The organism is Dietzia sp. Die43, from assembly GCF_024519835.1.
Taxonomy (GTDB): Bacteria; Actinomycetota; Actinomycetes; order Mycobacteriales; family Mycobacteriaceae; genus Dietzia; species Dietzia kunjamensis.
This window is the reverse complement of record NZ_JALJRF010000008.1, coordinates 1-115,343: the sequence shown is the minus strand read 5'-3', so window position 1 is coordinate 115,343 and position 115,343 is coordinate 1. Positions and strand designations below refer to the sequence as shown.

Annotated in this window: 84 protein-coding genes, 2 tRNA genes and 2 pseudogenes (1 of these 88 running past the window's edge); 42 read left to right on the top strand and 46 right to left on the bottom strand. The window is 69.9% G+C overall.

Going from position 1 to position 115,343, the window contains the following annotated elements; genetic code table 11:
• On the top strand, positions 1-147 hold the 3' portion of the coding sequence (locus tag NR111_RS08640; RefSeq protein ID WP_256820578.1) for a hypothetical protein. It extends 141 nt beyond the left edge of the window; the window shows 147 of its 288 coding nt (coding positions 142-288); its start codon lies beyond the left edge, outside the window; the stop codon is at positions 145-147.
• Positions 148-284: 137 nt separating this feature from the next.
• Here the strand turns inward: NR111_RS08640 and NR111_RS08635 are convergent, their stop codons facing one another.
• Positions 285-1,046: a DUF3800 domain-containing protein gene (locus tag NR111_RS08635; protein ID WP_256820577.1), complete on the bottom strand. Its 762-nt coding sequence runs from the start codon at positions 1,044-1,046 to the stop codon at positions 285-287.
• A 605-nt stretch (positions 1,047-1,651) separates the two neighbouring features.
• A complete protein-coding gene (locus NR111_RS08630; protein WP_256820576.1) occupies positions 1,652-1,909 on the bottom strand; it encodes a hypothetical protein in 258 nt (85 codons plus the stop codon).
• A 325-nt stretch (positions 1,910-2,234) separates the two neighbouring features.
• On the opposite strand from NR111_RS08630, the gene NR111_RS08625 reads away from it, so the two are divergent.
• The 4 genes from NR111_RS08625 (at position 2,235) to NR111_RS08610 (ending at position 6,311) form a co-directional block, all read left to right on the top strand.
• Positions 2,235-3,482 carry an alpha/beta hydrolase fold domain-containing protein gene (locus NR111_RS08625; RefSeq protein ID WP_256820575.1) on the top strand — a complete coding sequence of 416 codons (1,248 nt, stop codon included), beginning with the start codon at positions 2,235-2,237 and terminating at the stop codon, positions 3,480-3,482.
• 199 nt (positions 3,483-3,681) lie between these two features.
• The gene (locus NR111_RS08620) at positions 3,682-4,935 is read left to right on the top strand and encodes an NADH:flavin oxidoreductase (protein WP_256820574.1); all 1,254 of its coding nucleotides are present in this window, start codon (positions 3,682-3,684) and stop codon (positions 4,933-4,935) included.
• Positions 4,936-5,043: 108 nt separating this feature from the next.
• On the top strand, positions 5,044-5,907 hold the full coding sequence (locus NR111_RS08615) for an SDR family oxidoreductase (protein ID WP_154828319.1): 864 nt from the start codon (positions 5,044-5,046) through the stop codon (positions 5,905-5,907).
• A gap of 5 nt (positions 5,908-5,912) precedes the next feature.
• Positions 5,913-6,311: a DoxX family protein gene (locus NR111_RS08610; protein ID WP_096907104.1), complete on the top strand. Its 399-nt coding sequence runs from the start codon at positions 5,913-5,915 to the stop codon at positions 6,309-6,311.
• 6 nt (positions 6,312-6,317) lie between these two features.
• Here the strand turns inward: NR111_RS08610 and NR111_RS08605 are convergent, their stop codons facing one another.
• Both NR111_RS08605 and NR111_RS08600 read right to left on the bottom strand, forming a co-directional pair.
• On the bottom strand, positions 6,318-7,346 hold the full coding sequence (locus NR111_RS08605; protein WP_256820614.1) for a mechanosensitive ion channel family protein: 1,029 nt from the start codon (positions 7,344-7,346) through the stop codon (positions 6,318-6,320).
• Between the two features lie 183 nt (positions 7,347-7,529).
• A complete protein-coding gene (locus tag NR111_RS08600; protein ID WP_120283937.1) occupies positions 7,530-9,041 on the bottom strand; it encodes a dolichyl-phosphate-mannose--protein mannosyltransferase in 1,512 nt (503 codons plus the stop codon).
• A 66-nt stretch (positions 9,042-9,107) separates the two neighbouring features.
• Between NR111_RS08600 and rsmI the strand changes: the two genes are divergently transcribed.
• Entirely contained in the window at positions 9,108-9,947 is an 840-nt protein-coding gene (gene rsmI / locus NR111_RS08595; RefSeq protein ID WP_256820573.1) for a 16S rRNA (cytidine(1402)-2'-O)-methyltransferase, read from the top strand.
• Between the two features lie 13 nt (positions 9,948-9,960).
• Here the strand turns inward: rsmI and NR111_RS08590 are convergent, their stop codons facing one another.
• Positions 9,961-11,190 carry an aminodeoxychorismate synthase component I gene (locus NR111_RS08590; protein WP_256820572.1) on the bottom strand — a complete coding sequence of 410 codons (1,230 nt, stop codon included), beginning with the start codon at positions 11,188-11,190 and terminating at the stop codon, positions 9,961-9,963.
• Between the two features lie 156 nt (positions 11,191-11,346).
• Here NR111_RS08590 and NR111_RS08585 point away from each other — a divergent pair, with 156 nt between their 5' ends.
• The 7 genes from NR111_RS08585 (at position 11,347) to NR111_RS08555 (ending at position 20,804) form a co-directional block, all read left to right on the top strand.
• Positions 11,347-12,864, top strand: coding sequence for a BCCT family transporter (locus NR111_RS08585; protein WP_256820571.1), 1,518 nt, complete (start codon positions 11,347-11,349; stop codon positions 12,862-12,864).
• Between the two features lie 43 nt (positions 12,865-12,907).
• The gene (gene metG, locus NR111_RS08580) at positions 12,908-14,746 is read left to right on the top strand and encodes a methionine--tRNA ligase (protein ID WP_256820570.1); all 1,839 of its coding nucleotides are present in this window, start codon (positions 12,908-12,910) and stop codon (positions 14,744-14,746) included.
• A 9-nt stretch (positions 14,747-14,755) separates the two neighbouring features.
• Positions 14,756-15,622: a TatD family hydrolase gene (locus NR111_RS08575; RefSeq protein ID WP_256820569.1), complete on the top strand. Its 867-nt coding sequence runs from the start codon at positions 14,756-14,758 to the stop codon at positions 15,620-15,622.
• A gap of 224 nt (positions 15,623-15,846) precedes the next feature.
• The gene (locus NR111_RS08570; RefSeq protein ID WP_256820568.1) at positions 15,847-17,037 is read left to right on the top strand and encodes a resuscitation-promoting factor; all 1,191 of its coding nucleotides are present in this window, start codon (positions 15,847-15,849) and stop codon (positions 17,035-17,037) included.
• Complete coding sequence (gene rsmA / locus NR111_RS08565; RefSeq protein ID WP_206475039.1) at positions 17,034-17,963, top strand: 16S rRNA (adenine(1518)-N(6)/adenine(1519)-N(6))-dimethyltransferase RsmA; 930 nt, start codon at positions 17,034-17,036, stop codon at positions 17,961-17,963. The genes NR111_RS08570 and rsmA overlap by 4 nt, the downstream gene beginning before the upstream one ends.
• Positions 17,964-17,973: 10 nt before the next feature.
• Positions 17,974-18,939, top strand: coding sequence for a 4-(cytidine 5'-diphospho)-2-C-methyl-D-erythritol kinase (locus NR111_RS08560; protein WP_256820567.1), 966 nt, complete (start codon positions 17,974-17,976; stop codon positions 18,937-18,939).
• Between the two features lie 2 nt (positions 18,940-18,941).
• A complete protein-coding gene (locus tag NR111_RS08555; protein WP_256820566.1) occupies positions 18,942-20,804 on the top strand; it encodes an ABC-F family ATP-binding cassette domain-containing protein in 1,863 nt (620 codons plus the stop codon).
• An 18-nt stretch (positions 20,805-20,822) separates the two neighbouring features.
• Here NR111_RS08555 and NR111_RS08550 read toward each other — a convergent pair whose 3' ends face one another.
• The 4 genes and pseudogenes from NR111_RS08550 to NR111_RS08535 form a co-directional block, all read right to left on the bottom strand.
• Positions 20,823-22,346, bottom strand: coding sequence for an HNH endonuclease signature motif containing protein (locus NR111_RS08550; RefSeq protein ID WP_256820565.1), 1,524 nt, complete (start codon positions 22,344-22,346; stop codon positions 20,823-20,825).
• 390 nt (positions 22,347-22,736) lie between these two features.
• The gene (locus NR111_RS08545; RefSeq protein ID WP_206474947.1) at positions 22,737-23,438 is read right to left on the bottom strand and encodes an HAD hydrolase-like protein; all 702 of its coding nucleotides are present in this window, start codon (positions 23,436-23,438) and stop codon (positions 22,737-22,739) included.
• Entirely contained in the window at positions 23,435-23,989 is a 555-nt protein-coding gene (locus NR111_RS08540; RefSeq protein WP_256820564.1) for a TetR/AcrR family transcriptional regulator, read from the bottom strand. Before NR111_RS08540 ends, NR111_RS08545 begins: the two co-directional genes overlap by 4 nt.
• A gap of 51 nt (positions 23,990-24,040) precedes the next feature.
• Positions 24,041-25,650, bottom strand: a pseudogene (locus NR111_RS08535) (GMC oxidoreductase).
• 86 nt (positions 25,651-25,736) lie between these two features.
• On the opposite strand from NR111_RS08535, the gene ppk2 reads away from it, so the two are divergent.
• The 3 genes from ppk2 to NR111_RS08520 all read left to right on the top strand — a co-directional run bounded on the left by ppk2 (position 25,737) and on the right by NR111_RS08520 (position 28,997).
• A complete protein-coding gene (gene ppk2 / locus NR111_RS08530) occupies positions 25,737-26,639 on the top strand; it encodes a polyphosphate kinase 2 (protein ID WP_235027705.1) in 903 nt (300 codons plus the stop codon).
• Between the two features lie 85 nt (positions 26,640-26,724).
• A complete protein-coding gene (locus tag NR111_RS08525) occupies positions 26,725-27,768 on the top strand; it encodes an enoyl-CoA hydratase/isomerase family protein (RefSeq protein ID WP_069390334.1) in 1,044 nt (347 codons plus the stop codon).
• Positions 27,769-27,842: 74 nt separating this feature from the next.
• The gene (locus NR111_RS08520) at positions 27,843-28,997 is read left to right on the top strand and encodes an AI-2E family transporter (RefSeq protein WP_256820563.1); all 1,155 of its coding nucleotides are present in this window, start codon (positions 27,843-27,845) and stop codon (positions 28,995-28,997) included.
• A 47-nt stretch (positions 28,998-29,044) separates the two neighbouring features.
• Here NR111_RS08520 and NR111_RS08515 read toward each other — a convergent pair whose 3' ends face one another.
• The 4 genes and pseudogenes from NR111_RS08515 to NR111_RS08500 form a co-directional block, all read right to left on the bottom strand.
• Complete coding sequence (locus tag NR111_RS08515) at positions 29,045-30,748, bottom strand: serine hydrolase (protein ID WP_256820562.1); 1,704 nt, start codon at positions 30,746-30,748, stop codon at positions 29,045-29,047.
• A 60-nt stretch (positions 30,749-30,808) separates the two neighbouring features.
• Positions 30,809-32,467: a hypothetical protein gene (locus tag NR111_RS08510; RefSeq protein WP_256820561.1), complete on the bottom strand. Its 1,659-nt coding sequence runs from the start codon at positions 32,465-32,467 to the stop codon at positions 30,809-30,811.
• An 85-nt stretch (positions 32,468-32,552) separates the two neighbouring features.
• Positions 32,553-33,497, bottom strand: a pseudogene (locus NR111_RS08505) (LLM class F420-dependent oxidoreductase).
• A gap of 57 nt (positions 33,498-33,554) precedes the next feature.
• Complete coding sequence (locus NR111_RS08500; protein ID WP_256820560.1) at positions 33,555-35,228, bottom strand: peptide chain release factor 3; 1,674 nt, start codon at positions 35,226-35,228, stop codon at positions 33,555-33,557.
• Positions 35,229-35,518: 290 nt separating this feature from the next.
• Between NR111_RS08500 and NR111_RS08495 the strand changes: the two genes are divergently transcribed.
• Positions 35,519-35,950, top strand: a complete 432-nt coding sequence (locus tag NR111_RS08495; RefSeq protein ID WP_256820559.1) for a DUF6508 domain-containing protein — start codon at positions 35,519-35,521, stop codon at positions 35,948-35,950.
• Positions 35,951-35,988: 38 nt separating this feature from the next.
• Here NR111_RS08495 and NR111_RS08490 read toward each other — a convergent pair whose 3' ends face one another.
• Genes NR111_RS08490 through NR111_RS08480 form a run of 3 tightly spaced genes read right to left on the bottom strand, consistent with a single transcriptional unit; the run spans position 35,989 to position 38,001 of the window.
• A complete protein-coding gene (locus tag NR111_RS08490; RefSeq protein WP_256820558.1) occupies positions 35,989-36,447 on the bottom strand; it encodes a DUF1990 domain-containing protein in 459 nt (152 codons plus the stop codon).
• The gene (gene pth / locus NR111_RS08485) at positions 36,444-37,055 is read right to left on the bottom strand and encodes an aminoacyl-tRNA hydrolase (RefSeq protein ID WP_256820557.1); all 612 of its coding nucleotides are present in this window, start codon (positions 37,053-37,055) and stop codon (positions 36,444-36,446) included. The genes NR111_RS08490 and pth overlap by 4 nt, the downstream gene beginning before the upstream one ends.
• Positions 37,056-37,104: 49 nt before the next feature.
• Complete coding sequence (locus NR111_RS08480) at positions 37,105-38,001, bottom strand: LysR family transcriptional regulator ArgP (protein WP_256820555.1); 897 nt, start codon at positions 37,999-38,001, stop codon at positions 37,105-37,107.
• 68 nt (positions 38,002-38,069) lie between these two features.
• Here NR111_RS08480 and NR111_RS08475 point away from each other — a divergent pair, with 68 nt between their 5' ends.
• Positions 38,070-38,687, top strand: a complete 618-nt coding sequence (locus NR111_RS08475) for a LysE family transporter (RefSeq protein WP_256820554.1) — start codon at positions 38,070-38,072, stop codon at positions 38,685-38,687.
• 132 nt (positions 38,688-38,819) lie between these two features.
• On the opposite strand, the gene NR111_RS08470 is transcribed toward NR111_RS08475, so the two are convergent.
• The 4 genes from NR111_RS08470 to glmU all read right to left on the bottom strand — a co-directional run bounded on the left by NR111_RS08470 (position 38,820) and on the right by glmU (position 42,561).
• Positions 38,820-39,452, bottom strand: coding sequence for a 50S ribosomal protein L25/general stress protein Ctc (locus NR111_RS08470; protein WP_154828260.1), 633 nt, complete (start codon positions 39,450-39,452; stop codon positions 38,820-38,822).
• 277 nt (positions 39,453-39,729) lie between these two features.
• Positions 39,730-40,089 (bottom strand): arsenate reductase (glutaredoxin), encoded by a 360-nt coding sequence (gene arsC / locus NR111_RS08465; protein ID WP_067713362.1) that lies wholly within the window; start codon positions 40,087-40,089, stop codon positions 39,730-39,732.
• Between the two features lies 1 nt (position 40,090).
• Complete coding sequence (locus NR111_RS08460) at positions 40,091-41,068, bottom strand: ribose-phosphate diphosphokinase (protein ID WP_067713365.1); 978 nt, start codon at positions 41,066-41,068, stop codon at positions 40,091-40,093.
• Positions 41,065-42,561, bottom strand: coding sequence for a bifunctional UDP-N-acetylglucosamine diphosphorylase/glucosamine-1-phosphate N-acetyltransferase GlmU (gene glmU, locus NR111_RS08455; protein WP_256820553.1), 1,497 nt, complete (start codon positions 42,559-42,561; stop codon positions 41,065-41,067). Before glmU ends, NR111_RS08460 begins: the two co-directional genes overlap by 4 nt.
• Before the next feature lie 163 nt (positions 42,562-42,724).
• Between glmU and NR111_RS08450 the strand changes: the two genes are divergently transcribed.
• Entirely contained in the window at positions 42,725-44,008 is a 1,284-nt protein-coding gene (locus tag NR111_RS08450) for an MFS transporter (protein WP_256820613.1), read from the top strand.
• Here the strand turns inward: NR111_RS08450 and NR111_RS08445 are convergent.
• Entirely contained in the window at positions 44,005-44,616 is a 612-nt protein-coding gene (locus NR111_RS08445; protein WP_256820552.1) for a flavodoxin family protein, read from the bottom strand. The genes NR111_RS08450 and NR111_RS08445 overlap by 4 nt on opposite strands.
• Positions 44,617-44,749: 133 nt before the next feature.
• On the opposite strand from NR111_RS08445, the gene NR111_RS08440 reads away from it, so the two are divergent.
• Both NR111_RS08440 and NR111_RS08435 read left to right on the top strand, forming a co-directional pair.
• Complete coding sequence (locus NR111_RS08440) at positions 44,750-46,555, top strand: thiamine pyrophosphate-requiring protein (RefSeq protein ID WP_256820551.1); 1,806 nt, start codon at positions 44,750-44,752, stop codon at positions 46,553-46,555.
• Positions 46,552-46,722 (top strand): hypothetical protein, encoded by a 171-nt coding sequence (locus tag NR111_RS08435; RefSeq protein WP_167457817.1) that lies wholly within the window; start codon positions 46,552-46,554, stop codon positions 46,720-46,722. The genes NR111_RS08440 and NR111_RS08435 overlap by 4 nt, the downstream gene beginning before the upstream one ends.
• Here the strand turns inward: NR111_RS08435 and NR111_RS08430 are convergent.
• A tRNA-Gln gene (locus NR111_RS08430) sits at positions 46,723-46,794 on the bottom strand.
• A 205-nt stretch (positions 46,795-46,999) separates the two neighbouring features.
• On the opposite strand from NR111_RS08430, the gene NR111_RS08425 reads away from it, so the two are divergent.
• Positions 47,000-47,671: a TetR/AcrR family transcriptional regulator gene (locus NR111_RS08425; protein WP_067713378.1), complete on the top strand. Its 672-nt coding sequence runs from the start codon at positions 47,000-47,002 to the stop codon at positions 47,669-47,671.
• 44 nt (positions 47,672-47,715) lie between these two features.
• Here the strand turns inward: NR111_RS08425 and NR111_RS08420 are convergent, their stop codons facing one another.
• Positions 47,716-48,282 carry an HdeD family acid-resistance protein gene (locus NR111_RS08420; protein WP_256820550.1) on the bottom strand — a complete coding sequence of 189 codons (567 nt, stop codon included), beginning with the start codon at positions 48,280-48,282 and terminating at the stop codon, positions 47,716-47,718.
• Between the two features lie 117 nt (positions 48,283-48,399).
• On the opposite strand from NR111_RS08420, the gene NR111_RS08415 reads away from it, so the two are divergent.
• On the top strand, positions 48,400-49,089 hold the full coding sequence (locus NR111_RS08415) for a TetR/AcrR family transcriptional regulator (RefSeq protein ID WP_083249785.1): 690 nt from the start codon (positions 48,400-48,402) through the stop codon (positions 49,087-49,089).
• A gap of 13 nt (positions 49,090-49,102) precedes the next feature.
• Here the strand turns inward: NR111_RS08415 and NR111_RS08410 are convergent, their stop codons facing one another.
• Genes NR111_RS08410 through NR111_RS08390 form a run of 5 tightly spaced genes read right to left on the bottom strand, consistent with a single transcriptional unit; the run spans position 49,103 to position 53,009 of the window.
• Complete coding sequence (locus NR111_RS08410) at positions 49,103-49,675, bottom strand: class I SAM-dependent methyltransferase (protein ID WP_256820549.1); 573 nt, start codon at positions 49,673-49,675, stop codon at positions 49,103-49,105.
• Complete coding sequence (locus NR111_RS08405; RefSeq protein WP_256820548.1) at positions 49,672-50,463, bottom strand: PIG-L deacetylase family protein; 792 nt, start codon at positions 50,461-50,463, stop codon at positions 49,672-49,674. The genes NR111_RS08410 and NR111_RS08405 overlap by 4 nt, the downstream gene beginning before the upstream one ends.
• Complete coding sequence (locus NR111_RS08400) at positions 50,460-51,494, bottom strand: acyl-CoA dehydrogenase family protein (protein ID WP_374210703.1); 1,035 nt, start codon at positions 51,492-51,494, stop codon at positions 50,460-50,462. Before NR111_RS08400 ends, NR111_RS08405 begins: the two co-directional genes overlap by 4 nt.
• A gap of 27 nt (positions 51,495-51,521) precedes the next feature.
• On the bottom strand, positions 51,522-52,271 hold the full coding sequence (locus NR111_RS08395) for a glycosyltransferase (protein WP_256820547.1): 750 nt from the start codon (positions 52,269-52,271) through the stop codon (positions 51,522-51,524).
• Positions 52,272-52,277: 6 nt separating this feature from the next.
• Positions 52,278-53,009, bottom strand: a complete 732-nt coding sequence (locus NR111_RS08390; protein WP_256820546.1) for a vitamin K epoxide reductase family protein — start codon at positions 53,007-53,009, stop codon at positions 52,278-52,280.
• Positions 53,010-53,138: 129 nt separating this feature from the next.
• Here NR111_RS08390 and mfd point away from each other — a divergent pair, with 129 nt between their 5' ends.
• The 6 genes from mfd (at position 53,139) to NR111_RS08360 (ending at position 62,778) form a co-directional block, all read left to right on the top strand.
• The gene (mfd, locus tag NR111_RS08385; protein ID WP_256820545.1) at positions 53,139-56,813 is read left to right on the top strand and encodes a transcription-repair coupling factor; all 3,675 of its coding nucleotides are present in this window, start codon (positions 53,139-53,141) and stop codon (positions 56,811-56,813) included.
• Positions 56,810-57,781, top strand: a complete 972-nt coding sequence (locus NR111_RS08380; RefSeq protein ID WP_256820544.1) for a MazG nucleotide pyrophosphohydrolase domain-containing protein — start codon at positions 56,810-56,812, stop codon at positions 57,779-57,781. Before mfd ends, NR111_RS08380 begins: the two co-directional genes overlap by 4 nt.
• Before the next feature lie 479 nt (positions 57,782-58,260).
• The gene (locus tag NR111_RS08375; RefSeq protein WP_256820543.1) at positions 58,261-59,994 is read left to right on the top strand and encodes a sodium:solute symporter family protein; all 1,734 of its coding nucleotides are present in this window, start codon (positions 58,261-58,263) and stop codon (positions 59,992-59,994) included.
• A gap of 18 nt (positions 59,995-60,012) precedes the next feature.
• Positions 60,013-60,144 (top strand): putative transporter small subunit, encoded by a 132-nt coding sequence (locus NR111_RS08370; RefSeq protein WP_096907137.1) that lies wholly within the window; start codon positions 60,013-60,015, stop codon positions 60,142-60,144.
• Between the two features lie 202 nt (positions 60,145-60,346).
• Positions 60,347-61,756 (top strand): hemolysin family protein, encoded by a 1,410-nt coding sequence (locus NR111_RS08365; protein ID WP_256820542.1) that lies wholly within the window; start codon positions 60,347-60,349, stop codon positions 61,754-61,756.
• A complete protein-coding gene (locus NR111_RS08360) occupies positions 61,756-62,778 on the top strand; it encodes a CNNM domain-containing protein (protein ID WP_256820541.1) in 1,023 nt (340 codons plus the stop codon). Before NR111_RS08365 ends, NR111_RS08360 begins: the two co-directional genes overlap by 1 nt.
• A gap of 27 nt (positions 62,779-62,805) precedes the next feature.
• Here NR111_RS08360 and NR111_RS08355 read toward each other — a convergent pair whose 3' ends face one another.
• The 9 genes from NR111_RS08355 to NR111_RS08315 all read right to left on the bottom strand — a co-directional run bounded on the left by NR111_RS08355 (position 62,806) and on the right by NR111_RS08315 (position 71,401).
• Positions 62,806-64,140: an alpha-hydroxy-acid oxidizing protein gene (locus tag NR111_RS08355; protein WP_256820540.1), complete on the bottom strand. Its 1,335-nt coding sequence runs from the start codon at positions 64,138-64,140 to the stop codon at positions 62,806-62,808.
• Between the two features lie 58 nt (positions 64,141-64,198).
• Entirely contained in the window at positions 64,199-64,837 is a 639-nt protein-coding gene (locus tag NR111_RS08350) for a GNAT family N-acetyltransferase (protein WP_256820539.1), read from the bottom strand.
• A gap of 45 nt (positions 64,838-64,882) precedes the next feature.
• Positions 64,883-65,530, bottom strand: a complete 648-nt coding sequence (locus tag NR111_RS08345; RefSeq protein WP_256820538.1) for a CueP family metal-binding protein — start codon at positions 65,528-65,530, stop codon at positions 64,883-64,885.
• Between the two features lie 89 nt (positions 65,531-65,619).
• The gene (locus NR111_RS08340; RefSeq protein ID WP_256820537.1) at positions 65,620-66,309 is read right to left on the bottom strand and encodes a DUF305 domain-containing protein; all 690 of its coding nucleotides are present in this window, start codon (positions 66,307-66,309) and stop codon (positions 65,620-65,622) included.
• Positions 66,310-66,345: 36 nt separating this feature from the next.
• The gene (locus NR111_RS08335; protein WP_256820536.1) at positions 66,346-66,786 is read right to left on the bottom strand and encodes a hypothetical protein; all 441 of its coding nucleotides are present in this window, start codon (positions 66,784-66,786) and stop codon (positions 66,346-66,348) included.
• Positions 66,783-67,499 carry a hypothetical protein gene (locus NR111_RS08330; RefSeq protein ID WP_256820535.1) on the bottom strand — a complete coding sequence of 239 codons (717 nt, stop codon included), beginning with the start codon at positions 67,497-67,499 and terminating at the stop codon, positions 66,783-66,785. The genes NR111_RS08335 and NR111_RS08330 overlap by 4 nt, the downstream gene beginning before the upstream one ends.
• A 53-nt stretch (positions 67,500-67,552) precedes the next feature.
• Positions 67,553-69,562, bottom strand: coding sequence for a cation-translocating P-type ATPase (locus NR111_RS08325; RefSeq protein WP_256820534.1), 2,010 nt, complete (start codon positions 69,560-69,562; stop codon positions 67,553-67,555).
• Positions 69,559-69,957, bottom strand: a complete 399-nt coding sequence (locus NR111_RS08320; protein ID WP_154828195.1) for a helix-turn-helix transcriptional regulator — start codon at positions 69,955-69,957, stop codon at positions 69,559-69,561. Before NR111_RS08320 ends, NR111_RS08325 begins: the two co-directional genes overlap by 4 nt.
• Positions 69,958-70,171: 214 nt before the next feature.
• Positions 70,172-71,401, bottom strand: a complete 1,230-nt coding sequence (locus tag NR111_RS08315; protein WP_256820533.1) for an oxygenase MpaB family protein — start codon at positions 71,399-71,401, stop codon at positions 70,172-70,174.
• Between the two features lie 45 nt (positions 71,402-71,446).
• Between NR111_RS08315 and NR111_RS08310 the strand changes: the two genes are divergently transcribed.
• From NR111_RS08310 to NR111_RS08295, 4 genes are all read left to right on the top strand, one after another.
• On the top strand, positions 71,447-72,040 hold the full coding sequence (locus NR111_RS08310; RefSeq protein ID WP_256820532.1) for a TetR/AcrR family transcriptional regulator: 594 nt from the start codon (positions 71,447-71,449) through the stop codon (positions 72,038-72,040).
• Between the two features lie 143 nt (positions 72,041-72,183).
• Complete coding sequence (locus NR111_RS08305) at positions 72,184-72,933, top strand: lytic transglycosylase domain-containing protein (RefSeq protein ID WP_256820531.1); 750 nt, start codon at positions 72,184-72,186, stop codon at positions 72,931-72,933.
• Between the two features lie 359 nt (positions 72,934-73,292).
• Positions 73,293-75,077: an ABC transporter ATP-binding protein gene (locus NR111_RS08300; protein WP_256820530.1), complete on the top strand. Its 1,785-nt coding sequence runs from the start codon at positions 73,293-73,295 to the stop codon at positions 75,075-75,077.
• A complete protein-coding gene (locus NR111_RS08295; RefSeq protein WP_256820529.1) occupies positions 75,074-76,915 on the top strand; it encodes an ABC transporter ATP-binding protein in 1,842 nt (613 codons plus the stop codon). The genes NR111_RS08300 and NR111_RS08295 overlap by 4 nt, the downstream gene beginning before the upstream one ends.
• Positions 76,916-77,007: 92 nt before the next feature.
• Here NR111_RS08295 and NR111_RS08290 read toward each other — a convergent pair whose 3' ends face one another.
• Positions 77,008-77,709 carry a DUF4386 family protein gene (locus NR111_RS08290; RefSeq protein ID WP_256820528.1) on the bottom strand — a complete coding sequence of 234 codons (702 nt, stop codon included), beginning with the start codon at positions 77,707-77,709 and terminating at the stop codon, positions 77,008-77,010.
• A gap of 57 nt (positions 77,710-77,766) precedes the next feature.
• Between NR111_RS08290 and NR111_RS08285 the strand changes: the two genes are divergently transcribed.
• The 3 genes from NR111_RS08285 to NR111_RS08275 all read left to right on the top strand — a co-directional run bounded on the left by NR111_RS08285 (position 77,767) and on the right by NR111_RS08275 (position 81,439).
• The gene (locus NR111_RS08285; RefSeq protein ID WP_256820527.1) at positions 77,767-79,020 is read left to right on the top strand and encodes an alpha/beta fold hydrolase; all 1,254 of its coding nucleotides are present in this window, start codon (positions 77,767-77,769) and stop codon (positions 79,018-79,020) included.
• 34 nt (positions 79,021-79,054) lie between these two features.
• Positions 79,055-79,570, top strand: coding sequence for a hypothetical protein (locus tag NR111_RS08280; protein WP_256820526.1), 516 nt, complete (start codon positions 79,055-79,057; stop codon positions 79,568-79,570).
• 264 nt (positions 79,571-79,834) lie between these two features.
• Positions 79,835-81,439 (top strand): ABC transporter substrate-binding protein, encoded by a 1,605-nt coding sequence (locus NR111_RS08275; protein ID WP_256820525.1) that lies wholly within the window; start codon positions 79,835-79,837, stop codon positions 81,437-81,439.
• Between the two features lie 43 nt (positions 81,440-81,482).
• On the opposite strand, the gene NR111_RS08270 is transcribed toward NR111_RS08275, so the two are convergent.
• Positions 81,483-83,273 carry a DEAD/DEAH box helicase family protein gene (locus tag NR111_RS08270; RefSeq protein WP_256820524.1) on the bottom strand — a complete coding sequence of 597 codons (1,791 nt, stop codon included), beginning with the start codon at positions 83,271-83,273 and terminating at the stop codon, positions 81,483-81,485.
• Between the two features lie 669 nt (positions 83,274-83,942).
• On the opposite strand from NR111_RS08270, the gene NR111_RS08265 reads away from it, so the two are divergent.
• The 6 genes from NR111_RS08265 (at position 83,943) to NR111_RS08240 (ending at position 88,733) form a co-directional block, all read left to right on the top strand.
• Positions 83,943-84,602 carry a DUF2510 domain-containing protein gene (locus NR111_RS08265; protein ID WP_256820523.1) on the top strand — a complete coding sequence of 220 codons (660 nt, stop codon included), beginning with the start codon at positions 83,943-83,945 and terminating at the stop codon, positions 84,600-84,602.
• 168 nt (positions 84,603-84,770) lie between these two features.
• Positions 84,771-86,048, top strand: coding sequence for a phosphopyruvate hydratase (gene eno, locus NR111_RS08260; protein WP_256820522.1), 1,278 nt, complete (start codon positions 84,771-84,773; stop codon positions 86,046-86,048).
• 63 nt (positions 86,049-86,111) lie between these two features.
• Positions 86,112-87,017 carry a septum formation initiator family protein gene (locus NR111_RS08255; protein WP_256820521.1) on the top strand — a complete coding sequence of 302 codons (906 nt, stop codon included), beginning with the start codon at positions 86,112-86,114 and terminating at the stop codon, positions 87,015-87,017.
• The gene (locus NR111_RS08250; protein WP_256820520.1) at positions 87,014-87,565 is read left to right on the top strand and encodes a DUF501 domain-containing protein; all 552 of its coding nucleotides are present in this window, start codon (positions 87,014-87,016) and stop codon (positions 87,563-87,565) included. The genes NR111_RS08255 and NR111_RS08250 overlap by 4 nt, the downstream gene beginning before the upstream one ends.
• A 95-nt stretch (positions 87,566-87,660) precedes the next feature.
• Entirely contained in the window at positions 87,661-88,581 is a 921-nt protein-coding gene (locus tag NR111_RS08245; protein ID WP_308202011.1) for a Ppx/GppA phosphatase family protein, read from the top strand.
• A gap of 78 nt (positions 88,582-88,659) precedes the next feature.
• Positions 88,660-88,733: transfer RNA gene (locus NR111_RS08240), tRNA-Leu, on the top strand.
• Positions 88,734-88,753: 20 nt separating this feature from the next.
• Here NR111_RS08240 and NR111_RS08235 read toward each other — a convergent pair.
• From NR111_RS08235 to NR111_RS08205, 7 genes are read right to left on the bottom strand one after another with little or no spacing between them, the layout of a single operon-like run.
• A complete protein-coding gene (locus NR111_RS08235; RefSeq protein WP_256820519.1) occupies positions 88,754-89,638 on the bottom strand; it encodes a GIY-YIG nuclease family protein in 885 nt (294 codons plus the stop codon).
• 15 nt (positions 89,639-89,653) lie between these two features.
• The gene (locus NR111_RS08230; RefSeq protein ID WP_256820518.1) at positions 89,654-94,336 is read right to left on the bottom strand and encodes a DEAD/DEAH box helicase; all 4,683 of its coding nucleotides are present in this window, start codon (positions 94,334-94,336) and stop codon (positions 89,654-89,656) included.
• Positions 94,337-94,343: 7 nt separating this feature from the next.
• Entirely contained in the window at positions 94,344-98,738 is a 4,395-nt protein-coding gene (locus tag NR111_RS08225) for a hypothetical protein (RefSeq protein WP_256820517.1), read from the bottom strand.
• Positions 98,735-101,122, bottom strand: coding sequence for a 3'-5' exonuclease (locus NR111_RS08220; protein WP_256820516.1), 2,388 nt, complete (start codon positions 101,120-101,122; stop codon positions 98,735-98,737). The genes NR111_RS08225 and NR111_RS08220 overlap by 4 nt, the downstream gene beginning before the upstream one ends.
• A gap of 1 nt (position 101,123) precedes the next feature.
• Positions 101,124-107,594 (bottom strand): DEAD/DEAH box helicase, encoded by a 6,471-nt coding sequence (locus NR111_RS08215; RefSeq protein WP_256820515.1) that lies wholly within the window; start codon positions 107,592-107,594, stop codon positions 101,124-101,126.
• The gene (locus NR111_RS08210) at positions 107,591-112,198 is read right to left on the bottom strand and encodes a DNA methyltransferase (protein ID WP_256820514.1); all 4,608 of its coding nucleotides are present in this window, start codon (positions 112,196-112,198) and stop codon (positions 107,591-107,593) included. The genes NR111_RS08215 and NR111_RS08210 overlap by 4 nt, the downstream gene beginning before the upstream one ends.
• A 1-nt stretch (position 112,199) precedes the next feature.
• Entirely contained in the window at positions 112,200-115,148 is a 2,949-nt protein-coding gene (locus NR111_RS08205) for a DEAD/DEAH box helicase (protein WP_256820513.1), read from the bottom strand.
• Between the last annotated feature and the right edge of the window lie 195 nt (positions 115,149-115,343).

Below are 115,343 nucleotides of genomic sequence, written 5' to 3'. Positions count from 1 at the left end.
CCGGACGCGGCCATCGCCCTGGCCATCGTGCGCGTGGTGTCGAGGGTGGTGGGCGGCGGCGTCCTAGAGATCACCGACGACGACCACCGGTGGCTGGCCCAAGCCGCCGCCACTATGAGGCCCCCGCATCCGTTCACTAGGGCTTAATCAGTCAACCCGGAGGTTGCTGCACATGCGGAAGGGGGAAGGGGTTACAGTGAACGCAAGTGCCGATCCAGCCAGTGCTCGGGGTAGGTACTTTCCGACCCCCCACCTCGCGGTGGGGGGTTTCCCTTTTGCAGCCGTCAAGGCCGCACGAGGACGCCAGGTGTTCCTCCGGAATACATATTGACGGGCTTATGAATCGCCCCACCGAGGTGACCCCACATCGTGGAGGGGCAGACCCGGGCGACACCCTTACCCGGAGGCAGATAAGTTCGGAAGCCAGCATAGGCGACCAAGTCGGCCATCTGGATGAAGTAGCAGTGGGCGGAATCGCGAGGAACCGGGTCTTCGATGATGCGGTCCGCCTGCCGAACCGTATACCCGCCTCCATAGCGGTTGCCCACGGGCAGGAACTTCCGACTGCGGCGGATACTCCGGCGGACTAGGTCGTTCTCACCGATGTCGTGGAAGACCATAATTTGCTGGCCAGTCTTCCGAGAGTGGGTTTCCAGCCTTTCGATCATGAGTCTCCACGCTTGCTCTCGGCACGCTTGGGGCGACTTCCATTCCTTGGTCTTATCAACTACGACTGCGAACGCCAGCGCACCAAGTCGGTCAAGATGGCGAAAGTGATAGCGGTAGATCAGACTTCGCTGACTCGGTGAGAGGTCGAGATGCTTGAGCGTTCCGCTGGAACGCAACAGGTAGTTGGCCTTGAGCTCGGAACGGACGGGTACGCCGAAACTGTCCCGGATGGTCTTGCGGAACTGAACAGTCTTCTCGTGCACTTCCGCCCATGACTCCGCTTCGATGAGCAGGCAACCGAGGCCGAAACAGTTGGTGGCCCCGTTCTTGGCGGGGTCGCCGTCGTCCCCGGTGTCGTCGATGTAAGCGAAGATCATGGTTCGAGCATAAACACAGTCCCCGACACACCGCGTAACCCCTGTGGCGGCCCCGAAAATAGTCCCCAACTGGGAAAACACAGGTGTGTAATACGAGAATCACGTTGCTGGCATGCGGAATGGGCGTAGGTGCGGAGCGAAACCGCTGGTCACGGTGCCGCCTGCCTGCCCGGAAGTGGTTCCTTAACCGTAACTGCCGAGGTAGGAAAGGAATTGCCCAAGCGAATCCCCTAGCAATCCACAGGGTTATCCACAGCCGGCGTTCCGCGTGTCAAGGGCGCGCAACGGTTAGTTTGCGACGTCTGACGAAGTGGCAGTTGTTGGTCGTCGGGAGAACTGACGGTCATGCCCTAGTGGGGCCTCTACCTGCCCAAGTTGCGGAAGTAGTCGCTCTCCGCCCAACCACCACGGACCCGTCGGCGTCACGGGCTGGGGGTAGGAGGCGGCGGACTCCGGGAAGTGCCGGGTCGAATGGTCCTTCACGTACATGACGACGACTCCGGCGGCGGAGGGAACCTCTTAGCCGTCAGGACCGGCGAAGCGGTACGTCAGCGTCACGCCGTCCGTATGCGCGGTCGGCCCGACGTGGTGGGGGAGGGAAGGTGTCAGTCTTCGCCGTCGGCGTCCTCTACACCGAGAACGGCGCTCACTTGCTTCTGCCTCTCCTCGCGCTGGCGGTCGAACTCGTCATGGTCTAGTTTCCTGAGGGTTCGCATGAGGCCGTCGAGTCGACCGGATGCCCGGTTGGCATTCGAATCATCCACCGGGTCCGATTTCTTGGCGGTCTCCCAATCGGCCCGAGCGTGTGCAATCTCTGCCACGAGGTGGTCGCGGACTTCTTCAGGCGTGATGTTTGAGAGCATGAGGCCAGGGTGCCGCAAACTGGCATCCGTGGACACGCTTTGGACACAAACCTCCCGTGTCCACCCCTATCTGGCCAACAACGCCAACATGACAAACCCCTGGTCAGGTCGTTTCCGGGCCATGACCAGGTGAGTTGTCCATCGTTCGCATCGAGAAGGTCAGGGGTTCGATTCCCCTTAGCTCCACCCAAGGACTACGAGTTCTCAAGGCCGTTTCCGCGCAAGCGGGGACGGCCTTCCGTTTTGTGGTGAGTTGGCGCTGTGGTGAGCTGGCTTTGTGGTGAGTTGGGGCTGTGGTGAGCTGGCTCTGTGGTGAGCTGGGGCAGTGGCCGTTCACTCTTTCACCGTCGTCGAACGCTTCTCAGCCGAGCCCGGCGACGTGCTCTCCCTCGCCTCCGACGCCGCGCGGTGGCGGGAGTGGGCGCCTGCGCCGTTGCGCGGGCTCGGCCGACGTCACCCCGGCGCCGTCACCGTGCGCGCCCTGCCAGGCGGTGGCGGCGAGCTCGAGTGGGAGTGCGCCATCCGGACGTCCGACCGGGCGGTCGGAGCGGCGGCAGCCCGGGTCCTCGAGGCCCTGGTCGCCCTGCTGGCGCGTCGTCTGGTCACCGAGGCCGACCGGCGGATCACCCTCACCCGCAGGCCGAGCCTGCCGGCCCGCCTTCAACGCCTCGGCCTGCGACTGTTCATCCGACCCGTGTTGACCGTCGCCCCGTTCGACGACAGGTGGATCCGGGTGATGCGCGCTGTCGCCACCGGCGCGTCGCGGGCCACGGGATCCCGTCGGGTGGCCCGGCCGGCGGTCGGCGCTCCCGTCCCCGGGCTCTGGATCGACGGGCCGGCGGATGCCCCGGGTCTGCTCGTGTTGCACGGTGGTGGCTATGTCGCCGGTTCCCCGGACTCGCACGCCACCATGGCGACCACGCTCGCGCGGATGTCCGGATCGACCGCCTATGTTCCCGACTACCGACTCGCGCCCGAGCACCGGTACCCGGCCGCCCTCGATGACGCCGAGGTGGCATTCCGTCATCTCGCCGAGCGCGTCGGCGGTGCAGAGCGGGTCGCCGTCGCCGGGGACTCCGCGGGCGGCGCCCTCGCCCTCGGGCTGCTCGATCGTCTCCGCCGCCGTGGGGAGCGCCCGGCCGCCCTGGCGTTGGTCAGCCCCTGGGTCGACCTCGCCGGGCCCACCGGCCCGGGGCGGCAGACCGGCGCGGCCCGGTGGCGCGGCGCGTTCGACCCGCGCACGCCACCGAGGCTGGCCTGCGCCTGTCGCGATGCCTACGCCGGGGACGTCCCGGTCGACGACCCGGGGGTCTCACCCGCCCGGCGCCCCCTCGACGAATCGGCGCCACCGATCGCGATCGTGTGCGGCGGCGACGACTTCGTGGTCGACGACGTCCGCCGCTTCGTCGAGGCCAGCCGCTCGCGTGGCGCGACGATCGACCTACGGGTCTGGCCCGGGATGATCCACTGCTTCCCGGTCGTGGCGGGCACCCCGGAGGGCGCGTCAGCGCTGGCCGTGCTCGCGGCCCACATCAGGAGCGCGGTCGCCGGTGCCTCGGACGCTCGCCGGTAGGGATGACGGGATCGTGACGATCGCCTGCGGCGTGCCTCTCGTGGAGATCGGCACGGGCGCCTCCAGCGGGTAAGGCCTACCTATGGTCCGCAGGTGGCGGGCGGTAGCGCCGCCCGGTGTAGCGTGCCTGCGGCGATTCGTGGCAAATGCGCTGGCCAGACAGGGGACGGGGTGGGTGGAACAGGTTATAGTTCTGCTCATGAGTCTCGCGCCCGGAACACCCGCACCCGACGTCTTCAGCCCCGGCAAGATCGGCAACGTGACGCTGCGCAACCGCATCGTCAAGGCCGCGACCTTCGAGGGGCGCTGTCCCAAGGGGCGCATCACCGACGAGCTCATCGAGTTCCACGCCGAGTACGCGCGCGGCGGCGTGGGCATGACGACCGTGGCCTACCTCGCGACCTCCCCCGAGGGCCGCACCGACAAGCACCAGTACCACTGGGGCATGGACGACGGCGGCATGCTGCGCAAGCTCACCGACGCCGTGCACGCCGAGGGCGCCGCGATCTCCGCCCAGGTCGGACATGCCGGGGCCGTCGCCAACGGTTCCTCCAACGGGCTGCCCCCGCTCGGGCCGTCCCGGATCCCGGCGCCCACCGGTCTCGCCATCACCAAGCCGTGCACGGAGGCGGACATCGACCGGATCGTGGAGGACCACGTCCGCGCCGCCCGCGGTGCCCACGAGGCCGGCTTCGACGCCATCGAGGTGCACTTCGGTCACAACTATCTCGTCAGCGAGTTCCTCAGCCCCAAGCTCAACCGGCGCAAGGATTCCTACGGCGGATCGCTGGAGAACCGCGCCCGCTTCGCCCGCCGCATCGGCCGCGCCATCCGCGACGCCATGGGCGACAAGATCGCGGTGACGATCAAACTCAACATGGACGACGGCGTGCCCGGTGGGTTCTGGATCGACGAGGCCCGCCAGGTCGCCCAGTGGCTCGAGCAGGACGGCTCCGCCGACGCGCTGGTGATGACAGTCGGCAGCTCCCTGCTCAACCCCATCTACCTGTTCAAGGGCGCCGCGCCCCTGGAGGAGTTCGCCGCCACCCAGCCCGCGGTGATCAAGATGGGCATGAAGGTCGTGGGTCCGAAGATGTTCAAGGAGTACCCGTACACCGACGCGTACATGTTCGACGACGCCCGGCAGATCCGCGAGGCCGTGGACCTGCCGATGATGCTGCTCGGCGGGATCGTCGACCGGCCGTCCATCGACAAGGCGATGGGGGCCGGTTTCGAGTTCGTCGCCATGGGCCGAGGCCTGCTGCGTGAGCCCGACCTGCCCAACAAGCTCAAGGAGGACGACCGGCGTCGGTCGCTGTGCGTGCACTGCAACCGCTGTATGGCCACCATCTACAGCGGCAGCCGCTGCGTGCTGCGCGAGTACGTCCCGCCGATCCCCGCCCGCGGCGGCCACGACACGCGCCAGGCGACGAGCCCCACGCCACCCGTGTAGAGCGGACGCGCCCGCCCGTCCCCGCCTCACGTGCCCCGTCGGGCCGCTACGGTGATCACATCGGGTGGCCCGCCGCTTTTCGATCCGGGCCCGGACGTGGGGGAGTAGATGTCGAGGCGACGGATCAAGAACTACCGGGGCAGGGTCTGCGTGGTGACCGGCGCGGCCAGCGGGATCGGTCGCGCGGCGGCCCTCCGGCTCGCGGATGAGGGCGCCCGCTTGGTGCTCACCGACCTCAACGCCGAGGGGCTGGCCTCCGCCGAACAGGCCTGCCGGGACGCCGGTGCGCCCGTGCTCGTGGCCGAGGCGCTCGATCTCACCAACCACGAGGCCGTGATGGCGTTCGGGGCGCGCGTCGTGGCCGACAGCGGTGCGCCCGACGCGATCTTCCACGTGGCCGGCAACTCGGCCTGGGGCCGCCCGGATCTGCTCGAGCACCGGATCTGGCGGTCGATGGTCGAGGTCAATCTCATGGGCACCATCCACGTGGTGGAGGCGTTCGTGCCCGCGATGATGACCGCCCGCAAGCCCGCCGCGCTCGTCCTGGTCTCGTCCGCCGCCGGTCTGCTCGGCCTGCCGTGGCACGCCGCCTACAGTGCCGCCAAGTTCGGGATCCGCGGCGTTGCCGAGGTCCTGCGCTTCGACCTGGCGCCGTACGACATCGGCGTGCACCTCGTCTGCCCCGGCGGCGTCGACACCCCGCTCGTGGAGACCGTCGAGATCGCGGGCGTCGACAGGTCCGATCCCGAGGTGGCCAGGACCGTCGACCAGTTCCGGCGCCACGCGGTCACCCCGGACCAGGCCGCCGAGAAGATGCTCGAGGGCGTGCGCAAGGGGCGCTACCTCGTCTACACCTCCCCGGACGTCCGCATCGGCTTCGCCGCGCAGAAGTTCGCCCCGCCGCTCTACCGGATCGCGATGATGGCCCTCCACCGCCGACTCGCCAAGGCCGGCCGGGACATCCTCCCGTGAGGGGGATGGAGACCCTCCGGGACGCCGCGATCCTCCTGGCCCGTGTCGGGCTCGGGGTGGTGTTCGCGGCCCACGGGTGGCAGAAGTTCTTCACCCTCGGCCTGAGCCGGGTGGCCGAGCAGTTCTCGAGCTACGGCATCCCGCAGCCGGCCGTCACCGCCGCGATCGTCGCCGGGGTGGAGTTGGTGGCGGGGGCCGCCCTCATCGCCGGGCTTCTCACCCCGCTCGCGGGCATCCTGCTCGGCGTGGACATGGCCGGCGCGTTCTACTTCGTCCACGCCACCAACGGCCCGTTCATCACGCAGAACGGCTGGGAACTCGTGGTGGCGCTCGGGGTGGGGGCGCTGCTCGTGGCGGCGGTCGGCGCCGGCCGGTTCAGCATCGACAGGGTGCTGGGCGGCTAGCGGGCCTCACCCCGAGGCCATCGCACGCATCGCGGACACCGGGAGGCCGTCCGGGTACGGGGCGTCGATGCCGGCCTCGTCGAAGGCGTTGCGGATGCGGCGCCGCAGCTCCCGCTCGGTGGCCCACTGGGTGTTGGCCTGCGTCACCGCGGTCATCCGCAGGGACCAGAAGTCCGCGTCCAGCGCGTTCACGCCCTGGAGCTCCGGGCCCGAGATGAGGTTCGACGCGATCGGCTCCTCGGACGCCGCCTGCCTGGCGGTCTCGATGGCCACGGTGCACGCCCGGTCGACGTCGGCGGTGTAGGACACGGGGATCTCGAGGAACGCGACGCCGAAGTCCTGGCTGTAGTTCCCGACCCGGGCGATGTCGCCGTTGCGGCAGTACCAGAGCGTCCCGTGCAGGTCCCGCAGTGAGGTGACGCGCAGTCCCACGTGCTCGACCGTGCCCTCGGCCTCGCCCAGGTCGACCCAGTCACCGACGCCGTACTGGTCCTCGAAGAGCATGAACAGACCGGAGAGGAAGTCCCGGACGAGGGCCTGGGCGCCGAAGCCCAGCGCGACGCCGACGATCCCGGCGGACGCGATGAAGGGCGCCACGTTGACGCCGACGATGGCCAGGGTCTGCAGCACCACCCACACGAGCACGGCGAACGAGACGATCGACTTGAGCACCGACCCGATGGTGGCCATCCGCTGTGCCCGCCGTTCCGCGCGTCGATGCTCGGTCCGCACGTGCTCCGCGGAGCGTCGTCGACTGTTCTTCTTCAGACTCGCGGCGGTGAGACCGCCACTCTCGTCGGCGGTGACCTCACCGCGGTCGCCGTCGGGGTCGAGTTCGACCGTGTGCGCGCCGGCGCGCCGGTCGGCCCGTTCCTGTCGGCGGCGCCGCCACGAGGACGGGGACGCGTTCTTCGACGGGGCGGTGATCCGGTCGATGCCCCGGTGGAGCACCCACCGCACCAGCAGCGCCAGCACGAGGTACAGGGCGATCATGACCGGCTTCTCGACCAGCCACTGTTGGGTCACGTCGCTCATCGGGAGATCGGCGAAGGGAAGGGATAGCTCGTTCACTGCCGCGACGGTACTGACCGCACACCGTCTGCGACACCTCGTCCCCGGCCGCGGGGCGCGGGGATCAGACGGCGCCGAGCCGGTGATCAGCACATGCTCAGGGGGCGGGATCCACGTGCGGGTGGGGACCTCGCGGGGGCGACTGCGCTAGCGCCAGGAAGGTAGCCAGAGCTGGTGACTCCACTCGGTCTGGGTGATGGGCATCCCCGAGAGGATGGGCAGCGCGTAGATGAAGTTCACCACGACCAGCGCGAGGTACAGGCTGACGATCGCACGACCGATGAGTTGCCGCCGGGGGGAGTCGGTGGCCCTGCCCGCGATCTCGCCCAACACGAGCGCGATCATCATGACGAAGAACGGCGCCATGACCGAGGCGTAGAAGAAATACATCTGGCGGTCGTGCTGGAAGAACCACGGCAGATAGCCGGCCATGTAGCCCACCAGTGGGAACGCGTAGCGGCCGTCACGGCAGATGACTGCGCGCCAGAACGCCCACGCCAGGACGGGGACGGCCAGCCACCAGATGGCGGGGGTCCCCAGGAGCATGATCGCGCGGACGCACGAGGTCTCCCCACAGCCGGCGATGCCCTCGCCCTGCTCGACGTAGTAGAGCATCGGTCGCAGGCTCATGGGCCAGGTCCACGGCTTGGACTCCCAGGGGTGCCGGTTCCCGGCGGAGGTGGTCAGCGTGGAGTGGAAGTCCAGGACCGACGACTGGTAGTACAGCCACGACTGCACCGAGTCGGGCAGCCAGTTGTCCTCGACCTCGTCGCCCACGACGTGCCGGTACACGGAGTTCTCGTTCGCGAACCAGGGCAGCCACGTGAACATGTGGAGGATCGCCGGCCAGAGGACGAGGGTGAGGAAGGCCGGCACCGCGTCGCGCAGCAGTGCGCCCGCGAGGGGGCGCTGGACCCCGTAACGGCTGCGCAGAGCCCAGTCCCACGCCACGGTCATCACACCGAAGAAGGCGATGAAGTACAGGCCGGACCACTTGACCCCGAGGGCGAGGCCCAGCATGACGCCGGCTGTGAAGCGCCACCAGCGGAATCCCAGTCGCGGTCCCAGGCTCGACAGGTGGAGCCTGCCCTCGAGGGCGGTCCGGTGCATGCGGGCGCGCATCTGGTCGCGGTCCACCAACAGGGCGCCGGCGGCCGCGACGACGAAGAGCACCTGGTAGATGTCCAGCATGCCGATGCGGGAGGTCACGAAGCTGACGCCGTCGAGGCACAGCAGCAGCCCGGCGACGAGGCCGAGCTGGGTGGACCGGGTCAGGCGCCGGGTGATGCGCATGACCATGAGCACCACGAGCACCCCTGCCAGGGCCGCGGTGAACCGCCAGCCCAGGGGGGAGTAGTCGAAGAGCATGCCGCCGATGGACTGGATCTGCTTGGCGACGGGCGGGTGGACGACCAGGCCGTAGGCGGGATTCTCCTCGATGCCGAGCTGGGCGACGTTGTACGACTGCGGTGCGTAGTGCTTCTCGTCGAAGACCGGGGTGCCCTTGTCCGTGGCCGAGGTCAGGCCCCAGAAGCGGGAGAGGAACGCCAGGACCAGGATGACGCCGGTGGCGATCAGGTCGCGGGTCGTGTCGACCGGGCCGGTGTCGGGGGCGGGCAGCGGGCGTCCTGGTGAGCGCACGCCGATGGTCGAGGTCACAGGCAGAGCATAGTGGGGACCGCGCGCCGGGCGGGGATGCGCCCGGCCACCGATAGGGTGGTCGTCATGACGTCCGGACGTGTCGTGTTGGCGGCCACCCCCATCGGGAACCCGGCTGACGCCTCGGATCGGCTGCGGCAGGTCCTGGCGACCGCCGACATCGTGGCAGCGGAGGACACCCGCCGGCTGCGTTCCCTCTCGACGGCCCTCGGGGTGACCATCGGGGGGCGGGTGATGAGTTTCTTCGAGCACAACGAGGCCGGTCGCGTGCCCCAGTTGGTCGAGCGGGTCCGCGCCGGGGACGTGGTGGCGGTGGTGACCGACGCCGGGATGCCGGCGGTGTCGGACCCGGGGTACTCGCTGGTCGTGGCGTGCATCGAGGCCGGGCTCCCGGTGACGTGTCTGCCGGGTCCGTCGGCGGTCACCACGGCGCTCGTGCTCAGCGGGCTGCCGGTCGACCGCTTCTGCTTCGACGGGTTCCCGCCGCGACGCCCGGGCCGACGCCGGACGTGGCTGGCCCGGCTGGCGGCGGAGGAGCGCACGTGTGTGTTCTTCGAGTCCCCGCACCGCCTGGCCGACACGCTCGCCGAGGCGGCGCAGGTCCTGGGCGCTGACCGCCGGGCAGCGGTGTGCCGGGAGTTGACCAAGACCTACGAGGAGGTCCTGCGCGGGACCCTGGGTGAGCTGGCCGAGCGGACGGCGGGCGGCGTGCTGGGGGAGATCGTCGTGGTGGTCGAGGGTGCCGACGCCGCCGGGTCGACCGCCACTCTCGAGGACCTCGTGGAGATCGTCGAGGAGCGGGTCGAGGCGGGGGAGCGGCTCAAGGACGCCTGCGCCGCCGTGGCCGAGGGGTCGGCGGTGACCAAGCGGGACCTCTACCAGGCCGTGCTCGACTCACGCGCCTGAGGGGCGGGGCGGCTCAGAGCCAGGGCGCGGGCCCGCCGCCCCAGGTGAACGCCGCCTTGTGCACGCATTCGTCCCATTCGGCGTCCGGGTCGGAGTCGATGGTGATCCCGCCGCCCACCCCGAGTTCGCAGCGGCCGTCCGGCGCCACCTCGAGGGTGCGGATGGCCACCGCCAGGTCGAGGGTGTCGGCGGTCGCGAACCCGTAGGTGCCGCAGTGCAGGCCGCGGGACCGCGGCTCCCAGCCGGCGATGAGTTCCCGGGCACGTTGCTTGGGGGTCCCGGTGACCGACGCGGGCGGGAAGGTGGCGGCCACGAGGGCGTCGTGGTCCACCGAGGTCCGCGCCGTGACGGTGGAGACCAGGTGGTGGACGCCGGGCGCGGGACGGACGGCGAGCAGGTCGGACACCCTCACCGAACCCACGTCCGCCACACGTCCGAGGTCGTTGCGTGCGAGGTCGACGATCATGATGTTCTCCGCGACGTCCTTGGCGGAGGCGAGGAGCTCGGCGGGGTCGCGGTCGGCGGGCACCGTGCCCTTGATGGGGCTGGTGCGGACGTCGTCGCCGGTGCGCACGAGGAACTCCTCGGGGGAGAAGGCCAGCACCGCGCCCCACTCGCCCTCGAGGTACGCCGACCGCGCGGCGGGGGCGCGGCGGGCCAGGGAGAGGAACGTCTCGAGCGGGTCCGCGCGGAGCCTGCCGTCGAGGCGGGTGCTCAGGCAGGTCTGGTAGACCTCGCCGGCGCGGATCGCCTCGAGGCAGTCCACCACGGCACGTCTGTGCGCGCGTCGGTCGGGGGCGGCCCAGGTGAGGGGGATGCCGACCTCGTCGTCGTCGCCACCGTCGTCGCCAACGCCCTCGTCGTCACCGACGCCCCCGGATGACGGCGGTCCGTACCGTCGGACCACCTCGTGCGGGTCGGGGGCGGTGCCGTCGCCCCGCCACCGGCCGTCGGGGGCGAGCGTGAGCCTGCCGGTGGCCGTGCCGCGGACCGCCGCGGGCAGGAGGGGGGCGTCGTCCGGTACGTGGTCGGGGAAGGAGCGGAACCCGACGACGACGAGGTCGCCGGCCACCGAGAAGACCTGCTCGGGCCGGGTCGGCCGCAGGTCCACGGACGGGATGATCACCGCCGGGGAGCCGCACCAGTCGCCGAGGAACGCCGCCGGGGGACCGATCCCGAGGGCCCGCGACCGCTCGTGGAGGGCGCGGAGGAGCGCCGGCACGGTGGGGGTGGAATCGGGCACCGTCCGATCGTGCCACCCCGGGGCGTCGAACCCACGCCAGGGTCCGATAAGCGCGTTATTATCTTGCGCTCACCTTAGATTGTTGACAGGGTTCGACGTATGCCAAAGTCACGAGAGAAAGCTTTCGACGCGTCGAATGACGGCCCAGAGGACCCTGTGCGCGGGCCCCGTCCGGGCGTCGACTTCACGGTCCTCGTGCCCACCACGACCATCGCGCTCATCGTGGTGCTCTGGGGCTCGTTCTACACGAATTCGTTCGAGAACGCTGCCGGTGAGGCGTTCTCGTTGGTGGTGGACACGGTGGGATGGCTGTTCATCCTCGTCTCGACCACAGTCGTGGTCTACGCGATCTACCTGGCCCTGTCCCGGTTCGGCGGCATCCGCCTGGGCGGTGACGACGAGAAGCCGGAATTCTCCACGCGGTCGTGGATCGCCATGATGTTCGCCGCGGGTATGGGCATCGGGCTGATGTTCTACGGCGTGTCCGAGCCACTCACCCACTTCCAGGAGCCGCCGCCGGGGCAGGAGCAGCAGTACGACGTGGCCATGGCCACGACGACGTTCCACTGGACCCTGCACCCGTGGTCGATGTACGCGATCGTCGGGCTCGCGCTCGCGTTGGCCGCCTACCGCTTCAAGCGCGGCCACCTCATCTCCCAGGCCTTCGTCCCGCTCATCGGCGAGAAGCGGGCCGCGGGGTGGATGGGGAGAGTCCTCGACATCGCGACCATCCTCGCGACGATCTTCGGCACCGCCGCCTCGCTCGGCCTGGGCGCCCTGCAGATCCGCGCCGGGCTCAACGAGACCGGCGCGGTCAGCGGTGGCGGCATCGCCCTGGTCGTGGGCGTCATCGTGGTCCTGGGCCTGGTGTTCCTCGCCTCGGCTGCCTCCGGAATCAGCCGCGGCATCCAGCTGCTGTCGAACATCAACCTCATCCTGGCGGTGTCGCTCGCGCTGTTCGTGGCGATCTTCTCCGGCGCCCTGTTCTTCATGCTCGACCTCATCCCCACCACGATCGGCACCTACTTCTCGAACTTCTTCGACATGGCCTCGCGCACCGCGGTGAGCGAGAACGGTGAGGCCGCCGAATGGCTCTCCGGGTGGACGGTCTTCTACTGGGCGTGGTGGATCTCCTGGTCGCCGTTCGTGGGCATGTTCCTGGCCCGCATCAGCCGTGGGCGCACCGTGCGCGAGTTCATCATCGGCGTGGTCCTGATCCCCAGCACCCTGTCGGTGATCTGGTTCTCCATCTTCGGAGGCTTCGCGCTTTATCTCGAGGAGGCCGGACGCAGCGTCTTCGGCGACGGGTCACTCGAGCCGCAGCTGTTCAACCTGCTCCGCGAGCTGCCGCTCGCGCCCGTGCTCATGGTGGTGGCGATGGTCCTCATCGCCATCTTCTTCATCACCTCCGCGGACTCGGCGTCGATCGTCATGGGCGGAATGGCCCAGCGCGGCGTGGAGGAGCCGACCCGCTGGCTCGTCATGCTCATGGGATCGTTCACCGCCGCCGTGGCGATCATCATGCTCGTGGCCGGTGACGGCGGCGGCGACGCCCTGTCGAGCCTGCAGAACATGACGATCATCGCCGCCTCGCCGTTCGTGCTGGTGCTGATCGCGCTGTGCGTGTCCATCCACAAATCACTCTCGCGGGATCCCGCGGCCGAGGAGGCCTGACGCGGTCCCGGCCCCCGCGGACGTGACCACTAGTCTGTAGCCCATGGCGAAGACAGTCCTGACCGCGGTCGCATGGCCGTACGCGAACGGCCCCCGGCACATCGGACACGTCTCGGGGTTCGGGGTGCCGTCGGACGTCTTCTCGCGCTACCAGCGGATGGCCGGCAACGACGTCCTCATGGTCTCGGGTACGGACGAGCACGGCACGCCGCTGCTCGTGCAGGCCGAGAAGGAGGGCGTGCCGGTCCAGGAGCTCGCGGACCGCTACAACCGCGTCATCGTGGACGACCTCGCCGGCCTCGGCCTGAGCTACGACCTGTTCACCCGCACCACCACGCGGAACCACTACGCGGTGGTGCAGGAGCTGTTCCGGGGCCTGCGCGCCAACGGCTACATGGTCGCCAAGACCACCACCGGTGCGGTGAGCCCGTCCACCGGGCGGACCCTGCCGGACCGCTACATCGAGGGCACCTGCCCCATCTGCGGTGACGACGGCGCCCGCGGCGACCAGTGCGACAACTGTGGCAACCAGCTCGACCCGGCCGACCTGAAGAACCCGGTCTCCAAGATCAACGGCGAGACCCCGAAGTTCATCGAGACCGAGCACTGGTTCCTCGACCTGCCCGCGCTCGCGGACTCGCTGGGGGACTGGCTGGGGGGCCGGAAGGACTGGCGACCCAACGTCCTCAAGTTCTCGCTCAACCTGCTCGAGGACCTGCGTCCGCGCGCGATGAGCCGCGACATCGACTGGGGGATCCCCATCCCGGTGGAGGGGTGGCAGGATCGCGGCGACAAGAAGCTCTACGTGTGGTTCGACGCCGTGGTCGGCTACCTGTCCGCCTCGATCGAGTGGGCGTGGCGCTCCGGCGAGCCCGAGGCGTGGCGGCGCTGGTGGACCGACCCCGAGGCCGTGTCCCACTACTTCATGGGCAAGGACAACATCACCTTCCACTCCCAGATCTGGCCGGCCGAGCTCATCGGCTACGACGGCCGGGGTGCCCACGGCGGCGAGCCCGGGGCGCTGGGCGCACTGAACCTGCCCACCGAGGTGGTCTCGTCCGAGTTCCTCACCATGTCCGGGTCCAAGTTCTCGTCCTCGCGCGGCGTGGTGATCTACGTACGCGACTTCCTGGCCGAGTTCGGCCCCGACGCGCTGCGCTACTTCATCTCGGTCGCGGGCCCGGAGAACCACGACACCGACTTCACCTGGGACGAGTACGTGCGCCGCACCAACTCCGAGCTGGTCGGCGGCTGGGGCAACCTCGTCAACCGCACCGTGTCGATGGCACACAAGAACTTCGGCGAGATCCCGCGGCCCGGCACCCTGACCGACGTCGACGCCGAGCTGCTGCGCGAGGCGGAGTCGGCCTTCGCCACCGTCGGCGCGCACCTCGAGCGCTCGCGGTTCAAGGCCGGCGCCACCGAGGCCATGCGCATCGTCGGCGCGGCCAACCGCTACATCGCCGCCACCGAGCCGTGGAAGCTGGCCAAGGAGCCCGACCAGCGCGAGCGTCTGGGCACCGTCCTGCACACCGCGCTGCAGGTCGTCTCCGACGCCAACACGCTGCTCACCCCGTACCTGCCGTCCGCCGCGCAGCAGATCCACGGCGCGATCGGCGGGCAGGGCGTGTGGGCCGCCGCCCCGCAGGTGCACGAGGTCACCGACGACATGCCGGTCGAGCTCGTCGGAGAGGGGCTGCCCGACGCGGGCCGCAGTTACCCGGTGATCATGGGTGACTACGCCGCCGAGCAGGCGCGGTGGGCGCGCACCGAGATCACCCCGGGCACCCCGCTGGCCAAGCCCAGCCCGCTGTTCGCCAAGGTCGACCCCGAGTTGGCCGAGACCGGGCCGAGCTGGGCGCCCATCCAGCAGGAGGACTGAGGCGACCGTATGGGTAAGCGCAAGCCCCGCCCCACTCCCGTCCTGCCCGAGTCGCTACCCGGGCTCGTCGACGCACACACGCACCTGTACTCCTGCGGACACCGCACCGCCGACGAGGTGCGCGCCGCCGCAGACCGCGCCGCGCTCGCCGGGGTCGCGGCCCTGGTCACGGTGGGCGATGACCTGGCCGAGTCCGAGGCCGTCGTGGCCGCCGCCGAAGCCGACGAGCGGGTGTACGCCGCCGTGGCCGTGCACCCCACCCGGGCCGCCGAGATCACCGACCCCGAGCGCGGCGAGCAGGTGCGGGCGCGCCTGCGCGAACTCGCCGCCCATCCGCGGGTCGTCGCGGTGGGGGAGACCGGCCTCGACCACTACTGGGTGGGGAAGATGGACGGCTGCGCCGACCCGGCCGAGCAGGAGGAGTCGCTGCGCTGGCACGCCGGGCTCGCCGCCGACCTGGGCAAATGCCTGATGATCCACAATCGCGAGGCCGATGACGACCTGCTGCGTGTGCTCGCGGAGGTCGCCGGACCGGGCTCGGGCATCCCGCACGTGATGCTCCACTGCTTCTCCTCGCCGCTGGAGGTGGCGCGAGAGGCGCTGGACCGCGGCTACGTGCTGTCCTTCACCGGCAACGTCACGTTCAAGGCCAACGACCACCTGCGCGAGGCGGCCCGCCTGGCCCCGGCCGGGCAGCTGCTCGTGGAGACCGATGCCCCGTACATGGCTCCCGAGCCGTTCCGGGGCGCCCGCAACGAGCCCGGCCTGGTGGGCTACACGGCTCGGGCGATCGCCGAGGTCCGGGGGCAGACGCCGGAGGACTTCGTGTCTGAGGTCGCGGACACCGCCCGCGCCGTATTCGGCCTGACCGTCTGACGGGCGGGCCCGCCCGGGCCGACGACCGGTGTGTCGCGTGGTACTCGTGAGGGCTGAGTGGCGAATGTAACGAAACGTGACCTGAATACCTCGTCGTCGTCGACTCGTTCCCGCATGTCACGAGGGTCACGTTGCCCCGGCGCTGTCCGCTCGTTACGCTATCGTGATGAAACGCGAACGGCTGTACGGCAGTTCGCGGAGCTACCCGAGGAGAGAACCGACAAGTGGTTGACGACGCACGGACCGACACCCCCACGGGCGCCCGACCCACCGCGACCCGGGGCATGCTCGCCCCCGTCAAGCGACTCCACGAGTCCCGCTCCACCATGCTGCGGCTGTCCGTCGCCGGGATGCTCACCACCCTCGTGGTGGGCGGGGTGGCGGCGCTCGACCAGCGCACGCAGTACACCCTCGAGGTCGACGGCGAGCAGGTCGAACTGGTCACCTTCAGCTCCGACGTGCGCGCCGCGCTCGCCGACGCCGGCTACAGCGTCGACGACCGGGACGTGGTGATCGCGCCCGGCGACAGCATCGACGACGGCGACACCGTCACCCTGCTGCGCGCCCGGCCCGTCACCGTCGAGGTCGACGGTCGCAGCGAGCAGGTGTGGACCACCGCCACCACCGTCGCCGACCTCGTGGCCGAGCGCGACGACGTCCCGCCCCGCAGCTACGTCAGCCCACGCATCGACGCGGACGTCCCGCTCGACGGCACCACCGTCTCCGTGGTGACCCCGCGCGAGGCGCTGCTGTCCGACCACGGCGGCCCCGCCACCCCGATGGCCTCACCCGGTGAGACGGTCGGGCAGTTCCTCGAGCGCGCCGGCATCACCCTCGGCCCGCTGGACACTGTCACCCCGGCCCCGGACGCCCCCGTCGAGCCCGGCACCGAGGTCACCATCACCCGCGTGGCCGTCGCCGAGGAGACCGCGGTCGAGCAGTTCGAGGCCCCCGAACAGACCACCGAGGACCCCGAGGCCACCGAGGGCGAGCGCACGGTCGTCGATCCCGGTGCCCCCGGCGAGCGCGAGGTCGTCTACACAATCACCCGCGTCAACGGTGTCGAGACCGAGCGCGCCCGCGGCGCGGAGAAGGTCCTCACCGAGGCCCGCCCCGCCATCGTCCGCGTGGGCACCAAGCCGAAGCCCTCCGCGCCGGCCGTCTCGAACGGCGGCGTGTGGGACTCGATCGCCCAGTGCGAGTCGGGCGGGAACTGGAGCATCAACACCGGCAACGGGTACTCCGGCGGGCTGCAGTTCGCCGCCGGCACCTGGACCGGCCACGGTGGCGGCCAGTACGCGCCCAGCGCGCACCTCGCCACGCGCGAGCAGCAGATCGCGATCGCCGAGAAGGTCCGGGCCTCGCAGGGCTGGGGCGCCTGGCCCGCCTGCACCTCCAAGCTGGGCCTGCGCTGACCGGCCCGGACGCGACCTTCCGCGGGCAGGCCGACCCTCTCGGCCCGCAGGAGGTGCGCGCGCTCGCGGAGGAACTGGGCATCAAGCCCACCAAGACCCTCGGACAGAACTTCGTCCACGACGCCAATACGGTCCGCAAGATCGTCACCGCCTCCGGCGTGGGCCGAGACGACACGGTGATCGAGGTCGGGCCGGGCCTCGGGTCGCTGACCCTGCCGCTGCTCGACGCCGCCGGCCACGTGGTGGCCGTGGAGATCGACCCCGTGCTGGCAGGGCGCCTGCCCCGGACCGTCGCAGAGCGGGCCCCGCAGCTCGCCGACGCACTGACCGTCGTGGGCGCCGACGCGCTCGCGGTCTCCGGCGCCGACCTGGGCGGCCCGGGGGTCCCGCCGCCGACCGCGCTGGTGGCCAACCTGCCCTACAACGTCTCGGTGCCCGTGCTGCTGCACATGCTCGCCGAGGTGCCGACCCTGCGCACCGCGCTGGTGATGGTGCAGCTCGAGGTGGCCGACCGCCTCGCCGCCGCCCCCGGCTCGCGCGTCTACGGGGTGCCCAGCGTCAAGGCCGGGTTCTTCGGCACCGTCCGCCGGACCGGCACCGTCGGCCGCAACGTCTTCTGGCCCGTTCCCAACGTCGAGTCGGGCCTGGTGCGGATCGACGCCTACCCCGAGGCCCCGTGGGACCTGGGCGAGGCACACCGGAAGCGGGTGTTCGCGGTGGCCGACGCCGCGTTCGCCCAGCGTCGCAAGACCCTGCGCGCCGCCCTGTCCGGGTGGGCGGGCTCCGGCGCGAACGCCGAACTCGCGCTGACCGAGGCCGACGTCGACCCCAAGGCCCGCGGCGAACAACTCACCACCGCCGACTTCGTCCGGATCGCCGAGGCGTCGGTGCGGCTCGGGATCGGACCGGCGCACCGCGAGCCGTAGGCTGGTGGTCATGCCCCGCGACGCCTCCACCCCTGCCGGCGCGCGCGCCGTGACGGCCGTCGCCCCCGCCAAGATCAACCTGCACCTCGGCGTGGGGGACGTGCGCGCCGACGGCTACCACGACCTGCTCACCGTGTACCGGGCCGTGGACCTGTGGGAGCAGGTCACCGTGTCGCTGGACGACGACGAGGTCGTCGTCACCGGTCCCGGGGCCCCGCAGGTGCCGACGGACCGGACCAATCTCGCCGCCCGGGCCGTCGACCTGCTCCGCGGGGAGGCGGGATCGGACGCCCGGATCGCCATCCGGATCCACAAGGGCGTCCCCGTGGCCGGCGGGATGGCCGGCGGCAGCGCGGACGCCGCCGCCGCGCTCGTGGCCACGGACCGGCTGCTCGGTCTGGGACTCGGCCGGGCAGCGCTGGAGGAGCGGGCCGCACGGCTCGGCAGCGACGTGCCCTTCTGCATCCGCGGCGGCACGGCGTTGGGCACCGGCCGCGGCGAGAAACTCGCCACGCTGCTGCACGCCCGCGCCGAGCAGCACATCGTGGTGGCCCTGGCCGACGGGGGACTGTCCACCCCGACGGTGTTCGCCGAGTTCGACCGGCTGCGCGCCGAGCGCGACCCGGCTGATCCCGAGCGGGGCCTGCCGCGCGCGGGCGGGGTCGACCCGCTCGTGGCGGCCCTCGCCGGCGACGACCCCGCCGCCGTGGCCGGGCTGCTCGCCAACGACATGGAGGTCGCGGCGCTCTCGCTCATGCCCGCCCTCCGCCGGACCCTGCGCGTCGGCCGGGAGGCCGGGGCCCTGCACGGCATGGTCTCCGGCTCCGGCCCCACCTGCCTGTTCTTCTGCACCGACCGTGACCACGCGATCGCCGTCGCCGCCGAGATCAGCGAGCACGGCGTCGCCCGCGAGGTCCGCGTGACCCGCGGCCCGGTCGGCGGTGCGCACATCGTCGACGACCCCACAGGAAAGTAGAGATGGCCCCCACCAACCTCATCAACCTCGAGCAGTGCTCGGTCTCCTTCGGGATCCGGCAGGTGCTCGACAACGTCTCACTGGGCGTCAACGCCGGCGACCGCATCGGCGTCGTCGGCCTCAACGGGGGCGGCAAGACCACCCTGCTGGAGATCCTCACCGGCGTGGCCGAGCCCGACTCCGGGCGCGTCTCGCAGGTCAGCGGTCTGCGGATCGCCGTGGTCACGCAGCGCACCGAGCTCGCCGCCGACACGGTGGGCCAGGCCGTGGTCGGGAGGCTCGGCCTGGCGGTTCACGAGTGGGCCGGCGACGCCCGTGTCCGCGCGGTGCTCGACGGCATCGGCATCCACGACCTGGGATTGGACACGCCCGTCGCGGACCTGTCCGGCGGTGAGCGGCGCCGGGTGTCGCTCGCCGCGGCGCTCGTGCAGGATTTGGACCTGCTCGTGCTGGACGAGCCGACCAACCATCTCGACGTCGAGGGGGTCCAGTGGTTGGCGGACCACCTGGTCGCGCGATCGAGTGCGCTCGTCGTCGTCACCCACGACCGGTGGTTCCTCGACACCATCGCCACCCACACCTGGGAGGTGGTCGACGGCCACGTCGAGCAGTACGAGGGTGGTTACAACGACTGGGTGTTCGCGCGCGCCGAGCGCGACCGCCAGGCCGCGGCCACCGAGTCGCGTCGTCAGAACCTCATGCGCAAGGAACTCGCATGGCTGCGCCGCGGCGCCCCGGCGCGGACGTCCAAGCCGCGCTATCGCATCGAGGCGGCCGAGGCGCTCATCAAGGACGTGCCGCCGCCCCGCGACTCACTACAACTGTCGAGCTTCGCCGCGCGGCGCCTCGGCAAGGTCGTGATCGAGCTCGAGGACGTGCGCCTCGACGCCCCCGACGGCCGCACCCTCGTCGACGACCTCACCTGGCGACTCGCCCCCGGCGAGCGCGTGGGCCTGGTCGGTGTCAACGGTTCCGGCAAGACCACGCTCCTGCGCGCGCTCGCCGGTGAGGCCCCCCTCGCCGCGGGCAGCCGCAAGGAGGGCAAGACCATCCGGATCGGGTGGCTGCGTCAGGAACTCGACGACCTGCCGCTGGATCAGCGGGTGCTCGAGGCGATCGAGGACGTCGCCGCCCGGGTGGCGTTCGGCAAGGACGAGCTCACCGCCTCCCAGCTGGCCGAGCGGCTCGGCTTCTCCCCGGCCCGTCAGCGCACGCCCGTCGGCGACCTGTCCGGTGGCGAGCGACGACGCCTGCAGCTCACGCGCGTGCTCATGGCCGAGCCCAACGTCCTGCTGCTCGACGAGCCCACCAACGACCTCGACATCGACACGCTGCGCCAACTCGAGGACCTGCTCGACGGCTGGCCCGGCACGATGGTCGTCATCTCACACGACCGCTATCTCGTCGAGCGCATCTGTGACTCGGTGTGGGCGCTGCTCGGCGACGGCCAGCTCACCAACCTGCCGCGCGGCATCGACGAATACCTGGAGCGCCGTCGTGTCGCCGGGGCGGCGGGCGACTCGGGCAAGGTGTCGCGCTCCACGCCGGGCGCCGGGTCTGCTTCGGCTGGCGGTTCTGTGGCTGGCGGTTCTGAGGCTGGCGGCGCGGACGGGTCTGCCACGGCTCCCGCCCTCTCCGCAGCCGAGGAGCGGGCGCTCACCAAGGAGATGTCGAAGATCGAGCGGCAGATGGGCAAGCTCGACAAGCGCGAGGCCGAACTCCACAAGGCCATGGCCGATGTCTCGGCAGGGGCGATGGACACCGAGAAGCTGGCCGCCCTGGACCGCGAGCTCAAGGACGTCTCCGCGGAGAAGGACACGCTCGAGGAGCGCTGGATGGAACTGGGCGAGCAAATCGAGGGTTGAGTCGCCCGGCCGGCCGACCTAGGCAGCCGACTGCGACCCCGGTTCGCGCTCTGCAGCGTGGAGTCGCTGTTCCGCCTGAGCGCGCAGGTACCTCCGTTCGGAGGCGCGACGGTGCCGGGTGTGCGGTTGGCGCTGCGATCCGGGTATGCCGTCTCCGGTTCTGCCGGCTTCGGCGGCCTCCTTCTGTAGCCGGGAGCGTTCGGGGTGTCGCGGTGCGCCGAACTCCGCCAATGGGCCGGTGGGGGTGGTGATGACGCGTGTCCCGGGGTCCTTGTCGGGATGGTTCGGACCATGTATCCACACGTAGTCCCCGTCAGTACTCCGGTAGTAGGCCCAGATGCCATCGGTCTTGAGGCGATGGTGGGTGCGGCAGATGCTGCCGAGGTCGTCGCTGGTGGTGTATCCGCCGCGTTGGGGATCGTCGTGGTCGAAGGGGATGATGTGGTCGAGGTCCGTCTTGTCCGCCGGGGTCTGGCAGCCGGGGAAAACGCAGGTGCCGTCGCGACCCCGACAGAAGCGGACCAGTGCCTCCGAGGGGCTGTACCGGCGGGAGGCCTCACTGTCCGGGTCCGCGAGCGTGTCGATCGCGTCGAGTCTGCGCCTGGCGAATCGCTGCAGTTCATCGGACGTGAAGCGACTGACGGGGCCGTAACCTGCCACGAACAGGCCCCGGAAGTCCGCGTCCCCGTCGTCGTAGGCGTGGATCACGACCCGGCGGGCCGCGGCCATCGCGTCCGGGTCCGTGAGGTGGTCTCCGTCGGGTGCGGGCAGACAGGTCCAGCCGCGGCTCAGGGCGAGGAGGCCGGCGGCCCTGAGTTGCCCGATCGACCGGGGGTCGTCTGTTGCGGCGGTGCGGACCAGGGCTTCGATCCGCTCGGTGATCTCCAGGCCGTCGACGGCTGAGAGGGTCGCGGTGAGCAGCGCGAGATCGCCGGTGACCGGCGTCATCTTCACGTTCTGCTCTCGCCGAGCCTGTTGTGCGCGGGCGTCCGCTCCCACGGGGTCGCAGCTCGCGACGTGCTTGCTGAGCATCTTGCGCAGTGGCCCGATCCTGGGAGGGTGGGTTCGGCGCCTCGCCGGTGCGAGTCCCTCGCTGATGCGGCGGTCGAGTTCCGGCATGAGACGGTCCTCCACCAGGGCGGTCTCCTCGGCGATGGCGTGGGCCGCGTCGACTCCGATCCACCCAGTCGTCAGCAGTGTCGCGGTGAGAGGCAGCCGCTCGGTCAGTTCTATGGCGGTGGCCACCAGCCGAAATGCCCCGCGGCGGGACAAAGCCATCGAGGCGCTCACCATGGTCGCCGCCGTGTCCAGGGGATCGCGTCGCTGGTCGTTCTGGGTTGACCTGGATACGCAGTCGTACGCATAGGCCACAGTGCGGCCTTCGGCAGCGTTGATCGCCCGCTGCGCGAGATAGCCGCGTCGCTGTCCGGGGTCCCATCGGCTGAAGGCCTCAGGGACGACGACGTCGGTGGCGGGGGTCGGGACCGTCGTGAATCCCGGCGGGGTCACGAACGGCGAGTGGGCGGTGTCTGTTGGGCTCATGGTTCGACTGTATGTTCGAGGTACGACATGGTCGGAAGAAGTGGCTGTCACGGCCGTGACCTGCGGTGCCCTGGATGCCCCGTTCAGGGCGGCGCAGGTCAGACGGCACCGCAGCTCAGACGGCACTGCGGTTCAGACGGCACTGCGGTTCAGACGGCACTGCGGTTCAGACGGAGGCGTGGACGGCAGCCAGTAGTGCGTCGGCGTAGGTGAGGCATGGCGGTACGGCGTGCCACCGCGCCCGGGCGCTCGATGGATACCGCCAGGCCGTGGGCCCGGGCGGCGTCTGCAGCCTCGTGACCTGCGGTGCCCTGGATGCCCCGTTCAGGGCGCCGCAGGTCAGACGGCACTGCGGTTCAGATGGCACTGCGGTTCAGGCGACGCCTCAGGTCAGACGGAGGCGTGGACTGCAGCCAGTAGCGCGTCAGGGTCCGTGAGGTCCGGCAGGACGGTGTGGGCGCCGGCGGCGCGGAGGTCGTCGGCGGAAACCCTGCCGGTGGCGACAGCCACGCAGACGGCACCCGCGTCGCGCGCCCCGCGGACATCGTGCACGTGATCGCCCACGACCACCGACCGCCCGGGGGTCACGTCCACACCGCGGGCCCGGGCGGCGGCGAGGGCGTCGCGGACGAGGTGGGCGCGGTCCGCGTGGTGATCACCGAACGCGCCGAGTCCGGGATCGGGCAGCCCGTCGAAGCCACAGAGCCGCAGCTTGAGCAGCGCCGTCCGCCGCATGTTGCCGGTGACGATCCCCTGGTGCAGTCGCGGGTCCGCGGCCAGGGCGGCGACAGCCTCGTGGGCGCCGGGCAGGGGACCGCCACCACCGGCCAGGAGATCCTCCCCGAACGTTTCGCAGCGCCGGGCCACGGCGTCCATGAGGGAAAGGACCACCTCGTCGTCGTCGACACCTATCCCGTTGATCTCGAGCAGATCGGTGAGGATCGCGCGGTCGGTCCGTCCGGCGAAGGACGCGCCCATGACGGGGTCGCGGCCGAGGAGGTCGGCGAGCGCCGGGGTGATCATGCGGGTCCCGAAGCCGGCGGGGTCGAGGAGGGTGAGGTCGAGGTCCCACAGGACGAGTACGTCGCTCACGTCCCGAACGTCTCCAGCAGCGGCGCCAGCCAGGTGGTGAGGAAGGTGCGGAGGTCGTCGTCGGAGCGGGCCTCGGGCGAGTCCAGGCACAGCACCGACCAGCCCACGTGCACGCCCACCTCCGCGACCAGGTCCAGGCGGCCGGCCAGTTGCGGGAACCGCTCGGCGGCGGGGACGAGGAGCGCGACCGCGTACTGGCGGGCCCGTTCGGCGGAGCCGGGGTCGAAGATGGGGTTCGAGCCGCCGCCGAGCGTGAGCACGCGCAGCAGGGGATCGTCGAGGATGCAGTGGCGGCCCACCACCACGATCTCCACGACCAGCTCGAGGGGCGTCGTCGCGGCGTCGAGCACATCGGTGAACGCGCCGGTGAGCATGGTGAGTCGCTCGGAGACGGCCTGCGAGACCAGGTCCTCGCGGCTGCCGAAGATGGAGTAGACGGTCTGGCGGCTGACCTCGGCCCGCTTGGCGACCGCGGCGATCGTGACGCCCCCGAAACCGGCGCGCCCGATGACGGCTAGGGTGGCGTCGAGGATGGAGTCGCGGGAGCGCACCCCGCCAGTATCCCGGACGCCGCCGGACGCCGTGCCTAAAAGACGGCGCCCTCAGAAGACGGCGCCCACGTCCTGCCGCACGATCCTGTCCAGCGGGCGCTCGGCGATCGCGGCGATGGTCAGCGACGGGTTGCACGCGGCGGTCGTGCCGGGGATGAGCGCGCCGTCGACGACGTACAGCCCGCGCTGGCCCGGGACGCGGCCGTCGAGGTCGCAGACCTGTCCCATGACGGCGCCGCCGAGCGGGTGCCAGGTGGAGTTGAGCATGCGGTTGGTGTCCGTGAGGTGGCCGGTCGGGCCGGCGATGTCGCGTGCGGTGCGGTCGACGTGGGTGAGGATGTTGGAGCCGCCGCCGGCCGGCCATCGGATGATCCCGCGGTCCTGCGCGGAGTCGTAGACGACCCGACCGCGGTCGGCGCTGACGCCGTAGCCGACCATCACCGTGGTGTGGGGGTCCGGTCCGAACGGCGGGAGCGAGGCCTGGATGACGGTGTGGGCGGTGGCGGGGTCGGACCAGTTGAGACTGCCGTAGACCACGGGCCCGCCCTGGACGGCGCCGAACCCGGCGGTGGGGTCGGTCCACAGGTAGATGCGGTCGGCGTTGGAGCCCCAGCCGCTGCCGACGGCGTCGGGCAGGTCGGTGACGGCGTCGGTGGCGGCGGCGCGGGTGAGCAGGGTGGAGGTGCCCACCGAGCCGGCGGCCATGATCAGTGCCGGGGCCCGCATCGACAGCGTCCGGACGAGCCGTCCGGCGGTGTCGAGGACCTCCACGTCCAGCTCCCAGCGGCCGTCGGGAGGCGGCGCATCGCGCGCACATCGTGCAGAGGCCGGACGTCGACCAGGCCCGTGGCCTCGGCGCGGGCGAGTTAGGTGACGTCGACGGAGTGTTTGCCACCGTTGTTGACCCCCAGGGAGCTGTCGCCGTTGGTGTAGGACGGGCGCATCTCGCCGCGCAGTTCCGCCAGGGCGTAGTCCCAGTCCATCGGCATGGGGATCTTGCGCAGGGGCAGCCCGGCGTCGCGGACGCGCTGGGCGAAAACGCGGGAGGCGGCGTACCGGGGCGCGGCGACGAGCTCGTCGGGGGCCTCGGCGAGGCGCAGCATCCGGGAGACGCGTGGGTAGTACTCGCGCTCCATCTCGCGCCAGTCGATCGCGCCGGGGGACCACGTGTGGAACAGCTCCTCGGTGGGTTGTAGTGCCATGCCCTGGTAGATGAGGGAGCCGCCGCCGACCCCGGTGGCGCAGACGGACGTCATGTTCTCGCCGACGGACGCCTCGAGCAGGCCGGTGTGGCGCGGGAGGTCCACGGGGCGGCCGAACACCTCGGCCGGCGGGCGGAACCACGGGGCGCGCTCGTCGGGGGAGGTGGCGCTGGGGAAGGTGGTGGAGCCCGGTCCGGTGGGCCAGCGACGGCCTCGTTCGACGACGACGACACCCGCCTCAGCGAGACGAAGCGCTGAGATGCCGCCGCCGAATCCGCTCCCGACCACGATGCACCGGTGGTCCTGCACATCGTGGGGGATCCGTCCGGGTGCGGGGGAGTCGGTCGCGGCGCCGGCGGAGTCGCTCGGCCGGGCGGCAGCCGCGGGGTCGGTGGCCAGGGCGGCGACCCCGGCGGCGGCGACGGTGCCGAGGAAGCCCCGGCGGGAGATGTGCCGCATGGGCGTGAAACTAGACAGTGTTGACGAAAACTGTCAATATCGTCGTCCCGGTCGAGGAGGCCGGGTCGGGTCCGTAGGCTCAGGCCATGAGCAGCAAGAAACCCTCCGGCAAGAGCGGCAGCAAGAGCGCGTCCAAGAGCGGTGCCAAGAGCGGTGCGAAGAAGAAGGACCTCCTGCCCAGCGGTCTGGAGAAGCTGCCGAAGAAGGCCTACGAGGCCGAGCTCGAGCGGCTGCAGGCGGAGCTGGTCGAGATGCAGGCCTGGCTCCGGGAGACCGGCAACCGGATGGTGGTGGTCTTCGAGGGGCGCGACGCCGCGGGCAAGGGCTCGGCCATCAAGCGGATCACGCAGTACCTCAACCCGAGGCACGCCCGGATCGTGGCATTGCCCGCCCCGACGGAAGTGCACAAGACGCAGTGGTACTTCCAGCGCTACATCGAGCACCTGCCGGCGGCCGGGGAGATCGTGATCTTCGACCGGTCCTGGTACAACCGGGCCGGGGTGGAGCGGGTGATGGGTTTCTGCACACCCGACGAGTACCGGCGGTTCCTGCACCAGGCTCCGATCTTCGAGCGGCTGCTGGTGGAGGACGGGATCATGCTCCGCAAGTACTGGTTCTCCGTGTCCGACGAGGAGCAGGAGCGCCGGTTCCGGTCGCGCCATGACGACCCGATGCGCCGCTGGAAGCTCTCGCCGATGGACCTGGAGTCCATCACCCGGTGGGAGGACTACAGCCGGGCCAAGGACGAGATGTTCGTCCACACCGACATCCCCGAGGCGCCGTGGTTCACGGTCGAGTCCGAGGACAAGAAGCGCTCGCGGATCAACGTCATCTCGCACCTGCTGTCGACCGTGCCGTGGGAGAAGCTCGACCCGCCGGAGCTGGAGATCCCCGAGCGGCCGAAGGGTGCGGACTCGAGCTACGACCGCCCGCCGCGCGAGGAGTTCAGGTACGTGCCGGACGTGGCCTCGCAGTTGTTGGAGGGCTGAGGCGGCGGGCCCGCATCGGGGGCAGTGAAGTAGGAATTCCTAGTATCCGTGCGACGGTCGGTGGGCGGCCTGACACTATGGGGTCATGAGCGAATTCGTCAGCAGCCGGCGTGATGGCCGGATACAGCACATCGTCCTGGACCGCCCCAAGGCCCTGAACTCGCTGGACCTGTCCATGTGCCGGGCCCTGCACACGGCGCTGGACCAGGCGTCCAAGGACGAGGACGTCGAGGCCGTCGTCACCACCAGCACCTCGGAGAAGGCGTTCTGTGCGGGTGGCGACATCCGCGCGCTGCGCGACGCCGCGGCGGCCGGTGAGCACGAGAGGAACCACGAGTTCTTCTCCGAGGAGTACGCGATGGATCTGGCGTACCACACGCACCGCGTCCCCACGGTCGCCGTGATCCACGGGGTGGCCATGGGCGGAGGCCTGGGAGTCTCGATCAACGGTTCGCACCGCGTGGTGACCAAGAAGGTCATGATGGCCATGCCGGAGACGGCGATCGGCTTCATCCCGGACGTCGGCGCCAGCCACTTCCTTCCGCGCCTGTGCGGCGGCGGCGCACGCGGCCTGGCCGTGGCGATCTACCTGGGCACGACGGGCGTGCGGATGAACTCCGCCGACGCCCTCTTCACCGGCCTGGCCACCCACCTGATCGACGACGACGAGCGCAACGCCTTCGTCGACGCCGTCGCTGCCATCGGCTTGGCCGACGCGCTGAAGAGGTTCGGTCTCGAGCGCGCCGAGGCGGGGGAGTCCGCCGTCGAGGCCCGTATCGAGCGCATCGAGGACGTCTTCTCCCGCGACACCGCGCAGGAGATGATCGCGGCGCTGGAGTCCGGTGAGCAGGACGAGTGGGCCACGTCCACTCTCGAGATGTTGCGGTCGCACTGCCCCACGTCGATCGTCGCCACCATCGAGCTGCTGCGCGCCGGGGCGAAGGCGGAGGACCTGCGGGAGTGCCTGGACAACGAGCTGGCCCTGGGCGCCTGGATCACCGCCCGCCCGGACTTCGTCGAGGGCGTGCGGGCCGTCGTGATCGACAAGGACCGCAACCCCACCTGGGATCCGGCGGATCTCGATTCGGTGGACGTCGACGCCATCCGTTCGGCGCTCGCCGGGAGCTGAGCGGTTTCTCCGCGGACTGATCGGGATACGCTGAGCGGCGTCCGGCGCACGGGGCGCCGCTCGTGAGGAGCGTCATGACTAGCAGCGGAGACAACGTGGGCCCTCCGGCGGCGCCGACGCCGGAGGCGCTCGCCCCCCACGAGGAACCCAAGGGCTGGGGCATCGCCGGCGTCACGGCGGTGTCCCTCGCGGCCCTGTTCGTGGTGGTGTGGGGACTGTCCGAGCACGCCAGTCTGCTGATGCCGGCGTTCCTGGCGCTGAACCTGGTCATCGCCGCCCAGCCCCTGCAGCGGCTGCTGCAGCGGGCAGGGTTGCCCCGCTGGGGGGCGATGATCATCGTCCTGCTGGTGCTCTACCTGCTGCTTGCCGCGCTGGTCGGGATGCTGGTGTGGGCATTGTGGGTCGCAGCCGAGGAGATCCCGCAATACCAGGACAAGTTCCTCGAACTGTACGAGCAGACGATCGCGTTCCTCGGCACCTTCGGCGTGAGCGAGGATCAGGTCACCTCGAGCCTCCAGGGCGTGGACCCCACCACGATCGTCGGCACCCTGCAGAACGTCGCCGGTCAGTTGTCCTCGGCCGGCGGTCAGCTCACCGTCCTGGTCATCGCGCTGACGTTCCTCGTGTTCGACGTCCCCGGCATCACGAGGCGTCGCGCGGTGATCGCCCGGCAGCGGCCCCGGCTCGCCGACGCCCTCGGGTCGTTCACCGACGGCGTGAAGTCGTACTGGATCGTCTCCACGGTCTTCGGCCTCATCGTGGCCGTGATCGACACGGTGGCACTGATGATCCTCGGCGTGCCGCTGGCGCTGGTGTGGGGCGTGCTCGCGTTCGTCACCAACTACATCCCCAACATCGGCTTCGTGCTGGGGCTGGTACCGCCGGCACTGTTCGCGCTGCTCACCGGGGGGCCGGTCGAGGCCATCTGGGTGGTGGTGATCTACAGCGTCGTCAACCTGGTCATGCAGAGCTTCATCCAGCCCAAGTTCACGGGCGACGCCGTGGGGCTGACCCCCACCGTGACGTTCTTGTCGTTGGTGTTCTGGTCGGCGATCGCCGGGGCGCTGGGCGCCATCCTCGCCGTCCCGCTGACGTTGGCGGTCAAGGCGTTCCTCGTGGACGCTGATCCCCGGATGGCCTGGTTCTCCACGTTCCTCACGACCCCGGACGCGGACGCCAAGCGGGACCGGCGGCGCGCGGCGCGGCTGGAGGCGGCCCACGAGGGGTAGGTCCCGCCGGCGTCGGCACCAGCCGGTGGACCCTGGCGGCCCCGCGGTCAGTCGCCCGTCTCGTCCTCTCCGACGCGGGTGAAGGTGCCCAGACCGTTGCCGTCGAGGAGCTCCACCGTCACCGTATCGCCGTCGACGGTGACGCTGCCGCGGGAGCCGGGCGGCCAGTTCTCACCGACCGGACTCACGGCGAAGGTGTCGCCGTCCCAGTGTTCGAGCGGCCAGACCTGCGGTCCCGGGCCCACGTCCAGCGCGAGTGCGGGGCCGGCGTCCGGCGGATCGTCCGGATCCCCGTCCGATCCCCGGTCAGGCTGTGAGGCGACGCGGCGGATCTCGATCTCGCCGAAGTAGTCGTTGCGGTAGACGCCCACCAGCTCGTCCGCCGGGCGCGGCGGTGCGGGGGCGGAGGGTTGCCGAGTGGAGACCAGGTCGCCGACGGGGGCCAGCAGTGGGCCGAACGCCTCGCCGTACAGCTCCCGCCACTTCAGGGTGGGGTCGCCGAACTGCGCGTAGTCCGCGAAGCGCGAATTGATGGTCTCCGCCACCCCGACGGGCGAGGCGTTGGTCAGGGTGATGATGCCGAGGTCCAGCGACGGCATCATGAGCATCGCAGTTCCGGCGCCGAGCGCGAACGCACCGGAGTGGCTCCACTCGACGCGGCCGGAGGAGCTGGTGGAGATATTGAACCCGTAGCCGTAGGTCCCGGTCCGGTCCGCCGCGGACTGCGGGGGTGAGGACACGGCCTGCGGGGTCAGAGCCTGTCGGAGTGCGTCGGAGGGGACGACCTGCGAGCCGCCGGGCCCGGCGCCGTCGGCGAGCACCATCGACATCCACCGCGCCATGTCCGTGACCGACGAGCTCAGGCCCCCCGCGGGGGCCTGGGCGTCCGGGTCACGCGCGGGATCGGCCGGGACCCAGTCGCCGGACGACTCGCCCGACTCGTCGGCGGCAGCGCGGACGTGGCCGACGACGCGGTTGTGGCGGTCGAGCAGGTCCTCGTAGGAGTAGGAGGTGTCGTCCATGTCGAGGGGGTCGAAGAGCCGCTCGCGGGCCAGCTCGGGCCAGGGGGTGCCGGCCGCGACGGCCACGGCTTCGGCTCCGGCGGTGAGCCCGAAGTTGGTGTACGCGTACGAGGCGCGGAACGGCTCCAGCGGCAGGTGGCGCAGCCCGTGCAGGATCGCCGGGCGGTCGTACCCGAGGTCCTCGATATCGTCGCCTGCGTGCTCGGGCAACCCGGAGCGGTGCGCGAACAGGTCGCCCACCGTCACGTCGGCGGTCACGCCCGGATCGGACAGGGCGAACCACGGGAGGTGCTCGCGCACGGGAGTCGACCAGTCGATCTCGCTCTCGGCGGTCTCCGCGGCCACGACGGTGGCGCTGACCGGCTTGGAGACCGACGCCATGGGGAAGACCGTCCGCGCGTCCACCTCCTCGCCGGTCTCGGTGCTGCGCACGCCGAACCCCTCGGCCAACGCCACCTCGCCACCGTGCACCACCGCCACTGCGACGCCCGGGATGCCCGAGGCCTCGAGCTCCTCCTCGACGATGTCGGTCACCTTGCCGATCGCGTACTCGACCCGGTCGTCCGAGACCTCCAGTCCGGAGTAGGCCGCGGGACTCTGGCCGGGCTCCGGGTCGGGGACCGGGGTGCCGCACGCCGAGGCGGACATGGCCACGGTGAGCCCGAGCGCCGCTGCTCCGGCGATCCGCGGGCGGCGCGAGCGACGGGGAGGGGACGGGTCCGGGGTCATTTCCTCAGGTTAGTCGTCCGGCGCCGCGAATCGCCGCAACAGCGCAGGACGAGCCGGTGGTCAGCGCGCCCGTTCCCAGTTGGCGGTCCACGCCTCGGCGCCGCCCATGAGCTGACGCTCCAGCTCGGCCCGGTCGGGCCCGGCGCGGTGCAGCACGTCGGCGGCCCAATCGGCGTAGAGGCCGTACTGGGCGACCCCGTCGGTGTTGAGGTCGTACTCGCGGTCACCGAACCGCCACCGGTCCATCACCTCGCCGCTGGGCGCGGTGAACGGGTACACGAGCGGGTCGCTCGCCGCGCTCGGCCGGGGCTCGGCGAGGGCGGCCAGGCCGTTGACGTCGGAGCCGAAGCCGTAGCCGGTGAACGGCCGGGCGGCGCCGGCGGTGTTCGTGCGCCACTGCTCGAGGAAGCCGGTCTCGAAGTTCTCGGTGGCCTCGGCGGGCCAGGCGAACGCGGCCACGAACCCGCCCTGCTCGTGGACCCGGCGAGTGTTGCCCTGCGTGGCCCAGGCGTGGTCCACGACCAGGCCTGTGTACCCCGCCTCAGCGGCGATGTCGAGGGTGCGGTGGGCGGTCTTGACGCCCATGTGGTCGATGTTGATCACCATGCCGCGGGCCATCATCCCGCGGATCGCGTGCTCGCCCAGCGGCGTCAGCCCGCGCACGTTGCACAGCGGAGCCTCGGGGTAGACGGGCAGTGCCGCGCCCGCCGGGGCGTCCGAGGAGGCCACCGCCAGGCCGTCGGCGACGGGCGTGGAGGCCAGGGGTTGGGCGTGGTCGGCGTCGGGACCGGTGCACGGCTCGGTCTCCCAGAACCGCTGGGTGCCCAGTTTGTTGCCGATGTTGACCGCGAGGCCGGCCAGTTCCTCGTCCATGCGGGCGCCACCGAGGGCGTTGTCGAACTTGTGTACCGGGAACACGGTCGACACGCCCCACGAGGCGAACTCGTCGAGCCCCCGGTCGATGTCCTCGGTCGTGCACATCGGCACGTCGTCGACCACCCTGCACCCGAATGGCTCGGATGCCTCGACGCCCAGCGTGACCGCGAGTTTCCCGTCCGCTGCGATGGCGCGGACGTCCTCCGGCGAGCGGGCGATCCGGAACCAGCCCCGCCCGGGACCGCCGTGCTCGGCGTCGATGTGGGCCTCCATCCGCTCGAGGTAGTCCACCTGCCGGCGCAGCTGCTCCATTTCGTCGCACGGGGAGCGCGCGGGCACCCCGATCCCGGCGAGGGCCTCGCAGAGCACGCGGTTGGCCACCAGATGGTTGGTGAGCACCCGCAGTCCACCGCGCCACGCCCGCTCTATACCGGTGTAGTAGGCCTGTTCGTGCAGTTGGGACTCGTGCGACGGCCACTGCGCGAAGGTGGGGAAGCCCTGGGTCCCGCCGGGCAGGGCGGTGCCCCCGAGAACCGATTCGAGCAACGCGAAGTGCCCGGTGCCCGAGTGGCTCGGACAGTCCGCCAGCGCCTGGCCGAGGCCGCCGGGGGAGAACGGCTCGCCGCAGCGCAGTGCCCCGCCGAACGCCTGCGACGCCGCGAGGTGCGCGTGGGCGTCGACCATGCCGCTGATGGGGGACCCGTCGGTCGGGGTCGCCGCCCGGGTCGGTGCGGCGATCAGGGGAAAGAGAAGAGCGACGACGACGAGGAGTGCCGTCGCGGCCCACGCACGGCCTCCGGGATGTGCTGCCCTCGTCGTCGTCGTCGTCCCTTGTGCCACCATGGCGTGACACTAATCCCACTCCTCGGGCGGGGGAGGGGGATTCGCCCGGCCGGCGGGGCGACCGGCCGGCCGGGCAGGGCTCGCGTCAGAGCTGGCGCGCCACCTCGGAGGCGACCAGGTCAAGGTGGTCCAGGTCGGACATGTCGAGCACCTGCAGGTAGATGCGCCGGGCACCGATCGCCGCGAACCGGCCGATCGTGTCCACGACCTCGTCCGGGGTCCCGGCGGCGCCGTTCGCCCGCAGTTCATCGACCTCGCGGCCGATGGCGTCCGCCCGCCGGGCGACCTGCGCCTCGTCGCGTCCGCAGCACAGGACGAGCGCGGCCGAGCGGATGATCTCCTCGGGGGCGCGGCCGCGCTCGGCGCACGCCTCGTCGACCCGGCGGTACTGCGTCGCCACGGTGTCGAGGTCGGCGAACGGCACGTTGAACTCGTCGGCGAACCGGGCGGCCAGCGCCGGGGTCCGCTTCCTGCCGTGACCGCCGACGATCACCGGCGGGCGCTGCTGCACGGGCTTGGGCAGGCCGGGGGAGTCCACCATCTCCACCCGCTTCCCGTGGACGGAGACCGTCTCGCCTGCGGGCGTCGACCAGAACGCCTCGAGCGCCCCGAGGGTGTCCTCCAGCAGGTCGAACCGCTCGCCCAGCGGCGGGAAGGGGATGCCGTAGGCGGTGTGCTCGTCGGCGTACCAGCCGGCGCCGAGTCCCACGTCGAGGCGGCCACCGGACATCTCGTCGACCTGGGCCATCGAGATCGCCAGCGGGCCCGGGTGGCGGAACGTCACCGAGGTGAGCAGCGTGCCGAGCCGGATGGTCTAGGTCTCGCGGGCCAGGGCGGCGAGGGTCAGCCACGCGTCGGTGGGGCCGGGCAGTCCGCTGATGTCGCCCATCTTGAGGTAGTGGTCCGACCGGAAGAAGGCCTCGTAGCCGAGGTCTTCCGCCGCGCGGGCGACGGCGAGCTGGTCGGCATACGTCGCGCCCTGCTGGGGCTCGACGAATACGCGGAGGCTGACCGGAGAATCACTGGGCATGCCCTCCAGCATGCCGCCGGGTGACCCGCCCGCGCCAACCGCCGGCCCGCGTCAGGGCTAGTTGGTGTCGGCGACCAGCGGCTCGATGGTGAGGTGTTCCATCTCCTTGGTGATGTACTGCAGCCGCCACTTGTCACCGAACAGGGCCAGCAGCTCGCCGTCGGTGCGCTGGAAGACCTCGACTCCGCGCTGGCGGCCGAGTTCGCCGGCCGACTCGGCGTCGGTGCGGCGGGCGATCGTGTACGGCAGGTTGTCCACCACGACCTCGACGTTGAACTCGGCCTTCATCCGGGCCGTGACCACCTCGAACTGCATGGGGCCGACCGCGGCCATGACCGGGTTGGCGTCGCCGCGGGTGTCGTTGCGCAGGATCTGCACCACGCCCTCGGCGGCCAGCTGGTCGATGGCCTTACGGAACTGCTTGTACTTGCCCAGTGACTGGGCGCGGACCACCGCGAAGTGCTCGGGGGCGAACTGCGGGATCGGCGGGAACTGCACCTTCCTACCGCTGTAGAGGGTGTCGCCGGGGGCGAGGGCCGTGGCGTTGACCAGGCCCACCACGTCGCCGGGGTAGGCGGTCTCCACGGTGGTGCGGTCGCGGCCGAACACCGTCAGCGCGTACTTGGTGGTGAACGGCTTGCCCGTCTGGGCGTGCTGGACCACCATGCCGCGCTCGAACTCGCCGGAGACCACCCGCATGAACGCCAGACGATCGCGGTGCGCGGCGTCCATGCCGGCCTGCACCTTGAACACCATGGCGGAGAAGGGCTCCGAAGTCTTCCGCGGTTCGCCCGAGACGGTCGGCCACTCGCGCGGCGGCGGGGCCAACTCGACGAGCGCGTCGAGGATCTGGTGGACACCGAAGTTGAGCATCGCCGAGGCGAAGATCACCGGGCTGGTCTCACCGGCCAGGTATAGCTCCTGGTCGTGGTCCTGGCCCATCGCCGAGAGTAGCTCGGACTCCTCGACCGCGGTCTCCCACACGTCGCCCTCGCGCTCGGTGGCGGTGTCCGGGTCGTAGTGCTCCTCGGGGGCGATCGTCGACCCGCCGGCGGTGCGGGTGAAGTGCACGTACTCCTCGGGGGCGCCGTCGTCGCCGCGCCGCAGCAGGCCGCGGTAGTCGCCGGCGATGCCCACGGGCATGAACAGGGGGGTCGGCACGAGGCCGATCTGCTCGGTGATCTCGTCGAGCAGTTCGAGCGGCGCCCGGCCGGGCCGGTCCCACTTGTTGATCACCGTGATGATCGGCAGACCGTTGTGCTTGCACACCTGGAAGAGCTTGAGGGTCTGCGGCTCGAGACCCTTGGCGGCGTCGATGAGCATGACCGCCGCGTCGACCGCGGTGAGGACGCGGTAGGTGTCTTCGGAGAAGTCGGCGTGGCCGGGGGTGTCGACCAGGTTGATGACGTACGGGTCGTCGCCCGGGTTCGAGCCCTCCGGTGCGTAGGTGAACTGCAGCGCGGTGGAGCTGACGGAGATGCCGCGGGCCTTCTCCATCTCCATCCAGTCCGACACGGTGGACCGGCGGCCCGACTTGCCGTGGACGGCGCCGGCCTCGGTGATCACCCGCGCGTGCAGCGCGAGCGCCTCCGTGAGCGTGGACTTGCCGGCGTCCGGGTGGGCGATCACGGCGAACGTCCTGCGGCGCGCGACTTCGGACGTGACGTCCCCGGCGGCGTCCGCACCCGTGGCGTGCCCGCCCGTTCCGGTGTCCTCGGCGGTCTCGGTCACGCGCACTCCTTCTGGCAGTCGACGGCCCTCGTCGTCGTCACCCAGCGTACGTCCGCCCACGGGTGAGCACACAATCCGGCGGTGCGACCCACGAGGTCGGTGTGGCGCGTGAAACGCGAGGTCAGGCGCGGCGCCTGCGCGGATCGAGCGCGCCAGTCGATAGCTTTCGTAACTAGTGCGCGTGCCCCGACCGATGAACCGTGAACGACGCTACGCGCGGCCGGGTGTCGTACCCGGTCGCTACGGTGCGCACGAGCCGCGTCGGACGACGCGCAGAGGCGAGGACTGGAATGGGCGAGGGCAGTGACCGGCACGAGCTGGAGGAGCGCAGGGCCGCGCTCCGGCGGCTGCTGCCCGTGGTCGAGCGGTTGCGGGGGCTCGACGGCGTGACGTGGGCGGGCGGCCAGCGACACCGCAACGGCGCGTACCTGGTGCGCTACCCGACCTACGACGAGGACACCCTGGCCGTGATGGAGGCGTTCGGCGGGGGCGTGCTCACCCGGCACGGGTACCTCGACGAATTGGAGCGGCGCGGGTTGTCGGACGGCTCGCTCACCGACCTCACCGGGCTGGCCGAGCGTTCGGACGAGGACCTGACCCGCGCGCTGCTCACCTGGGTGGTCCGGTCCGAGCGGTTCGTCGACGGTGCGATCGCGGAGTCGCTGGCGGAGGGATCGCTCGTGGCGCTTCTCGACCGGCTGCAGGAGCTCTATGAACTGTGACGTTGCTGAACTGTGATGTCCACGCCGGGCGCCGCGGGTCAGGGCCGGTCGCGCAGGGCGGCGAGGTAGCGGCGGGTGATCCGCGCCTGTTCGAGTCGGGCGATGGGTGCACCCAGCCGGGCGAGCAGGGTGGCGTGCGCGGATTCACCGGTGAGGGTGAGCGCGACGGCGCCGGTGACGGAATCGTGCCGGACGAGGAACGTTCCCCATCCGCGCTCGGGGTGGCCGGGTAGGGCGCGGTAGGTGAACCCCCGCGCGTCGGGGCGGTCAACGACCTCCGTGACCTCGCAGGGCGCGGCCAGTCGCAGCCACGCCCCGGGGCCTGATCGCGGCCGGAGGGTGACGGTGCGGCCGGGGGTGGCGGGCCCGGTGGCGACGACGACGAGGCCCGCCCGCCGGTGCAGGTCCCAGCTGACGAGTGCTGCACTCGCGCGGCGGAAGAGATCGGCACCGGAGCCCAGGTGGGCCTCGCGCTCGAACCGCCGGGAGCGCGTCACGCGGAGTGGACCTGGTTCTGGGCCGTCTCCAGCCCGTGCTTGAGGAGGAGTTCCACGGCGTCGGCGGCGTCCTGGATGAGGAACGGCACATCGGGTTGCTCGAGCTTGGAGAAGCGCTTGAGCACGAAGTCAGCCACCGCCATGCGGCCCGGCGGACGGCCGACCCCGGCGCGGACGCGGATGTAGTCGCGGGTGCCGAGGGAGCCGGACAGCGAGCGCAGGCCGTTGTGGCCGCCCTCGCCGCCGCCGCGCTTGAGGCGGACCCGTCCGAAGTCGATGTCGATCTCGTCGTGGATCACGATGATGTCGGTGGGCGTGACCGAGAAGTACTTGGCGACCGCGGCGACAGGCCCGCCCGAGAGGTTCATGTAGCTGCGGGGGCGGGCCAGGACCACGGGCTTGTCGGCGAGCCGGGTCTGGGCGATCTCGCAGTTGGTCCGCTTGTGGGTGGAGAAGCTCGCCGGCATCGGCAGGGCGCGGGACGCCAACTCCTGCAGGACGTCCCAGCCGATGTTGTGGCGGGTGCCCTCGTAGTCGGGTCCGGGGTTGGCCAGACCCACGATGAGCGTGGGGCCGGGCGTGGGGCCGGGCGTGGAAGCGGTAGTCACGGGCCCATGATCCCAGACGGCGTCGGCCCGCCCGGGCGCACCTGTCCGATCAGTTCCGCAGCTCGGTGCGGGCGGTGTCGAGGACGGCGGCGGTGAGGGCGTCGAGGTCGGGTGACTGCAGTTTCCAGTGCTGCCAGAACAGGGGGACGTCGAGGAAGTGGTCGGGGGAGACGTCGACGATCTCGCCGGAGACCAGCCATGGGGTGGCGAGGTGCTCGGGGATCAGGCCCCAGCCCAGCCCGGCGACGATCGCCCGGACGTGATCGTGCGAGCTGGGGATGAAGTGCCGCGGCCCGGTGGGTTCCCGGCGGGCCAGGCGGCGATAGTGGTTGTTCTGGTGGCCGTCGCTGCGGTCGAAGTCGACGATGGGCGCCCGGCCGAGCGCGGCGGTGGTCGAGCCGTCACGCAGGTGCCGGGCGACGAACCCGGGGCTCGCGCAGGCCAGGTACCGCATGGATCCCAGGGGCTGCGAGCGGCAACCCTGGACCGGCCGGGACTGGCTGGTCACCGCGGCCATCACCTCGCCGCGCCGCAGCAACTCGCTGGACAGGGACTCGTCCTCGCGGCGGATGTCGAAGACCACCCGGCCGGCCGCGTGGACCTCGGTCATGGCATCGAGGAACCAGGTCGCCAGCGAGTCGGAGTTGCACGCCACGGCCAAGATCACGTGTTCCTGGGCCGACGCCGGGTCGTCGAGTTCGCCGGCGAGGGATTCCTCGAGGTGGAGCATCTGCCGCGCAGTGCGCAGCACGATCTCGCCGGAGGCGGTGGCAGAGATCGGGCGGTCGCGACGGACGAGGATCCGCCCCGCCGACTCCTCGAGCGCGCGGACCCGCTGGGACACCGCCGACTGGGTGATGTGCAGGTGGGAGGCGGCGGCCTCGAACGAGCCGAGGTCCACGACGGCGGCGAGGGTGCGGAGGTGATCGAGCTGCAGAGTGTTCATAAGCGCAGCTAATGCTAGTGCAGAAAGTGCAGTCGCACTACTGATGAAACCAGGCCTACCGTGAGGTCGTGACCGCTACTTCCACACTTCTCATGGGCGTCGGCATGGGCCTCGGGCTCATCGCCGCCGTCGGCGCGCAGAACGCCTACGTCCTCCAGCGTTCGATCCGTGGCGATGTGGCGATGGTCCCCATCGTCGCCTTCTGCGTGGTCTCCGAGGCCGCGCTCATCCTGCTCGGCGTGGCGGGCGTGGGGGTGCTCATCGAATCGGCGCCGGCGGCGATCACGGTCATGAAGTGGATCGGGGTCGTGTTCCTGCTGGCCTACGGGGCGTTCGCCGCGTCCCGCGCGATCCGGCCCGGCGACGGGTTGCAGGTCGACGGCAACGCGCGGGTCCCGTCGACGCTCGGGGCGGTGGCGGCGTGCGCGGCGTTCACCTGGCTCAACCCGCACGCCTACCTCGACTGCGTGGTGTTCCTCGGCACGCTCGCCAACCAACAGGGGGGCGACCTGCGCTGGGTGTTCGCGGCCGGGGCCTTCATCGCGGGCGTGCTGTGGTTCTCGCTCATCGGGTTCGGTGGCAAGGCGTTGCGGGGGCTGTTCGCCAGGCCCGGGGCGTGGCGGGTGCTCGACGCCGGCATCGCCGTGATGATGCTGGTCCTGGCGATCGGCCTCGTCCGCGGCTGATGCCGAGCCCCCGGCGTGGAGGGGCCGGGCCGGCGGAATACGGAACGGGCCCGGCACGACGCTGTGGTCGCTCCGGGCCCGTGGCCGGGTGCCGCCGGTCAGGCGGCGTTCGCGTGGTTCACGCGGGGAGGATCAGCCCTCCTCGGCGGCCTTCGCGGCGTCCTCGGCGGCCTCGCCCTGGGGCGCAGCCTCCTCGTCTTCCTCGAGGTCGGACTCGGACGGCGCCTCGATGACGTTGACCAGCAGGGTCTCCGGGTCGGAGACCAGGGTGGCGCCGGCGGGCAGCGTGATGTCGGAGGCGGTGAACTGGGTGCCGGCCTCGACGTCCTCCACCGAGAGAGTGAACTCCTCGGGGATATCGGTGGCCTCGACCTCGATCTCGATGTAGTCGGCGTCCGTCGTGACCAGGGTGCCGGGGGCGGCCTCACCCTCGAGGACGACGTAGACCTCGACGACGACCTTCTCGCCCTTGCGCACGACGAGCAGGTCCGTGTGCTCGATGATGCGGGTCAGCGGGTGCACGTCGATCTGCTTGGGCAGCGCGAGCTGCTCCTCGCCCTCGATGTCGAGGGTGAGCAGGGAGTTGGTGCCGTGCGCGCGGAGCACGGCGGCGAACTCGAGCGCGTCGAGCAGCAGGTGGCGGGGCTCGGTGTGGTGGCCGTACAGCACCGCGGGGACCTTGCCCTCACGACGGGCGCGGCGGGCGGAGCCCTTGCCGAACTCGGTGCGGGTGGAGGTCTTGAGGTTGTTGATTTCCTTGGCCATGATCGCCTTTTCGTCGGGTGGGAGAGCGGGACGCCCTACGGGTGATGACCTCCTCGGCGATCGAGACGATCGCCGGGCCGGTCCACCGGGACCACGCCGACAATGATCGCGTCGATAACGGAGTGACCCGGGTTGATGCGGGTCCTCCCTCGCCGAGATGACCCGACCAGCCTAGCGCCGAGGGGTGCGGGGCCCAAAATCGCAGCGAACCCGCCGCTCCCGGACAAGGGTGCGGCGGGTTCGGACGCGGCGACGGCGCACCGTCAGCGGCGGGGCGTCAGAGGATCTCCTCGACCGCCGCCGTGGGACGCGCGAGGCGGGTGCCCTTGTCGGTGACGACGAAGGGCCGCTCGATGAGCCGGGGATGGGCGACCATCGCCGCGAGCAGGTCGTCATCCGAGGCGTCGATGAGGCCGAGCTCGGTGAACTCGGCTTCCTTGACGCGCACCGCCTCCCGCACCGTCAGGCCGGCGTCGGAGATGAGGGTGCGCAGCTGCTCGACGTCCGGGGGAGTGTCGAGATACTTGATGACCGTCGGCTCCACACCCCGCTCGCGGAGCAGCTCCAGCGCCTGCCGGGACTTGGAGCAGCGGGGGTTGTGGTAGATCGTGGCGCGCCCCGCCGGGTCCGCGGTCATGTCAGGCGTTCCCGTTGAAGAGGCTGGTCACCGACCCGTTCTCGAAGACCTCGTGGATGGTCCGGGCCAGCAGCGGCGCGATGGACAGCACGGTGAGGTTCTCGAACCGCTTCTCCGGCGGGATCGGCAGCGTGTCGGTGGTGATGACCTCCTTGGCCCCGCAGTTGGCGAGACGCTCGGCGGCCGGATCGGAGAAGATGCCGTGGGTGGTGGCGATGATGACGTCGCCGGCACCGGCGTCCTTGAGGACCTTGACGGCGCCGGCGATGGTGCCACCGGTGTCGATCATGTCGTCCATCAGGACGCAGGTCTTGCCCTCCACGTCACCGACCACGCGGTTGGACTTCACCTGGTTGGGCACGTTGGGATCGCGGGTCTTGTGGACGAACGCGAGCGGCGCGCCGTCGAGGGCGTCGGCCCACTTCTCGCCCACCTTGACGCGGCCGGCGTCGGGGGAGACCACGACGATGTTGTCCGTCCCGTAGTGCTGCCGGACGTAGTCCGAGAGCTGGCCCTGGGCGTGCATGTGGTCCACGGGACCGTCGAAGAAGCCCTGGATCTGGTCGGTGTGCAGGTCGACCGTGATGATGCGGTCCGCGCCGGCGGCCTTGAGCAGGTCCGCGATGAGACGGGCCGAGATCGGCTCACGGCCGCGGTGCTTCTTGTCCTGCCGCGCGTACGGGTAGAACGGCAGGACAGCGGTGATCCGCTTGGCGCTTCCCCGCTTGAGCGCGTCGATCATGATGAGCTGCTCCATGATCCACTTGTTCAGCGGCGCCGGGGCACTCTGCAGCACGAACGCGTCACAGCCGCGGACGGACTCCTCGAAGCGGACGAAGATCTCGCCGTTGGCGAAGTCCCTGGCGGTCTGGGGGGTGACCTCGACGCCCAGTTCGGCGGCGACCTGGTCGGAGAGTTCGGGGTGCGCGCGCCCCGCGAAAAACATCAGGTTCTTCTGGTTGTCGATCCACTCGCTCACTGCGTGAGTCCGTCCTTCTGGGAGTCGTTCCGGGCACGACGGGCGGCCTCTGCCGAACCGGAATCGGGCCGGTTCTCGATCACCCAGTCGTCGATGTTCCTCTGTCGTCCGCCCGAGACCGCGAGGGCTCCGGGTGGGACGTCGTCCTTGATCACGGTACCCGCGCCCGAATAGGCCCCGTCTCCGACGGTCACAGGTGCGACGAACATGGTGTCCGAACCGGTGCGGCAGTGATCGCCGATCACTGTACGGTTCTTGTTCACCCCGTCGTAATTGACGAACACGCTCGACGCCCCGATGTTGGTGTGCTCGCCGATCGTCGCGTCGCCCACGTAGGTCAGGTGCGGCACCTTGGTGTTCGCCCCGATCGTCGACTTCTTGACCTCGACGAACGTGCCGATCTTGCTCCGCTCGCCCAGGTCCGCCTCGGGCCGCAGGTAGGCGAACGGGCCCACCTCCGCGCCAGCCCCGATTGTGGCGCGCACCGCATGTGAACGCACGACCGTGGCGCCCTCGCCGACCACGGTGTCCTGCAGCGTGGTGTCCGGTCCGACGGTCGCACCGTCGCCGATCTCGGTGGCGCCCGTCAGATGGGTGCCCGGCAGGATCGTCACGTCGCGGCCCGTGGCCACGCCGACGTCGAGCCACGTGCTGGACGGGTCGACGATCGTCGCGCCGCCCCGCATCGCCGACTCGCAGAGGCGACGGTTCATCTCGCCGGCCAGGGCTGCGAGCTGCACGCGATCATTGACGCCCGCGACCAGATCGGGGTCCTCGACACGGTGCCCGCGGATGAGGCCGTTGTCGCGCCGCGCGAGCTGGATGACGTCGGTGAGGTACAGCTCGCCCTGCGAGTTGTCCGTGCCCAGCTGCCCGAGCTTGTCCCGCAGGACGAGGGCGTCGAAGGCGTAGATGCCGGAGTTGACCTCGTCGATCGCCCGCTCGTCCTCCGAGGCGTCCTTGTGCTCGACGATCCGCAGCACCTCGCCGTCGTCGTTCCTCACGATGCGGCCGTACCCCGTGGGGTCGGGTGCCGTCGACGTCAGGACGGTGACCGCGGCGCGCGGTCGCAGGTCGTGGCGCGTCACGACCTCGCGCAGGGTGTCGGCGTCGAGCAGGGGGATGTCCGAGGTGGTGACGAGCACGGTGCCCGAGAAGTCGGCGGGCAGTCCCTTCATCCCGGCCGCGACGGCGTCGCCCGTCCCGTTCTGCTCCTCCTGCACCGCGGTGGAGACCGGCACGCCGAGCTCGGCCGACAACTCGTCGACCGCCGCCGAGACCTGGTCGCGCTGATGGCCGACGACCACGACGATCGCGTCCGGTTCGAGCCCCGCCGCGGCGTGCAGTGCGTGGCCGAGCATCGTCCGCCCGCACACCCGGTGCAGCATCTTGGGGGTGGCGCTCTTCATCCGGGTGCCGGATCCGGCGGCCAGGACGATGACCGCGGTCTGTGGGCGGTCGGGCGCTGAACGGTCGGTCTCGGGTGTGGTCATCAAGTCTCCTCGGCGCGCCGCGCGCACGGTGGTGGTGATGGATGGGTCCGGGTACGTCCGGCGAGGGGACAGGCTCCCAAGGCGGACAGAGCCCCAAGGATAGAGGGTGACTCCGACGATTCGAACCGTCTTGAGGCGGAGTGGCCTGCCCCGCGTGTCAGTCCTGAGGCGCCAGTTGGCGGATACCCGGCCACTGCGGCAGCCGGACTTCCGCAGGATGTGGCTCGCCAACATCGTCACGGTCATCGGGGCGCAGTTGTCGATCGTCGCGGTGCCGCAGCAGGTCTTCGAGATCACCCGCAGCTCTGCGTATGTGGGGCTCACCGGCGTGTTCGCGCTGGTGCCGCTCGTGGTGTTCGGCCTGTGGGGCGGCGCGCTGGCCGACGCCCTCGACCGGCGTCGTCTGCTCATGGTCACCACCACCGGGCTGATCGTGACCGCACTGCTGTTCTGGGCTCAGGCCGCGGCGGGCAACCGGAACGTCTGGGTGGTGATGGTGCTGCTGTCGGTGCAGCAGGCGTTCTTCGCGGTCAACCAGCCCACCCGCTCGGCGATCATCCCCCGGATCGTCCCCTCCGACCAGCTGGCCTCCGCCTCGGCCCTGAACATGACCGTGATGCAGTTCGGGGCGATCGTCGGGCCCCTGTCCGCGGGCATCCTCATCCCCGTCCTGGGACTGTCCACGATGTACCTGTTCACCGCCGTCGCACTGCTGGCCACGCTGTACGCGGTGTTCCGGCTCCCGCCGCAGCCGGTTGCGGGGGAGCGCGGGTCGGCCGGGCTGCGGTCGGTGATCGACGGGTTCGCCTACCTGGCCACCCGTCGCATCCTCCTGGCCTCGTTCCTGGTGGACATCATCGCGATGGTCTTCGGCATGCCGAGGGCGCTGTTCCCACAGATCGCCACCGAGTCCTTCGGCGACCCCGCGACCGGCGGGACCGCCCTCGGTCTGTTGTTCGCCGCGATGAGCGTGGGCGCCGTGGCCGGCGGGGTGTTCTCCGGGTGGATCCCGCGCGTGCGCAGGCAGGGCCTGGCGGTGCTGGTGTGCGTGGCGCTGTGGGGCGCGGCGATGGTCGCGTTCGGGGTGTTCGTGGGCGCGGCCTCGCCCGGCGGCTCCGCGTGGTGGCTGTGGCTGGCGCTCGCCGCGCTGGCGTTCGGCGGCGCCGTCGACATGATCTCGGCCGCGTTCCGCCAGGCGATCCTGCTGGATTCGGCCACCGACGAGATGCGCGGCCGGCTGCAGGGCGTGTTCATCGTGGTGGTGGCCGGCGGTCCGCGGATCGGCGACGTGGCGCACGGCGTGGCCGCCGCGTCGGTCGGCACGGCGGTCGCCGCGTCGGGTGGGGGCGTGCTGGTGGTGATCGGCGTGGTGATCTGCGCGATCGCCTTCCCGGCGTTCCTGCGCTACACCGTCCGCAGCGCGGTCGAGCGCGGCACCAAGGGTTAGACCGCCGGGTACTGCTCGCGGCGCAGGAACCGCGCCAGGTGCACCGCGTTGGACGACAGCGTGGTGATGGTCGAGGCCACGGCCGACGGCGTGGAGTCGAGGTCCTTGTAGTCCACCGGGTTCATTGCCTCGTTATTCCAGTAGGTGCAGCCCTGCGCCGGGATCGTGAACCCGATGTCGTTCAGGCCCTGGAACATGTCGGCGACGATCTTGTGCGCGCCGTCCTCGTTGCCCACCACCGCGACCACGGCGACCTTGCCGAACATCGCGGGACGGCCCTCGTCGTCGGTGGCCGACAGTTGCGCGTCGAGACGCTCCAGCACCCGCTGCGCGATGCTGGACGGATTGCCGAGCCACGTCGGCGTGGACAACACGAGGACGTCGGCGGTTCGGACCTTGTCGAGGATGGCGGGCCACTCGTCGCCGTCGCCCATGTCGTCGTCGACCCCCGGACGGACGTCGTGATCCGCGACCCGGACGGTCTCCCCGGTCACGCCGTGACCGGCGAGCTCGTCGAGGACCTGCCGGGCGATGAGGTCGCTGCTCGACTCGGCGGGCGAGGCCTTGAGCGAGCACACCAGGGCGAGTGCCTTGAGATCGGTGTCCATGCCCGGACGATAGGACCACCCCACCCGCCGGACAACCGGTTCCGCGGGCCCGCGCCACCATGACCGGTGGAGGGCCGCGGGTGCGCCCCCTACGGTGGGGCCACTACGGCTGACGAGCGGAAGGGGCACGCGTATGACCACGGACAGGACGGTGGCCGACCTCGTCGTCGAACGACTGGTGGCCTGGGACGTCGAACGGATCTACGGCTACGCCGGGGACGGCAACAACCCGCTGCTCGGCGCGTTGCAGCGCGCCGAGATCGCCCCGACGTTCGGGCGGGCCCGCCACGAGGAGTCGGCGGCGTTCATGGCGGTGGCCGACGCCAAATATTCGGGCGCGGTCGGGGTGGTGACCTCCACGCAGGGCCCCGGCGCGATGCACCTGCTCAACGGCCTGTACGACGCCAAACTCGACAGCGTGCCCGTGGTGGCGCTCGTCGCGCAGCAGCACACCAGCGTGCTCGGTTCGGGTTACCAGCAGGAGATCAACCTCGGCAACGTCTTCGCGGACGTGGCCGGGCCGTACCTGCAGACGGTGTCGTCGGCCGAGCAGGCGCCCATGGTGATCGACCGGGCGTTCCGCTCCGCGTTGACGCACCGGACCCCCGTCGTCGTCATCCTTCCCCACGACGTGCAGAACGCGGAGGCCCCGGAGCTGGGCGAGGACCTCGACCAGGAGCACGGGGTGGTGGTCACCGCCCCCGAATGGACCCACGGGGTCACCGCCCCCCGCGACGACGACGTGGCGCGCGCCGTGGAGGTGCTCGACGCGGGGGAGCGGATCGCGATCCTGGCCGGGCGCGGCGTCGCCGGTGCGCAGGCGGAACTGATGGAGCTCGCCGAGCGCCTGGACGCCGGCGTGACGATGAGCCTGTTGGGTAAGCCCTACGTGGACGAGTCCTCGCCGTTGGTGGGCGGGACCATGGGCCATCTGGGGACGACGGCGAGCGCGCGCATCCTCCAGAACTGCGACACCCTCCTCATCGTCGGATCGAACGACCCCTGGACCGAGTTCTACCCGGAGCCCGGGCGGGCGCGGGCCGTGCAGATCGACCTCGACCCGGTGCACCTGGCCAACCGGTATCCGATCGAGGTCGGCATGGTGGGCGACGCCGCGGCAGCGCTGCGCGAGCTCACCGGACGCGTGGCCGATCGCGACCGCTCCGCCTGGCGCGGCGACGTGGAGAAATGGGTGGGGCAGTGGTGGGAGATCTCCCGGATGCGCTCCGGGGTGCCGGCGCGCGGGCTGAACCCGGAGCTGGTCGCGCGGCGACTGGGCGAGCGCCTGCCCCACGATGCGCGGCTCGCCGTGGACGTGGGCAGCAGCGTCTACCACTACGTCCGACAGATCAGCCTGCCGACGACCGTCCCTGCGCACCTGTCGAGCACGCTGGCGTCGATGGGCTGCGGGATCCCGTACGCGATCGCCGCCAAGGCCACCGCGCCCGCCAAGCCCGTCGCGGTCCTGGCCGGCGACGGGGCAATCCAGATGCTGGGGATCAACGAGCTCATCACCGTCTCCGAGGCGTGGCCGAGCTGGGAGGACCCGACGATGGTGATCGTGGTGCTCAGCAACCGGGACCTGGCGGAGGTGAGCTGGGAGCAGCGCGAGAGCGAGGCCCAGCCGCGGTTCGCCCGGTCGCAGGACGTGCCGCCGTTCGACGTGGCCGGTTACGCCGAGCTGCTGGGGCTGCGCGGGGTGCGCGTGGACGACCCCGACCAGCTCGTTCCCGCCCTGGAGGAGGCGTTCCTCGCGGACCGGCCGACAGTGATCGATGCGATCACCGACCCGGACATGCCGTTGCTGCCGCCGTTCCCGCACGGTAGAGAGATGGCGGAGTCGATGCGTACGGGCCTGCTAGCGGAGGGTGCTGCCGGAGAGCACGCCCTCGAGCTGCTGGAGGCCTACGCCCGGATGGAAGAGGAGCGATTCACGTGACCGGAACGAACGTACCCGGGCAACCCGGGCAGGACCCGGCCTTCCAGCCCGATGCCGAGGTGGAGAAGAAGCCGCGGCGCGCACGGCAACCGGCGTTGGCGGTGTTCGCGATCATCGCGATCCTGTTGCTGGTGCTGGCCGTGGGGATCTTCGGCGGGATCTTCTAGCTCCCCCGCCAGGACTCGAACCTGAAATGCCTGAACCAAAATCAGGAGTGTTGCCGATTACACCACGGGGGAACGGCCCGCGAACGGGCCGTCACCAGTCTGGCACATGAGATCGGGCCCATCGGTGCGCACCTGCGCACCGATGGGCCCTGGCCGCCGTGAGCAGCAGTGTTGCCGCCGGTCGGGGGGGAGCGGAATTCGCGCGTGGCTATCCTCGGGGTATCAGAAAAAGGGGTGGGGCATGACGGGCGTGGGCGTACCGACACCGAGGACCAGGATGTCCGCCGCCAAGCGGCGGCAGCAGCTGGTGGAGGTCGGCCGACGGATCTTCGCCGAGAACGGCTACGACGCCGCGACGGTGGAGGACATCGCCGCCGCGGCGGGCGTGTCCAAGCCGGTGGTCTACGAACACTTCGGAGGCAAGGAGGGGCTCTACGCGGTCGTGTGCGACCGCGAGCTCGCCTACCTCGGCGCGGAGATCACCGAGGCGCTGCAGGGTGAGGGGTCGCGGCGGCGCATCGAGCGCGCGGCGATGGCGCTGCTGCGCTACGTCGAGGAGCGCACGGACGGCTTCCGTATTCTCGTGCGCGAATCGTCCCCCGTGGGTGGGGGCTCGTATTCGACCCTGCTCAACGACGCCACCGCCAGCGTGACCTACATCCTCGAGGAGGAGTTCGTCGCCCGCGGGTTCGACCCCATCACCACCAGTGTGTACGCGCAGGCCCTGGTCGGGATGGTCTCCGGGACCGCCCAGTGGTGGCTCGACGCCCGCACGCCGCCCAAGGAAGAGGTCGCCGCGCACATCGTCAACCTCTGTTTCAACGGCCTCTCGCATCTCGATCCCTCGCCGACGCTGGAGGTCGACGTCCTCGAGAAGTACAGCGGGCCGAGCCACCCCGGTGGCACACCGCAGGGTCGCGACATGCGCCCGGGGCCCGGAAGCCCGTAGTAGGTCGCTCCCCGGCCCTTGCCGGGGGCTGAGGGTGGCGCGGTTCAGGCTGCGACGGCCACCCGGCCATCGAGCCGGTCGGAGTCGGCGCGGAGACGGAACGCCACGGCGGCCATGACCGCGCCGACGGCGAGACCGAACCAGCCGGCGAAGGTGAGGACCGTGTCGACCGCCGCCGGGCCCACGACGCCCAGCCCGAGTCCCACCACCGCCAGGACCACGCCGAGCGTCACCATGACCCACGAGTCGGGGATCTCGGAGCGCAGGGTCTGGGCTCCGTAGGCGACGAGGGCGCCGGAGGCCACCAGCCAGGCGGCGAACAGCAGGATCAACGCGGTGGCCGAGATGCCGGGCCAGAACAGGACGACCAGCCCGAGAATCATGAATCCGGCGCCGGCGAGGATGAGGCCACCGCGGCCGGGGGTCCGTTCCGGAAGTGCCACTCCGGTCGTCATGGTCATGGCGCCGTCACCGATGGCGAAGGCCGCCACGAGGAACACCGCGAGCGTCATGCCCGTGGTGGGGGAGGCCAGTGCGGTCGCGCCCAGGGCGATCGCCAGTGCTCCGCGGATGAGTTGGACCCACCAGTTCCGGGTCAGTGATTCGATCATTTCTCCACCTTTCCTGCGCTGGCGTCTGCCGTCGCGCGGTACTGTAGTGATCACTACGGTAAGTGTGATCCGGGGCGATTCGCAATGAGTCGCCGGACACAGGGAGCGGGGGAGCGAATGGCGGGGAAGCCAACGGGGTCCACTGGCAGGCGCACCCGTGCCAAGGGCCGGGAGTCCCGGCGCCGGATCATCGAGGCGGCCGCCGAGGTGGCCGGTGAACGAGGGTATGAGGGGACCTCGATCGCGCAGGTCAGTAAGGCGAGCGGGCTCCCGGCGAGCTCGATCTACTGGCATTTCGCGGACAAGGACGCACTGCTGGCGGCTGTTGTCGAGGAGAGCGTCGAGCTGTGGCTGGGCCAGGTCACCCGCGGGGAGGGCGAAGCCCTGCGGGAGCGCGTGACCGCCTTCTGCCTGGGCGTGGCCCGGACGTTCCGCGAGTCCCCGGACTTCCTCCGGCTGGGCCTGATGCTGGCGCTGGAGCAGCGTCCCGTGGAGCCGGCCGCCCGGGGAATCTATCTGCGTCTGCGCGGGGACGCCCTGGAGCGCATCGCGGCGGAGTTCCGGCGGGTCCGTCCGCGGCTACCCGAGGCGGATGCCCGGGTGCTCGCCACCTATGCCCTCGCAGGAGGCGATGGGATCTTCCTCGCGTCCCTGACCGGGGACGCCGACGTCACGGAGCTGTTCCGGCTACACACCGAGGCGATCGTGCACCTCGTCTCTCGAGCCGAGGCGGAGGCGGAGGCGTCGGCGTCCGAGTCGGCTTCGAAACCGCAGCCGGAGTCGACGCCGGAGACGCAGGCGGACTAGTTGCAGCCGGCCATCAGGTGCGACGGAAGACCTCGAGGACGAAACCCTCCTCGCGGTGGTGGACGAGCCGCGTGAGGTCGACGCGGCGTGCGAGTGCGGCGTGGACGTCCTCGCCGTGGCAGGCGTGGTCGTCCGACCGCCCCAGCCAGTGGCAGGCCGCGACGGTCCCACCGGGTTCGGCCAGCCGCAGCAGCGCCGTGAGTAGGTCGTCGAGCCCGTCGACCGGCGTGTAGTAGAGGAACTCCGAGAGCACCAACAGGTCGCAGGACCGTCCGGGCCACGGGTCCAACGCGTCGGCGGTGCGCACGTGCACGTGGTCCAACCCCGCGCGGTCGATGCGCGCGCGAGCCTGCTCGGCGGCGGTGTCGACGACGTCCACCGCGTGCACCTCGTCGCAGTGCTCGGCGAGCATCTCGGTGAGCACCCCCACCGAGCAGGCGGGCTCGAAGCACACGCGGTACCGCTGTTCGGGGAGAGAGGCGACGAGGAGCCCGTAGCGCCGCAGTTCGTACCACGAGCCGGCGAAGTCCCAGGGGTCTGCCGACCCGGAGTACATCTCCTCGAAGTAGTGGCCCGGGGTGCTCACCAGAACACCGTCTCGGAGCGCGTGACCAGGCGGTCGAGGATCCAGTCGGGCAGGATCGCCTCGTCCCCCGGCCGATCGGACAGCGGAGCGACCTGGGTAACGAACTCCGCGACGGCAGCGTGCTTGGCGGCGAGTTCGGCGTCGGTGAGCACGACGCGGCGCCGCCGGTTCCAGGGCACGCGCCGATCGCCGGGCTCGGCCCAGTGCCAGGTCCACACCGGGTACTCCGCCAGGCGCGCTCCGGTGGCGGCGCAGGCCCGGGCGGCCGCGCGTCCGGAGGCCTCGTGATCGGGGTGGCCGTCTCCGCGCCACGTGCTGAGCACCACGCAGTCCTCGCCGGGGACGTCACCGATCGCCTCGGCGATCGCGTCGGCAAGACGCGTCTCGTGCCCGCGGACCCCGCCGTCTGGCAGTCCGGCCCGCACCGGCTCGGGAAGGCTCAGGGCCGCGCAGGCGCGTCGGCTCTCGGAGATCCGCAGCGCGGCGAGCCGCGCGGGCGTCACCGTGGGGGAGTCGGGGTGCGAGGCGTCGCCGTCGGTGACGGCCACGATCACCACCTCCACCCCGGCTGCGGCGAACCGGGCGGCGGTGACGCCCACGCCGAGGATCTCGTCGTCGGGATGCGGCGCGACCACGACCACCCGCCGGACCCCGGACGGTACGGTCAGCTCCGGGTCGGCGGCACGCCCGCCGAACCAGGCGTCCCAGGCGGCGTGGGGAGTGCCGCGGTCGTCGAGCCCGATGCCGGTCCAGTGGGTGGAACCGCCCTCGGCGGGATCGGTGGTCATCGCGCCCACCCGCCGTGGGTGCGGGCGGTGGCGCCCAGCCCGGCGAGGTCACGCTCGGCGTGGAACTGCCGGATGTACACCTCGGCGTCGAGGACGTTCTGCCCGTGGCGCGGGTCCATCGCGAGCGGTCCCGGGCCGAGCGCCCGGCCGACGCGTCGGATGGTCTCGTCCACCGCGGCCTCGACCATCGCCCGCACGCGCACGGCCCGGTGGCGCGCGACGGTGAGGTCGGCGCCGGGTCCGTCGCGATCGACTTCCGCGGCGGCGGCGTCCAGCGCCCACGACGCCCCTCCCAGGGCCACGTCCACGGCGCCGAGGTGGGCCGGCGCGTGGGGGTCGACGTCGGGCCGGGTCGCCCGCGCGATCAGGGGCCGGGCCACGGCGATCCCGGCGCCCAGCCAGCAGGCGGCAACCCCGATCCCACCGTGCCAGAACCCGGCCCGCTCGAGGTAGGAGCGGTGGTCCCCGACGGAGCGGGCCGGCACGTCGGTGAATTCGACGGAGGTGGTACGGCTGCCCGCCATCCCCGGGTGCGCCCAGCCGCCCGCCCGGGGCGCGACACCGGGCTGACGCAGGTCGACGGCGAAGAGGCGCGGCTCGTCGTCGTCGAACGCGGTGACCAGGGCGTGCGTGCACACGTCGCCGCCGGAGCACCAGGCCTTGACCCCGTCGAGCACCCACCCGCCGCCCGAGTCTCCGCCCGAGCCCCCGCCCGAGCCCCCGCCCACGCGCCGGGCGCGGAGCACGGGCATCGGCGGTTCGGCAGCCCACACGCCCCACAGTTCGTCGCGCCCCACGCGGGTGCCGGAGATCTCGGCGAGGATCGCGTCGGCGTCGGCGTGGGCCTCGACCAGGCGGCCGGCGGAGACGTCCCGGGTGCACATCGCGGTGAGCTCGGACCATCTCGTCCGGGTGTCGCCGCGGGCGGGCAGGGGCAGGTCGGCGCGGCCGGCGCGGACCCATTCGCGGGCCAGGTCGGCGGACGAAGCGGCGTCCGGGGAGCCGCCGGGGGGCACGTCAGTGTTGCTCACGGGGCCTCCTTGCTCGCGGACACGCGGTCATGACGCGGTGGTCCCTGCGCTGGCGGCGCGTTCGGTGGTGGCGCATTCCGTGGCGGCGCATTCCGTGGCGGCGAGGTGGCCGGCGAAGCCCCCGGGGGCGCGCGCGGTCCGGCGGGCCGAGGTCATCACCGGCGCGGCGGTGGACCACGCCACCGTCCGTCCGGCCTCCTGCGCGCGCCGGACCAGCTGGACGTCCTCGTGGACAGGGAGCGGGTCGAAGCCGCCGAGCTGCCGGTAGGCGCGGGCGGAGATGCCGATGTTGGCGCCGTGGATGTGCCGGTGGCCGGGGCCCGGGTGGTAGCCCTCGAGGTAGCTCAGCCGGGTGGCGGGGGTCCAGTCCGACCAGTCGTCGACCGCGATCAGGCCCGCCACCACGTCGGCGCCGGAGCGGGCGACCGCCAGCTGGTCGGTGAGCCACGTGCGGGGCACGCGGGAGTCGGCGTCGGTGGTCGCGTACCAGCGCCGCGAGGGGGACGGCACGGAGCCGGGCGCCGACGATGAGGGCCGCCGCAGCGAGTCGAACCCGCGCGCGCGGGCGATGCCGACGTTGCGGGCGCTCGTCCGCACGATCCGGGCCCGGCCCCGCGCGATCTCCTCGGTGGCATCGCGGCAGGAGTCCAGCACGACCGTCACGGTCACCGGGACCGGGGTGGCGGCGGTGCAGTCCTCGAGCGCGTCGAGGCAGCCCGCCAGCAGGTCCTGCTCATCGTGGGCGGGGATCACGACGTCGACCCCGGTGTACTCCACGGCCGGTCAGAGGTTGGCGAAGAAGTCGGCCCAGTAGAAGTCCCAGAACGCCCACAGGATGACCCCGGCCACCGCGAGGTACCAGACCACCACGGGCACCAGGTGCCACCGCTGCAGTGCGCGCACCCACCGCGCCCGGGTGAGCTTGGCCAACACGTGCAGCAGCGTGTACCAGAACATGGGGATGGTGGCCGCCCACACCACCATGCACCACGGGCACAGGACCCGGATCTGGAAGATCGACTGGTAGGCCAGCCAGTGGACGAATCCGGCGGCGAACGTCAGCCCGAGCAGCGCACCCACCCAGTACCAGCGCGGGAACCGCACACCCGTGGCGGCGGCGACGCCGATCGCGATCACGATGCCGAACCCGATCAGCCCGATGAACGGGTTGGGGAACCCGAACGCCGCCCCCTGCTCGGAGTTGATGACGCTCTTGCAGCTCATGAGAATGGAGAAGTTGCACGCCGGCGTGTAGTCCGGGTTCTCCAGCAGCCGGATCTTGTCCAGGCTGAGCTCGAACGACGCGACCAGCGCGAGGGCCGAGCCGAGGGTGAGGAGCACGCCGATCCACCGGTCGGTGAACACGCGCGCGCCGATCGTGTCGTGGGCGGCGTCGTCGGCGGTGGCCGCGGCGGGGGAAATCGTCACCGGGCCGGCGGGGGCGCCCGTGGGGTCGTCGTGCCCGGGTTCGACGGGCCGGGGGTCGACGTGCTCGGCGTCTGTGGTCTCGCGCATACGCACAGGCTACAGGGGCGGGTGCGCGGTTAGAGTGGTGGATCTGCGGCCCTTCAGGTGTGCGTCCCACTACCCGTGCGACCCGCACACCCCCGCTCGACGAACCCCCTACCCGGAGGATCCACACGCGTGACCACCACCGCCCCCGCCACCACTCCCGCGGCCGCCGCACTGTCCGGTCTGGCGGGTGCGGTCCTGGCCAACCCGGCGCTGACCGACCTGCGCGACGGTCTGGACCGCGACGCGGCGGTGGTCCGGGCGCCCGAGGCGCTGCGGCCGTTCCTCGTCGCCGCCGTGGCGCAGCGCGCCCCGTTGTTGGTGGTGACGGCCACGGAACGCGAGTGCGAGGAACTGGCCGACGAACTGTCGGGGCTGTACGACGACGAGGTGGCGCAGTTCCCGAGCTGGGAGACCTTGCCGCACGAGCGTCTCTCGCCGGCGGCGGACACGATCGGTCGCCGGCTCGAGGTGCTGAACTCGGTGTTGTCGGGGCGGCCCCCGGGGATCGTCGTGGCGGCGGCGCGGTCGGTGGTGCAGCCGATCTCGCCCGGCGCGGCCCGCCGGGAGCCGGTGCGGCTGGCCAAGGGCGCCGAGCTGGACCCCACCGACCTCATGGTTCGGCTGGCCGAGTTCGCGTACCTGCGTGAGGACATGGTCGCCCGGCGCGGGGACGTGGCGGTGCGCGGCGGCATCGTGGACGTCTTCCCGACCACCGCCGACCACCCGCTGCGCATCGAGTTCGACGGCGACACGATCGCCGAGATCCGCGAGTTCTCCGTGGCCGACCAGCGCTCCCTGCCCGACGGCGAGGTGGAATCCGCGGTGCTGTTCCCGTGCCGCGAGCTCCTGCTCGACGACGCCGTGCGGGCCAGGGCGGGGGAGCTGGCCGCCGAACACCGTGCCAACCCGACGCTCGCCGAGCTGCTGGACTCGCTGGCCGAGGGCATCCCGCGCGACGGCATGGAGGCCCTGACCTCGGTGCTCGTGCCGGAGGACATGACGACCCTGCCGATGCTCATGCCCGCCGACACCCGCGTGGTGGTGTGCGACCCGGACAAGGTCCGCCGCCGCGCCGCCGACCTGGCCTCCGCCGGTCGGGAGTTCCTTGAGGCCTCGTGGACCGCGGCCACCATGGGCGGCGACGCCCCCGTGGACAGCGAGACGCTGGACCTGTCCGGGTCGGGCTACCGCACCTTCTCCGCCGTCCGCTCCGAGGCCACCGAGGCGGGCCGCGCGTGGTGGCAGCTCGTCCCGCCCGGGTTCCTCACCGACCCCGAGGACGGCGCGGTCATCACCGTCCCCGCCGGCGACCCGCCCGCCCCGCGCGGCAAGGACTCCGAGATGGAGGCCATGTTCGTCCGGCTCCGCGCGCTCGTCGGCGGCGGCGGCCGGGCCGCGATGGTCGTGCCCGGTCACGGCACCGTCGCCCGCATCCTGGAACGCCTGTCCGAGGCCGAGGTCCCCGCCACGGCCGCGACGGCGGGATCCGAGCCCGCCTCCGGACTCGTGTCGGTCTACGAGGCCGTCCTGCACGGCGGGTTCTCGCTCACCACCGGCGCTGGCGCCGCCGGGGTGGCCGATGACCTCGTCGTCGTCTCCGAAACGGACCTCACCGGCAACCGCCTCGGCTCCACCACCCGCCCCAAGGCCCGCCACTCCAAGCGCCGCAACCAGGTCGACCCGCTGGCACTGAAGGCCGGCGACCTCGTCGTCCACGACCAGCACGGCATCGGCAAGTTCGTGGAGATGGTCGAGCGGCAGGTGCGCGGCGGCGACGGCTCCTCGCGGCGCGAGTACCTGGTCATCGAGTACGCGCCCGGCAAGCGCGGCGCGGCCGGAGACCGGCTCTACGTGCCCATGGAATCGCTCGGCCAGCTCAGTCGCTACGTCGGCGGCGAGGCACCGACGCTGTCCAAGATGGGCGGCGCCGACTGGCAGAACACCAAGCGCAAGGCCCGCAAGGCCGTCCGCGAGATCGCCACCGAGCTCGTCCAGCTCTACGCCAAGCGGCAGTCCGCGCCCGGGCGCGCCTTCGGCCCCGACACCCCGTGGCAGCGCGAGATGGAGGACGCGTTCCCCTTCACCGAGACCGTCGACCAGCTCACGGCGATCGAGGACGTCAAGCACGACATGGAGAAGACCGCCCCCATGGACCGCGTGGTGGTGGGCGACGTCGGCTACGGCAAGACCGAGGTCGCCGTGCGCGCCGCGTTCAAGGCCGTGCAGGACGGCACCCAGGTCGCGGTGCTGGTGCCGACCACGCTGCTCGCGCAGCAGCACCTGGCCACGTTCGCCGAGCGGATGACCGGTTTCCCCGTGACGATCCGTGGACTGAGCCGTTTCACCTCCGACGCCGAGGCCAGGAAGATCCTCGCCGGGTTGGCGGACGGGACAGTGGACGTGGTGATCGGGACACACCGGCTGCTCGCCACGGGCGTGAGGTGGAAGAACCTCGGCCTGGTGATCGTGGACGAGGAGCAGCGCTTCGGCGTGGAGCACAAAGAGCACATCACGTCCCTGCGCACCCACGTGGACGTGCTCACCATGTCCGCCACCCCGATCCCGCGCACCCTGGAGATGTCGCTGGCGGGCATCCGCGAGATGAGCCAGATCCTCACCCCGCCCGAAGAGCGGCTGCCCGTGCTGACGTATGTGGGCGCGCACTCGGACAAGCACGTCGCCGCCGCCATCAGGCGCGAGCTGCTGCGCGAGGGGCAGATCTTCTACGTCCACAACCGCGTGCGGACCATCGACTCCACCGCCGCGAAGATCCGCGACCTGGTGCCCGAGGCGCGCGTCGTGGTGGCGCACGGGCAGATGGGGGAGGAGCAGCTCGAGCAGACGGTCGGCGGCTTCTGGAACCGCGACTATGACGTGCTGGTGTGTACGACCATCGTCGAGACGGGCCTGGACATCTCCAACGCCAACACGCTCATCGTGGACCGCTCCGACCAGCTTGGCCTGTCGCAGATGCACCAGCTGCGAGGCCGCGTGGGCCGGTCACGTGAGCGCGGGTACGCCTACTTCCTCTACGACCCGGAGAAGCCGCTCACCGAGACCGCGTACGACCGGCTCGCGACGATCGCGCAGAACAACGACCTCGGGGCCGGTATGGCCGTGGCGATGAAGGACCTCGAGCTGCGCGGCGCCGGCAACGTTCTGGGTGCCGAGCAGTCGGGGCACATCGCGGGCGTCGGCTTTGACCTCTACATCCGTCTCGTGGGCGAGGCGGTGGAGGCCTACCGCGCGGTTGCCGACGGGGAGAAGGTCGAGGTCGAGGAGGAAGTCGGCGAAATCCGCATCGAGTTGCCCGTCGACGCGTACATCCCGGTGGAGTACGTCGACGGCGACAGGCTGCGGCTGGAGGCGTACCGCAAGCTGTCGCAGGCTAGGGAGGCCGCCGATATCGACGCGGTGGTCGAGGAGCTGCTCGACCGCTACGGGCCGCTTCCGGCCGAGGCCCGCCGCGTGGTGTCCGTCTCGCGGCTGCGGTTGGTCGCACAGAAGTACCGGGTCCGCGAGATCGTCCTGGCCGGCTCGCGCCTGCGCGTGGGCCCGCTCGACCTGCTGGACTCGCAGCAGATGCGCCTCAAGCGCATGTACCCGGCCGCCCAGTACCGGGCCACGCAGAAGACCGTGCTGCTCCCGCTGCCCAAGGCGGCCGGCGCGCGTGCGGGTGCCGGTGGGGAGAAGGCGCGCGACGACGAGATGCTGCAGTACGCCGCCGACTTCCTCACGGCGATGGCCGGGGATCCGGAGGGGTCGAACCCGGTGATCCAGCCGGAGACGGCGCCCGCGTCGTGACCGGCGGCGTGGACTCGGGCGGCGGCGGGGGCGGGCACGGAAGCCCCGGCGGCGCCCGCGGCCCCAGCGGCCCCAGTGGCCCCGGTGGCGCCGGCGGCGCCCGCGATCCCCGCCGAGAAGAGGATTTCGCACGAGTCCACTCGACCGATACGGGCGAAACCCTCTTCTCGACGGGCGGCGGCGACCGGCTGGCCGAGGCCGTCGAGGTGATGGCCCGCATCCGCCGCGACGGCGAGTGGGAGTCCGCCCAGACCCATGCCTCGCTCCTGCCGTACCTGCTCGAGGAGTCGTGGGAGCTGGTCGACGCGGTGGCCGACGGCGACCGTGACGAGCTGGTCTCCGAGCTCGGCGACCTGCTGCTCCAGGTGCTGTTCCACTCCGCGATCGGGGCCGAGCGGGACGAGTCGCCGTTCGACGTGCAGGACGTGGCCGGGGCGCTGCTCGACAAGCTCCGACGCCGGGCGCCGTACTGGTTCACCGACGGGCCCGGTCGTGGGCCCGGGGCCCTCGATGCCGCCGAGCAGGACCGACTGTGGCAGGAGGCCAAGGCCGCCGAGCGCGCCGGTCGCCCGCCGCGCGGTGTGGTCGAGGGGATCTCCTGGGACATGCCCGCGCTGGCCCTGGGGCAGAAGGTGCTCGAGCGCGTCCGGTCGGCCGGGATCCCCGACGATCTCGTGCCCGATCGGATGCGCGTCGTCCACGTCGATGCCGGGGGGTTGTTCCACGCCGCCGCCCACTCCGCCGACGAGGCCTCCGACGCCTCCGACGCCGCCGCCCACGACGCCGACGGCTCCGACGAGGCCTCCGACGCCGACGGCTCCGGCTCGGCGGAGGTCGAGTACCGACGGGTGGTCCGCGAGTTCGCCGAGACCGTCAGCGCCGCGGAGTCGCGGCTGCCCGTGCCCGCGGCCGAGGCCAGCGCTGACGACTGGCGCGCCGCGTGGCCCCACCGCACCAGCCGGTACTGATCCGCACCTCGGGACCACCCGCCTCCCGCACGCCGCCGACCAGCCCGCCGCCGAGCCGCCCACGGGTGCGCCCGGCCGATGGGTGGTCCTCGCAGTCACCTGCTGAGGGGTATGGCCTCACTCTTAAGTTGACGGCACTCCGTTCGCGGAGCGCACACTCGCCGGGGCCGACTGCTGCCGCTTGATTTTGGGCCATTGGCGCAGGCAGGACCCGCAATGTTTGCATCCGTCCGCAACTTTCTGGGGTCGGTGATCTGGCAACGTTCATCCACAACATTCCCTGAGCATCGGCCTCGGCACCGAGGTCTGTTTGGGGTTTTCCTCCATTCCGTGACCGGGTCGCAGGCCGTCGAACGGTGGGGAGCGGACTCCATTTTGGACCTCCCGACAATGCCTCTCACCTTGGCGATTCTCAGTTTCCCGTCAGGGTTCTCTATGCTGGGCCCGTTGTTCTGACAATAAAAGAGAGAAAGGCAGATATGGATTTGCTCGGCTCTCCCGCGCTGAGTGCGACTGCGCTTGTATTGCTACTGCTGCTGTTCTACGGCGGCACCATGGTCATGTCCATGCGGATCGCTCGCAAGGACGAGAACGCTGACAACTACATGACGGCCGGTCACCGGATCGGGTTCGGCATCTCGGCCGCGTCGATGACGGCCACCTGGATCTGGGCCTCGTCGATGTACGCCTCGGTCAACTCCGGCTACCTCTACGGTGTGTCGGGACCGATCCACTACGGGCTCTGGGGTGCCCTGATGATCCTGTTCATCTACCCCTTCGGCCGGCGCATCCGAAAGGTCGCGCCCCAAGCTCACACCCTGGCCGAGGTCATGTTCGCGCGCCACGGGCGCTCCTCCCAGCTGATGCTGGCCGGCTCCAACATCCTGGGCTCGGTCATCTCGCTGACGTCGAACTTCATCGCCGGTGGCGCGCTGATCGCCATGCTCAGCCCGTTCAGCTTCATGCAGGGCATCATCGTGATCGCCGCCGGTGTGCTGCTGTACACGCTGTGGTCCGGCTTCCGCGCCTCGGTGCTCACGGACTTCGCCCAGGTGCTGGCCATGCTCGGCGCGGTCATCATCATCGTGCCGTCGATGTTCTTCTTCCTCGGCGGCGTCGAGGTGTTCTCGAGCGGTGCGGCCAACCTCACCCCGCAGCAGAGCAACTTCTTCTCCTCGGACGCGTTCCTCAACCAGGGCGCGCCGTACATCGCGGCCGTGCTGGCCTACGCGATCGGCAACCAGACCATCGCCCAGCGACTGTTCGCGGTGCGCGAGGACCTGATCAAGCCGACGTTCATCACGGCGACGATCGGCTACGGCGCCACGATCATCGGCATCGGCATGGTGGGCGTGCTCGCCCTGTACGCGGGTATCGATCCCGTGGACGGCGACCCCAACAACATCCTGCCGCAGGTGGCCGCCGAGTACCTGCCGGGCGTCCTGGTCGCGGTGTTCTTCATCATGATCATCGGTTCGCTGTCGTCGACCGCGGACTCCGACCTGTCGGCCATGTCGTCGATCGCCATGACCGACGTCTACGGGCAGAGCCTGCGCAGCAAGGGCAAGGTGCCCAACCCGCGCACGATGCTCATCGTGGGCCGGTTGACGATGGTCGTCGCCACCGCTGCGGCGCTGGTGTTCGCCAACATCCGCTTCAACATCCTGGACCTGCTGGTCTTCGTGGGTGCCCTGTGGGGTGCCCTGGTGTTCCCGGTGATCGCGAGCTTCTACTGGAAGAAGGTCACCAACATGGCCTTCACCGTGTCCGTGCTCGCGGCGCTCGCGGTGTTCCTGCCGACCCGTTTCGGTGCCATCCCGGACAGCGGCGTGCTCGCGTACGGCATCGAGGCGCTGGCGGTGATCGGCGTGGGCGTGGTGCTCGGGCTGATGGTCTTCGGGTTCTTCGGCCTGCGCCCGGCGCTGGTCGTCGGCGCGATCGCGGCCCTGGGCAGTGCGCCGTTCATCTTCGGCTTCCTGCGTGACTACGACACCCTGACCGCTTCGCTCGTGGCGTACGCCGTGAGCACGATCGTCTGTGCCGCGATGTCCTTCCGTAGCTCGATGGACTTCGACTTCGCCAAGATCGCCGCCCGCACCGCCGACTACGACACGGCGGAATCGGCGGAGGCCCTCGAGGCGCAGTCCGACGACGACGGCCGCGACCAGAACGTCCGAACCGATGACGACGACGACGACCTCGTCCGCGTCTAGGAAGGAAGGCAGCTGACAATGACACCGATCCTTCTCACGATCTACGTCCTGATCTGGCCCGTCATCGTGGCCGGCGTCCTCGCCGTCCTCGTCCGTGGCTTCGTCAAGGAGGCCGCCGAGGCCAGGCGCGAAGGCGACCCGATCATCTAGCCGATGCCCTCGGGGCGTACTTCCGTCATACTCGGAGGGGTAGAAGTTCTCTCTTCCAGACTTGGAGTGTGTGAAACACCCTGATGGGTACCCCCTCGAACAGGCCCGGGTCGTGTGACGACCCGGGCCTGAGACGTGTCCAGCGAGTTCGTCCCCTGCCCGCGCTGTCGTCAGGTGAGCCCGGCCGAGGGGAGGCGGGGAGATGGGCGTGACGATCCTGACGCTGCTCCTGGGGATCGTGGTGATCCTCGCGATCATCGCGGCGAACGGCTACTTCGTGGCGCAGGAGTTCGCCTACATGTCCGTCGACCGGAACCGGCTCTCGGCCAGGGCCGAGGCGGGGGACAAGGCGGCCGGTCGTGCGCTCAAGGTCACCAGGCGGACGTCGTTCATGCTCTCGGGCGCCCAGCTCGGGATCACGGTCACGGGCCTGCTCGTGGGCTACGTGGCCGAACCCCTCGTCGGGGAGTCGCTGGGGGAGCTGCTGGGTGGCGCCGGCGTTCCGGCTGCGGTCAGCGTGACGATCGGCACGACCCTGGCACTCGTCGTGGCGACCGTGGTGCAGATGATCTTCGGCGAGCTGTATCCCAAGAACCTGGCCATCGCCAATCCCGAACCCCTCGCGCGGGGCCTGGCCCGCTCCACGACCGCCTACCTCACGGTGTTCGGGTGGCTGATCGTGGTGTTCGACCGCGCGGCCAACCTGATCCTGCGCATGGTCGGCGTCAAGCCGGTGGAGGATCTGGACTCCACCGCCACCGCAGAGGACCTCGAGCGGATCGTCGCGGATGCGCGGGAGAGCGGAAATCTGCCGGAGAACCTCTCGGTCCTCCTCGATCGGATCCTGGACTTCCCGGAGCGGACGGTGGAGCACGCGATGGTGCCGAGGCCGCAGACCGGGGTCGTCACACCGGGCGCCAGTATCGGTGAGGTCCGTCAGCTGATGGCCACCGGTCACACGCGATATCCCGTCGTCACCGAGGATCAGGAGCCGGTCGGGGTGGTCGAGCTGGCTGACCTGCTGCGTGGCGGGATCGACGAGAACGCGGCGGTGTCCGAACTGATGCGGCCCGCCGTGGTGGTGCCCTCGCTGATGTCCCTGCCCGACGCCCTGCGCACGCTGACGCGCTCACGTGCCCAGCTGGCCGCGGTCGTCGACGAGTACGGCGGGTTCGCGGGAGTGCTGACCATCGAGGATCTCGCCGAGGAGCTGGTCGGCGAACTGACCGATGAGCACGATGTCGAGCCGGAGTCCGTCATCGCCGTCGAGGAGGACGGATGCTGGCGGATGGACGGCGACGTTCACGTCGACGAGGCCGAGAGGGCGCTCGGACGCGAACTCCCGCACGGCGACTACGAGACGGTGGCAGGACTGGCCATCGCGACCCACGGCGAGCTGCCGGAGGTGGGGCGGATCGTGACGGTCGAGCTGCCGATCGACCCGCGGGACCTGATCTCCGCGAACCCGGAGCAGTTCGCGTTGGAGATCGAGGTCCTCGAGCTGGACCGCCTGGTCCCCAGCGAACTGCGGATGCGGTTGGTCGAAGTGCGCGGAAGCGGCTCCGACGAGGGACACCCCGGCGTCCCCGACGAGAAGGGTGATGCACTGTGATGGACAACCCGCTGGTGGTGACGGCGGTGACCGTCGCGCTGATCGTGCTGACCGCGTTCTTCGTCGTCATCGAGTTCGCGCTCCTCGGGGCGCGGCAGCATCGACTGGAGAAGGACGCCGAGTCCAGCGCCTCCGCCCGCGCCGCGCTGCGGGGGATGAACGAGCTGACCATCATGCTCGCCGGTGCCCAGCTCGGGATCACGGCGTGCACCTTCGCCCTGGGCGCGGTGACCAAGCCGGCCGTGGACGGATGGCTCGGCCCGGTGTTCTCCTCGTGGGGCGCGCCGGCCCAGCTCGCCGGCGGCGTGGCGTTCGCATTGTCACTGCTGTTCGTGACGTTCCTACATCTGGTGGTGGGGGAGATGGCCCCCAAGTCGTGGGCGATCGCCCACCCCGAGTTCGCGGCCAAGTTCATCGGTCTGCCCGCCCGGGGATTCATCTGGATATTCCGGCCGCTGCTGCGCTGGGTCAATGCGATGGCCAACAGGCTGGTCCTGGCCAGTGGTGTGACCCCGGTCGAACGCGCGGCAGTGGGCGGGCAGGATGCGGAGACCATCCGCCAGCTCGTCGAGCACTCGACCGAGACCGGTGCGCTTTCCGAGTCGTTCAGCTCGCCGCTGTCGGGGGCGCTGGGGCTGGAGGATCTGGACGTGGGTGAACTGGTGGATGGCGACCGCGAACCGACTGCGGTCCCCGCCGGTGCCACGGTGGCCCAGGTCCAGCAGGCGGCTGCGCGAACGGGGCACATGCGGATCCTGGTGATGGACGACGTCTCGTCCACCCCGGGGGTCGTGCACGTCCGCGACACGTTGATGGAGCCCGAGGGTGCCCCGGTCGGCCCCCTCACCCGGCCGGTGATGACGCTTGATGTGCGGACCCCGGTGTACGAGGCGCTGGGCGTCGCGCGGGAGCGCAGCGAGCAGCTCGCGGTGGTCCTGGACGAGGGCAGGTTCGTCGGCGTGATCACCATCGCCGACATCCTGCGGCACCTCATGCCGGAGGATCCGGCTCCCGTCGGCTGAGGGCGTCCGGACCCGGGCTGTGGGCGTTCAGGCCAGGAGCGAGGCGTCGACCTCGTCCCACGAGCTGGCGCCGCTCAGCGACATGGTGAGGTCGATCTCGGCGAGCAGGTTGTCGAGCACCTCGCCGACGCCGTGTTCGCCGGCGATGGCCAGGCCGTAGACGTGGGGCCGGCCGATCGTCACCGCGTTCGCGCCGCACGCCATGGCCTTGACGACGTCGGTGCCGTTGCGGATGCCCGAGTCGAGCAGCAGTGTCGGCTCCGGGCCGACCGCCTCGCGGATCCGGATGAGGGCGTCGAGGGTGCCGATCGACCCGTCGACCTGGCGGCCGCCGTGGTTGGACACCATGACCGCATCGACACCGGCATCGAACGCCTGCCGGGCGTCGTCGGGGTGCAGGACGCCCTTGAGGACGATCGGCAGCCTCGTCCGGTCCCGCAGGGTCGCCAGGTGGTCCCAGCTCAGTGCCGGGTTGGAGAACGTGTCGAGGAACGTCTGCACGGCGGCGCGGGTCTCGGGGGCGCGCAGGTTCTCCCGCGTCGAGCCCGGGTGGTTGCGCGCCATCTCGAGCAGCGTCAGCGCCGCCTGCGGGGTGACCTTGACGGCAGCGGCATCGGCATCGGCGTCCGCGGCCGCACCCGCCGCGGCCTCGCGCCCGACCCGCTCGGCGACCAACTGCCGGAAACGCGGGTCCGAGGTGTACTGCGCTATCCCGACGCCGCGGGTGAACGGCAGCGAACCGAGGTCGAGGTCCCACGGGCGCCAACCGAGGGTGGTGGTGTCGAGCGTGACGACCAGGGCGCCCGCGTCGATCGCCTCGGCTCGGGCGATGAAGCTGTCGACCAGCTGCTCGTCGCTGCTCCAGTACAGCTGGAACCAGCGGGGGCTGTCCTGCATCGCCGCGGCCGTGGCCTCCATGGGCGAGGAGCCCTGCGAGGAGAAGATGTACGGCAGTCCGCGCCTGGCGGCGGCCCGGCCGACCATGACGTCGGCGTCGCGACGGATGAGCCCGGCGGCGCCGATCGGGGCCACCAGGACGGGCGCGGGGAGCGTCTGCCCGAGCACCGTGGTGGAGATGTCGCGCCGGGAGGTGTTGCGGAGCATGCGCGGCACCAGTCGCCGGCGGTCGAAGGCCTCGCGGTTGGCGGCCATCGTCTGCCCCGAGCCGGCGCCTCCGTAGACGTAGGCCCAGGCCTTCTTCCCACCGGGCCGCCGCAGGAGCGCGCGGCGGGCGGCGGTTTCGAGCTTCTCGGCGCCGGTCGGCACCGCGGGGGTGATCCCGGAGACGCCGGAGCGGTAGATGATGTTCTGGCGCGCGCGGCCGAGGGTGTCTGTGATGGGGGTCACGAAGTCTGCCGTCATAGCCGTGAGCGTACTGAGGCGTTCGTCGCGTGCGCGGAGGAGGTGCCGCCCGGCGGGTCTACTCTGCGCTTCCGTCGGGCCGGCCGGACCGGTCCGCGCTGTCGACGGGCCGACGGACCATGGCGGTCGAGGACTGACCGGGAAGCGTCGGCACGGAGCCCACCGCCTCGAACCCGAACCGCTCGTAGAGGCGACGGCTCGCCGGGGTGGTGGATTCGAGGAACGCCAGCGGGTTCGCGGAGTGGTCGACGACCCTCAGGCGGTGCTCCAGCAGTGCCGATCCGACGCCCTTGCCGCGGGCCTGGGGACCGGTGCCGATGTCGCGGATGTACCAGTGCGGTTCGGTGGGCCGATAGGCCTCGATCTGGAGAGTGTGCCGTGCGCCGCGGCCCAGGGGGAGCCGGCCCAGCGTCCACAGGGCCGCACCGGAGATCGCTCGCCGGGCGGTGCCCAGAGCGCCGGGCGCGGCAGGGGGCTGCCACAGGACGGCGCCGACGACGCGGCCGTCGTCCATCGCGACGTCGGCCCACTGGGGGTGCCGCCGCACCCGGCGGAGGTAGTACGAGGTGAGTTTGGTGTGCCGGGTCTCGTCCTTGGGCAGCGTGACCGACCATGCGGGGTCGTCGCGGAACGCCTCGCTGAGGATGCGGGCGATCGCGGGTGCGTCGGCGCGCGTGGCGGTTCGGACGGTGACCATGGGCGGGGCTCCTGGCGGGTGCGGGTCGGGTGCGGCGTCGGGCTCTTACGTCAGGTGCGCCGTGGTCAGGCAGGTGAGGTCGTCGTCGCCGGTGGCGATCGGCACCGTCGAGGACGTGCCGTCGTGCTCGACGGTGAGGGTGCCGGTGAGGTCGCGGGGGAGCCACAGGCCGACAAATCCGTTGTCGTAGGCCGTGCGGGTCTCGTCGACGACCGTCCGCCCCGTCTCGTCGGTCACGGTGATGTCGACGGGCTCGCCGGCCATCTCGCCGAGGCAGGTGGTCAGACTGTGGAAGAGACAGTCGTGGGTCTGGTCCTCGTAGGGCGCGACGGCGAGGTAGAAGTGCTCGTCCGGCATCGGCAGGGTCGCGATGGAGCCGCCGGCGGTGTCGGTGAGGACGAGCTCGGTCGGCTGGACCGAGGCGAGGAGGGTGGCGGGGCGCTCGGCGACGGGCATGGTGTCGAGGTGCTCGATCACCCCGCGGGCGTCCATATCGGCCAGTCCGTACCGGTCGACGATCTCGGCCGCCGCCACCTGGCTCGACTCGCCCTGGTTCTGCGCGCTCTGGTTTTGCCCGCTGGGGCTCTGGTCCGCCTGGCCGGGTGGGGTGGCGCCGCAGGCGGTGAGGGTGAGCCAGCTCGCGGTGAGGGCCGCGGCCAGGGCCCGGCGACGCAGTCGAGGGGTGGTGGTCATTGCTGGGCGGGCTCCTTGTCGGGTATCACGCTGTCGGGTATCACGCTGCCGGGTGCACGTGGCCTGTCAGGCCTCACAATGCGCAGACCTCACATCGCGGCGAGCATCTCACGCATGCGCGCGATCTCCTGCTGCTGGGTGTCGATGATCGACCGGGCCAGGTCGACGGTCGGCTGATAGGTACCGTCCGATACCTCCCCCTGTGCCATGTCGATGGCGCCCTCGTGGTGGGCGATCATCTGCTCCAGGTACAACCGCGCGGCGTCGGTGCCCTCGGCGTCGAACAACTGCTGGAGCTCGTCGGCGGAGAGCATGCCGTCCATCATCGACATGTCGTTGCCCATCACGGGCATGCCGCCGCCCCCGTGACCCCGGTGGCCGTCGCGCGGTCCGGGCGGCTGGCCCCATTGATCGAGCCACGCTTCCATCTGATCGATCTCGGGGTTCTGTCCGGCCTTGATCTCCTCGGCGAGGGCGGTGACGTCGGCGGGCACGTCGGGCTTGGCGAGCATGATGTCGCTCATCTCGATCGCCTGCTCGTGGTGCGGGATCATCATCCGCACGAACATGACGTCGGCGGCCGAGCGCTCACCCTCATCGGCGGGAGCGTCGGCGCCGGGCTCGGGCGGGGCGTTCGTGCCGGACTCCGCGCTGGCGTCGGCGGAGGTGCTGGCCGGCGCACTCGCGGTATCGCCCCCGTCCCCGCCCCCGCTGCATGCGGTCAGGGCCAGCGCGGACGCGGTCACGGCGGCGGAGACCAGGAGCGTCGTGCGGGTCATGGCGGGTGTCCTCTCCTCGGGGATCGGCAGGCGTGCTCAGCCCAGGGTATGCAGTATTGCGAGTCCGAGCGCCCCGCACGCGGCGGCGACGAGCAGGGAGGCGAGCGTGCCGATGATGAACCGCTCGCTCACCGCCGGGTTCTCGCGGATCTCGGGGTAGCGGCCGAGGGCCTTGATGGCCACGACCACCGCGGCGAGCTCGAAGCGCCCGGCGAGGATGGCGGCGGTGAGTCCGACGCGTTCGAGGATCCCGATCCACATCCCCCCGCGCAGCACCTCGCGGACAGCCGGGGCGGGGTCGTCGCGGCGGCGCACCACCGGAGTCCGCGTGTCGCCGCTGACCTCGACGGTCGGGGGTTCTGGCACCCGCGCCGAGCGCAGGACGAGCGACGCGATGGGAGAACCGAGCGCGGCGGAGGTGATCAGGCTCAGCGCGACGACGATCGCGACGAGGATCCAGTCGGGCCAGCTGCTCATCGGTCTGCCGTCCCGCGCCCGCCGTCCGCGGCCTTCCCGCGCTGGCCGCTCGCCGGGCTGCCGGACTCGCCCACGGCCGCGTCGTGCGCGCCGCCGAGCAGCCGGTCGAGCACCGGGTACGCGGCGCGCTCCTCGCGGATGTTCGACAGCCGCAGCGCTCCGGTGACCGAGGCGGGCGTGATGCCCAGCTCCTCGGCGGCGGCGACCTGGGTGGGGGAGCGGTCGACGGCGTCCACCACCCGCCACTGCGCCTCGGTGCGTCCGAGCACGAGCGGCGCGACCAGTGCCCACACCGCCTCGCAGTCGGCGGCCCACGCCGTCGCCGAGCCGCGGTCGTCCCGCGATCCGGGGTCGCCCGGTACCCGTATGGCCACCGAGCCGGGAAGGCCCTTCGCGGCGTCGACGGCGTCGCGGGCGGCGAGGTAGGCGTCCCCGCGACCGGCCCTGGTCCCGGAGGAGTAGGACTCGTCGTCGACGTCTCCCGCCCCGACACCGCAGTGCCAGTCACCTTCGCGCAGGGCGACGAGCAGCGCCGACCGCACCGCGGCAGGGTCGTCGAGCAGGCCCTGGACCTCGTCTCCGGCCGTGCGCTCGAACGCGGCCGCGGTCGGGATGTCCGCCAGGGCGTCGATCAGGGCGGGTACCCGGTCGGCGCTGCTGCGGCTGCGGCGTTGGTCGATGGTCACCACGTACATGAGGCGATCGTGCCACATCCCGCCGACATAAGGTGAAAACGCCTAAAACCGGCAAATTAGCCGTTATCGGCTCATTTGACGATCTGAGGCGTTCGGGGCTCACGAATGGGCACCGTCGCCGCAGGTGTCGACGGCGTCCGCGCCGCCCGCAGCCCGTTGAGGATCACGATGACCTCGGCGATTTCGTGGACGAGGACCACCGCGGCGAGCCCGAGAACCCCGGTGATCACCAGTGGGACCAGGGCTGTGATGAGGATCAGTGAGAGGACGATGTTCTGGTTGATGATCCGGCTGCCCCGGCGGGCATGCGCGAGGGCTCGCGGGAGTAAGCGCAGGTCGGTGCCGGTGAAGGCCACGTCCGCGGACTCGATGGCGGCGTCGGATCCGGTCGCGCCCATCGCGATGCCGACGTCCGCGGTGGCCAGTGCCGGGGCGTCGTTGATGCCGTCGCCGATCATCGCCGTGGGCCGGGTGCGGGCGAGCTCGGCGATCGCGTCGGCCTTGTCGCCGGGCGAGAGGTCGGCGCGGATGTCACCGATGCCGGCCTGCGCGCCGAGAGCGGCCGCGGTGCGCGGGTTGTCGCCGGTCAGCATGCTCACGCCGATGTGGTAGTCGGCCAGGGTGGCGACGACGACGAGGACCTCCGGCCGCAGTTCGTCGCGGATGCCGATGGCGCCGATCGGGCGGCCGTCGCGGTGGACCACCACCACGGTCATGCCCTCGTGCTCCAGGGCCGTGATCTGCCCGGTGAGCTGTCCGGCGGCGAGCCGGCGTGGTGAGCCCACGGTGACGAGGTGGCCGTCGACGGTGCCGCAGATCCCGTGCCCGGCGGACTCCTCGACGTGCTCGGCGTCTGCGATTCCCTGCCCGGAGGCCCGCGGGTCTGCCGGGTCCTGCCGGGCGGCTCCGGCGAGGGCGGCGGAGGTGATGGCGGCCGCCAGCGGGTGGGTGCTGTGGCGCTCGACGGCCGCGGCCAGGGACAGCACCTCGGACTCGCTGGTGCCCGGGGTGGTGAGGACGCGGACGACCGAGGGCTCGTTGCGGGTGAGGGTCCCGGTCTTGTCCATCGCGAGGTGGCGGATGGTGCCGAGCCGTTCGAACGCCGCCCCGGACTTCACGACGACGCCGAACCGGCTGGCCGCGCCGATCGCGGAGACCACGGTGACGGGCACCGAGATCGCCAGGGCGCACGGCGAGGCAGCGACCAGGACGATCAACGCGCGGGTGATCCACAGTTCCGGGTCGCCGAGCAGTGAGCCGAGGCCCGCGACGAGCAGGGCCAGCACGAGGACCCCGGGGATCAGCGGGCGGGCGATCCGGTCGGCGAGGCGGGCCCGGTCGCCCTTTTCGGTCTGGGCGCGCTCGACGAGGCCGACGATCGTGGTGAGCGTGTTGTCGGTGCCCGGGGCGGTGGTGGTGAGGTCGAGGAGGCCGGAGGTGTTGATCGAACCGGCGAGGACGCGGTCGCCTGGTGAGACCTCGACGGGGATCGACTCGCCCGTGACCGCGGAGGCGTCGACGCTGCTGCGGCCGCGGGCAACGATCCCGTCGGTGGCGACGCGCTCGCCCGGGGCCACGACGAGCGTCTCGCCGATGCGTAGCTCCGATGTGGGGATCTCGGTGGTGTCGGCGCCCCTGCGGACGGTGGCGGTGTCCGGGACCAGAGTCAGCAGGGAGCGCAGGCCGGAGCGGGCGCGGTCCATCGCCTTGTCCTCGAGCGCCTCGGCGATGGAGTAGAGGAAGGCCAGGGCGGCGGCCTCCTCGACGTAGCCGAGGATGACGGCGCCCACGGCGCTGATGGTCATGAGCAGCCCGATGCCGAGCCGGCCGCTGGTGAGCAGCCCGCGGATCGCGCCCGGGGCGAACGTCGAGCCACCGAGGAGCAGGCCTATCCAGAACAGGGCCTGGCCGGCCGGTCCGGCTCCCGACCACTCTGCCCCCCACCACTCTGCCGCGAGGCCCGAGACGAACGCGACGCCGGACGCGGCCGGGACGAGGATCGTCGGGTCGCGCCACCACGGCCGGTCCCGGTCCTCGGGCTCGCCGGGCGTCGGTGCCTCGCAGCCGCACGCGGACGTCATGACGCCCTCCCCGCCGCGGTGCCCGCCGCCGGCCTAGCCTCGGGCGGGGCGGCGGCCGCGCCACCGCAGGTGGGACAGTCGGAGACGACGCATTCCGCGTTGCCGTCCACCGCGAGCGTGACGTCGAGGAGCGCGGTGAGGGCCGCCTCGAGGTGGGGATCGGCGATCTCGTAGCGCATCTGCCGCCCCTCGGGCGCGGCCACGACGATCCCGCAGTCCCGCAGGCACCCGAGGTGGTTGGAGACGTTGGGCCGGGTCAGTTCGAGTTCGCGGGCGAGGTCGGCCGGGTACCGGGGCCCCTCGAGCAGGCACAGCAGGATCCGGGACCGGGTGGGGTCGGCCATCGCCCGGCCGAGCCGATGCATCACGTCGAGGCGGGTGGCACGTGTCAGCATGCGCTGAACTGTACAGCGCGCGCTGAACTGACGCTGAGCCACCAGGCGGCTGTCTGACCTCCTCGCCGCCATAGCCCGCCGACAAGAGGAATTCGTGCACCCGTCTCTCGGGCGATACGCGCGAAATCCTCTGCTCGGCGGGCAGACAGACAGGCAGGCTGGCAGGCAGGCAGGCGGGCGCGGGTCGGGGCGGGCCCCTCGGGGGAGTCCGGCGTCAGGTGGTGGCGGGGCGGCCGATGTCGGGCCGGGAGTCGCCGAAGGTCTCCTTGCGCTCGCGGGCCCGGACCTTCTCGCCCCACGACTCGAGCCGGGCGCGACCCCACGGCGCGCGGTAGCGCAGGGTGTTGAGCGGGACGAGGTAGGCGTGCGCCCACGGCGGGCGGACCGGCAGGCCGAACTCCCGCATCGATTCCGGGCCGAGCAGCACGGTGAGCATGCTCAGCAGCCGCTCGTGCCCCACCCGGGCGCGCAGTCGGGGGAGCGGTCCGCTGCGGTGGCGGCGTCGTTGGGACTCCACCAGTGCCTGCGTGAGCTTCGGCCCGGCCTCGGAGATGCCGGCCTGGGACAGCAGGATGTGGTAGTTGACGCGGTGGCGTTCGCGCTCACCCTCGACCAGGTAGTGGTCGGCCACGCCCATGAGCCAGCCGACGTAGCGCCACATGTGCATCACCGCGTCCGAGTCCCTGCGGCTCACCGGCACGCCCAGGGTGCGCACGCCGAGCAGGACCACGGCGTCGAACAGGCCGAGGGTCGAGGCCAGGTCGCTCTGGTTGATGGGCAGGCCCCAGCGCTGGCTGTCCCAGCGCGGCTCCATGGCGTTGTTGACCACCGCGTGCATGGCCCGCACGTGACCGGTCAGTCGCCACGCCTCGCCGCCCGGCCGCAACCCGTCCGGGATGGACAGCGACATGGTCCAGTGGCTGGTCTCGGCCAGCCGGCGCAGCGTGGTCTCGCCGGTCAGTCCGCCGGTCGCCACCAGCAGGTCGGTGGGCCCGCCGAACCGGTAGCCGCCGATGAGGGAGAGCTGCAAGAGGATGTCGGCGGCGTTCTGGCCGAAGCGCAGATAGGCCTTCTGTCCTCGCTCGACCTTGTCCCAGTCGACCCAGTCCGGGGTGCCCTCGAGGTGCGCGATGTAGTCCCGCAGGATCTGAGGCGCGTCGTCGGGCAGGCCGGCCGAGCCGGAGTGCAGCGCCTCGTCGAGCTGGCGGCGGGTCACCGCGCCGGGCTCGCCGGACCGTCGCCGCATGGCGCGGGCGAGCTGATCGCCCAGATCGTCGCGTTCGAAGTAGTCGCGGCCGATCCGGTCCATGAGCTTCTCGTCGAGGTGGCCCACGCCGGCGATGGGCTTGAGGGCGCGTCCGAGGCGACGGCCACGCTCCTCACCCTCGCGGAAGCGCTGGGGGTACGGCATCACGGATGCTGTCTTTTCGGGCGTAACGGTCATGCCATGACTATGACGCGAGTTTTTACTCGCATACAATTCGCGTTCATGAGAAGGGTGCCCAAGCAGGCGAGATCCCGCGCGATGGTGGAGCGGATCGTGGAGGCTGCTCGCGTTGTGCTCGTGCGCGACGGCTACGAGTCGTTCACCACCAACCGCGTCGCCGACGAGGCGGAGGTCAGCCCCGGCTCGCTGTACCAGTACTTCCCGGACAAGTCCGCGCTGGTCGCGGTGGTCATGGACCGGTGGTCGGCGGAGATCTCGGACCGGGTCGCGGCATCGCTCTCGGCCACGGGCCCGGTCGACGTGAAGAGCCCGGAGACGGCCCGGTCGATCGCCGACGCCCTGCTCACCGCGCTCGAGGCCGACGCCGGACTGCTGCGCATCATGTGGGAGGAACTGCCCGCGGTACGACACCGGGCGGCGCAGCACGCCCTGGAGCAGCGGGTCCGCGAACTGTTGGCGGTCTACCTCGCGTCCGCCGGCGCCACGAGCGGGGACCCGGCGGCCCGGGCGTGGGTGATCGTCATGGCGGTGGAGAACATCGCCGTGCGGTGGGTGCTGGACAGTCCCGCCATCAGCCGGGACGCGCTGCTCGACGAGCTCACCGCGCTGGCCGGGGGCTTCGGCGCCCGCAGCTGACCGCGGCGGGCCCGCCGCTTACCTCGGCGCCCGCGGCTGACACGGTCGCCCGCGGCTGCCCGGACGCGCGCGGCGCCGGCCCGCCGGGAATCGGGGGATACCCCGACGCGCTGCCGGGCCCCGCTCGGGCAGACTTGAGCGCGATGCCCACCCTGACCCCCCGCGCCACCGCGAGTCTCGCGGGCCTGGTCGCCGTTGCCGTGTTGTCGTCGTCGTGTTCCTACGGGCCCACCCGCGAGGCGCCGACGCCCATCCCCCCGGGCATCCCGCCCGCCGCCGGGGCCCCGGTGCCGAGCGTCGACATCAACGCGCCCGGCCGCACCTCCGACCAGCTCCGCGAGTGGGCGGCGGGCCTCAACGAGCCGATGAACATCCCCGTCGCCGCGCTCGCCGCCTACGGCAACGCCGCCGAGACCATGCGGCAGACCCGTCCCGAGTGCAACCTAGCCTGGACGACGCTCGCCGGGATCGGGCACGTGGAGACGCGGCACGGCCGGTACCGCGGGGCGGCATTGAGTGACGACGGCTACGCGCTCCCGCCGATCATCGGCATCAAACTCGACGGCTCGCCCGGCTTCGCCGACATTCCCGACACCGACGGCGGCGAGCTGGATGGCGACACCGAGAACGACCGGGCCGTCGGGCCGATGCAGTTCATCCCCGAATCGTGGCGCAAGTACGGCGTCGACGCCAACGGAGACGGGCGCGCCGATCCGAACCAGATCGACGACGCCGCCGTGTCCGCCGCGCGCCTGCTGTGCACCAACGGGGGAGACCTCTCGCAGGCCGAGAACTGGCAGCGGGCCGTGCTCGCCTACAACGCGTCGCGCGAATACGTCATGGACGTGCGCGACGCGGCGGCCGCCTACTCGGTGGGGACGACCGCGCCGTAGGCGGGCGGCGCCGTTCGCGTGACGTGGTCTGCGGGCGACGGAATCACGACCTGTGCCGTGGCCGGGCCGGGCTTCGAGAGCCGGCGGGGCGGGTTGGCGCCGATTCGCCCCGCCGGTGTCGATCTGCCCTCCGGCCCGCCGTGACGCGCCTCGTATTCCGATCCACGCGCGGGCTCCCTGGGGCGCATCGATATCTGAGGGGCAGATCGTGGGCCGGGCAGATCGCGGGCCGGGAGGGCTGCCCGCGGCGGGCAATCCGACAGGTGAGGTGTGGGCGCCGCTGCGCGGGCCCCGCGAACTACGCTGCTGAGTCGGCCGAGTTTGCAGGCGAGATCACCAACGGCGGGAGTCCCACACCCATGTCAGCACCGACGTCGACGCGCCGGCAGTCCGCGGGCGCCCCGACCCCGGCAGATGCGCCGACCACCGCCAACGGGCTCCTGCTCCGCGCGGTCCGGCGCCGCCGGCACCTGGTGGTCCCCGGCCTGGTGCTCATGACCCTGTGGCAGCTGTGCGAGGCGCTGGTGCCCATCGCGATCGGCGTGATCGTCGACGTCGCGATCATCCCGCTCGACCGGTGGGCGCTGCTGTGGTCGGTCGTCGGGCTCATCGCGCTGTTCACCGTGCTCAGCCTCGGCTACCGGTTCGGCGCGCGGATGAGCAACCGGGCCCTGCAGGAGGAGGCGCACGACCTGCGGGTCGAGGTGACGCGGGTGCCGCTGACCCGGCGGCGCGCGATGGACGGTGCGAGCTCCGGTGACGTGCTCTCGGTGTGCTCGGCCGACGCCGACGTCGCCGCGCTGGTATTCCGGCAGATCGCGCTCGGCGGGTCCGCGGTGATCAGCATCGTGGGGATCTCGGTCTACCTGTTGTGGACCGACTGGCTGGTCGGGCTCATCGTGCTCATCGGCGTCCCGCTCAGCCTGGTGCTGGTCGCCCTGCCCAGCCGCGCCATCTCCCGGCACAGCACCGCCCAGCAGGCCGCGATCGGGCGGGCGAGCAGCCGCGCGACCGACATCATGGCGGGACTTCGCGTGCTCAAGGCCGGGGGCGGGGAGCGCTGGGCCGCAGAGCAGTACCGCACGGCGTCCGAGGAGGCGGCCGCGGCGGGGATCGTCACCGCCGAGCGGACGGGGCGGGTCCAGGGGATCGGCTCGCTCGGCATGGCCGTGGTCCTGGCGCTGGTCCTGCTGGCCGCCGGTTACCGGGTCCTGGCGGGGGAGATGGAGATCGGCACGCTCGTTTCCGTGGTGGGCGTGGCCGTGTTCTTCGAGGAGCCGGTCCGGATGATCACCCAGATGGTGTCGATCTCCGCCCGGTCCCACGGCGCGGCGCAGCGGCTCGTCGACCTGCTGGGGTCGGCGCCGGTCGACGACTCCGGTGACGCAGTCCCTGCGGGGGCGCGGTTGGAGGTGCGGGGTCTGGAGCTGCCCGACGGTCGCGCGGTCGACCTGGAGGTGGCCGAAGGTGAGGTCGTCACGCTCGTGGCCGACCAGCCGGCCGCCGCCGAGGCCGTCACGCTGGCGGTCGCCGGTCACGGCGACGGGGCCGACGCCGTGCTCGTCGGTGGTCACCGCCGCAGCCAGCTCGCCCCCGCGATCGCCGAGCACCTGGTGGCCGCGCCGCACCGCGTGGACCTGTTCGTCGGCACCATCCGTTCCAACATCGCGATGCGGCACGACGGCCCGGGGGACGACGACGAGCTCGGTGAGCCCGGCGCCGGTGGCGAGGCCGCCACCCCGATCTCCCGTGAGGTTCTGCGCGCCTCGGCCGTCGCGGAGATCATCGAGCACCTGCCCGACGGGCTCGACCACGCGGTGCAGGAAGGCGGGCGGAACCTCTCCGGCGGTCAGCGCCAGCGGATCGCGCTCGCCCGCGCCCTCCACGCCGACCCGGACGTCCTCGTTCTCCACGAACCGACCAGTGCGGTCGACGCCGTCACCGAGTGGGAGATCGCCCAGGCCGTCGGCCGACTGCGGACGAGTCGGCCGCGGCAGGCCACGCTGATCGTCACGTCGTCGCCGCCGTTCCTCGCGACCGCCGATCGGGTGGTCCACCTGCCCCGCAGCGGCGAGGCGCGCTCGGGCACCCACCTCGAGCTGCGCGAGGCGTCGGCCTCCTACCGGACGGCGGTCGACCGATGAGCACCACCGAGACGGGGACGACCCGCGGGATGACGACCACCGCCACCGCCACCGTCGCGGACCGCCCGGACGGCTCGGGCGCGGCGGGGTCCTCCGGCGCGTTGCCGCTGGCGACGGGCCGCGAGTCCCTGGCTGTCCTGTGGCCGCTGCTCCGGCAGCGGCGCGGATACCTGGCGCTGGTGTGCCTGGCCGGGCTGATCGGATCCGTGGCGGGACTCGTCGCGCCGTGGGTGATCGGCCGGCTCGTCGATGACCTGCCCGGCAGCGAGGACTACACCGCCGTGTGGATCGGCGCGGGCGCGATCGCCGTGGCCGGCGTCGTGGGCGCCTGCTGCACCTGGGCCGGCCAGGCGTGGCTCGCTCGGCTCACCGAACCGACCGTCGCGCGCCTGCGCGAGATGGTGATGGACCGCTCCCTGCGCCTGGGCGCGGCGCAGATGGAGACGACCGAGACCGGTGACCTCGTCTCCCGCGTCGCCGAAGACGCCCGCGAGATCAGCCAGGCCGCGACCGCCGTGATCCCGCTCGTCGTGCAGTCGGCGTTCACGGTGATCGTGTCCGGGGTGGGGCTGGCCACGGTCGACTGGCGGCTCGGGCTGGTGGGGCTGCTCGCCCTGCCCATGTACTGGACGACCCTGCGCTGGTACCTGCCCCGGTCCGGCCCCATCTATGCCGCCGAGCGCGCCGCGTTCGGCACCCGGGCGAGCCGTCTCCTCGGCGGGATCTCCGGGTCCCGGACCCTGCACGCCTACGACGCCCAGGACTCCGAGCTGGAGCGGATCACCGCCTCCTCCGCCCGCGCCCGGGACCTGTCCATCCAGGTGTTCCACTTCGTCACCCGAGCCTTCAGCCGCAACAACCGCGCCGAGGTCACCGTCCTCGGGCTGCTGCTGGTCGTGGGGTTCTTCCTCGTGGACTCCGGCGCCATCACCGCCGGTGCCGTGACGACCGCCGCGTTGCTGTTCCATCGGCTGTTCAACCCGATCGGTGCGCTGGTCGGCATGGTCGATCAGGTCCAGTCCGCCGGTGCCTCGCTGGTGCGGATGGTCGGAGTCATCACCATGCCCGTGCCCGAGCGCACCGCCGCGCTGCACTCCACCGCCGCCGGGACTGGCCCGCTCGAGCTCACCGGCATCACGCACACCTATGGAGAGGGCGCTCCCGCTCTGATCGACGTGGACCTCACGGTCGCGCCGGGCGAGGTGGTCGCGGTGGTCGGATCCACGGGCGCCGGCAAGAGCACGCTCGCGCTGGTCGCCGCCGGCTCGGTGGTCCCGACGCGGGGGAGTGCGCGACTGGGTGGGGTCCCGCTGACCGACGTCGACCCGGTGGAGCTTCGGCGGCACGTCACAATGGTCTCGCAAGAGGTCCACACATTCGCCACCACCGTGGTCGAGAACGTCCGCGCGCCCCGGCCCGAGGCCGGCCTCGCCGAGGTGCGCGCCGCGCTGGAGACCGTCGGCGCGGACTGGGTCGACGACCTGCCCGACGGTATCGACACCCTCATCGGTGAAGGCGGACATGCGCTCGACCCCATGCAGAGCCAGATGATCGCCCTGGCCCGCGTCGAGCTGGCCGACCCGGACGTGGTGATCCTCGACGAGGCCACGGCCGAGGCCGGGTCCGCCGGCGCCCGCCGCCTCGACGCGGCCGCCGCAGCGGTGCTCCGCGACCGGGCCGGTCTGGTGGTGGCGCACCGGCTGAGCCAGGCGGCGGCCGCCGACAGGATCCTGGTGATGGACCACGGCCGGGTCGTCGAATCCGGCACGCACGACGAGCTGCTCCGGGCGGACGGGCGGTACGCCGAGCTCAGCCGGGCGTGGTTCGGGGGCGCGTGACGTAGGCGTGCGTCGGTGGCGTCAGCGACAACGACAACGACGACAACGACGACGACGACGACGAGGGCGATCGTTCGAACCGGTCGGCGTCCTCAGAGCCCGCGGCACAGCGCGAGGAGCCGCCGGGCGGTGAGGACGGCGAACACCGACCAGGGCAGCAGCGAGGCAAGGGCGAAGGCGAGCCCGACCGCGCCGGCATTCGACGGCACCGCCATGAGGACCGCGGCCGCGAGACCCCACACCGCGGTGGCGCGACTGAACACGGTGCTGCGGTAGATGAGGATGCCGAAGATGAGCAGGGCGGCGAAGTTGAGGATGTAGTAGACGTCGAAGGCGGTGCCCGTCCACGTGGCGAGCATGCCCTCCCCGGTCGCCAGCAGCGCGGCCCCCTCAGCGGGGCCGGCCTCCGCGTAGGCGCGGGCCAGGTGGAGCATCTCGATCGGGCGAGGAGAGGACATGTAGGCCGCCATCCCGATCCCGCCCAGCCCCAGCGCGATCACGACCGCGGACCGGCTGACCCGCCACAACACGACCGCCAGTGCGGCGTAGAGCAGGAGGGTCAGCAGGTTGCTCACCGGGTAGAGCAGGTCCAGCATGAGCAGCCCCGCGACCGGATTGTCGGCGAGCACGCGGAAGAACCTCTCGACGGTGTCCGGGGGAGGCCAGAGGAGGTAGACGATGATCTGCACCGCGATGAGCCCCACGCTGGCCAACGCCGCCCACGCACCGGTTCGGACGAGACCACGCCAGCTCCGGACGTCCGCGCGGACTGCGGCATCGTCGATCGGCGTCATCGCGGGCATCCACTCTGTCGGACTCGTATTGTGTGAAGTGTAGGCGGAGGAGTCATCGTGACCAGTCGCACACGGGAACCGAAAGGCCGGGCCCACGCGTGGGTCACCGCGGCCGCTGTGGTCGTCGCCGTCGTCGTCTTCCTCCCCGTCCTCCTGTTGCCCCTGACCACCTCGGTCCCGATCTGGGCGTGGCTTCCTCTGCTCGTGCTCGCCGTGGCCGCGCTGGTCTGGCTCGTCGTCGGGCGCCGACGGCGATGGGTCAGGCCGGCCGCGGTGGCGGTGGTGGCCCTTACCGCGATCGGGGCGGTCGTCGCCTCGCAGACGCTGGCGGTGACGCCGCCGATCACCGGCCCGGACGGTGAGCGGGTGCCCGGCAGTATCGCGTCGATGGAGTCGGTGGAGCTGGGCGGCAGCGAGCAGTGGATCACCATCCGCGGCCACGACGAGTCCAATCCGGTCCTGCTCAACCTCGGGATGGGCGGGCCCGGGGGCGGTGGGTTCTTCAACTCGAGCGAATTCCGGCCGCTGGAGGAGCATTTCACGGTGGTGAACTGGGATGAGCCGGGGACGGGGAAGTCGTACGGCGCCGTGCCGTTCGACGAGCTCGACCGGGAGCGGTTCGTGGACGACGCCACCGCCCTCACCAACCACCTCCGCGAGCGGTTCGGGCAGGACAAGATCTACCTCTACGGGGTGTCGTGGTCGAGCATCATCGGCATCTGGCTGGTGCAGGAGCATCCCGAGCTCTTCCACGCGTTGGTCAGCAGCGGGCAGATGGTCAACACCACCGAGAACGATCGGATGGGCTACGAACTGGCGTTGGCGCACCTCGAGGAACAGGGGGAGACCGGGCGAGCGGAGAAGCTCCGCGAGAACGGGCCGCCGCCGTACCGCGGCGACGCGGTGGTGTGGCCGTACGTGGACTTTCTCGACGTGCTCAACGAGATCATGGGGGTTCCCCGCTACACGCTGGTCGTGCCGCTGCTCGGGTTCCTCGTGCCCGAGTACGGCTACGTCGACACGATCAACCACACTCGCGGCCTGATCAACTCGTTCAACGCCGTCTATCCGCAGCTGGAAGACCTCGACTTCGTCGAACAGGCTGCGGCGCTGGAGGTGCCGGTGTTCTTCTTCGTCGGCCGCCATGACGTCAACGCGATGCCGAGCCTGGTGGAGGAGTACGTCGACGTGCTCGAGGCGCCGGAGAAGGAACTGATCTGGCTCGAGGGTGCGCACGGGCTCGGCAGCGCGGAGAACAAGGACGTGTTCGTCGACGTGATGCTCGACCAGGTGCGGCCGCTGTCGCGGTGAGACCTGCAACGAATCGAGAGAAAGGAGCGCCTCGGTGAGAACCAGACGCTCATGGGCCACGTATTCACTCACCGCCGGGATCGCGTTCTGGACCGTGATGGCGTTCGGGGGCAGCGTCGGCCTGGCGTCCTCGCCCGACGGGTCGGCGATGGGATTCGACACCGCGTGGTTGCAGGACACGCCCTTCAGCGACTACCTCCTCCCGGGCGTGATCCTCGGCCTCCTCGGTGTGGGCGGGGCCGCCGCCACCGGGCTTCTGGTCCGTGGGCTGCGCGCACCGGGGCGGCGGGGGAGGCGTCAGGGCGCACCCACCGCCTGGCAGTGGTACTTCGCGCTGATCGTGGTGCTCGGGCAGTTCGGATGGATCGCGGGCGAGGTCGTCCTGATGTGGACCGTCGTGTCGACGCTGCCGTCTGACCAGAGAACGTTCTTCTACGGGTTCTGGTGGGTGTTCGGGGTGCTGAGCACGGCGAATCTGCTCCTGGTGCTCGCGCCGTCGACGCGGCGGATCCTCGAGGCCACCGGGGCCACCGAGCCGTCGTTGCGCTGAGGTGAACGAGCACGCCGGGAGACCGCTGACCGGCTGCCGCCCGTGGCCTGCCTCGGCCCGCCGGGTGCTTCAAGCGCTGCGCCCTATCACCCTGGCGGCTCTGCTTCCGGCGGTATCTCTCCCACCGGGAATGCCGGTCTGTGTGCCCCACGGGTTCGGTCATTCACGCCCGGTGTGTGCTGGGCGTCACCTAGGTTCCTGAGAAAGTGACATGTGTCACTTGGTTGGACTTCGAGTGCCAATCGCAACCCCTCAGGAGACCCGATGAGACGCATCCCCACCGCTGCCGCCGCCATGGCGATCACCGCCCTCGCACTGTCCGCATGCGGTACGAGCGAGGCCGACCCGGACGCCACGGGAGAGCAGGCCACGCTGACCATGCCCGCCGACGAGTCCCGGTGCACGGAGGACAAGGCCGGGGGCACCATCACGATGGGCACCTACGTGATGCTGCCGTCGTTCTCGCCCGGACAAGGGCAGGTGGGCGTGCGGGGTGGCGCGGAGTCGGCGGCCGTCTACGACCGGCTCATGCGCTGGAACGCCCGGACCGAGACCTTCGAGCCCAAGCTCGCCGAGTCGCTCGAGAGCTCGGAGAACCACACCGTGTGGACGCTGACCCTGCGCGACGGCGTGACGTTCTCCAACGGTGACCCGCTCACCGCACAGGACGTGGCCTTCACGATGGACCTGCACAAGGATCCGGCCACGCGCTCGACCGCCATGACCGACGTGCAGCAGATCGAACAGACCCGGGTGGTGGATCCGCTGACCATCGAGTTCACGCTCGCCGAGCCCTGGTCCACGTTCCCGGTGCTGCTCGCCGGTTCCGCGGGCGAGGTGATCCCCGAGAAGGCGTACGAGGCGGCGGGCCCGGAGAGGTGGGCGCGCGAGCCGGTGGGCGCCGGCGCGTTCACGGTGGCCGACTACGTCCCCAACCAGGAGATCGTGCTGAAGCCGAACCCGACCTACTACGGCGGCCCGGTGTGCCCGACGCTGCAGTTCATCCAGATCCCCGGTTCGCAGGCCACGTTCGAAGCGTTTCAGAACGGAGAGGTCGAGGTGGGCTTCCTTCGCGGGTCCAAGTTCGCCGACATGGCCCGCGAGGCCGACGCCCAGGGGTATGAGGCGATCACAAGCGCCGGCCGGCTGGTCTACATGAACAACGGGGCCGCGGGGTACGACGGGATCCTTACCGATCAGCGCGCCCGTCAGGCCGTGACGCACGCGATCGACAGGGAGCTGCTGCTCGGCCGGCTGGGCGACGACACCGCCCAGGCCACGTCGGCGCTGCTGGCCGACTCTTCGCGTTTCTATGCCGGGCAGGAGGGGCTCGCTCTCGATGTCGAGCGCGCGACCGAGCTGGTGGCGGAGGTGAAGCAGGACACGGGCTGGGACGGCTCGCTCACTCTGCTCGTGTCCGACGTGCCGGAGAACCGGGAGGCGGGAATCGTCCTCAAGGCGATGCTCGACGCGGTCGGCTTCGACGTGACGGTGGAGGTCGCCCCGGCCTCCACGGCGAGCGCCCGCCAGTTCACGGGCGACTACGAGATGGCGATCGGCGGCCTGGCGACCTCGGACGCCGACCCGGCGTCGACCCTGGCCAGCTCGCTGATGCCGGGCGGTGCCCTCAACGTTTCGGGCGTGGACGATCCCGCGTTCGCGGACGCCCTCTCTGCGCTCAAGGCCGCCCCGGACGTCGAGTCCCAGAAGCAGGCGTACGCCGAGCTGCAGGAGGTCCACAAAGAGGTGGCGCCGTATGCGGTCTTCGGTAACGGCGTCGAGCTGGTGACGATCGACGAGTCGGTCAAGGGCATCAGTCCGACGATCTCGTCGACGATGCTCTTCGACGGTGCGTTCATCGAGGAGTAGCCAACCGTGCCGGGGCGGGGCCGGTCGACGCGACCGGCCCGCCCTAGCCGAGCTCGTCCGCCAGTCGGACGGCGGGGATCCAGTCGATCCCGAACACCTGCGCCACCTCGGAGAAGGTGGAGGCGTCCGCATCGGTGCTGGTCGCCGATGCGATGAGACGGGACAGCATCACCGTCCCGGCCCGTTCCTCGATCGTCCCGGCCGCGGCCAGGAGCGACCAGGCGCACACCTGATGGTTCCGGTGTGCGCGGCCCATCGTCTGCTCGGCCAGGAGGCCCGAGTAGCGGGCCTGGTGGAAGAAGCCCCTGCGCGGGGTGTCGGTCGCGAACGAGCCGTCGGCGAACTGCTCGCCCGCCTGCAGGTTGATCGCGGTGGGCGTGTTGAACACCACCACTGGCGCCTCGCCTCGCTGGAACCGCATCCGCTCGGACTCGGCCTGCGGGTTCGAGCCGTAGATCCGTGCGACGGGGATCCCGTCGGCCTCGAGCAATTCGGCCACCGGGTGCGCGGCCGTGGACACCATCTCGGTGGCGATCAGCACCTGGTAGCCGCGCTCGAGCTCGGCCTTGGCCGCCGCGACCGTGTGCTCGACCCGGATCATCGATGCCTTCTGGCGCAGCCTCACCAGTGCGGCCAGCCCGCGGGCGACGTTGTTGCCCGTCCTGGCCAGCTGCATCTCGCGTTGGAAGTCGCCCCATTCCAGCTCGTAGGCCCGCCACTGGTCCGGGGTCAGCTCCACCAGGTCCACGTCGAATGGAGGCGGCCCCCACGGTGCAGACCGGGTGAGCATCAGCGGCGGCTCGTGCCGCAGCAGGAAGTCTCGCACGTCGCTGATGGCGGCCTGCTGCGTCTGCAGCGACTCCTTGGCCTCCGCGGTCCACGTCCACTTGCCGTACGAGATCTCCAGCGGCACGCCTCGCTCGGCCAGGGCCCGGCCGAAGTCCGACCACGCGGCCGGGGGATCGTCGTGGACCTGCGCGTACAGCGATGACAGGTAGCCCCATTCGCCCGGGTGATGCCCCGGGGTGGCAGTGATCGACAGCACGAACGGGGCCTTCTCGTGCGGGCCGTCCATGCGGGTCAGTCGCCGCATGTAGCTGGTGCGCTTGCTGGCGTGCCGGAACTGGTGGGCCTCGTCGATCACCGCGACGTCGACCTTGAGCCGCGGGCGCCCGTTGCGCGCCATGAGCTTGCCCAGGCTGTCCGAGGACATGACGATCCAGCGCAGGTCGTCGTCGCCCAGTGCCGCGATGGTGCGCCGCCATGACGGGATGGTGATGCGGGCCGGCCGGTCCACAGTGACCAGGACCGTGTGTGCGCCGCGCGCCTTCGCGATGGCCTTCGCCGCGGCGACCGCCACCAGGGTCTTGCCGGTGCCCACGTCGTTTGCCAGGTGGACCTGCCGGAACTGCTGCTCGGCGGCGGCGACGATCGCGTCCACGTCCGCGCGTTGCTCCGGGCGCAGCGTCATCGGTGCGGCGGTCGCGCCCGGGCCCTCGCTGCCGTTGAGTTCGTCCTCGAGCCACCGCAGGTACGAGTACGGCTTGCTGGCGTAGGGCTCCAGTGCGCTCGGCAGGGTGCTGCCGACATAGGCGTGCGCGGTGAGCGACTTGTAGTAGGTCACCCCGGCCGGCGTCCCGCCGTCGAGCCCTCCCCACGGGAGCTCCAGCAGCCACACCCGCTGGCCGGGAGGGATCGACGGAACCGCCGGCGCCGCACTAGCGCGCTTCTTGGTCGGCTTCGCCCGGGTGGAGTTCGCCTTCTTTGCTGCCGTCGACCGCGAGGAACCCGTTTTGCGCCTGGTCGTGGCCTTGCGCGAGGACCGGGCCGCCATCAGATGCCGTCCCGGTTGCGGGCGGTGATGAGGGCGGGTGAGTCCACTGAGTCCTCCTGGGTGGTCCTGGCGGGGTCGGGCTCACTCTAGGGGCCGGGTACGTCACCGACGGCGTCCGCTGGTCCGCACCCCGCCGGGCCGCCGGGGTGAGCCTCGGAGGCCGGAGTGAGTCCGCGTGGCGTGGACGGCGCTTGGGTCCGATGACGAGGACGACGCGGGCCCGCCGCGGCCAGAATTCCGGCTGCAGGCTGGTTCCTATTCACGCAGGCCGTGCCGGACCCGCAGGATTGGCATAGTTTCTCGACAGGGGTGATGAGTATGCAGAGCCGGGATGGTGAGGACGCAGTCAGGCTCGCGACACTTCGTGCAGCAGTCGAGCGGGGCTGGGCTGACGTGTCGGCGGGCCGCGACGTGGATGTGGGCGACTCGGACCTTGACGACGCTATCGCGGACATCGGCGCACGAGCTGTGGCCGACGGTCGCTCGCCGGGGTGATGGCGACGTTCCGCCTCTCTGATAGCGCGCGTTCGAGGATCGCCGAATGGGTAGCCGAAAAATGACCGTGAACATACTTTGATAGTTTCTCGGCATCCAGCTGAAGAGAGGCCGCTCGTAGTGGACATGTTGAGCGAAGAGTGGAATAGGCCCGGGAGATACATCCAGGGACCGTTGTACAAGGCATCAACCCTGAATCTGATCGGGCTGCTTCTGGGTACCCTCTTCACGGTGATCTCGGTGTTCTACTCGTTCTCGCAAGTGGAGGCGGAGAGCGACAGTGGGAACACCCTCTACTGCGGGTCACTCGCACAACCGGCGCCCCGGCAAAGTGCGGACACGTCGTTCTATGCGGAGTTGTTGGGGTACCAGAGCAGGACGGCGAGCAGTGCACCCGAGAACGAACTCGAGTGCATCTTCGCGAGAAGCGGGAATTCGGGTCCAGCATGGGTCAACGGCCTGATCGCGGCGGGTCTCCTCGGCACTGCCGCCCTGTTCATCCTTGGACGGGATCCGGAAAAGAACGTCTGGGGGCAGCTCACTCGCGGACAATCCGCCCGACCGTACGACACCGGGCAGCCGCCGGTGGCCAGCCAGCAGCCTGCCGGGTGGTACCCGGATCAGGCCGACCCTGCGCTCGTCCGATGGTTTGACGGCAAGCAGTGGACCCCCGCGACCCTGCCGAAGCCGGACGAGTCGCCCGAGTCGGCATCGGAGACCGGGCGCGACATCCCACCGAAGCGAGACGGCTCGTGGACGGCACCCGGCGCCGGGGGCGGCGTCTCGAAGCAGGCAAGACCGCGCCCGGGGCCCTGGGTGCCGCCCCGCGCCTAGCGCACACCGGGTGCCGAAAACGGGCCTGGGCATCCGAACGGGCCGGCTGCCCCCGGCCCAGCCTCGTCCCGCCCTCTGGACCGACGTGGAACAATGGCCAGCGGACTGCGCCCGCCTAGCGGCGCCGGCCACGCACACGAACCCACGAACTTCCCCCAAGGAGCACAGATGGCGCTTATCGAGCAGGTCGGAGCCCGGGAGATCCTCGATTCGCGAGGCAACCCCACCGTCGAGGTGGAGGTGCTTCTGGACGACGGCTCGTTCGGCCGCGCCGCCGTGCCGTCCGGTGCGTCCACCGGCGCCCACGAGGCCGTGGAGCTGCGCGATGAGGACGATCGCTACCTGGGCAAGGGCGTCACCAAGGCCGTCGAGGCCGTGTTGGACGTGCTCGCCCCCGCCGTCATCGGCATCCCCGCCGAGGACCAGCGCGTCGTGGACGAGGCCCTCCTCGACGCCGACGGCACTCCCAACAAGTCGACCGTCGGTGCCAACGCCGTGCTTGGCGTCTCGCTGGCCGTGGCCCGCGCCGCCGCCGAGTCCTCGGGCCTCGAGCTGTACCGCTTCATCGGTGGTGCCAACGCCCACGTGCTGCCCGTGCCGATGATGAACATCCTCAACGGTGGCGCCCACGCCGACTCGGGCGTCGACGTCCAGGAGTTCATGATCGCCCCCATCGGCGCGCCCACGTTCCGTGAGGCCCTGCGCATGGGCACCGAGGTGTACCACCACCTCAAGACCGTCATCAAGGACCGCGGCCTGTCGACCGGCCTGGGCGACGAGGGCGGGTTCGCCCCCTCCGTCGAGTCCACCACCGCCGCGCTCGACCTCATAGCCGAGGCCATCGAGAAGGCCGGCTACTCGCTCGGCACCGACGTCGCCCTCGCGCTCGACGTCGCGGCCACCGAGTTCTACAAGGACGGTAAGTACCACTTCGAGGGCAAGCAGCTCTCCGCCGCCGAGATGGCCGACGTCTACGCCGAGCTCGTCAACAAGTACGCGCTCGTCTCCATCGAGGACCCGCTCGACGAGGACGACTGGGACGGCTGGAAGACCCTCACCGACATGATCGGCGACAAGGTCCAGCTGGTCGGCGACGACCTCTTCGTCACCAACCCGCAGCGCCTGGCCGAGGGCATCGAGAAGGGGCTGGCCAACGCCCTGCTGGTCAAGGTCAACCAGATCGGCACCCTCACCGAGACGCTGGACGCCGTGGACCTGGCCCACCGCAACCGCTACGCCTCGATGATGTCGCACCGCTCGGGCGAGACCGAGGACACGACCATCGCCGACCTCGCCGTGGCCTGCAACTGTGGCCAGATCAAGACCGGCGCCCCGGCCCGCTCGGAGCGCGTGGCCAAGTACAACCAGCTGCTGCGCATCGAGGAGATGCTCGGCGACGCCGCCCGGTACGCGGGCGCCGAGGCGTTCCCGCGCTTCTCCGCCTGACGGCACCAGCACCGCCCGTCGGCAGTTCACCGCTGACGGGCACGTAGTCGGAAAGGAAGGCGCATGGCTCGCCCGCCCCGCCCCTCGGACCGCCGGGGAGACGCACGCGATCGCGCGTCGTCCCGGCGGCCCGGGGAGGCGTCGGGCGCCATCCGTCGCCGTGCGAACGGGACGGGCCGTGGGTCCGCCGCGGACCGGGGGAGCAGCACCGGCCGCGGCCCGGGTGCTACCGGCCGCGACGGGGTCGACGGGCAGAGCGGGGCCGACCAGCCCGCCGACCCCACCCGCCGCGAGCCGACCCGCCGGCGGACGCCGAGCCGCGAACGGGACCGGCCCGTCCCGGCCTCTGCCCGCTCCGGCCGGGTCGGCACCACCGCGCATCCGGAGGCCCACCGCCTCACCACGCGCACGGACCTGTCCGACACCCTGCTGGGCCCGCGGAACTACACCCCGCGGCGGATCGGACTCCTCGCCGTCGTCGCCATCATCCTGCTCGTCACCGTGTCGTTCCCGTTGCGCAATCACTACCAGTTCCTGCGCGACGAGAAGACCGTGGCGCAGGAGCGGGCCGCGCTGGAGGCGACGATCGCCGAGCTCGAGGCCGAGGAGCAGATGCTCTCGGACCCGGCGTACATCGAGCAGCAGGCCCGCATCCGCTTTGGCGCCGTGAAGCCGGGGGAGACCCCGTACCGCGTGTCGATGGTCGACCCGATCGAGCAGGCCGTGGCCGAGCAGAAGGCCGCCGAGCTGGCGGCGCAGCCGTGGCAGACGCGCGTGTGGAACTCCATCGCCGAGCCTGCCGACCCGATCATGCCGGAGGACTCGGCGGTGCTCGAGGGCACGTCCATTCCCGGCGGTCCCGACACCCCGCCGGTGCTGGTCGTCCCCGGCGTGCCCGGTGCCGATGACCCCGCCGCCCCCATCCCGGGCGGCGTCCAAGATCAATCACAGGAGGACCCCCCAGCGTGAGCGCCGAGCAGAGCGTGTCCAGCGAAGACCTCGACGCGATCCAGGCCCAGCTGGGTCGGCCGCCGCGGGGCGTGCTGGAGGTGTCCTACCGCAGCCCCGACGGCAAGCCCGGGGTGGTCAAGACCGCGCCGCGGCTAGAGGACGGCACCCCGTTCCCCACGCTGTACTACCTCACCGATCCGCGGCTCACCGCCGAGGCGAGCCGTCAGGAGTCGGCGGGGATCATGAGGGGTATGACGACGAGGTTGTCCACAGACCCCGAGATGTCGGCCAACTATCGGCAGGCGCACGAGCGGTATCTGGCGCAGCGCAACGAGATCGAGGACCTGGGCACCGACTTCTCCGGTGGCGGGATGCCCGAGCGGGTCAAGTGCCTGCACGTACTCATGGCGTACGCGCTGGCCGAGGGGCCGGGCGTGGTGTGGCTGGGCGACGAGTCCGTGGCGCTGGCCTGCGAGGCCGGGCTGCGCGGCACGGCGCTCCCGCAGGAGTGGCCGACGCCCGAGGAGCTGGGGATCCCGGACTACCTGGCGATGGACCAGCAGTGAGTTCGGCTGCCGGAGACGAACGCAGCGGTTCCGTCCGCGTCGGCCGTGTTCGAGTGGGAGCCGTCGACTGCGGTACCAACTCCATCCGCCTGCTCGTGGCCGAGGGCGTCCCCGGTGAGCCCGGGCTGACCGACGTGGTGCGCGAGATGCGGATCATCCGCCTGGGCGAGGGCGTGGACGCCACGGGTCGGCTGTCCGAGGGCGCGATCTCCCGCTGCCGCACCGCGCTGACCGACTACACGGAAACCATGAATGAGCTCGGCGTCCAGTCGGTGCGGATGGTGGCCACCTCCGCCACCCGCGATGCGGCCAACAAGGACGAGCTCTTCGGCATGACCGCCGAGGTACTGGGCAAGCAATTCCCGGGCACGCAGGCCGAGGTGATCTCCGGGCAGACCGAGGCGGAGCTGACCTTTGCCGGCGGCGTCTCCGATCTGTCGCCGGCCGACGGCCCGTTTGTGGTGACCGACCTCGGCGGTGGGTCCACCGAGATTGTGGTGGGGGAGTACGACGACGGCGACGTGCGCATTCTCGGCGCCCAGAGCCTGGACATCGGATGTGTGCGCATCACGGAGCGGACACTGCATTCGGACCCGCCGAGCAGCGGGGAGGTCTCGGAGGCCCGCCGCGTGATCGGGGAGGCTCTGGAGTCGGCATCCGGGCTTCCGCTGGGCCGGGCGAAGCGCTTTGTGGGCGTGGCCGGCACCTTCACCACCCTGTCTGCGGTGGCGCAGGGCATGGCCACATACGACCCGGTGGCGCTGCATAATTCGGTGATCTCGCTGGAGCAGATGCGCGAGGTGTGCGCTCGGTTGGTGGCTTTGCCGATCGCCGAGCGGCGTGGTGTGGGGCCCATGCATCCGGGGCGTGCGGACGTGATCGGAGGAGGCGCGCTTGTTGCCTCCGCGCTGTGTGATCTGATGTCTGAGAGGGCTGGTATTACTGACATCACGGTGAGCGAGAAGGATATTCTCGACGGCATCGCGATGTCGGTGCTGGCCCGCCTGGCTGGCTGACGCTGGCCTCGGGCGCCCTGCGCGCCCACCCGGTCCCGCGGCGGCGGGGTCACCCGGCTCACACCTGGTGTGGGCCTCGCCCCCATAGCCCAATTGGCAGAGGCAGACGGCTTAAAACCGTCAAAGTGTCGGTTCGAGTCCGACTGGGGGTACCGCGTGTATGAGACTTCCTTCAGTACGGCCAGTAGCGGAATGCGCTTTGCTCCCCCCTCTTCTTGGGAGGGATAGTGTGTCCGTGGGGTCCGATTACCTCCTTCCAGAGCGAATTCTCCGGATCGGTGATCGGTACGACTGAGCATCCTCGTCTAGCACCGCGGTCGGTAGAAGCGCGATGAGAGCCTCGGACTATTTCGAAGAGACCGCGGGTGACCCCGCGGTACACAGCAACGATATGGGTGATCCCGGAATTCTCAATTCGGCTGGTATCCCACGTCCACCAACAGCACACCGAGTCGCCGAGCTCATCAATGGCGTCCTCGAGTAGCTTCTTGTCCATCCATTCGTTCTTAAATCCGTGTCCTGATCGGATTTTACCGTCCGGCATGACTTCTTCTTGATCCGTCCAAGGGCCGAGCATGATGAGCAAAAGTGGTCGATCGATGGTAAGCGCTGGGGCACGAAGTTCGTCGACGATGTCGCTTAGCCTGGTTATCCCCTGGTCAGTTTCTCCTCCTCGTACCAGGTTGGTCAGCGTGGAACCTGACTTGAGTGGGCGAATCCTCTCCGAAGAGGGGGCAATCGGGAAAGTTTGAATAAAGTCTATTAGCGTCGATTCAACGGCCGAGTACTCCCTCTTGTTCATCCCGTATCTGAGAATCCATACATCAACCTCGTGGCCTGATCTCTTAATGTCATTGATTTGCTTAATCTTGCTACTGGCATTGGCGAGGTCCTCTGCCTCAACCCATGCTCGTGCGTCCAGCCCATGCTGTTCTACTCGTCCACTTGTGCCCTTTCCGATGTAAAACGGAATCCCGTCGCGGGGATCTACCAATGCGTAAACGTAGTTTTTGAGTCGATGTGCGACATCGGCATTAATTTTGGAATCAGAATTCACTTGTTCGGTCCTCGGTTACCTGATCTGAGTGGCGGTGTCGGAATGGTTTACAGCGGTGTATGAACGCATCTGGTCTAGTAGGCGTAACGCGTCTTCCCGCTTGAGCACCTCGTGGTGTCGGTCGTTGAACGCGTTTCGGAGGCAACCGAAGCAGCTGGTCTCGATGCCACAGTCGCAGTTGTCCACCCTGCGGTGTCCTTCATCGAGCACCGTCGTGATGTTCTCGGTGATCTTCCGGGCTGCGCCTGCGCCGGCTGGGACGGTGTCATAGAGGACGATCGACCGTGTCCGTTTGGACCACGAAAGCGTGGCGTCGATGTCATCCCGGGAGATCTCCAGCCCCTCTGATGCTCCCTCAAGCAGGGCGTACATCAGGGAGAGCATGGCGTTCGGGCTCGCATCGACTAGCCCGCGAGGGACGATCTCTGCGGTGTCGGTCTGATAGCGGTGGCCCAGCGCGACCAGGTCGAAGCTGCCACGACAGTCCGCACCGGTGAGCGGGTTGGTGTGGGCGGCAGCGCGGTCTCCCGAGTGAGGCTTTGCCCACCCGCAGTTGCTACAGATTCGGTATCCGGCGCCCATTCCCTCGGAGAGAACCACCATATGGGCACGGACTCCCGAGGTGGCGGTCGTGGTTGTGGTGCCACCGATGAGCTCCACCTGGGAAATGGAATCGCCTGGGTATTCCACGTAGGAAGAGCCGACCGTACCGCGAGAGGGCGGCGCCGATCCGACGGCTTCTGGCTGGGGATCGGCTACAAAACCCCATTCGGGGATAATGAATCGTTTGGTGGCTTTAGGGCTGAATCCGGCCTCGCAGACAGTGCAGATCAGTTCGGCGTTTTCAAGAGAGAGCGCAGTTTGGAACGCCCCACAGCCGGTGCAGACGCGGTACTCGTGTCGAACGAAGGCCTTTCCAGGCTTCTTGGCCACTGCCCGCGACGTCCATAGCTTTCCGGCGGCTACGACCTGATTCCCGGGTGCGTAGTCGAGGATGGCCAGAGCCAGATCGCGGTCGAGTTCGAGCTTCTGTCCAGCCGGGTCTGGTGAATGGTTGGTGCGCAAGCCAACTGTGTCGACCGGGAATCCGTACTTGGGGAGGATGTTCTTCTGGGCCAACACTGCCAGGGTCTGGCGGCCCTCGACTGTCCGCAGGGTCCGCTCCAGGAGGCTGGCGAACTTGTAGTTCTTCTCGGCCGCAGCGTTGTCCTGCAGCTCGGTGAGTTGTGTCCTTTCCAACCGGAGTTCTTCCGCCACGGATTCGAATCGATCAATCAGGTGGCGAACCCAGCCGTGTTCGGCCACATCGAGCTCATCGTGGAGCTCCTCGGGCACGACCCGAGCCACCGCATCAGCGATGTGTGGCGGGACTGGCGTGAGGAATGGCTCGATCTTCCGCCATGCTTCATCCGCTGGGTCGTCCGCAGACAGGAGGTCGGCCACGTGGGGGAACTCGCGGCCGAAGCTCTCGAACTGGCTCCGTAGGAAATCGGCCAGAACGATCGAGTGGATGTGCCGTCTGGCGATCCGCTCGTTGTCAATCGGCACCCAGGGAACGCGCATGACGCCGCTGATCATGTCGGTGGGGTCCTGGAAGCGAGCGAGATCCCGCGGACGCCGCTGGGCAAAGGTGGTGACGAACGCTGCAGAGTCCGAACGTCGGCCTGCCCGCCCGGCACGCTGAACGTAGTTCGCGGTTCGCGGAGGCATATTGCGCATCACCACTGCCTGCAGGTCGCCCACGTCCACACCGAGCTCGAAGGTGGTGGAGCAGGACAGCACGTTGATGTTGCCGCGGATGAAGCGGTTCTGGATCTCGAGCGCCTCCTCTGCAGTCCATTGCGCGGTGTGTTCGCTGGCGGACATGGGCGCGAGCGCCATGGATCGGTAGAGATGCCGGTAGTGGTTCTCTTCCTCGACTAGTGACGGGATCGGGGCCAGTTCGAGCACTCCGTCGCAGTTCAGTGTCGGACACACGTCGAGCGCGTTGTGAGCGGTACGGGAACGGCAGACCGAGCACCGCCACCACTGTGCCGTGTTACCAGGCCGAAGCTCGATCATCCGGTGGTCGAGCTGGCTTGTCCCCACGGTAGGCGTGTTGTCTTTAAACCAGCCGAGTCCATTTCCGCGGCTTCCGGCCGGACCGAGAACCGTCCACAGCCTGTCTAGAAACTCGCGGGCCTGGTCACGCTTGCCGACCTTCTCCAGCACACGTTCGAGGTAGTTGAGCCGCTTGTTTGTGCCGCGGGTGGGAGCCCAGGACAGTTGCTTGCGCCGACGGTCGGAACCATCGGAGCGCATGGAAATCACTACATTGCGCGGGGCGAAGAGTTCGTCGGTGGCGTCGACGCCGTCGGGCATGGTTACCGCACCCTGGCGTCGGACCATCGTTGCCAGCTGCTGCAGGACGGCTCGCGCGCCATCGGTATCGAGTGCCTTGACGAGGGGCGCAGGAAGTAGGGCGTCCTCCGGCAGACGCATGCTCACGTGGAGCAAGCCCAGGCCTTCCAGGGATTGGCGGGTGTCTGTGCCGATGAGATCGGACATGAGCCACGTGGCTACGGCCCGGTCGGTGTGGCGCTTGGAGTCTGTCGCTTCGAAGAGGTGGGCCTTGCGACCCACTGGTACGGCGTCGGCCACCAGGTCATCGATGGTGGCTGCCTCGTTTTGGTAGTACGGCGAGTCGATGGTTTGGGTGAGTAGGCGACGCTGGACCAGACGGGAGTAGGTTCCGTTGAGGTACGGCGCAGCGTACGCGGCGGCCTGCCGCGAGTCGCTGAACATGAGAAGCTTGCGCCCCTGTCCCACCAGATCGCGCGACTCATCCTTGGCGATGGGGAGCTGCTGGTAGAGGGACGTGGTGACGACCGCGGCGGGAGCATCGCTACCCAGGTCGAGTCGGCGGATGAGATGGTTCTTTCGCGCTCCACAGTGGATGCACGTCGATAGGCCCGCCTTGCTGGTGTGGAGCGCGAAGATCGGCCGGATGGTGCCCTTGCCGCACCCGGAATGACAGGTGGTGACGGGGCTCTCCGAGAGGTCGCCGCAGCCGGTGCACAGCCAGGTGGGGGTGGTGACGACGACGTCGTCGTCCGAGGCCAGAACCGTGTCGTCCTCGTCCACTACGACATCGGCGGTATCCAGCAGGGCATACCACTTCGCCTTGTCGGAGCGTCCGGTGACGGGAATCAAACGATCGTCCTCGACTTGGCCGGCGAGATGCACTGTTCCGCACGATGTGCAGGTGGCGAACTCGAACATTGCCGCATCGCAGGTGGGGCATTCCTCGTGGCGGGCCAGGGCCACGTGTGGTCCGGTTTCGGACAGGCAGGCGAAGGCGCCTTCGGTGGCGCGGACGAAGAAGTGATAGCGCGCGGACAGCACCGGGTGGCCATCGTCGGCTAGTACGCGGCCGCCCAGACGAACAAGGGTTTCGAGCAGACGGTCGGCGTCATCCCGGCCCGGCCAGATCCGCTCGGCCAGGACCCGAATGTCCACGGGGCCATCGGCGAGCGCGGCACGGAGGGCGACGATGTGGTGCTCGTGGTCAAGGGCCTCGCCAGCGGACTCCAGTCCAGAAAGCTGCACCAGGCGGGCAAGATCGGGGCCTGTATCTGCCTCCCGCATGCCCCAATCATCAGTGGGGCCGGCAACAATTTCGAGAAGCTGCTCCGGGGTGAGCTGCCAGGTGGCTGCGTCCGGGGAGGTGATCTTCACTGCGTGGACCACGTCCTGCCGGGCGGGATCTGAAGAGTATTCGAAGTCGGCGTTGAACAGCTCCGAGGCGAAGGTGGTCACCTCGGAGGGCTCACCATCTAGAGATGCAGAGGTGGCGATGTACTGAAGGCGCTCGTAGGGGGCTACCCGGTCCTTGAGGCGGCGCAGCAGCATCCCGACCTCGGCCGCTTGGGCTCCGTCGTACACGTGGGCCTCATCGAGCGCCACGAATTGCCAGGTCTGGGAACCGCGGGACGCAAAGAGCTCGATGTCCCGGGGACGCAGGAGGAGGTATTCGAGCATGGCGTAGTTGGTGAGCAGGATATGGGGCGGGTCCGCCTGCATCTCCTCGCGGCTGAGTTTTTCGTTGGGCAGCAGCGGCTCACCGGGATGGAGGGCTTTGAAGTGGCGCTGGGCGTCTTTGGCGGTGTGCTTGGTCTCGCCGGTATAGCGCCCGAAGGTGATCTCGGGGACGTCGGCCAGGAGTGTTCGGAGCCGCTTGAGTTGGTCGTTGGCAAGGGCGTTCATCGGGTAGAGCAACAGTGCTCGGACACCGGGGCCCAAGGTGCCCGCCGCGTGTTCAGCCATGAGGTGGTTGAAGATCGGTAGCAGGAAGCTCTCCGTCTTGCCCGAGCCGGTGCCGGTTGTCACCACCACGTTGCGGCCGGCCACCACCTTGCGGATTGCGTTCTCCTGGTGCGCGTACAGCGGCCTCTCCAAGGGGAGAGCCGGGCTGGAGAGTCGAGTGAAGGAGGGTTCCAGCACTCCCTCGTCAATGAGGTCGTTCAGTGACCGGCCCGGGGCGTAGGGCGGCGTCGTCTCGAGGAGCGGCCCCTTGGTGAGGTCGCGGGATCTGCCCACCTCACCCACGAACTCGTCGCGAAGACTCGCCTCCTTGGGGTGGAGGATCGTGGTGAGGTACCGCTTGTAGGTCGTCTCGATGTTTCGGGCGGTGATCAGCGGATCGAGGATGTCAGTCACAGTGCTCCTAGATGGTGACGATCAGGTCCACGATGTCCTCATCGGTCATCGAGTCGAATGCGGAGTAGGGATTGCGCTTACGGTCGGGCAGGGTCATTCGGATGACCAGTGCCTCGGCCACAAGTAGATCGATCATGGTCTGCTCGGGCTCGCGGGCGGCAAACCATGCCCACGCTGTATCGAGCCCCGGGGGCGGATCCAGCCGAATCTCATCCACCGCGGCCAGACGCGCGTAGAGACAGAAGGTCAGGCTGGCGAAGGGGGCGTTAGCCCACGGGTGCTGGTTGGTGACGTTGCCCAGCTTCCTGGCCCGTGCCGTTACCGCCCGCCACAGAACCCCAAAGCGCCTGACTTCATTGAGGGGCTGGAAACGCCCTTCGAGTAGGACCCCGTAGAACTCTCGGAGCCTGTCGATCTCCGAATCCTTGTTCCGGAACAGGGCTCGGTAGGCGTCGTACCTGGAGGCCGCGTCGGTGAGGCCACCGGGGACGAGCCGCTTTGCATCCAGGAAGGCAGAAACCGCGTCAGGGTGGTCGCTGCGGAGAACCAACTCGGCGTCGAGAGACGCCGAGACCGCCAACGGGTCGCTGCCGGTCTTGAGGATGTCGACGAGAGCATGTCCGCCAACACCACGCAGTCGATCCCGCAACGCTATGCGCTCTTCCACGCTGGCCGCGGGAATGTCGGCGATGGTGATTAGCACGTCCAACCAGGGCTCGGAGGAGAGCGCGGTGTTCTGTGCGCGGGAAAGGAGATCGTCTCGGCCGTAGGGCCGGAACGAGTGGAAGACCAGGCCGGAGCGGATGAAGAGGGCCAGTTTGTCGGCGCTCTCCAGTGGCGCAGCAGCCAGGGAGAGCGCAGCGCGGCGGGGCGCGTTCGCTATCAGACGGGATAACTGGTCGAACCGCTCGTCGTCTCCATCCTCAAGTCCCCGGGAAAGGAGTGCGAGCGCGGACCATACTTCGGGAAGTGTGGGATCGATTCCGTCCGGGCCGGTTTGACCGAGGAGGAACTGGGCCAGAACAGCAGTGGTGGGGTCGGTGAAGGTGCCCAGGCGGCTGACGCGGACACTGTCCCGGGTCGGAAGGGGCGATGGTGGAACCGGGTCCCAGTCGTCCTGCACCACGGGGGCAATTCGGAGGTCGCCGACCTCCAATGCCGAAGCGGGCAGCATTGCCCGGCCTCGGACGAGCGGAACGGTGAGGACCGGGCTCCAGGGGCGGGCGATCTTCCAGATGTGGACGGTGGTGTCTGAGTGGAGGTGACGGCCGCGGACGTGGATCTCGTCCCCGTCGACCACAATCCTCACGTCGGCGCCGACGGTATTGAACCGGATGATCGGGGCCGGGTAGGTGCCGTCGGGATAGGCCAGGCGAAGGATGACCAGGCCTGACTGCGTCTCGCGGGCGGCACCCGCGAGGCGATCTGCGGTCAGTGTGAGTACACCGCCCCGCGAGCGGGAGACAAGCTGCTCCGTCGCTCGGACCGAACCGGTGTGGTCACGGATTTCCGCCACGACAGGGATGTCCTCGGGAACCCCTCGGACGGCGAGAACCGCCCCGGTGAAGTCGTCTGGGCGCCGACCGATCTGGCGGTCGCTCCACGAAGGGACGCCGCCGACCGGTGTCATCCGGAATTCCATCCGCGGGGGGCGGACGGTGATCATCTCCGAGGCAGCGCCCCGGCGGATGCGGAGCGGACGTTTAGATACCTGGGGCCCAAAATGCAGTTGAGGGTCCAGGATGATGAGCGCCGGGTCCTCGGACCAGGCCGCGGCGGTGACTTCGGTGAGGCCGTCGTCCTCGGGGATCCGCAACGAGTCGTCGTACTCGACCTGCAGACCTTCAGCCACAAAGACGCTGGTCTCGAACCTCGCTCCGAAAGGTCCTGTGACACGCACGTCGAAGCGGCCGAGCTGCTCGGGCTCGGCGTCGAACAGCGGGACCGCCCCCTGCTCCGGTGCCGCGTAGTCGCCCTGAACAGTCCATTCCCGGGCGCCGGCGCGCCGGTATTGGATTGTCCAGGTGGCCGCGGAGTCGGGCCCGAGAGCGGGCAGACTGAGCCACGGACGGGAGTAGAGAACGGGCAACTTCTCGCTGAAGACACCGGGAAGGACGGGAAGCGGATCGTCGGGCTCGTCGAACAAGCTGGGCAGAGCTTGGCTGCCCACCGGATGGTCCCGCACCTCATTCTGGGCGGTCCGGGTTCGCAGAGATGTGGTCTCGGTGAGATCCCATTGGCTGATCTCCCATCCGTCCCATCCCAGCGGGGTGCCGTAGTTCGCGATGACCCGTGGGGCGTGAGGATGTTCGCCCAGGACAGTGAGGTCCCCGGGCATCACCGCAAGCACTTCTGATCTGGGCAGTCGCGCGGTGTCCGGGATGTGCTCGCCTTGCGTGGTGAACAGGATGAGTGGTTTACCAGTGTCGTAGAGACGTAGCTCGATCGGATACGCCAGAGACGGGTGGGTTACGACTATTCGCCTGGTGGGGTGCTCGATGGGCACCTCCACCGATCGATCGCTGCTGAATTTCTCGGCGGCGACTCGCACCACTTGGGTGTCCAGGGTGATGGTCCACGGTGCTGAGGTGTGGCTCGATGGGGCCGGGATTCGCACCACCATGGAGTCGTCGGCCTCCAGGTGGAGGGTTGGCGTCAGGCGTGCGCGCCGGCGTTGCGCGCGAACCGAGTCGGAGACGTCTGCGCTGTGAAGCGCTTCTCGGAGAGAGTCGATGAGTAGCTGGGGGAGGAACGTCTGTGCGGTGGTGAGAGCGGTGGCATCGAGGGCAGGGTTTTCTGCGATCTCGGCGACGATGCGGGCCATCTCGTCCAGCAGCACTGTCCCACGCTCCCCGCTGTATCGGACGAAGTCGCGGGTGGGGTAGTCCAGTTGCTCAAAGACGTGCTCCTGACCCGGCTGCCGCACCCATTCACTGAAGGGTTGAGTGTCGCGGGAGGAGACGGATCCGATGTAGGTGGTGAGCACCTCGACTAGCCGCCTCGCGCTGGACGCCGGGATACCAGCGTGTACCGCGAGCCGCTGCACGTGCAGGGACGTGGACAAGCCCGCGATCGGATCGAGGTTGAACTGTCGCAGGAGCGGGATGATGAGCTGTCGGAGGGCGTTCTCGTCGGTGTGATTTCGCTCGGTCCGAAGTCGATCCCAGAACTGGTCCCAGTAGGCATTGTCTTCCAGACCGACCGAAGCCATGCCCACCATCGACATGAGCGTGGTAGCGGGGAAGTGGTGAGCGATCTGCTTGACCGTCGTGCCCCGTCCGCGGGACAGACGGAACCTGTCTCCGTACACGTCAAGGAGCACGTCGAGTTCCAGCGCGGACAGATCGGTATCGATAGCCAGGATGGCATCGGTAAATCGCTGGCGAAGAGCGTTCTCCCACGCGTCAATGTCATCGTCCGAGGTCAGGCCGATTCCTGGATGGGCGTCGCTGACCTCGGTTCCGCCGGCTGCTGCTTCGTCCGTTTCTCCTTGAGCGCTCGGGCCCGCCTCGTCGGCATCCGGGTCGATTTCCGCCGTCGAGGGGGCGGACGTGGGAGCAGCCTCCGGGGCCGTACCAGCGAGAGTGGTCTCCGGGACGGTGGCGTCCTGGTTGACGAGCGTGGTGTCCGCTGTGTGCGGGGACTCCTCCTCGCTCGCTACGTCATTCCCGGTGAGATCGCCGAGCTCGGGCATGAGCAGCGCGGCGGCCTGCGCCAGGGTGACGTCGAGCAGTCCCAGGGGTCTGCGCAGCTGTGGATGCGTGGACAATGCATCTCCGCCTTCGGGCGAGATGAGCGTGTCGAGCCAGTGCTGCATCTCCGGGGAGTCGGCGGTGTGCCGGGCTTCGGCGACTGCGGCCTCGAGGATGGTATCCAGATCGTCCTGGAATTCTCGGCTGACGTAGCTGTTCGCCGCCTCGGCGTTACCGCCCTTCAAACGGATGTCGATGAGGGCGTAGAACCGCTCGGGAGCGAGCGCGAACACTGCGCTACTCACTGCGCGCAGGACCGGGTCCCGGGGCCATGTGGCGTCCGGCGCCGCGCCTGCGGCAGCGTTGACCTGCGCCAGGGTCCGGTGGAGCCGGCGTCCGTCTGCTCGCGACAAGGGCGTTGTAACGTCTGCGGACGAACGGATGGCCAGCGCGGCGAACGTCACCGGGTCTTGCCCGGCGCTGGGAACGAGACCGAACTGGGCGGGGATCAATGGGTAGAGCTCACCCAGTGCGGGCTCGCCTGTGACCCGGAATGCAGAGGCGAGTTCGAGAACGGTCTCGACGCGGTCCTCCGCCGAGGTGTCGCTGATAGGTGTGTCACCGGCGACGGGCACCTGCTCTGCGACCTGATCCCAGAACGGGAATGCGAGCCTCCAGGTGGTCGCAGCGGTGTGGCTCGCGCCTGTCACGATGTGGTGTCCTCCGTGGTGATGCGGGGTAGGAGAGTGGACGGCTGGACCCCGGTGGTCACGACCAGTTGGTCGCGGGCCCGGGACGCTGCGACGTAGAGCAGCGACCGTTCACGCCGTCGCAGGTGTTCGCGGTCCTCATCGGTCAGCCCGTGTCGGACGGGGGCCGGGACGGTGCCCTCGCTCACGCGGGCGAGCACGACGTGGGTGAACTCCATGCCCTTGGACGAGTGCATGGTGGTGACGTGCACCCCCGAGCCTTCGCCGGAGGTGATCTCGATGCCGCGAGACTCAAGTCCGTCGATGATGCGGTCCACGTCCCGACGGTTGTGGGTGAGCACTCCGATCGACGCCTTGGGGTTCTCGGCGAGCCAAGTGCGGATGTGCTCCTCGGCGATGCTGAGCTCACCGCGGAGGTTCTCGGCGTGACCCACCTGCGGCACGGGCCCGCTGCGAGCGGAGCGGTAGCCCCTGAGGTTCTCCGACTCCCCGTCGGTGTCGACAAAGGTCTCGCCAGAGAGAATGCCCATCGCGAAGCGCAGGTTCTCGTCCGTGGTGCGATAGTTCAGCGTCAGCCGTGATGCCCGGCCGCGGATGTTGATCCCGTAGTGGGACAGCACGGTGGGGCGGCCGTAGATCCGTTGGTGGCCGTCCTCGGCGATGAACAGGTCGTTCGGGCCTTCGGCGACGAGCGTCCGAAGCAGCCGCCAGTGACCCACGTGAAAGTCCTGCGCCTCGTCCACCACCACGTGGTCCAGCAGCCGGCCCCCGCCGGCATCGGCGATCCCGTCGAGTACGGCGGCGGCGAGGCAACCGAGGACTTGGAACGTCTGCTTGTTCTCGCGCCGGGTGATGGCGAGGTAGGTCTCGATAGCCGACCACACCGCGGTGCGGGCCTTGCGGTTGAGCGGCGTACCCCGTCCGCTGCGGTCTGCCTTGAGGTAGGCGGCCTTAGTGGTGATGCCCTGGGCCAGGACGACGGTCTCCAGCTCCCCGCGGAGGAACTCGGGGGTCGCGGTGGCCCCCTCCGGCTGGACCGCCGCCCGCTCCACGGCCTCGAACCACAGCTCGCGCTCGTCGTGGTCGCTCAGCGGAGAGGGGACCGAGGAAAGGGATTGGCCGATGACCGCCGGACCGGCGGCGGCGAGTTGGGCGGGCGTGGCCCGGTTGAGGACGGTCATGGCGGTCTGGTCGATACCGGCCACGCTCACGCCGGCATCACCGATGGCCGCGGCGCGGGGCATTTCTGCGTCGAGGACCTTGAGTTGCGCCGAGAGCGATGCCGCCAAGACCCGGGTGAAGGTGGTGAGCAGTACCCGAGGGGTGGTGTCGGCCGTGTATTCGGCGGGGGCGCCGGTCAGCGATCGGGTCACCAGGGCGCGGGTGCGGTGCAGCGCCACCACGGTCTTGCCGGTCCCCGCGCCACCGGCCACGCGGTAGGCGCCGTTACGGTAGCGGGTCGCCAGTACCTCCTGCGAGGGGTGGAGGAAGGTGGTCCACGCCTCGAAGTCACCGTTCTCGATGATCTCGCGCATGACGTCGGTCGAGTCGCCGCCGCTGCCGAGGAAGGTGAACTGCATCCGTGCAGCCGGTGCGGTGACCGCGCGGACGAACTCATCGACCTCGTCGTCAGATACAGCAGCAGCGTCGGACGCGGCGCCGAGACGCAGCTCCTCGCGGACCTGGTCGATGGAATAGCCCACCGCCAGCCCGAGGAGGGCATCACGTTCCCAGGGCGCCGCCGCATCGAGCGCGGTCTCGAGTTCCGACAAGGTGGCGGACGCCAGTGCCGGGCCGGAAACAGCAGGGTCGATCCCCAGCTCTTGGGAGAGGACCTCGGCGTCGATTCCGCTCGCCGCGAAGGCGGGGGTCGGGTCCTCGACCACAGCCGCGGCCGGACTCGCGTCGGCCTCAGCAGAATCGTCAGCACCGGACTCAGGCGCCCCAGGCCCGATCGGGGCCCCGACCTCGGCCACCTGCCCGGTCTTAGCCGCTGCCTCGAGCGCGGCGGCCTTTTTCGACTGCTCGGCTGCCACCTTGGCATCGAGCGCCGCGGCCTGCTCGCGGACCAGGGTGAGCACGCCGTTGACCGGGTTGACCCGGAGCTGCATGGTCGCGGCAGCGCTGTAAGCGTCGTCGTGCGGGTAGGTGCCCACGTAGACGTAGTGGGTCTCGGCTCCACCGTCGATCCGGAAAACCAGGGCGCGGAACTTGTCGTTGACCCGCACCGATCGGATGCGGTTATCCACGGCGTTCTTGATGGGCTCCACGTGCGCGCCCACCGAGGTGTCGTCGGCCTGCAGCTTGGAGAGCGTGTCAAAAACGCGCTTGCGCAGAGAACCGTCGAGGCTCTCCTTCTTGTTGATCAGCGTGATGGTTGCCATCTCAAGCCCTCTCTCCGCTGCGTTCCGCCAGCGCCCTCTTGACTGCGTCGGCCATTGTCTTGGGGTCACCGTCAGCGGCGGGGTTGATGACTGTCCACCCCGCTTCTGCGATCGGCCGCACCCTATCGGACGCCTGCGACACGAACACCGCGATGCGCGCCTCGGGCCAGGAGACGTTGGCGATCACTCCATGGACCTCTTCGCCGTAGTCCGGCAGCGGCACGTCAAGATCGGCCAGCGCACGCAACAGCGTTCCTTCGACTGCCGCATCGGCGTCCTCAGGATCGATCTCCTCGACCAGTTCCCGCCAGGGCCCGGGCAGGGCATCCCCGGCTGACACGGGGCCGGGGACAGACTCGGGCGCCTCCACGTCAACAGCGCCCCCGATATCCACAGTCACGCGCTCGTCGGAGTCCGCACCGGTCTCGGCCGCAGCGACCATGGCCGCCAGCTCGGCGTCCACGTCGCTGGCCGCCGCCATGTCGCGCCGGGTGCCGATGGTGGTGTTCTGGCCGCGCAGCGACAGCAGGTTGGAGGTTCGCAACCACCACTGCCAGTCAGCGCGGAAGTCCTCGCTGCTCACGGCCGTCGCCGAGTCGTCGATCATCAGCTCGGCGTTGAGCGAGGCGGGCTGACGGGGATGACCCTGCACCACCAACCGGGCGAACAACCGTGCGTGTTCGGACCGGGCTTTGATGCGGTCTCCGGTGGCCAGCCAGTAGGCGGCGCTGGCGTGGCCGACCTTCTGCCACACGTCGGGATTGGGGTCGGCAAGGATCCGCGCGAGGAGGGTCACGGGGTCTCCGGCGGCGGTGTTGAGGCGCGCGGGGGCGATCCCGAGTGCGGAGCCGAAGGCCTTGACGAAGTTCTGCTTCTCCCACGTGGCGGGAGGCCCGGCCGAGTCGTGCTCGTCGAGGTCGGCGTGGGTGATCGCCCAGGGGGTCCAGCCTGCATCGCGTAGTGCGGCACGCTTGTCGGCGTCGTCGTCGACCCGGTTGTGGGTGGGGCTGGCGTGGTACTTGTACCCGTCGGTGTAGATGGCGAACTTCATCTGGTGCGGGTCGTCGGCCTGCAGGATGTAGTCGGGTGTGGTGCCGGCTTCGTGGATGTGGTTCTGGGCGCGCAGCATCCAGGTGAGCGGGGATCCGGGCATTCGGATCCGCAGTGCCGTGTATTTCCCGTCCGGCACGGTGGTGATGGTGGCGCCCTCGTCCTCGAGCACCCGGCTCAGTGAATGCCGGAAGCGTACTTCGAGCGCGGAGTCACCCTCGGGGTCGATCTTCTGCGTGGTCACGACGGTCCAGTCCTCGCGGGTGGGTTCGGCGTCGTCGTCGCGGTCGGCTCCGCGTAAGAGCGCGAGCAGCGCGCTCTCAGCGGCGCCTCGGGAGGTGCGGTCGGCCTCGCCGCCGAGGGCGTGGGACAGCAGGCACCGGGGACAGGCCAGCCGGTTCTCGCTGGCGCACTCGCAGTCGCGCACGGCCAGGTAGGCGGTGTGGAGGAGGTCCCAGACCCGCTCGGGTGTGGTGAAGTCGGCCAGGTATCCGGTGCCGCCGGGCACGGTGTCGTGCAGCAGGAGTGCGGGTGAGGGGGTGCCGACCTGGGGGACGGTCACGGTGGCCACGTCGAGGTGGTCGGGGTCGCCGCCGAGGACACGTCGGAAGCCGAGGCGCAGTGCGGCCACGAGGCTGGGCAGCACCATGGCGTCGTAGGTGGACACCGCGGGGGGCAGATAGAGCAGCACGCCTTCGGTGGACAGGGCACGGCCCAGGGCCACGTGGATGCTGGGCTCGTCGGCGGCCTTGGTGTGGGGGCACCAGGGCCGGTGGTCACGGCGGCTGTTGGCGCCGGCCTCGGAGTCCAGGTGGCCGCAGTACTCGCAGACCCGGAAGTGGGGTGCGGCGGGCTGGGTGCCGCCGATGAGTTGGGTGGCGCCGGGCCCGGTGCCGAGGTTGATCCACCGGATGTCGGCGCGCCGTAGGTAGCGGGCGCCGAAGCCGTTGTTGTCCACGAACCAGGCGGGGGCGGCGTCGGTGGGGTCCCAGGCCACGGTGCGGGCCACGGAGTAACGACGACGACGACGCTCGTCATGACGTTCATCCACGGTGGCCGAGTCGCGCATGACCTGCGCGGACACTCTCTGCAGCGGTACCACGTCCAGCAGTTGGGCGGAGTCGGCGAATCCGGCGGCGCCGCAGGTGGGGCAGGAGCCGGGGGCGGTTCCGGCGACCTCGGTGTGGGCGTGGCTGCAGGTGGGGCATACCCGCCAGCGCTCGAGGGCGTCGCCACTGGCTCCCATGTCCACGGCGGAGATCTCGATCCGCATGCGGTCGGCGTAGAAGGAGTTGCCGGGGGCGAGTTCGGTCAGTGCCGAGGAGACGGAGCGGGTGAAGGTGGCGGAGGTGGCGTCGAACTCCATCGTATCGGGGTCGTACGTAGTGATTGAGGCCTGCAGGTCCACGGTGTCGTCGAGGAGCTGGTAGCCGGGCAGCAGTCCATAGCGTTCGAGAGCGGTGATCCAGTATTCGCGCTGCTGGGTGTTTTTCTGGACCACGGTGGCCTTGCGGGAGGCCTCGGCTGCCCGTAGGTCGTCCTTGTCCTGTTCGGTCGCGCCGGGACTTTCTGCGCGTTCTCGCAGCTCGACCAGCACCACGTCGAGGGCGTCCAGTCGGTGGATGAGTTCGGTGTTGTCGGCGCGCCAGCGGTCGGCGGCGAGTTTGAGGCTTGAGTCCAGGGTGTGTGGTGCTGGTTGGCCGTCGGCGGTGGTGCCGGTGGCCCACGCGCGCAGGTCATGCGCGGCCGCCTCGCCCACGTGGGTCCCGAGACTGTCGAGGAAACGGTTGAGCATGGCCGGGACGCGCTCGGGTAGCTCGTTGCGCAGGACGGTGAGGAACGAGTCGGGATGGGTGGAGAACACGGCTCGGGCCTGGGTGCTGGACGGGTGGATGCCCTCGAGGAGCAGGGTGTCGATCGCGTGGGCGATGAACTGCCGGCGCAGGATCTCGGCGGCGGAGAGGAACGCGGCGGGCGGCTGCACGCTGCCGTTGATGAGCGAGAGCGGATCGTGCACCACGGGCAGTGTTGATCCGCGCCCCTGGACGAGGGCCACGACGAGCGAGTTGCCCGTCAGTCGGCCCGCACGTCCCACGCGCTGGACGTAGCTGGCCACAGAAGACGGCAGTGAGGAGAGCATGACCGAGGAGAGGTCGCCGATGTCGATTCCCATCTCCAGGGTGGGCGTGGCCACCAGGACGTTGGGCGCCCCGGGGGCGTCCGAGGCGGACTTGAACTGAGTCTCGATGGCGGCCCGTTCGGCCGGTTGGAGCAGCCCGGTGTGTTCGCGCGCGATTACCGAGCGGCTGTCATGCGAGTGGTACAGGTTCCGGTAATAGTTCCGGGTGTCGATGCGCTCCACGTGTAGATGACCAGTGCAGTCCACTGTGAGACACGGGTACCCGGCCACCACCTGGCGGACAGGTTCGGCGGCGGGAGTGGCGTTGTGGCAGACGTCGCAACGCAGCTCAGCCGGGTCGTCCTCGGCTGTCACCAGGATCTCGTCAGGCGGCAGGGCGTAGATGGTGGCCCCGGATTCGGTGGCTACGGCCTCGAGGTGCGACTCGGCGGCGAGGGCCTCCATGAGTGTCGCCACGAGCTTCTGCGCCGTGTCGGGGGTGACTCCCAGGTGGCGTGCGGTCCAGCGGGCGTACCAGGAGCGGTTGCTGGCCACCACGTCGGTGCCGTCGCGGTAGCGGTCCTTGGTCAGGGTCGGTCCCACCCGTGGGAAGGTGGGCCAGCCGCCTACGGGGAAACCTGGTACGCCGCGAGCCCGGGCGCGTCGGTTGGTCAGGTGGAAGGTGTTGCCGTCCGTGGTCAGGTACTGGGTGAGCCACGGGTGGTTGATGCCACCACGCTGCCGGATCCGCTCCACCACAATCCGTGCCCATGCCTCAAGCACGGAGTCCTCGGGTTCAGTGTCGGTGAGCGTGGTCTGCAGTGCGATCGACTCCCAGACCCGACGCGCGGTAGTACGCAGGACGGCGGAGGGGATGTTCACGCTGGGCACGACGGTACCGGTCAGTGCCAGGGTGCGGCCGATGGTCGAGCGCAGCCCGAACTCGAGGCACAGGTCGAACAGCAGTCGTTCTCGGACTCGGCGGGTGGCGCTGCGTCGCTGCTCGGCGGTGGCGGTGGCATCCCAGAACGCGGTGAAGTTGGTGCGCTCAACGATCGACGGGTGTAGCAGGTGGTAGCGCTCGACCGGGGTGGTGGCCTCGGAGATCACCTCGCGGGTGAGGTCGTCGAGGAAGGAGTCACCGCCGTCCAGGGCCGTGGTGATGGCGGTACGGAGCGCAAAGGCGTGGGATCGGGCCTGGACGAATCCTGCGCGGTGGGAGGCGTCCTGCACCGAGTCGCTGAACACCAGGGTGCGTTTGTCGCCGGTGTCGAGGCCGCGGAGCCCGAACAGGTTGGACAGGGCCACTGAGAGCAGGGTGGCCACGGCGGAGCCGATGTATCGGATGGAGTCGCGAGTGCCGCAGGCCGGGCAGGTCTGACGTTCGGAGTTCTCCTTGGCGGCCATCCCGGTGTGGAGCAGCACTGGCACAATGCGGTCGTCCTGCTCCGCGGCGCCGTAGGTGTCGGCGGTGTGCAGGGTCGACTGCGCCGGGTCCAGCCACATCAGCGAGCTGCTGGAGTCGCGGGAGGATCTCACCTGGGACAGCGGTAGACCGGATTCGTGGGCGGCTCGAACTTCCTGGTCGGCGGCGATGAGGGCACGCATACCGGAGGGGTCGGACAGCGACTGGCGGCGGATGGTGGCCGGGGTGAAGGTGGGTCTCTCGGTGCCGGGTTCGAAGGCGGTCATCCACCCGGCGCGGCCACAGTGTCGGCAGAAGATGGCCGGGAGGTAATCGCGGTCGCTGGGGCCGATGCCCACGCGGATGTCCTCGTCGGCGAGATCGGGGCCGTCGTCGTGCCAGTGGTAGGCGACGGTGGCTTGTACGGCGCGGTCGAGGCGGGAGAGTTCGCGCACCCACAGGTGGGCCTCGATGCTGGGCAGGCGCCGTCCGGCACCAGAGTCGGCGGCGGTGACGGTGGCCCGTAGGTGGCTGAGGGCTCCCAGGACGTGCACGACGAACTTCTCGGTATCCGCTGGGCTGCGGCCGTGGTCAGTGGGCAGGGCCGCGGAGGCGAGATCGGGAATGGCTACCGCGTGGGCGGAGTGGTCGAGGAGTCGGGCGGTCAGGTCGTGGCGTTTGATCGCCTCGACGGCTTCGCTGATGTCCGCATCGGGAGCCAGCCCCCAGATGCGGGAGGCGACCTCGGAGTAGTTGGTCTCGGCGGGGTCGGCGCCCGCCTCGATGCCGTCGCGGATCGCTCGGTCCAGCTCGGCCATCACTGCGCGGGACACGGCGGTCTCCACGGGGATGCGCTGGTCGGTGGTCAGTCCGGTCCACTGGTCCACGGTGAGACGGGATTCGGTGAGGACGGACTCGGGGGGGAACTCTTCGCCGAACACGGTGGTGGCGAACTTTCGGACGGCGGTGGTGTCGCCGTCGTCGCCGAGGGTGGCCGAGGTGGCCACGGGCGTGATGCGGCCCAGGGGGCGGGCGCGGTCGGCCTCGGTACGAGTGACGGGGGAGGTGGTGATGGTGCCTAGGTGGGCGTCCACCACGAGCCCGAGCCGGCGCAGCAGCAGAGCGACGTCGGTTCCCTGAGCGCCGTCGTAGGTGTGGAATTCGTCCAGCACCACGTACTGCAGACCTGCGGCGGAGAGTCGCCAGATGTCGGCGTCCTCTGAGCGCAGGAGTAGCTGGTCGAGCATTTTGTAGTTGGTAAGGAGCAGGTCGGGCGGGTCCTCGCGCATGGTGGCGCGGTCGGTGATGAGCCCCGCGTCGCTGACGGTGGTGCGTCCGGTTCCGGAGACCTCGCCGGTGTACAGGCCGGCGGTGATCCCGGCCAGGCCTGGCTCGGTGGTGAGGAGTCGGGTGAGTCGTTCGGCCTGGTCTGTGGCCAGGGCGTTCATGGGGTAGAGCAGCAGCGCCTTGACCCCGCGGACACCCTGGGCGCGGGCACGGCGGGCATGGTCAAGGATTGGGTAGAGGAAGGACTCTGTCTTGCCCGAGCCGGTGCCGGTCACCACGAGAGTGGGGTCGGGCCGCCGCCACGGTTCGGTCGACTCGGGCTCGGACCGGCTGGACAGCCGAGCGAAGGCCTGGGCCTGGTGGACGTATGGATGGAACGGGAACGTGCTGGGCGTCCAGTCCAGCACGCTGGCCGCGCCGTCGTCGGCGGGGCGGAACGGCATGCGGGTTCGAACATACGGTCCATGGAACATCCCCGTACCCGGGCTGCCGACAAAGTCGCTTAACGCGGAGAGCGTGGACTTGTCCGCGAGAGCGAACGTGGTGGACAGGAACTCGGAGATCCCGTCCTTGAGCTGCTCGGCGGCCTGCAGTGGCAGTAGCGCGCTCACGAGAGTGTCCCGTCGGCCAGCTTCCGCTCGAACCGCTCGTACGCGGCCCGCATATCGGCCTCGCGGTCGAGGATGCGAAACGGGTACTCGAACACATACGTAGCGCCGGACTGCGGATGCGTCCAGGTCCGCTCCTCTTCGCGGAGCTCCTGGCCTGGCTTGAGCTTGCGGTGCAGTTTGGCCACATCCTCGACCACCTTGCGGCCCTTGGCGTCGAACAGGTCCTGCGAGTCGTACTTGCGCATCACAGGAAACTGGGTGCGATAGATCATGCACAGCTCATCGGCGGTCACCCCGAGACTTAGGGCGATAAGTGCGTCGATTTCGACTTGGGCTCGGCGGCGATCTTCGGCCCTTCTGAACGGTATGTCCGGTGACCACTCCTGATTAGTCAATTCCTTCCAGAGATGGGCATAGGCGGCGGTCACGGCCGACAACCGTAAGTATAAATATTCGATTCTTCTACTGAAGGCAACATCTGTGGCTATCGGAAGTCTGAAAAATGTGGTCCCGAGTATATCGGTCATCCCTGTGCTGCGTTGATAGAAGTCGATCAGGATTGCCGAGGCCGACGCTCCAGCTCGGACAATGTCCCTCGGGGAGCCTGTAGCCGAGTTAACCGTGTGGACATGCGCCGTGCCTGGGGGCAGTATTGCCGGCCTCAGTGTCCGGTTTCCCGTTGTGCCTACCATTCTTCGCCAAGCGACTCTGTAGCCGTCCTTGTGGGACTCGCTCAAGTTGTGATCTAGACGCGGGTAGGCGGACTCATATTGCGATTTTTCGCAAGTACGGCTGTAAGACGTTGCAGGTATAAATTGGGGGTCTATCGACTCGAGGTCGACTGCGGTCCAGTCGCCCTTACTCCTTAGTGTTGGGTTTGGTTGCTTGACAAAACCGATTCCGATATCGATGTGCGGGCCCTGAAGGATTGCGTCTGACCAATCTAAGGGTACTGCCCAAAGGTGATCGAAAAGGCCCTTCTTTCGGTCGTTCGTCTCGTTCCATCCCTGACTGGACTTTAGTCTCAGACTGCCAGCACGTGGTGCCCTAGCTAGCTTTTCGAGTACCGTTTGCTCCACCTCGCTGATGGTGTAGACCATCCGGGTCTCGATAGTTGGGGTTTCTGGTTCCTCGAGTACCGACTTCCATACTCCCAGGGTGGTGAGGTCGACGGAGATTATGCGTCCAGAGTGCGGCCTTGTGTTCCACTCGCCCGCATCTGTTTTCCTGCCAGGGAGCGGGCCAGACCCGTCGTGAAGCAATGATGAGGTGACGGTAGAGGGATGGTAGAGCCCAGTAGCGTGAAGAAACTCCGGAGACTGCAAGGGTTTTCCGTAGCAGTTTACGCTCCAGGTGAAAAGGTGCGCTATGTCGAAGAGTTTAAGTGTGTTCACGAATTGCCAATGGCGCCGAAGTCGCTTATAGGATTCCCTGCGCAATGGGGCGGCTTTAGCTTCGGTATATATCGACTCGGGATGGAGGATCGTCACAATTCCGTCTTTATTCATGGATCTCCACAACCGCTGCATGAAGGCTCTGTATAGATCAGATTTTTGTCCAGCGAGAAGTGGGTACTGCACGACGTCATGAAGGAACGCTGCTGTCGTCAGTGTTTCTGTCAATCCGCTAGCGAGAGTATTAACTGCGCCGGGACGATGAATTGTCGACTCCTGACGATCTCTCTTCCGTGCCTGAGTTGGCTTATGGGTGAGGATCCACCACGGGTCAGACTCGCCTAGCAATGCTTCGATGTCCGATTGTGGCCGCACCCAGGGCGGATTACCGACCTGCAGGTCGAAGCCGCCGCGGGCGAAGACCGGGGAGAAGTCGAGCTCCCAGTGGAAGAACCCACTGTCCTTGGCCACCCGCTCACAGACCGTGAGCCAGGGATGCTTGCGGAGGACCTGTTCGATACGAGCTTCCTGAGCGAGCGTGCGGTCGAGGTCCTCGGCGGAATCGATCTCCGCCCACGTGAGATCTCCGCCCAGACGGAACTGGTCCTCGCCGTGGCCGTACTTGCGGCTTCCCTTTTGCGTATCGGAATACGCCTGCCCCAGCAGTGCTTCGAGCCCGTCAATCCACTGATCCAGGTTCGGGGGAGAGACCGCCTCGCCGTCGACGGTCGTCCTCTCCTCGGTGAGGGGCCAGAACCACAGTGCGCACCACGCGTCCATCGCCCGACGTAAGCGCTGGAACGCGCCACCCGCATCGGCAAAGGACTTCTCGATAACGCTGCGGGACACCGGATTGGTTGGCGTGATGACCTCAGTACCGTAGACGTCGATACGCCGCCGCACCTGGTCGTCGGCTATCCGCATCCGCACGAGCGCGAACTGCCACAGCCGCTCGGTGCGCTCGGCCAGATCGGTGAGACGGCGCACCTGAACCTTGGTGGGCTTGGCGGTGATGGACTTGCGCCAGGCCTTGAGCCTTGCCTGCGGTTCGCTGAGGTACTTGGACAACTCCTTGGCCTCGGTAGCCGAGCCCCATCCGGCGGCAGGCAGTAGGAAATGGTGGATCCGGCCACGTACGGACGGATCGAATCCGGTTTCCTCATCCACGGCTGCGGCCAGCGCTGTCATCGACGCATCCTGCGGCTCGGCGGCGAGCCATTGCTTCTTCTCGACCTGCGTGGGGGAGTAGGTGGCCCTTCGGGCTCCGATCAACGAGTTGCCGCGGCGCAGGTGCAGCCCGAACCACGGTGCCTGCAGGCCCGGCGTCATGGTGTCCAGCCACAGCGCGATCTCGGCCAGCTCTACGGCCGTGGCGTTGAGGTCCACGCCGTAGACGTTGTGCAGGGCAAGGTAGGCCTTGACCTTCTGCAGCTCCGCCGTACGCGATTCGGGGTCGATCTCCTGGCCCAGCTCCTGCTGGCGACGCTCCAGGTACAGCTCGGCGAGTTGCCGCACCGCCTCCACGGCGAACGCCCCCGAACCCATCGCCGGCTCACAGATAGAGAGCGTCAGGATGGCCTCGGCGGTGTCGATCCGACCTGTCGCGTCAAGCTCCTCGACGGCCTGACCCACCACGAACTCGCTCAGCACCTGCGGCGTATAGAACGAAGCCGAGCGCTCACGGTCGCGCGAGGACTGACGGAACACGAACGATCCGCGCGGGTGCCGCACCCACTCGTCCTCGCCGGTCACCGGATTGCGGCGTACCACCCGGTCGGAGGCGGACACCTCCAATGAGTAGTCGTGGCCCACCACCCACGAGCCCTTGGAGTCGTCGCCACCGCGGGCAACCTCCCACAGGTCCTCGGTGGCGATGAACCCCGTGTAGGACATCAAGCCCTCGTACACCTGACCGAGCTCGGTGACACCGAGCGTGGCGTACGAGATAAACCCACGGTCCTTACCCGGCTGCTCCGGGGTGAGTAGCAGGTTGCCCAGCACCCGGAACAGCGCCATGTTGGAGAGTTGCACCTCGTCGATCAGGGAGGTGGCCTTCTTCGAGAACAGATCCGCCGAGAGCTCGTTGAACTCCAGGCCCGGAGCCACACCCGGCTCGTCCGCCGGGTGATGGCCGCCGTCGACCAGACGGAACAACAGTGCCAGCGAGTCGTAGAGATAGGTGCCCTGCTCTTCGCGCGGGGTGGCGGGCGGCGAGAGAATCTGATTCCGGAGTCGGGTAAGCCCGTAGCCGTCGTCGTACTCGGTCGATCCGACCGGCAGGATCCGCAGCTCCGGTGATGCCTCGGCGAACAACAGGAACAAGATTCGGTACAGATACCGCAGCGATTGCCGGGCAAGATCCTGGCCGTCGACCTCGTCCACCGACAGTCTGCGCACCCGACAACGATCCAGCACGTCGTTGGCGATGATCTCAATGGACTCACGCACCGCTCCGCGAAGGGACTCGGAGACCTTGACCGAGTGCTGACGCGAATCCTCTAGCGTCTCGGTCCACCACACCGTGCCGTCGGCCCGGCGCTCGAGGGACTCGCGGCAGACTGCCGCCACCACCCGCTCAACCTCCCCACCCGAGCGGGTGTCGCCCCGCTCCAGGGCCAAGAGAATGTCCACCGCCAGGAACCGGCCCAACGGCCACGACTCCCGCTCGGCCAGCAGGAACCACCGGCCAGCCAACACCGCGACGAACGCCGGCGGAGCGTCGGACACGAACAGCTCACCGACCACCTTTCCGACAGTAGGTTCGGCGGCCTTTCCGTCGGCAAACACCTCACCCAGTACCCGTGCGGACCGCAGATCCTCCACCGTGTCGACGGGCGCAGCCTCGAACAGCGCCACGCCGTCGCCTGTCCAGGCCTGCGCATGCCATGGTGATCCGCCGCGCGTCCACGAGTAATCGGCGGGGATGCCGTAGCCCAGGGCCTTCCTCAGCTCCGCACGCTCCTCCTCCGGCGCCGGGCGGGCCTGTTCACCACCGCTGTTACCGGACAGCTGCGACAGGGACACCAACAGAGCCTGCCGCGCTGTGGTCAGCCTCTTCAACGGCGAGATGGCACCCTCGCCGGCGTCCTGCTTCCAGCCCTTGACCAGTGCCCGCACTCGGGCAAGGTACGACTGCTTGGTCTCGTCGGTGGTGAGGTAGTGCTCGCTGATCCACTCGTCGACGTTGACGATCGCGCTGTCGGCGGCCATGTCAGCTGTTCTCCTGCGAGGTGGTAGGCGCGGAGGTCTCCGCGATGGGGTGATCGGTGGGGACGACGACGAGGAGAGGCCTCACCAGCCGCTGCTCCGGCCGGAGCTGCTCGGCCAGCTCTGCCTCCTCCCTAACGCGCCGGGAAAGATTCGCGAGGCGGGCGCTGCTGATCAGTTCCTCTGCCTGGTGTTCCCACTCGTGGGAACGTTCGCGCCAGGCGGTGACCCTGCGATCGGCCTCGGCGCTGGCCTGGGCAAACACTGTTTCCAAACTGCCTGACGTTGCCTTGACCGCCCGCGGGATGAGGTGGGAAAGCTCGTAGGCGCCCGCCACAGGACCCGGGTTGGTGGCCCCGGCGCTCAGGCCAATACCCTCGAGCCAGGTGTACGGGTCGTCGACCGGCTCGGCAGTAGCCAGGTCCGGCATCGGGAACTCGACCGTCGAGAAGGCGCGGGTGACGACCTGCCCGCGGCGGTTCATGAGCGTGCCCATCACCAGCACAGTCGGTGAATCGACCCGGCCGCGCACTGCCGGGACCTCCTGCCGGGCCATCGAGGCGAGCGCCCGGTCCGCGGCCCAGTCCGACACCGGATGCAGCGGGCCGAGGAAGTGGGCGATCGGCCAAGTGGTCTCCGAGGCGCCCTCGCGGGCCTCCTCGAGAGACAGCTTGCCTCGGTTGGTGGAAGTCGCGAGGATGAGTTCCTCTCGGACCCGGCGCGCCCGCACGTAGTCCTCGGGCAGCAGGTCCAGCCGGCGGGCCAGGTCATCCGTCGGCTCCAGCTGGGCAGTCTGGTTGGCGTTGCGCCTCCACGCTACCCCGCCCCGCCCCTTGGGGAACTGAGGCTCCCCGTGGAAGGCCTCGGTCAGAGCGTCCTCAAGATAGTCCACCTCGGATTCGTAGACACTGAAACGGCGGACCTGCGCCGCCGCGCCGGAGTCGGCGACCTCCTCGGAGCCGCCCATGGCGATCTGCTCGAGGTATGCGTCGATATCGTCACAGTCGTCGATGTCGTCGTCGTCACCAAACTCACCCACGGTAGCCAGGACGTCCTCCGGGCGACGCACGGCGTCGTCGAAGTTCTTTTTCCCCGCCAGCACCTCGCGGATGGTGTCCTCCTCGCGGGCCTCCGAGTGCTCGCCCATCAGGGAGGCGACATCGCCGAGTTGCGAATGGGCCTCGTACTCCCGCTCCATCAGCCGGGTGAGCACCTGCAAGTCGCCCGGTGCGGCATCCTCCGGCGGATCCAGCAGGAGCGTGGTGATGACCGGGGGCGTGCGCTGCCCGTAGCGGTCCACGCGGCCGTTGCGCTGCTGGATGCGGATGAGCGACCACGGGATGTCGTAGTGCACCAGATGGTGGCACTGGGTGTGCAGGTTGACGCCTTCCGAAGCCACGTCGCCCGTCACCAGCACGCGCAGCGGGCTCGATGCGCGTTTGAAGCCGTCCACCAGGTCCATCTGCTCCTGGTCGGACAACCCACCGTGCATCACCGCCACCGCGTCCGACTTGAGCTTGAGGTCCTGGGCCAGGTTCTCCGCCAGCCAGTGCAGGGTCCGCACGCGCTCGGAGAAGATCACCACTCGCTGGTCGCCGCGGGGGGAGATCCCAATCTCGCGGAGGTAGGTCAACAGGCGCTGGTACTTGGTGCTGACGGCGGGCGTCACCTGCTCGGCCAGCTCCTGTAGACGGTCCAGGGCGGCGAACTCGGCGGGGCCGAAGGCGTTCTTGCGGCGGTTGGATACCGACTCGATCAGCGCGGCGGGGGAGGAGAGGTACGCCTTGGCCAGGGTCCACGGGAACAGGCGGTTGTCGCCCGACGGGGGTTGGACGCCCGGGCGGGTCCACGTGTCACGGAGTTCGCGGGCGAGCGCGGTCTCCTGCGGTGACGCCGGCACGAGGATGTTGTTCGGATCGGCCCGCACGGCCCACTGGGCGCCCACCTCGCCGTCGACCTCCGGGCTGTGCCGGTGGCGGCGGATGATGAGCGGCTGCAGGTCGCGGGGGTTGATTGTGCCGTCTGGGCCCACCGCCGTCGGGTCGAGCAGGCGGATGAGTTCCGCGAAGCTCTCCGCGCGACCGTTGTGCGGCGTGGCCGAGGCGAGGATGAGCGCCTCCGTGGTGGGGGCGAGGAGGCGGGCGAGCTCGTTGTTCTGCGTGGCGGCGTTGGTGGCGTTGTGCACCTCGTCGATCACCACGGCGTCCCAACGCACCCGCTCCAGCTGGGCGCGGTACTTGGCGGACTTGAGCGTGTCGATGGAGACGATCACGCGGGGGAAGAACGTGAACGGGTTACGCGTGGCCGGCAGCGTGCGGCGGACCCTCTGAATGCCGACCGAGTCGAGGCGGACCAGCGGGATCGCGAAGCGGGTCCACAGCTCCTGCTGCATCTGCTCCAGCACGTGCCGCGGGGTGACCACCAGGATGCGCTCGCCGCGGCCGCGGCGGATGAGCTCAGCCAGAATCATCCCGATCTCCAGCGTCTTGCCCAGACCCACCGCGTCGGCGATAAGTAGGCGGGGGCGGAGGGTCTGGTTGGACAGTGCCTTGCGCACAGCACTGAGCTGGTAGTCGAGATGATCGGCGAGCATTTGGGTCGACACCACCAGCGACTCGTCGTACAGCGGAACCGGGGTGCGGCGCAGCGTCGACTCCAGCCACAGACGCGAGCGGCGGTAGCCGGGGGAGGGGTCTGCCACGACGGTCGACTGGCTCGGGTCCAGCGGCGTGACCTCGTCCAGGTCGGTGTAGAAAGTCGCCGTTGTGTCGCGGACGTACGGGCTGATCCCACGGACCTTGAGCAGGTATGCGTCGCCCCCAGTTGAGGGGGAGGCGGCCGCGCGCTCCACGGCGGTGACTAGCCACTCCTCGTCGCGGACCTCCACCGTGACGCCGGGAGCGAACGGGACCTGACCTACATCAGCGTTCCGGATGGTGGGGGTGCTACACACAGGGCGAGGTCCTTTTTCGTCGATCGCTCACTTAAGGAACTACTGAGGTTAGCGGTGCTCACCGCGTTACGCACACGGATTTGGACGGGCGTCAGGCTGCGGTCTTCCTGAGGTGCGGGTTCACCGCACTCACGACGGCAGGTCAAGCCCCTGGAAGTGGTGTAACTGAATGGTGATCCTTCGTGGGTGGTCAGG

Bases quoted from the DNA above. Each gene is read 5' to 3' on its own strand.
- NR111_RS08495 (WP_256820559.1), top strand. From the start codon at position 35,519: ATGGGCGAGGGCAGTGACCGGCACGAGCTGGAGGAGCGCAGGGCCGCG.
- NR111_RS08290 (WP_256820528.1), bottom strand. From the start codon at position 77,709: ATGACGCCGATCGACGATGCCGCAGTCCGCGCGGACGTCCGGAGCTGG.
- NR111_RS08305 (WP_256820531.1), top strand. From the start codon at position 72,184: ATGCCCACCCTGACCCCCCGCGCCACCGCGAGTCTCGCGGGCCTGGTC.
- NR111_RS08615 (WP_154828319.1), top strand. From the start codon at position 5,044: ATGTCGAGGCGACGGATCAAGAACTACCGGGGCAGGGTCTGCGTGGTG.
- NR111_RS08510 (WP_256820561.1), bottom strand. From the start codon at position 32,467: ATGGTGGCACAAGGGACGACGACGACGACGAGGGCAGCACATCCCGGA.
- NR111_RS08420 (WP_256820550.1), bottom strand. From the start codon at position 48,282: ATGATCGAATCACTGACCCGGAACTGGTGGGTCCAACTCATCCGCGGA.
- NR111_RS08515 (WP_256820562.1), bottom strand. From the start codon at position 30,748: ATGACCCCGGACCCGTCCCCTCCCCGTCGCTCGCGCCGCCCGCGGATC.
- NR111_RS08425 (WP_067713378.1), top strand. From the start codon at position 47,000: ATGTCCGCCGCCAAGCGGCGGCAGCAGCTGGTGGAGGTCGGCCGACGG.
- NR111_RS08575 (WP_256820569.1), top strand. From the start codon at position 14,756: ATGGGTAAGCGCAAGCCCCGCCCCACTCCCGTCCTGCCCGAGTCGCTA.
- metG (WP_256820570.1), top strand. From the start codon at position 12,908: ATGGCGAAGACAGTCCTGACCGCGGTCGCATGGCCGTACGCGAACGGC.
- NR111_RS08470 (WP_154828260.1), bottom strand. From the start codon at position 39,452: ATGGCCAAGGAAATCAACAACCTCAAGACCTCCACCCGCACCGAGTTC.
- NR111_RS08445 (WP_256820552.1), bottom strand. From the start codon at position 44,616: ATGGACACCGATCTCAAGGCACTCGCCCTGGTGTGCTCGCTCAAGGCC.
- NR111_RS08365 (WP_256820542.1), top strand. From the start codon at position 60,347: ATGGGCGTGACGATCCTGACGCTGCTCCTGGGGATCGTGGTGATCCTC.
- NR111_RS08300 (WP_256820530.1), top strand. From the start codon at position 73,293: ATGTCAGCACCGACGTCGACGCGCCGGCAGTCCGCGGGCGCCCCGACC.
- NR111_RS08440 (WP_256820551.1), top strand. From the start codon at position 44,750: ATGACCACGGACAGGACGGTGGCCGACCTCGTCGTCGAACGACTGGTG.
- NR111_RS08555 (WP_256820566.1), top strand. From the start codon at position 18,942: ATGGCCCCCACCAACCTCATCAACCTCGAGCAGTGCTCGGTCTCCTTC.
- NR111_RS08405 (WP_256820548.1), bottom strand. From the start codon at position 50,463: ATGACCACCGATCCCGCCGAGGGCGGTTCCACCCACTGGACCGGCATC.
- NR111_RS08335 (WP_256820536.1), bottom strand. From the start codon at position 66,786: ATGAGCAGCTGGCCCGACTGGATCCTCGTCGCGATCGTCGTCGCGCTG.
- NR111_RS08630 (WP_256820576.1), bottom strand. From the start codon at position 1,909: ATGCTCTCAAACATCACGCCTGAAGAAGTCCGCGACCACCTCGTGGCA.
- NR111_RS08520 (WP_256820563.1), top strand. From the start codon at position 27,843: ATGACTAGCAGCGGAGACAACGTGGGCCCTCCGGCGGCGCCGACGCCG.
- NR111_RS08330 (WP_256820535.1), bottom strand. From the start codon at position 67,499: ATGTGGCACGATCGCCTCATGTACGTGGTGACCATCGACCAACGCCGC.
- NR111_RS08255 (WP_256820521.1), top strand. From the start codon at position 86,112: ATGGCTCGCCCGCCCCGCCCCTCGGACCGCCGGGGAGACGCACGCGAT.
- NR111_RS08350 (WP_256820539.1), bottom strand. From the start codon at position 64,837: ATGGTCACCGTCCGAACCGCCACGCGCGCCGACGCACCCGCGATCGCC.
- NR111_RS08635 (WP_256820577.1), bottom strand. From the start codon at position 1,046: ATGATCTTCGCTTACATCGACGACACCGGGGACGACGGCGACCCCGCC.
- NR111_RS08415 (WP_083249785.1), top strand. From the start codon at position 48,400: ATGGCGGGGAAGCCAACGGGGTCCACTGGCAGGCGCACCCGTGCCAAG.
- NR111_RS08480 (WP_256820555.1), bottom strand. From the start codon at position 38,001: ATGAACACTCTGCAGCTCGATCACCTCCGCACCCTCGCCGCCGTCGTG.
- NR111_RS08560 (WP_256820567.1), top strand. From the start codon at position 17,974: ATGCCCCGCGACGCCTCCACCCCTGCCGGCGCGCGCGCCGTGACGGCC.
- glmU (WP_256820553.1), bottom strand. From the start codon at position 42,561: ATGACCACACCCGAGACCGACCGTTCAGCGCCCGACCGCCCACAGACC.
- NR111_RS08295 (WP_256820529.1), top strand. From the start codon at position 75,074: ATGAGCACCACCGAGACGGGGACGACCCGCGGGATGACGACCACCGCC.
- NR111_RS08610 (WP_096907104.1), top strand. From the start codon at position 5,913: ATGGAGACCCTCCGGGACGCCGCGATCCTCCTGGCCCGTGTCGGGCTC.
- NR111_RS08270 (WP_256820524.1), bottom strand. From the start codon at position 83,273: ATGGCGGCCCGGTCCTCGCGCAAGGCCACGACCAGGCGCAAAACGGGT.
- NR111_RS08605 (WP_256820614.1), bottom strand. From the start codon at position 7,346: ATGAGCGACGTGACCCAACAGTGGCTGGTCGAGAAGCCGGTCATGATC.
- NR111_RS08210 (WP_256820514.1), bottom strand. From the start codon at position 112,198: ATGGCCGCCGACAGCGCGATCGTCAACGTCGACGAGTGGATCAGCGAG.
- NR111_RS08310 (WP_256820532.1), top strand. From the start codon at position 71,447: ATGAGAAGGGTGCCCAAGCAGGCGAGATCCCGCGCGATGGTGGAGCGG.
- NR111_RS08390 (WP_256820546.1), bottom strand. From the start codon at position 53,009: ATGCGCGAGACCACAGACGCCGAGCACGTCGACCCCCGGCCCGTCGAA.
- NR111_RS08355 (WP_256820540.1), bottom strand. From the start codon at position 64,140: ATGACGGCAGACTTCGTGACCCCCATCACAGACACCCTCGGCCGCGCG.
- NR111_RS08525 (WP_069390334.1), top strand. From the start codon at position 26,725: ATGAGCGAATTCGTCAGCAGCCGGCGTGATGGCCGGATACAGCACATC.
- NR111_RS08550 (WP_256820565.1), bottom strand. From the start codon at position 22,346: ATGAGCCCAACAGACACCGCCCACTCGCCGTTCGTGACCCCGCCGGGA.
- NR111_RS08275 (WP_256820525.1), top strand. From the start codon at position 79,835: ATGAGACGCATCCCCACCGCTGCCGCCGCCATGGCGATCACCGCCCTC.
- NR111_RS08360 (WP_256820541.1), top strand. From the start codon at position 61,756: ATGGACAACCCGCTGGTGGTGACGGCGGTGACCGTCGCGCTGATCGTG.
- NR111_RS08370 (WP_096907137.1), top strand. From the start codon at position 60,013: ATGACACCGATCCTTCTCACGATCTACGTCCTGATCTGGCCCGTCATC.
- NR111_RS08375 (WP_256820543.1), top strand. From the start codon at position 58,261: ATGGATTTGCTCGGCTCTCCCGCGCTGAGTGCGACTGCGCTTGTATTG.
- NR111_RS08325 (WP_256820534.1), bottom strand. From the start codon at position 69,562: ATGACGTCCGCGTGCGGCTGCGAGGCACCGACGCCCGGCGAGCCCGAG.
- NR111_RS08320 (WP_154828195.1), bottom strand. From the start codon at position 69,957: ATGCTGACACGTGCCACCCGCCTCGACGTGATGCATCGGCTCGGCCGG.
- NR111_RS08340 (WP_256820537.1), bottom strand. From the start codon at position 66,309: ATGACCCGCACGACGCTCCTGGTCTCCGCCGCCGTGACCGCGTCCGCG.
- arsC (WP_067713362.1), bottom strand. From the start codon at position 40,089: ATGACCGCGGACCCGGCGGGGCGCGCCACGATCTACCACAACCCCCGC.
- ppk2 (WP_235027705.1), top strand. From the start codon at position 25,737: ATGAGCAGCAAGAAACCCTCCGGCAAGAGCGGCAGCAAGAGCGCGTCC.
- eno (WP_256820522.1), top strand. From the start codon at position 84,771: ATGGCGCTTATCGAGCAGGTCGGAGCCCGGGAGATCCTCGATTCGCGA.
- NR111_RS08620 (WP_256820574.1), top strand. From the start codon at position 3,682: ATGAGTCTCGCGCCCGGAACACCCGCACCCGACGTCTTCAGCCCCGGC.
- rsmI (WP_256820573.1), top strand. From the start codon at position 9,108: ATGACGTCCGGACGTGTCGTGTTGGCGGCCACCCCCATCGGGAACCCG.
- NR111_RS08220 (WP_256820516.1), bottom strand. From the start codon at position 101,122: ATGGCAACCATCACGCTGATCAACAAGAAGGAGAGCCTCGACGGTTCT.
- NR111_RS08345 (WP_256820538.1), bottom strand. From the start codon at position 65,530: ATGACCACCACCCCTCGACTGCGTCGCCGGGCCCTGGCCGCGGCCCTC.
- NR111_RS08315 (WP_256820533.1), bottom strand. From the start codon at position 71,401: ATGACCGTTACGCCCGAAAAGACAGCATCCGTGATGCCGTACCCCCAG.